Origin of the sequence: Streptomyces sp. NPDC047853 (assembly GCF_043204535.1) — a bacterium.
In the GTDB taxonomy this organism is placed as follows: Bacteria; Actinomycetota; Actinomycetes; order Streptomycetales; family Streptomycetaceae; genus Streptomyces.
The window spans coordinates 506,128-596,353 of the sequence record NZ_JBIDCI010000001.1; the positions used below are offsets into that span (position 1 = coordinate 506,128).

The following is a 90,226-nucleotide window of genomic DNA, read 5'->3' on the forward strand; positions in this document are numbered from 1 at the left end:
TGACAGACATGCAGGTCAGAAGGGGCCCGACTCTTCGAGGTCGGGCCCTTTGTCTTTTCCCGTGCTGGGATGGTGCCGGGACGTGGAGGCCTGTCGGCGAGGGGATCCGCTCCGGTGAGTGGCTGAACCTTGGGACGCCGGCTGCCGGCTCTGGCAAGGGGGTCGGCACGGCCAGACGGTTCTCGTGACGAATCGCGAGCACGCCCGGTGGGGACGCCGAGGTCAGACGTCCTTGATCTGCACGCGGTCGCCGCACAGTCTCGACCAGTCGTCGCGGTTCGCGGTCAGCACGAGGACGGGTGCCGGGGAGCGGAGCGCCATCGCGGCGACGAGGGCGTCGATGGCGTACGTGTGGCCGTGCAGGCCGCCGGCATCGCTCAGCAGCTGCACCGCGGTGAGACCGTCCGCCTGGGTGACGTCCTGGACCTGAAGGCGGGAGAGCAGCCACCGCAGTCGGGCGGTGTCCGTCTTCCCGTGGACGGCTTCCACCACCGTCAGGGCCGATACGAGGACGGGTACGCCCACGCGCCGAGCAGCCTCGATCCGGGTGATCATCTGGCGATCGTTGCGCAGCAGCAGAGACAGCGCCTGGGAGTCGAGCACCAGGGACCTGGCCGCAGGCTCCTTCATGCGGCGCTGTCGTCCGATGCGTAGGGGGCCGGGGCGTCGCCGAACAGTTCGCTCTGTGCCGCCTGCACTTCGGCCTCGCTCAGCGGCTCGTGCTCGGCTTCGTAGGTGGCCACGATCTCGGCGAAGCCGTCCACGGCGAGCTGATACCGGACCGCCGCCGTCACGTACGCGGACACGCCGCGCTTGCCGGTACGGGTGCGCAGAGCACCGAGGAGTTCCGAGGGCATCGAGACGGAGATGTTCTCCGTGCCGCCGGGGCGGGGTGACTTCATGGGCGCAAGTCCAGTACAGAAACTATTACAGGGTCGGGAGTGCTGCGCGACCCGTATCCGGGGCGGCTGGGTGATGTGAAGTCGACATGGCGCTGAGGGGAGGAGGCGGACCACCGGTTTCGGTAACCGGCGATCCGCCGCCTTGCCGCTGCTCTTTCGCCCGGGACGCAGCCGGCTGGAGGGGGAGCGGTCGAAGCGGGCGTGTGTTGCGCGTCCCTGAGTACGTCGCGGCCGGCTTCGGCGACTTCTTCGTCAGCGGGGACGTGTCCTACTTGGTGGCCCCCCGCGCGAACCCGTTGTAGATGTAGCGCTGGAGGAACAGGAAGATCAGCAGGGTCGGGAGGATCACGAGGACGGCGCCGGCGGAGATGTTCTCCCAGTGCGCCCCGAAGGGGCCCTTGAAGCGGAACAGGGCCGTGGACATCGTGCCGAGTTCCTCGGAGGGCATGTAGAGGAACGGGATGTAGAAGTCGTTGTACGTGGTGATGCCCTTGATGATGACCACGGTCGCGACCGCCGGCTTGAGCAGCGGGAAAATGATCTTGCGGTAGATGGTGAAGGAGTTGGCGCCGTCGAGTCGGGCCGCCTCGTCGAGGGATTTCGGGATCCCGCGGATGAACTGCAGGAAGATGTAGATCGACACGATGTCGGTGCCCATGTACAGCAGGATCGGCGCCCAGCGGGTGTCGAAGAGGCCGAAGCTGTTGACGACCTGGAAGGTGGCGACCTGGGTGGTCACGCCGGGGACCAGGGTGGCGATCAGGAACAGCGCCATGACGAGACGCTTGAGGCGGAAGTCGAAGCGGTCGATGGCGTACGCCGTCATGGAGCCGATGACCACGGTGCCGGTGATGGAGAACAGCAGGATGAAGGCGGTGTTGCCGAAGGCCGTCAGCAGGTGGCCGTCGGTGAACGCCGTGGCGTAGTTGGAGAAGTTCAGCCAGTCGTCCGGCAGGGACAGGGCGCCCTGTCCGTCGGAGATCTCGTCGTAGGACTTCAGCGAGGTGAGGAACACCACGAGGAGGGGCACGAGGACGACGAGGGAGGCGATGATCAGCGAAAGATAGGTGAGCGCGGCGCCGACGCGGGGGCGCCTGCGGGCCTGGTTCCGCTCGGGGGCGGCGATGGTCATACGAGGTCCACCCTCTCGTCGGGCACGATACGGCGCTGGATCCAGGTGATCAGCAGGATGAGGGCCAGCAGCACCACCGCGCAGGCGGAGGCCAGGCCGGTCTTGTTGAACTGGAAGGCGAACTTCACCGTCTGGATGACGAACGTCGAGGTCTCGGTCGCGCCGCCGGTCATGATGTACGGGATCTCGAAGACGGACAGCGAGCCGGAGACCGCCAGGATGACGCTCAGGCTCAGCACCGGCCTGATGCCCGGCGCGATGATGTGCCGGAACTGCTGCCACCGACTCGCGCCGTCGAGTTGGGCCGCCTCGTAGAGCTCCCCCGGGATGGACTGGATCGCGCCGAGGAACAGGACGAAGTTGAGGCCGGTGAAGCGCCACACGGACACGCCGGCCAGCGAGGTGTTGGCGGACTCCGGGGTGCCGAGCCAGGCGTGGTCGCCGTCGGCGCCGAACCAGGACAGGACGGAGTCGAGGGTGCCGCCGTCCTGGAAGAAGTAGAGGAAGACGAAGCCGATCGCGACCCCGTTGATCAGGTACGGGAAGAACAGGATGCCCTTGAACAGGTTCCTGAAGCGCAGGTCGAAGCTGAGGACGGTGGCGAAGTACAGGGCCACGACGATCTGCACGACGGAGGCCGCGAGGTAGTAGAGGCTGACCGCGAAGACCTTGAAGAGTTCGGGCCGGGTGAACAGCTCGGTGTAGTTGTCGCCGCCGACGAAGTTCCGGTCGGGGCTGACGCCGTCCCAGTCGGTGAAGCTGTAGAAGATCATGTTGCCCACCGGCACGTAGGTGAACGTGACCAGCAGGGCCAGCGGGGCCAGGAGGAACAGCCACGGGGTGACGCGGCGCCATGGCCGGTCACGCCACGAGGATCCGCGCGGTGTGCGGTGGCGGGATCGTCGCCCGGCGGCCCCCTCCTTCTCGGCGGCCGGCGCGGGCGGGGATGCGGTGGAGGCGGTACGGGTCATTGCGGAGCCAGGGCCTTTCGTCGTCCGCTGAGGGGAACGGGGCGCGGAGTCCCTCCCGTGGGCGGGAGGGACCCGGCTGGGCGACGGTTCAGGAGCCGGCCGTCCGCCTCGCCTCGGACCAGCGCTCGTCCAGTTCGTCGAAGTAGCCGTCGAGCGTCCCGTCCACGGCGCCGCGCGCGATGTCGATCAGCTTCTGGCGGTAGTCGGGCTTGGCCAGGCCGATCTCGGAGGCGTTGTCGATGGCGTTGACCTCGGCCGTCCGCGCCTCCGACCGCTCCACGATCTTGACATCGTTGTCTACGTACTCCTGGAGGGTGTCCGGCATCCCCTCGGACTTCAGGGCGGAGACCGCGCCCTCCTTCGCCGCGTACCCCGACTTCTCGGTGAACCAGTCGATCCAGGCCCGTGCCGCGCTCTTGTGGTCGGAGTGGACGTTCACCGCCTGCTGGTAGTCGGAGACCAGGGTGGCGCAGAACCGGCCGCCCTCCTGGGCCGGGACGGGCATGAAGCCGATGTCGTCGGGGTTCTCACCGGCCTTCTCGGCCGCGTCCCGCATCTGGTTGATCGCCCAGGAACCGAGCATCATGCTGCCCACCTCGCCCTTGGCCAACAGGGTCTTCGAGCTCTCCCAGTTGGTGGTGGCCGGGTCCTTCTCCGACAGCTTCTCGTGGACGATGTCGTGCAGGAGGGTGTCCAGCGCGTGCAGGTCGGTGCCCTCCTCCCAGGGCTTGTCCATCTCGGCCAGCTTGTCCGAGGCCTGGCTGTCGCAGCTGACCGAGCCGACGCTGTTGGTCCAGGTGCCGCTGAGCGGCCAGCCGTCCTTGAAGTTGGTGTAGTACGGCGTGGCATCGGTCTTCCGCTCGACGGCCCTGAGGTCGTCCAGGAACTGCCGCGGCGTCGTCGGCCACTCGGAGATGCCGGCCCGCTTCCACAGCGCCTTGTTGTAGACGAAGCCGTTGGCGGTGCCGAAGGTGGCGATCCCGTACGTCCTGCCGTCGACGTCGGTCTTGTCGGTGAAGCGGTACGTGCTCCTCATCGTCGCGGTGTCGCCCAGCGGCGCGAAGAACTTCGGGTAGTCGCCCTTGGGGATCACCCCGGGGATCAGCAGGACGTCGCCGTAGTCCTCGGTGTTCATGCGGATCTTCACCTCGCCCTCGTAGTCGGTGAGGCCCTCGAACTCGACCTTCACCTCGGGGTAGGTCCTGTTGAACTCGGCCGCGTACCTCTTCATCGTCCCGTCCTGGATCAGGTCGGTGCGATTGGTCAGGACGGTGATGTCCCCCGAGACGCCGTCCGGGTTGACCGGCGCGGCGGCTGTCTCGTCGGCGTTCGGGCTCCCGCCCCCGCTGCACCCCGCGACGGTCAGCATCGCGGTGGTGAGCAGAGCGACGCCCAGCGTCTTCTTCCCCATGTGCCCAGCTCCTTCCAGGGACTACGGCTCGGGCTCCGGTGGTTGTCGGCGACTATGGCAGCCGCCCGTGAACCGGTAAAGCTCATGCCTTCACCGCGATACCCAATCGTTACCTGCACGGATGCGGGCGGTGCGAAGTGCGCGGCCTCATCAGTGCCCTTGTCGGGGAAGGGGACGCGAAGAGAGGGCTAGACCGGTTCACTTGACGGGGGTTAAGTTGAGCCGCGTCGCCCACGAAACCGGGCCCGTCCCGCCTAAGGAGCCGCACATGAAGGAAGTCGTCCAGCTCGCCGAGGGCTGGAGCCTGCGCCACAGCGACGGTCCGCTGCCCGCCCGGGTCCCCGGCTGTGTCCACACCGATCTGCTCGCCGCCGGTCTCATCCCCGACCCCTTCCTCGGCGTCGACGAGCCGGAGGTCGCCTGGGTCGGACGGCGTTCCTGGACCTACGTCCGCGACCTCCCCGCCACCGACACCGCCGCCGACGCGCACGAGCGGACCGACCTCGTCTTCGACGGGCTGGACACGGCCGCGACCATCACGCTGGACGGGCGGGAGCTGGGACGCACCCGCAACATGCACCGCCGCTACCGCTTCGACGTCACCGACCACCACGGGCCGCTGTCGGTGGACTTCGCCTCCGCCTACGACGAGGCCGCGTCGGTGCGCGCGCTGACGGGGGAGCGGCCCAACGTCTACCCCGAGCCGTTCCAGTACATCCGCAAGATGGCGTGCTCCTTCGGCTGGGACTGGGGACCGACGCTGGTCACCGCCGGCATCTGGCGTCCGGTCCGGCTGGAGCGCTGGTCGACGGCGCGGCTGGCCGCGGTGCGTCCGCTGGTGACCGTCGAGGACGGCACCGGCCGGGTCGAGGTGCGGGTCGAGGTCGAGCGCACCGCACAGGGCGCGGACCGTCGTCTCGCCGTGCGCGCCACCGTAGGAGGCGTCGAGGCCCACGCCGCCGTCGAGGGGACGCGGGCCGTGCTGACGCTCGACGTGCCCGACGTCTCCCTGTGGTGGCCGCGCGGCTACGGCGCACAACCGCTGCACGAGCTGGAGGTCGTACTGACCGAGGAGGGGTCGGGGGACGAGGGCGCGAGGGGGGCCGGGCACGGGACCGCGGAGGGGGCCGAAGGCCGGCGCCTGGACTCCTGGCGCCGGCGGATCGGCTTCCGCACCGTGGAACTCGACCGCTCCCCGGACGAGCACGGCACCGGGTTCACCCTGGTCGTCAACGGCGTCCGCGTCTTCGCCCGCGGCGTGAACTGGATCCCCGACGACGTCTTCCCCTCCCGGATCACGCCCGAGCGCTACCGCACCCGGCTGCGCCAGACGGCCGAGGCCGGGGTGGACCTGGTGCGGATCTGGGGCGGCGGCATCTACGAGGACGACGCCTTCTACGACGTCTGCGACGAACTGGGCCTCATGGTCTGGCAGGACTTCCTCTTCGCCTGCTCCGCCTATCCCGAGGAGCAGCCCCTGCGCGGCGAGGTGGAGGCGGAGGCCCGGGACAACGTTGTCCGGCTGATGCCGCACCCGAGCCTCGTGCTGTGGAACGGCAACAACGAGAACCTGTGGGGCTTCCGGGACTGGGACTGGGAGCCCGCGCTCGCCGGGGACTCCTGGGGCGGCGGCTACTACCTGGACCTGCTGCCCCGCGTCGTCGCCGAACTCGATCCGACCCGGCCCTACACCGCGGGCAGCCCCTGGTCCGGATCGTGGGAGCACCATCCCAACGACCCCGCCCACGGGACCCACCACTCCTGGGAGGTCTGGAACCGCCGGGACTACGCCGAGTACCGCGACTCCGTCCCCCGTTTCGTCTCGGAGTTCGGCTGGCAGGCGCCCCCCACCATGGCGACCCTGCGGCGCGCGCTGCCCGGCGAACGGCTCGCACCCGACTCGCCCGGCATGCTGCACCATCAGAAGGCCGAGGACGGCAACGGCAAACTGAACCGGGGCGTCGAACGCCACTTCGACCTGCCCGCGGACGACTTCGACCGCTGGCACTACCTCACCCAGGTCGTGCAGGCCCGCGCCGTCGCCGCCGGCATCGAACACTGGCGTGCGCACTGGCCGGTCTGCGCCGGCACCGTCGTGTGGCAGATCAACGACTGCTGGCCGGTCAGCTCCTGGGCCGCCATCGACGGCGACGGCCGCCCCAAGCCCCTGTACCACGAGCTGCGCCGGGTCTACGCGGACCGCCTCCTCACGCTCCAGCCGGGCACCGACGGCCCGGTCCTCGCCGTCGTCAACCAGGCAGCGGAGCCGTGGCAGGCCCAGGTGACCCTGCGCCGGATGCGGGCGGACGGCACCGAGATGGCGGACCTGGTCCTCGACCTGACCGTCGGTCCCCGCTCGGTGCACCGGCAGGACGTGCCGCGGGAACTGGCGCCGGACGAGCGCTCGGGCAAGGAACTCCTCGTCGCCGACTGCCGCGAGCTGCGCGCCCTGCATGTGCCGGTACCGGACAAGGACTTCGCGTATCCGGCCCCTCGCTACGACGTCGCCGTGGAGTCTCCGGTCGGTGGGGGGACGGGTAGTGTCGAGGTCGTGGTGACAGCACACACTCTCGTACGTGACCTTCTCCTGCAGGCCGACCGGCTCGGCCCGGACGCGGTCTGCGACACCGGACTGCGCACCCTGCTCCCCGGAGAACGGGCCCGGCTGCGGGTCGTGGGCGCGGCCGAGGCCGGCGCCAACGCCGTACGCGCCGCACTGTACTGCGTGGCACCGGCGTGAGCGCACCCTCCGCACGCGTCACCATCAAGGACGTGGCCGCCGCCGCGGGCGTGTCGAAGGGTGCCGTGTCCCTGGCGTTCAACCACAAGCCGGGCGTCTCCGAGGCCACCCGGGAGCGGATCTTCGCGGCGGCCCGGCAACTGGGCTGGGCGCCCAACTCCTCGGCCCGGAGCCTGTCGCGCCAGTCGGTCGACACCGTCGGGCTGGCGATCTGCCGGCCGGCCCGGCTGCTCGGCCTGGAGCCGTTCTACATGGAGTTCGTCTCCGGCATCGAGAGCGTGCTGACCGAGCGGGACTGCTCGCTGCTGCTGCGGCTGGTCGACTCGCTGGAGGAGGAGATCGGTCTGCAGGAGCGCTGGTGGCGGGAGCGGCAGATCGGGGGTTCGATCCTGGTCGACTTCCACCAGGAGGATCCGCGGGTCGAGCCGCTGCGGCGGCTCGGTCTGCCCGCCGTCGCCGTCGGCCACCCCTCCCTGACCGGGGGCTTCCCCTCCGTGTGGACCGACGACGCCGCCGCCGTCGCCGAGGCGGTGCGCTACCTGGCGGCGCTGGGGCACCGGCGCATCGCGCACGTGGGCGGCCCCCGAGGCCTCGGGCACAGCGCCATCCGGACGACCGCGTTCGAACAGACCATGGGTGAACTGGGCCTGCGGGGCGGCCTGCACGCGGAGACCGGGTTCTCGGGCGACGAGGGGGCACGCGCCACGCGTTCCCTGCTGCTGACCCCGGAACGGCCCACGGCGATCCTCTACGACAACGACATCATGGCCGTCGCCGGGCTGGGGGTGGCGGCCGAGATGGGCATCTCGGTGCCGGAGGACCTGTCCCTGCTGGCCTGGGACGACTCCCAGCTGTGCCGGCTGACCCATCCGACGCTGTCCGCGATGAGTCACGACGTGCACGGCTTCGGGGCCCAGGTCACGCGCGTGCTGTTCGAGGTCCTCGACGGCCGGCAGGTTGCGTCCCGGCCGGTGGCGACGCCGTCCCTGGTGCCGCGTGCCTCGACCGCCTCACCCCGTTCCTAGAGCGGGCACGCGCGTGTGTGGAGCGGGGCCTGCGCCACGCTTCACACGGAGCATTTACCGGTTAATGAAGCTGGACCACAGGGTCGCGCCCCGCCGCCGTCAACCGGTCCTGAATCACCTTCTTGGCTGGTGAAGGTCGACTCCCTGTCGTGATGGCGTGCTGGTCAGCCTGTTTAGCGGTTTAGTCCGAGAGGCTTCCGGGAGCCCTCCGGGAAGCGTCCTCATGTCCGATGGGCCGATCCCGAACCGACTATTGACATGAGCGGAACAGGCGGTGCCTCATGGTGGGGCGACGAGCCGTCCGCGGCTCCCTCCGGCCCAGGCCGCCGTCGTGCACCGGGACCGGTTCTCCGGTGCCCGCTCCACTCCACACCCCCAGCGCCCGTGAAGCGCTCGTCAGGCGCGCCCGCAGGACCGAGGCCGCCGTCGGACATCGTTGTCATCGGGCGCGCGGCGACTTCGAGGAGACACATGCGAAAGCCGAGAAGCACCCTCATCACGACGGCGGGGGAGGCGTTCGCCGCCGTCCTCGGCCTGGTGGTCTCGCTGGCCGGGCCCACCGCCGGCACGGCGGAGGCCGCGCCCACCGGTATCCGCGTCGGCAACGGCCGGGTGGTCGAGGCCGACGGGAGCGACTTCGTGATGCGCGGGGTCAACCACGCCCACGCGTGGTACCCCGACCGCACGGCTGCTTCCCTCGCCGACATCGCGGCCACGGGAGCCAACACCGTCCGCGTCGTGCTCAGCAGCGGTGACCGCTGGACCCGGACGAGTGCCACCGAGGTCTCCTCCCTCATCGGCCGGTGCAAGGCCGTCAAGGTCATCTGCGTGCTGGAGGTGCACGACACCACCGGCTACGGAGAGGACGGCGCCGCGACCTCCCTGGACAGGGCGGCGGACTACTGGATCGGCGTGCGCAGCGCGCTGGAGGGCCAGGAGGACTACGTCGTCGTCAACATCGGCAACGAGCCGTTCGGCAACACCGGCTACGGCGCCTGGACCGACGCGACCAAGGCGGCGATCGGCAGACTCCGCGGCGCGGGCATCGACCACGCCCTGATGGTCGACGCCCCCAACTGGGGCCAGGACTGGTCCGGCACGATGAGGAACAACGCCGCCTCCGTCCTCGCCTCCGACCCCGACCGCAACACCATCTTCTCGATCCACATGTACGGGGTCTACGACACCGCCGCCGAGGTACGGGACTACCTGCACGCCTTCGTCGACAACAAACTGCCCATCGTGGTCGGCGAGTTCGGCGACCAGCACAGCGACGGCAACCCCGACGAGAACGCGATCATGGCCACCGCCCGCGCCCTGGGCGTCGGATACATCGGCTGGTCGTGGAGCGGCAACGGCGGCGGCGTCGAGTACCTCGACATGGTCACCGGCTTCGACGCGACCCGCCCGACCGGCTGGGGCAACCGCATCCTGCGCGGCAGCGACGGCATCGCCGCCACGTCCAGGACCGCCACCGTCTACGGCGGCGGGGGCGGCTCGGGCGGCGGCACCGCACCCAACGGCTACCCGTACTGCCTGAGCGGCGGCTCGTCCGACCCGGACGGGGACGGCTGGGGCTGGGAGAGCGACCGCTCCTGCGTCGTCCGGGGCGGCGCCGCGGACCGCTGACGACCCTCTCGCCGCCCACGGGCGGTCCTCCTGCCCCGAGGGGGAGGCAGGAGGACCGCACGGGCCCGCCGGCCGCCGGCCCCGGTGTCACCGGCCCGTCGTACCGTCGGTCCCGGCCGCACCGGCCGGGCAGCGCCGACGGAGGCGCGGTCGATCTTCTCGTACTGTTCGGCCTGCAAGGGGTGCGTGCGCGGGTGCGCGGCGGCTGAGCGGCGGGGCCGGGGGGCCGGTTCCCGGGGGCCGGGAGGGAGTGCGGTACGGGATGGGGCGCGGTGAGCGGGAGACGGTCGCGCGCGGGGCGCGGCTGCGGGAGGCGGCGCGGTCGCTGGCGGAGGACCACGAGCGGGCCGTCGGGGCGGTCCGGGCGGCACTGAAACCCCTGCACGACACGGCGGTGGCCCAGGCCCTGGAGACCATCCCGGTGGCCCGGTTGCAGGACGTCACCGGCGGGCGGCTGCGGCTGGGGGCGGTCGAGAGAAGCGGCCTCGGCACGGTCCGGGCCGTACGGGACGCCGGCCCCTACCGGCTGCGGCAGATCCCCGGCGTGGGGCAGCGGACCGTGGACCAGATCGTCGCCGCCGCGCGGCAGCTGGCCGAGGCCGCCGAGGAGAGCGCCGCCGTGCACCTGGACGTGGACCGGCCGGAGCCGGGCACGACCGCCCTGGTCGTGGCGCTGCACGTGCTGGTCGAGGCGGGCCCCGAGGCGCGGCGCGCGGTCGACGCGGCGGCGGCGCTGGTCCGGCGGCTCGACCCGCTGCTGGCCGACGCCCGGCCGGCCGCCGGGCGGATCGGGTTGCTGCTGGCCGGACGGGAGCGGAAGAACCGCGCGCTGGAGGCGGTCGCGGCGATCCGGTCGCTCACCGACGAGGCGGAGCGGGAAGGCACCCCCGAACTGCTCGCCCAGGCCTCGGTGGACCTGCTGCGCGGACCGCCGGGCGACCTCGCGGCCTGGACCGACTTCGAGCTGCGCTCCGCCGAGTACTACGGCCTGCTCGGCGAGATCGCCGGACGCGCCCCCGACACGGCCGCGGCCGAGGGCTTCCTGCCCGACGACATCGCCGAGCGGGTACGGGGCCTGCGGCTCGACGACTCCCACCGCCGGGTGTCCCTGCGCGGGTACCAGGCGTTCGGCGCGCGGTTCGCCCTGGCGCGGCGCCGGGTGATCCTCGGCGACGAGATGGGCCTGGGCAAGACCATCCAGGCCATCGCGGCGCTGGCCCACCTGGCCGCGGGGGGCCGGACCCACTTCCTGGTCGTGTGCCCGGCGAGCGTCCTGGTCAACTGGACGCGGGAGATCGAGGCGCGCAGCACGCTGCGGGCCCTGCCCCTGCACGGACCGGACCGGCAGGACGCGTTCGCCGACTGGCGGGAGCGGGGCGGGGTCGCCGTGACCACCTTCGACGCCCTGCGCGGGTTCCCGGCCCCGGGCGCGGACGCACTCGGGATGCTGGTCGTCGACGAGGCGCACTCCGTGAAGAACCCGCAGGCCCTGCGGTCGCAGGCGGTCGACCGGTGGGCCGGGCGGTGCGACCACGTCCTGTTCATGACGGGCACGCCGATGGAGAACCGGGTGGCCGAGTTCCGCAACCTCGTCAGGATGCTCGACGCCGAGGTGGCGGACCGTCTGGAGGACGGTACGGGGCTGGCCGGTTCGGTGGCCTTCCGCAAAGCGGTCGCGCCCGTCTACCTGCGCCGCAACCAGGCGGACGTGCTGACCGAACTGCCCAGTCTCCAGCACACGGACGAGTGGGAGGAGCTGAGCGCGGCCGACCAGGACGCCTACCGCGAGGCCGTACGGGACGGCAACTTCATGGCGATGCGCAGGGCGGCGTACGCGCACCCGGAGAAGTCCGCCAAGCTCGGCCGGCTCCGGGAGATCGTGCGGGAGGCCGGGGAGAACGGGCTCAAGGTCATCGTCTTCTCGAACTTCCGCGACGTCCTGGACGCGGTCCGGGAGGCCCTCGCCACGGAGCCCACCGAGCCCACGGAGCCCGCCGAGCCCACCGCCCCCCTCGACGACGCCGACGCCCCCGGACCCGCCGATGCCACTGCCCGCCCCGCCTCCTCGTTCCCCTCCACCGCCTCCGCCGCCTCTGCCGCCCCACCCGGCCCGCACGGTCCCGTGTTCGGTCCGCTCACCGGCTCCGTGCCGCCCGTGCGACGGCAACGGCTCGCCGACGAGTTCACCGCCGCGCCCGGCCCGGCGGTGCTGCTGGCCCAGATCCAGGCGGCGGGCGTCGGGCTCAACCTCCAGGCCGCGTCCGTGGTGATCATCTGCGAGCCCCAGATCAAGCCCACCATCGAGCACCAGGCGGTCGCCCGCGCCCACCGCATGGGCCAGGTCAGGCCGGTCCGTGTGCACCGCCTCCTGGCCACCGGCGGGGTCGACGAGCGGATGGTGCGGATGCTGGAGCGGAAGGCCCGCCTCTTCGACGCCTACGCCCGGCGCAGCGAGGTGGCCGAGGCGACGCCGGACGCCGTGGACGTGTCGGACACGGACCTGGCGCGGCGGATCGTCGAGGAGGAGCAGGCCCGGCTGGGCGTGGGCGACGGGCAGCCGGCACCGGCGTCCTGAGCGGTCGTCACCCCCGCTCGGCGACCCTCCGGCACGCGTCCACGTACCCCCGCACCAAGGGCCGTTCCTCGTCCTGGCGGCGCCGGGCGAGGGCGTAGCGGCTGGGGGACAGCCCGCGGACGGGCCGGGTGGTCACGCCGCCCAGGGTGATCAGCGGGGCGTTGCCCGTCGCCACCAGGCAGACGCCGAGGCCGGCGACGAGCGCCTCGTAGGTCTCCTCGGTGCCGGCGATCTCCGCGCCGACGCGCGGCGGGCGGGCGGCGTCCCCGCCCAGGGCGCGCCGCTCGTCCAGCGCCAGCCAGAAGTCGCGCAGGACGCCCGCCTCGGGCGGCAGGGCGAGGAACGGTTCGCCGGTCAGGTCGGCGAAGTCGACCTCGGGGCGGGCGGTGAGCGGATGGGTGTCCGGGAGGGCCACCAGCCGGGGCTCCTCGGCGATCACGGTCCACGCGTAGCGGTCGGCGTCGGGCAGCGGCAGCCACACGTAGGCGACGTCGGCCGTGCCGTCGGCCAGGCCCGCGGTCGGGTCCTCCCAGCTCATCTGCCGCAGCCGTACGTGCGCGTCCGGGTGGGCCGCCGTGAAGCGGGAGCGGATCGCCGGCAGCAGTCCGCCGCGGCCGGGGCTGGTGCTCATGCCGACCACCAGGGTGCCGCGGCGCGCGGCCCGGGCCGCCTCCACCGCGGCCGAGCCCTCCGCCCAGCCGGCCAGCACCCGCCGGGCGTGCGGCAGCAGTGCGGTGCCCGCCTCGGTGAGCGTCACCCCCCGCGGCTCGCGGCGGAACAGCTCCGCCCCCAACTGCCGCTCCAGCGCCCGGACCTGCTTGCTGAGCGCGGGCTGGGACACGTAGAGGCGCTCGGCCGCCCGGGTGAAGTGCAGTTCCTCGGCCACGGCCACGAAGTAGCGCAACTCCCGCACATGTACGTCCGTCGTCATGCCCGTTGGCTATCACCGCGGGTCTTGGACGGGCAACCGGCCTCAAGCGCAGGGTTGTTGTCGGAAGCAGGGCACGAGTGACGAGGGAGTCGGCATGAACAAGGTGTGGCTGATCACCGGTGCGAGCAGCGGGTTCGGGCGGGCGATCGCCGAGGCGGCGCTGGCGGACGGGGACGTGGTGGTCGGTGCGGCGCGGCGGCCCGAGCGCCTCGACGACCTCGTGGCCGCCCACCCGGACCAGCTGGAGGCCCTGCGCCTGGACGTCGCCGACACGGCCGCCGCCGGGGACGCCGTACGGGACGTGGTCGCGCGGCACGGGCGGATCGACGTCCTGGTCAACAACGCGGGCCGCACGCACGTCGGTGCCTTCGAGGAGACGAGCGAGGACGAGCTGCGCGCCCTCTTCGAGGTGCACGTGTTCGGGCCGGCCGCGCTGACCCGGGCGGTGCTGCCGTCCATGCGGGAGCGGCGTTCGGGTGCGATCGTGCAGATGAGCAGCATGGGCGGGCAGATGTCCGTGGCGGGCTTCTCCGCGTACAGCGGCACGAAGTTCGCGCTGGAGGGGATGTCGGAGGGGCTCGCGGACGAGGTGCGGGAGTTCGGCATCAAGGTCCTGATCGTCGAGCCGGGCGCCTTCCGCACCGGTCTCTTCGCGGCCGGCAGCGCCGGGATCAGCGCCGACAGCGGCCTGTACGCCAAGGTCGGCGAGACCCGCGGGTTCGTCTCCGGCGGCGACGGGGGCCAGCCCGGCGACCCCGCCAAGGCGGCGGCGCTGGTCCTCGACGCCCTGGCGGCCGAGCGCACCCCGCTGCACCTGCCGCTCGGCGACGACGGCGTGAGCGCGGTCCTCGGCCACCTGGACCAGGTCCGCGAGGACGTCGAGGCGTGGGAGAAGCGCGCCCGGGCCACCGCCTTCGACAGCTGACCGACCGGTCAGGAGGGGGAGTCCGTAAGCGGTCCGCTCATACGGCATGGGGCCCCGCACATCCGTGCGGGGCTCTTGTGCAATTCCTCTGGAAGCCTCAATCTTTCGGCTGACGCACCAATGTCGCCCCGCAATTGGCATGACCATGACCAAACGGTCGCCGGGGGCGGCCTGCTCGGCGTGCACGAACCCCACCACGCACCACCGACTGAGGAGGACCCCTCACATGGCAGTGCTGCGTCCCACCCCCCACCGCACCACCCGGCGAAGACTGGCCGCCGCCGGCGCCGTGGTCTCCGCGGCCCTCGCCGCGAGCCTCGTCACCGCGCTCCCCGCGGGGGCCGCTCCGGCCGAGGGCCGCGTCCAGTACCAGGACGCGGCGAACGCGGTCGCCGGCAGCTACATCGTGACCCTGAAGGCGGACGAGGCCAGGTCCGGTTCCGCCGAGGGCCGCGCCCTGGCGAAGAAGTACGGCGCCGACATCGAGCGCACCTACACCAAGGCCCTCAACGGCTACGCGGTCCAGGCCTCCGAGTCGGAGGCGGAGCGGCTCGCCGCCGACCCGGCCGTCGCCTCCGTCGTCCAGGACCGCACCTTCCGCATCTCGGGCACCCAGCCCAACCCGCCCTCCTGGGGTCTGGACCGCATCGACCAGCGCAACCTCCCGCTGAACGGCTCGTACACCTACCCGGACAGCGCCGGACAGGGCGTGACGGCCTACGTCATCGACACCGGTGTGCGCATCACCCACTCCGACTTCGGTGGCCGTGCCTCCAACGGCTACGACGCCATCGACAACGACAACACCGCCCAGGACGGCCACGGCCACGGCACCCACGTCGCCGGCACCGTGGCGGGCACCGCGTACGGCGTCGCCAAGAAGGCCAAGGTCGTCGGCGTCCGGGTGCTCGACAACTCCGGCTCCGGCACCACCGCCCAGGTCGTCGCCGGCATCGACTGGGTGGCCCGCAACGCCGTCAAGCCGGCCGTCGCCAACATGTCCCTCGGCGGCGGCGCGGACAGCGCCCTCGACACGGCCGTGCGCAACGCCATCGCCTCCGGCGTCACCTTCGTCGTCGCGGCCGGCAACGAGTCCACCAACGCCTCCACCAAGTCCCCGGCCCGGGTGACGGAGGCGATCACGGTCGGCGCCACCACGTCGAGCGACGCCCGCGCGAGCTACTCCAACTACGGCTCGGTGCTGGACGTCTTCGCCCCCGGCTCGTCCATCACCTCGGCCTGGAACAGCGGCGACTCCGCCACCAACACCATCTCCGGTACGTCCATGGCGAGCCCGCACGTCGCCGGGGCCGCCGCCCTCCACCTGGCGGACAACCCGGCCTCCACCCCCGCCCAGGTCGCCTCCGCACTGACGTCCGCCGCCACCACCGGCGTCGTCACCAACCCCGGCAGCGGTTCGCCCAACCGGCTGCTGTACGTCGGCGACGGCGGCACCACGCCCCCGCCCGGCGACCGCTTCGAGAACACCGGTGACTACACCGTCCGGGACAACGCCACCGTCGAGTCCCCGGTGACCGTCTCCGGCGTCGCGGGCAACGCGCCGTCGGCCCTGGCCGTCGAGGTGAAGATCGTCCACACGTACATCGGCGACCTCCAGGTCCAGCTGGTCGCCCCGGACGGCACCGCGTACACCCTGAAGGCGTACGGCACCGGCGGCAGCGCCGACAACATCGACACCACGTACACCGTGAACGCCTCCTCCGAGACCGCGAACGGCACGTGGAAGCTGCGCGTCAGCGACAACGCCTCGTTCGACACCGGGCGGATCGACGCCTGGGCCCTGCAGTTCTGACCCTCGCTCAGCGGTGACCCTCGTCCCCGCGGCACGGCTCCGGGTCGGTGACCCGGCCCGCCGCGGGGACGAGGCGCGAGTGCCGCCGCACGGCTGCGCGCGCACGGCTCCCGGGCCGTGAGCCGCGTGACGCCCCCGTTCCCCGCGCGCTTACGATGCGTTCCGTGATCGGCCGGATCGTCCGAAGGCCCGGCCCCGCCCCAGCGGCGCCTTCGCGTCACCGCCCGAAACAGGAGCACGGCACCCGTGTCCATACCGCCGCCGCCCGGCCCCCAAGGGCCGTGGTCCCAGGGGCAGTACCCCCAGGGCCAGTACTCCCAGGGCCAGTACTCCCAGGGCCCGTACCCGCAGCAGCCCCCACCCCCGGGCGGTGCCTGGGGACAGCCCTACCTGGCGTACCCCCGGCAGCCGCCCGTCAGCGGTCCCGCCGTCGCCGCGTTCGTGCTCGGCGTCCTGTGCTGCGTGCCCGCGCTCGGACTCGTCCTGGGCCTGATCGCGCTGGCCCGGATCCGGAAGCGGGGTGAGCGGGGCAAGGGGCTCGCGGTGGCCGGTTCCGTACTGTCCTCCGTGGGCCTGGCCCTGTGGGCGGTGACGCTCTCCACGGGTGCCGTCGGCGACTTCTGGGACGGCCTGAGGGAGGCCGCGCGGGGCGAGGGGACCGCCTACGCGCTCGAGAAGGGCCAGTGCTTCACCACGCCCAGCGGCTCCCTGCGGGGCGTGACGTACGACGTGGAGCGGGTGCGCTGCCAGGAGGAACACGACGGCGAGGTGTTCGCCTCCTTCGACCTGCCGGGAGGCGCCTTCCCCGGCGACGAGGAGATCACCCGCTCCGCCGACGAGCGGTGCTACGCCCTCCAGGACACCTACGCCATGGACCGGTGGGCCCTGCCGGCCGACGTGGACGTGTACTACCTGACCCCCACCTCCGAGAGCTGGCGCACGGGCGACCGGGAGATCACCTGCCTGTTCGGCAACGCCGACGAGCAGGGCACGCTGACCGGCTCGCTGCGCAACGACGGCACCGGCCTGGACCCGGACCAGCACACCTACCTAGTGGGCGAGGGGTTCCTGAACCGTGCCATGGACGGCATCCCCGCGGCGGAGGCCGTCGAGGACGATCTGGCGGGGTACCGGTTCTGGGCCGGCCGGGTGTCCGAGGCGCTCGCCCAGGAGACCTCGACCCTGCGCGGACACGGCTGGTCCGCCGACGCCGAGGAGCCGGTTTCCGACCTGGTCCGCGATCTGGAGGCGGCGCGGGAGGAATGGCGCCTGGCGTCCGAGGCCGCCGACGCCGACACGTACTACGAGCACCTCGACAAGGCCTACGGGCTCATCGAGTCCGACGCGACGGTCACCGCCCGCAAGGCCCTGGCCCTCGACACCACCCCGCCCGTCTACGAGGAGGACGGCGGCGGTGGGGGAGAGACCCCCGGCAAGGAGGTGTGACAGCCGCCATAGCGGGGAGAAAGTGCCTGCGTAAAGCCCTCCGCACCCACAAGTCATCACATCGAGTGATTCTTTGGCCTTTGCTTGCCTGGGACAACCCACGGTTGCCACGCTGTTGCTGTCTGTACAACCTGATGGGAGCGGCCAGTGACATTCGGTGAGCAGCCGGCGTATCTGCGTGTCGCGGGTGATCTCCGCAAGAAGATCGCCGACGGCCTGCTGCCGCCCCATACCCGCCTCCCCTCCCAGGCCCGTATCCGGGAGGAGTACGGCGTCTCGGACACCGTCGCCCTGGAGGCGCGCAAGGTGCTGATGGCCGAAGGCCTGGTCGAGGGGCGTTCCGGTTCCGGGACGTACGTGCGCGAGGTGCCCGTACCGCGCCGCATCGCCCGTTCGGGATTCCGCCCGGCCGGCGGCGCCACCCCCTTCCGGCAGGAGCAGGCCGACGGCGAGACGCGCGGTACGTGGGAGTCGCGCAGTGAGCAGGCCGAGGCGAGCGGCGTCGTCGCCGAGCGGCTCGGGATCAAGCTCGGCGACCGGGTGATGTGCACGCGGTACGTCTTCCGCGAGGCGGGCGAGGCCATGATGCTCTCCACCTCCTGGGAGCCGCTGGACCTCACCGGCCGGACGCCGGTGATGCTGCCCGAGGAGGGGCCGCTGGGCGGCATGGGCGTCGTCGAGCGGATGGCCGCCATCGACGTCGTCGTGGACAACGTGACCGAGGAGGTCGGCGCCCGCCCCGGCCTCGCGGAGGAACTGCTCGCCCTGGGGGGCGTCCCGGGGCACGTGGTCCTCGTCGTGCAGCGCACGTTCTACGCCTCGGGCCGTGCCGTGGAGACCGCCGACGTGGTCGTCCCGGCCGACCGGTACCGGGTGGCGTACCACCTGCCCGTCAAATAGCGGCGCCGCTGGGGGAGTTCACGCGCGCCAGGGGAGTGTGAGATGGCGCACGCCTCCCGTGCGCCTCCCGCGCCCCTTCTCCGGGCCCACGCCGGTCCCCGGGCCCCCGCGCCGCCGGTGCGGGGCGTCATGATTCGGTCGTTCCCGCAGGTCGCCCCCGCCCCCTTCGGCATGCTCCCGACCGGAGCCGACCGGTGCGGGAGGGCGCGTTCCGTATCGTGCGCCCCCTGCGTTCTGGCTGGTTGCGTACCTCTTTGTGCAAAGCCGTATTCGCTGCGTGAAGGTTAGGCGTAGGGTCGGGCATATGCGGAACGGGGATTCCTTGACGGGCGGGGCGCGGGGCGTGCCGCGGACGGGAAGTGGAGGGACGCGATGAACGACAGCACGGTCACTCTTCCCTGGCTGGTCTTCCGGCAGGACGACAACGGCAACCGCTACCGCGTGGGCCGGTACGCGACCCGGGCCGAGGCCCAGAAGATCGCGGACACCCTCGACGACCGCGGGCACAAGCAGCTCTACTGGGTCGAGAAACTCGGCGTGAACGGCACGGGCGCGGCCGACTGACCGCGTCGGCGCCACCGGACGCCCGCGGGAACGACCGCGGGCACCGGCGTCTCACGGAACGCGCCGGCGCCACCGGGGCGCCCCTCGCGTCGGCCGTAGGCTCCGGCGTATGACGGAACGCACGGAACGCACGGAACAGGTGGAACGCACGGAGCGCATCGTGGTGGGCGCCGCCCTGGTCGACGGCGGACGCCTGCTGGCCGCACGCCGCAGCGCCCCGGCCGAGCTGGCCGGGCGGTGGGAGCTGCCGGGCGGAAAGGTGGAAGCGGGCGAGACGCCGGAGGCGGCCCTCGTGCGCGAGCTGCGGGAGGAACTGGGCGTGACGGTCGAACCCGGTGAGCGGGTCCCCGGCCAGTGGCCCCTCCGTCCCCCTCTCGTCCTCCAGGTCTGGACCGCGCGCCTCCTTCCCGGCTCCGCCGCCCCGCAGCCCCTGGAGGACCACGACGAGCTCCGCTGGCTCACCCCCGCCGAGATCTGGGACGTGTCCTGGCTCGACCAGGACGTACCGGCGGTCGAGCGGGCGCTCGGGCATCTCGGACTGGCGGCCGCCGACACGCGGGGTGCGTGAACGGGTCGACGCGAGCTTCCCGTGCGCCGTCGGTGCCACAGTGCGCCCTCCTGGGCGGTACCGGGGCCCGAATACCGGGTATGTGCCCATTAACCCCGCGAAAACGGACAAGGGTGCGGCGGGGGTGCCGGCCGGGGAAGTGATCGGCGTGATCGACAGCGAAGGCGGATGTGCCGAGTGGGTCTTCCCCGCGGCGCCGGACGCCGTGCGGACCGCCCGTTCGCTCGTCCGCCGCACGCTGCACGGCTGGGATCTCGACAGCGCCGGCGACATCGCGGCACTGCTGGTCAGCGAGCTGGTCACCAACGCGCTCCGGCACGCCACCGGACCCATCGGCGTCCGTCTGGAGCACCGGCCCGCCGGACCGGTCGGCGTCCTGCTGGTGGAGGTCTCCGACCCGCTCCCGGACCCGCCCCGCGAGCGCGTCGCCGGACCCGGGGACGAGGACGGCCGGGGCCTTCAGCTGGTGGCCTCCTCCGCCCGGCGCTGGGGTACCCGGCCCGGTGAGGTGGGCAAGACGGTGTGGTTCGAACTCGCGGTACCCCGATGAGCGGGTGACAGGGCGTTTCCCGTACGGTCGACGGCCGTTGTCGAAATGCGTGATTCGATGGCGTGTCCGCTGGTTAGAAGACTGGAAGTGTTGTCACGGTCCGGACCGAAAAGCATCGGGACCGTGCTGTGATCGTGAACACCGTGTCGTGCGGCGCCGTAGTGCTGGATACTGCGGGCAGCCGCCCCCGGTGACCGGTGCCGGACGCGGTGAGCTGGAGGGGACGGTTCGCGTGAGCGAGATACCAGCGAGGGCCACGGAGTCCGAGGGCCCGTCGGACGGTGCGCCGTTCGGTGACGCGGTGTGGCAGAGCAGCCCGCCCGGCTCCATCTACGACTACATCAAGGTCGCCTCCTTCTCCATCGGCCCCGACGGACTCGTCGACCAGTGGAGCCTGCGTGCGGAGCAATTGCTCGGCATCCCGGCCGAGCACGCCGTGGGCACCGACCCCATCGAGGCCTTCGTCGACCCCGACCTGCGGGAGCGGGGCCAGCGCAAGATGGCCGAGATCCTCGACGGACGGGAGTGGACCGGCGTGGTCCCCTTCCGGGCGCCGCGGACCGGCCCCGAGGGTGAGCGGCGGGAACCACGACGGGGACAGCGCGGCCTCGCCGAGGTGTACGTCATGCCGACGCGCACCGAGGACGGCGAGAAGGCGGCCGTCTGCATCGTCGTCGACGTCCGCGTCCTGCGCAGCATCGAGACCGACCTCGCCGCCTCGCAGGCCATTTTCGGCCAGTCTCCGTTCGGCTTCCTGCTGATCGACCCCGACCTCCGGGTGCGCCGCGCCAACCAGCGGTTCGCCTCCGTCTTCGGCGGCACGCCCGACGACCACCGGGGCAAGGGCGTCCACGACTACCTGCCGCGCGCCGAGGCCGAGCGGGTCTCGGCGACCCTGCGCCGGGTGCTGGAGACCGGCGACTCCATCACCGACATGCACGTCACCGGCTTCTCGCCGGGGTCCGACGAACGCCGCCACTGGTCCGTCAACCTGTACCGGGTGCACAGCGGTTCCGGCCGGCCCATCGGCGTCGCCTGGCTGGGAACCGACATCACCGCCCGGCGCGAGGCCGCCCGCGAGGCCGCCGCGGCCCGGCGCAACCTCGCCCTCCTCAACGAGGCGGGCGCCCGCATCGGCAACTCCCTCGACCTGGAGACCACCGCCCGCGAGCTGCTCGACGTCGTCGTCCCCGGCTTCTGCGACCTGGCCACCGTCGACCTCTACCAGGGTCTGCTGGCCGGTGACGAGACCCCGCCCGGCCTCGCCGACGGCGGCGGGGAACTGCGCCGCGTGGCCTTCTCCAGCGCCGTCTCCGACGCCCCGTTCCAGGGCGCCGGCGAGCGGGTCAAGCTCGGCGCCGTCCACCACTACCCGTTCACCTCGCCCTGCGCGGACGCGCTGCGCACGGCCCGCCCGCGCGTCGTCCCCGCCGAGGACGGCAGCCTCGTGCAGTCCACGCTGGCCGTACCGATGGTCGCCCACGACACCGTGGTGGGGCTGACGCAGTTCGCCCGGACCAAGGGCAGCGAGCCGTTCGGGGACCGCGACCGCGACCTGGCCGTGGAGCTGGCCGCGCGCGCCGCCGTCTGCATCGACAACGCCCGCCTCTACCGCCGCGAGCACGAGCGCGCCCTGATACTGCAACGCTCCCTGCTCCCGCCGGGCGACCCGGAGGCGTCCGGCCTCGACATCGCCTGCCGCTACCTGCCCGGCAACGCCGCCACCGGCCGGCCCAGCGAGGTGGGCGGCGACTGGTTCGACGTCATCGAACTCCCCGGGCACCGCACCGCACTGGTCGTCGGCGACGTCATGGGCCGCGGGCTGCGCGCCGCCGTCGCGATGGGCGAACTGCGCACCGCCGTGCGCACCCTGGCCCAGCTCGACCTCGAACCGGCCGAGGTGCTCTCCCAGCTCGACGAGATCGCCCGCGGCCTCGGCGCCCCGGGCGGTGTCCAGCAGGCGACCCGGGCCGCCCGCCGCCCCCGCGAGGCCGACCTCTCCGAGGTGTACCTGGCGACCTGCGTCTACGCCGTCTACGACTCGGTGACCCGGCGCTGCACCTTCGCCAACGCGGGCCATCTGCCGCCCGTCCTCGTCGAGCCCGGCGAGCCCGCGCTGATGCTGGACGTGCCGCCGGGCCTGCCGCTCGGCGTCGGCGGGGAGCCCTTCGAGGAGGTGGAGGTGGAACTGCCGGAGGGAGCCCTGCTCGCGCTCTACACCGACGGCCTGGTCGAGAGCCGCGACCACCCCCTCGACGAGGGCCTCCAGGCCTTCGTGGGGGCCCTCACCGACCCCACGCTCCCACTGGAGGACGTCTGCGACCAGGTCCTCAACACCCTCGGCAGCCACCACGGCGAGGACGACATCGCCCTGCTCATGGCCCGCGTCCAGGGCCTGCCCAGCGAGTCCGTCGGCGACTGGACGCTGCCGCGCGAGCCGCGCAGCGTCGGCCGGGCCCGTGAGTACGCCCGTGCCCAGCTGCTCGCCTGGGACCTGGAGCCACTGGTCGACACCACGGAACTGCTCGTCAGCGAGCTGGTCACCAACGCCCTGCGGTACGGGGAGGGGGAGATCAGACTCCGTCTGCTCCTCGACCGCACCCTGGTCTGCGAGGTCTGGGACGCGGGCCTGGTCCAGCCCCGCAGGCGCCGGGCCCGCGACACCGACGAGGGCGGCCGGGGCCTCCAACTGGTCGGCCTGCTCAGCGCGGCCTGGGGCTCCCGCCGTACGCCGCGCGGCAAGACGGTGTGGTTCGAGCTGCCCCTGCCGGGCGGGGACACCCGGCTGACCGACCCGGCGGAGGCCTTGCTGAGCCTGTTCTGACCCGGCCGGGTGTCGTACGGGTCCGGGCCCGCCGGATGCGGCGCGCGTGCCCGCGGGCGGCCAGGAGCAGGGCCGCCCCGGCCGTGACCAGAGGCGGCACCAGGTCGGCCGAGATCACCACGGCCCGCCCCCCACCGCAACCGGAACACCGGTTCGAGTCGTCCACGCTGGCAACACCGGCCACGACCGGTCGCACCCGACGAATGACGTCACCTGCGGAGCGTAGGGGGACGCAGCGGCCGTCGCGACCCGGGGGCGGGCGACAGGGAGGGGAAGCCCGTGGACCACACGGAGTCGAGCACGCAACAGCGGACCACCGCGCCGGAGGCCGCGGGCGGAGGGGAGTCCACCGCGCCGGAGGCCGCAGGCGCCGAGGAGACCCGGGGGAGAAGGAAGAGACGGCTCCGCCGCGCCCGCCGCACCGTCCTCGCCGTACTCGTGATCCTGCTCCTGCCCCTCCTCACCGCCGAGGCGGCCCTGCGCGTCAACTACCTGGGCGACCCCGCCGACGGCACGTACACCAGGAACCGTGACGCGATGTGGCTCGGCCACGCCTGGGTCGACGGCCGCAAGGACGACGCGGACCTCGCCGCGCTCGCCCGCCGCCTGAGGACCACCGGCATCCGGGACCTGTACGTCCACACCGGACCGATGGAGCACGACGGCACCCTGCCCGAGGCGCGCTACCCGAAGGCCGCGTGGCTGATCGACGCCGTGCACCGGGAGCTGCCCGGCGTCCGCGTCCAGGCCTTCCTGGGCGACGTGCTCGCCACCGAGGGACCCGACGGCATGCGCCTGGCCGAGGCCGCCACCCGCGCCGCCGTCGTCGGCTCCGCCCGCCAGGTCCTGGACGCCGGGTACGACGGGGTCCACCTGGACCTCGAGCCGCTGCACTCGGGGGACTGGGACTACCTCTCCCTGCTGGACGACGTGCGCGCCGTCACCCGGGACCGGGGCGCGCGGCTCTCCGTCGCCGCCCACCAGATCGACCCGCTCCCGGCCCTGCACACCGTCTTCGGCGTCTTCACCGAGCATCCCAAGTGGTGGTCGCAGGAGTTCTTCGGCCAGGTTGCCCGCCGCGTCGACCAGATCGCCGTGATGACCTACGACACCGCCCAGCCGCTGGAGGGCACCTACGGCGGCTACGTCGCCCAGCAGACCTCGCTGGCCCTGGAGGTCACCCCGCCCACGACCCACCTGCTGATCGGCCTGCCCTTCTACCACGAGAGCAACTTCGACCACTGGGGTCATGCGGAGACGGTCGCCGCCGCCGTGCGGGGCGCCCGCCTCGGCCTCTCCCGGACCGACGCCGACCGCGAACTCTTCGGCGTCGCCCCGTACATCGACTTCGCCGCGACCGAGACGAACTGGAAGGAGTACCGCGAGGGCTGGGTCCGCTAGCTCCGGCCGCCGGCGCCGGTCCGCTAGCTCCGGCGCCTGATCTTCGACCCCAGCCAGACGAGCGGGTCGTACTTACGGTCCACGGCCCGCTCCTTCAACGGGATCAACGCGTTGTCCGTGATCCTGATCCCCTCGGGGCAGACCTCCGTGCAGCACTTGGTGATGTTGCAGTAACCGAGGCCGTGCTCGTCCTGGGCCGTGCGCCCGCGGTCCAGGCCGGTCTCGTCGGCGGCGTCCAGCGGGTGCATGTCCAGTTCGGCCACGCGCATGAGGAAGCGGGGCCCCGCGAAGGCCGGCTTGTTCTCCTCGTGGTCGCGGACGACATGGCAGGTGTCCTGGCACAGGAAGCACTCGATGCACTTGCGGAACTCCTGCGAGCGGTCCACGTCCTCCTGCATCATCCGGTACTCGCCCGGACCGAGGTCGGCGGGCGGGACGAAGGACGGGATCTCGCGGGCCTTGGTGTAGTTGAAGCCGACGTCCGTCACCAGGTCGCGGACGACGGGGAAGGCGCGCAGGGGCGTGACGGTGATCGTCTCCTCACGGGTGAAGACGGACATGCGGGTCATGCAGAGCAGCCGCGGCCGCCCGTTGATCTCCGCCGAGCAGGAACCGCACTTGCCCGCCTTGCAGTTCCAGCGGACCGCGAGGTCGGGGGCCTGGGTGGCCTGGAGGCGGTGGATGATGTCGAGGACCACCTCGCCGTCGTTCACCTCGACGCTGAAGTCCTCCAGGCCGCCGCCCTCGACGTCACCGCGCCACACCTTGAAGCGGGCCTCGTAGCCGCTCATCCGGACAGCTCCTCCTCGGCGAGGTACTTCACCAGTTCCTCCTTCTCGAAGAGGGCGAGCAGGTCGGGCCGGATCGGCTCGGTGGTCTGCCGTTCCAGGGTGATCTGGCCGCGCTCCGGGTCCGTCGCCGCCGGGCCGCCCGCCGGGTCGGCCGGCGTGCACAGCAGGTTGACCGGGCGCCAGCGGCGGTCCATCGACGGATGGTCCTCGCGGGTGTGCCCGCCGCGCGACTCAGTGCGTTCCAGCGCGGCCCGCGCCACGCACTCGCTGACCAGCAGCATGTTCCGCAGGTCCAGGGCGAGGTGCCAGCCCGGGTTGAACTGCCGGTGCCCCTCCACGCCGGCCCGGCGGGCCCGTACCCGCAGCTCGGCGAGTTTCTCCAGCGCCTGTTTCATCTCCGGCTCGCGGCGGATGATGCCGACCAGGTCGTTCATCGTCTGCTGGAGCTCCTGGTGGAGGGTGTACGGGTTCTCCGGCGGGCCGCCGCCCGGTCCGCCCGTCTCGGCGGAGAACGGCCGCAACGCCTCCGCGGCCGCCGCGTCGACCTGTACGTCGTCCACCCGGGGCCGCGACCCGCCCTCCCGTCCCCCCGCGTACTCGGCCGCGTGCCACCCCGCCCGGCGCCCGAACACCAGCAGGTCGGAGAGCGAGTTGCCGCCGAGCCGGTTGGAGCCGTGCATGCCCCCGGCCACCTCACCGGCCGCGAACAGCCCCGGCACCCCGCGCGCGGCGGCCGTGTCCGAGTCGACGGCGATGCCGCCCATCACGTAGTGGCAGGTGGGGCCGACCTCCATCGCCTCGGCGGTGATGTCGACATCGGCCAGCTCCTTGAACTGGTGGTACATGGAGGGCAGCCGGCGCTTGATCACCTCGGCCGGCATCCGGGTCGAGACGTCGAGGAAGACACCCCCGTGCGGAGAACCCCGGCCCTCCTTCACCTCGGCGTTGATGGCCCGGGCGACCTCGTCGCGGGGGAGCAGCTCGGGTGGGCGCCGATGGTGGTCCGGGTCGTCGTACCAGCGGTCGGCCTCCTCCTCCGTCACGGCGTACTTGTCCTTGAAGACGTCGGGGACGTAGTCGAACATGAACCGCTTGCCGTCCGAGTTCCGCAGCACCCCGCCGTCGCCGCGCACCGACTCCGTGACGAGGATGCCCTTGACGGACGGCGGCCAGACCATGCCCGTCGGGTGGAACTGCACGAACTCCATGTTCAGCAGCGGAGCCCCGGCCAGCAGCGCCAGCGCGTGCCCGTCCCCGGTGTACTCCCAGGAGTTCGACGTCACCTTGAAGGACTTGCCGATGCCGCCGGTGGCGATCACCACCGAGGGCGCCTCCAGCACGAAGAAGCGGCCGGTCTCGCGGGCGTAGCCGAAGACGCCGGAGACCTGGCCGCCGTCCTTGAGGACGCGGGTGACCGTGCACTCCTGGAAGACCTTGAGGCGGGACTCGTGGTCGCCGGTCTCCCGGTGGTCCTCCTGCTGGAGGGCGACGATCTTCTGCTGGAGGGTGCGGATCAGCTCCAGACCCGTACGGTCGCCGACGTGGGCGAGGCGCGGGTACTCGTGACCGCCGAAGTTGCGCTGCGAGATGCGGCCGTCCTCCGTGCGGTCGAAGAGGGCGCCCCAGGTCTCCAGCTCCCACACCCGCTGCGGGGCCTCCTGGGCGTGCAGTTCGGCCATCCGCCACTGGTTGAGGAACTTGCCGCCGCGCAGGGTGTCGCGGAAGTGCACCTGCCAGTTGTCCCCGGCGTTGGCGTTGCCCATCGCCGCGGCGATACCGCCCTCGGCCATCACCGTGTGCGCCTTGCCGAACAGGGACTTGCAGATCACGGCCGTACGGGCGCCCCGCTCGCGGGCCTCGATGGCGGCGCGCAGTCCCGCGCCGCCCGCGCCCACCACGACGACGTCCCACTCCTGCCGGTCGACCACGGACATCAGAACAACCTCGGATCGTCGAAGGCACCGGACGCGACGAGATACACGTAGAAGTCGGCGAGCGCCACGCTCACCAGCGACGCCCACGCCAGCAGCATGTGGCGGGCGTTGAGCCACCCGACCAGTCGCCAGGCGCGGTAGCGCACGGGGTGCCGGGAGAAGTGCTTGAGCTTGCCGCCGACGATGTGCCGGCAGGAGTGGCAGGAGAGGGTGTACGCCCAGATCAGCACGATGTTGACGAGGAACACCAGAGTGCCCACGCCCATGTGGCCCCACGCGTAGTGCTCGTCGCGGAAGGCCAGCACCGTGTCGTAGGTGAGGATGCCCGCGACCGCGAGCGCCGCGTAGAAGAAGTACCGGTGGACGTTCTGCAGGATCAGCGGGAAGCGGGTCTCACCGGTGTACTTCTTGTGCGGCTCGGCCACCGCGCAGGCCGGCGGGGAGGCCCAGAAGCCCCGGTAGTAGGCCTTGCGGTAGTAGTAGCAGGTCAGGCGGAAGCCGAGCGGGAAGACCAGGATGACGATCGCGGGCGAGATGCCCCACCAGCTGCCGAAGATCTCCCAGTTGGGCCCGGAGCGCATCGGCTCGCAGTTCTCCGCCAGGCAGGGGGAGTAGAAGGGCGAGACGTAGGGGGCCGCGTAGTAGTCCGTGCCCGCGAAGGCCCGCCAGGTCGAGTAGACGACGAAGGCCAGCAGGCCGGCGGCGGTGGCGGCCGGGGCCAGCCACCAGCGGTCGGTGCGCAGGTGCGGGGCGCGGATGGCGGCGCGCGTCGGGGTGTGGACGCCGCCGCCCCGGGGATGAGGGTCGGTGTCGGGCGGTTCCGTACCAGTGGCCACGGGGCGACTCCGGTCGGTCGGGGCGGTTTCAGGGGGCGCGGCGGTAGCGGGCGCCGAGTCCCTCGTCGTCCGAGTCCGTCCACAGGGAACCGTCGTACGGAGTGTCGGGGATCGGGACGAGGTCCGGACGCCTGGGCGCGTCCGGTGCGGCCGCCGCCGCGCGCAGCAGCGCGAGGCTCTCCCGCAGGTGGTCGGCGTCGGTGCGGACCCGGCGGACGTCGAGGTCGCCGGCGCCCAGCCGCTGTTCCAGCCGGGCCACCGTCCGGGACAGGTCGTCGAGGCTGCGCTGGATGGATGACAGGTCGTCGTGCACGGACATGACGTGACCTCGTTTCCGCCCGACATTCGGCACGGGCCGGCCCTGGGTGGTGACGTTCGTGCGCCTGAGAGTGTCGCGCGTCACACCTGTCGCTGGGAAGGGACGTGCAGCGATTGGCCGGGGCGTGTCGGTGCGTCGGGGGTGGCGTTGCGCCGCACGGGTGGGCTTACGCGCCGTCGCCGCCGTGTCTCCCAGCGTCGCCGAACCGTTTCCTCTTCAGTGGCCGCATCCCTGTCCGGATACAAATGATCAACTCCAAATACCGCATATCGCGCCAGTAACGCATATGCCGTCTGGGCGATCACCGCGCCCGCGGCCTTCCGGAGGTAGCAGAGATGTCTCACGTCGGCGTCGGTCCGCGCGCGGTCACGCGCTCGGTCGCCTTCCTCACCGCGAGCGTGCTCGCGGTCCCCGCGCTGGCCGGCTGCAGCTCCGAGGACCCGTCGGGCAAGCCGCTCGCCGAACAGGACGTCGCCTCCGCGGCCCGCACCCGGATCGCCGACGGCGGCACTCTGCGCTGGGCCGTGGACTCCGTGCCGGCCACCCTCAACACCTTCCAGTCGGACGCCGACGCCACCACGGCCCGCGTCGCGCAGGCCGTGCTGCCCTCGATGTACCGGATGGACGAGACCGGCCGCCCGGTGCGCAACCCCCAGTACCTGGAGTCGGCGAAGGTCGTCGGGACCGAGCCCAAGCAGGTCGTCGTCTACAAGCTCAACCAGCAGGCCGTGTGGAGCGACGGCCGGGAGATCGGCGCCGCCGACTTCGCCGCCCAGTGGCGCGCGCTGTCGGGCAAGGACAGCGCCTACTGGACCGCCCGCAACGCCGGCTACGACCGCATCGAGAAGATCGAGCGGGGCGCCGGCGACCTGGAGGTCAAGGTCACCTTCAGCAGGCCCTACGCCGACTGGAAGTCCCTGTTCACGCCCCTGTACCCGAAGGACGTCATGGGCACCCCCGACGCCTTCAACGACGGGGCGCGGCGCAAGCTGAAGACCACCGCCGGCCCCTTCGCCCTGAAGAAGGTCGACACCGGGGCCGACGAGGTCGTCCTCACCGGCAACCCGCGCTGGTGGGGGGAGCAGGCCAAGCTCGACGAGATCGTGCTGCGCGCCGTACCGCGCGAGAAGCGGGTCTCCGAGCTGGTCGCCGGGAAGCTCGACCTGGCCGAGATCGACCCGGACACCGCCGACCAGGTCGGCCTGGCCGCCCCCGCCGGGGACGCAGCGACCGGCACCCCCCTCATGGGCCCGGACGGCACACCGGCCGCGGGCTCGGACGCGTCGCCGCACGCGGGACCGCAGGGCAGGTCCGCCGCGGCCGCCCTGCGCTCGTGGGCGATCGCCAACGGCTCCGACGAGGAGGCCGCGGAGGAGGAGGTCCTCGCCCGTGAGAAGCGGCGCAAGGCGGAGGCGAAGCGTGAGCGGCGGCAGAAGGCCCTGAGCGGCTTCGAGGTCCGCAAGTCGCTGGAGCCCGCCTACACGCAGCTCGCCCTCAACGGCGCCGACGGACCCCTCGCCGACGAGCGCGTTCGCCGGGCCGTGGCCCGCGCCCTGGACCGGGGCGCGCTCGCCGAGGCGGTGCTGAAGCCGCTGGGCCTGCCCACCGAGCCCGTGGGCAGCCACCTCGCCCTGTCCGGCCAGGCCGTCTACGCCGACGGCAGCGGCGCCCTCGGCGAGCAGAACGCCAAGGAGGCCCGGGCGCTCCTCGCGGACGCCGGCTGGGAGCCCGGCGGGCCGGTGAAGGAGAGCGAGGCCGGCGAGAAGGCGGCCGGCGCCGAGAAGCCCGGGACCGGCGGTGACGGCGGTGACGGCGAGGACGGTGAGAAGTCCGAGGGCGGCGACGACGGGACGTACATCGTCGGCGAGGACGGCAAGAACGACGGCGGCAAGAACGACGGCGGCAAGAGCGACGGCGGCGAGAGCGACGGGGGCGCCACCGACCAGGAGAGCGGCGAGAAGCACAGCAGCGGCAGGAACACCGCCCAGGGAGGCGCTCCCGGCGCCTACGCGCCCAAGGGAACCGCCGCCCCGGCCGGGTCCGCGGTGGCACCGCTCGCCAAGGACGGCGAGGCGCTCACCCTGCGCTTCGTGCTCCCCTCGGGCCCCGGCTCCGAAGCCCTGCGCACCGTGGCCGACCGCATCTCGGACATGCTGAAGAAGATCGGCATCGGCGTCGACATCACCAAGGTCCCGGACGAGAACTACTTCAAGGACCACGTCGCCTCCGGCGAGTACGACCTGGCCCTCTACTCCTGGCCGGCCTCCGCCTACCCCGCCACCGACGCCCGCCCCGTCTACGCCAAGCCCGTCCCGGCCGCCGACGGCTCCCTGAACGTCGCGCAGAACTACACCCGGGTCGGCACCGACCAGGTCGACCAGCTCTTCGACCAGGCCATGGCCACGCTGGACGAGAAGGAGGCCCGCGCGCTGCTCCGCAAGGCCGACTCCCGGATCTGGGCGGCGGCCGGCTCCATCCCCCTCTACCAGCGTCCCCAGCTGGTGGCGGCCCGCAAGAACCTCGCCAACGCGGGGGCCTTCGGCTTCGAGACCCCCGTCCACGAGGACATGGGCTTCCTGAAGAAGGGGTCCGCCGGCGCCGAGGCCCCGGCGAGCCCCACGTCGTGACCTGGCGCCCCGGGCCGGTGCGCCCCCGCCCCGGCAAGCCGCAGCCCTCGGGGCCCCGTACCATGGGGTGAGGCCGTGGCATGTACCGCCCGGCAGGCCCGCGTGACACGGACGTACGCAAGGGCCGTCCTCACATCTCCGGGAGTACGCCTCAATATGGCCACGCGCCACGACATCCGCAACGTCGCCATCGTCGCCCACGTCGACCACGGCAAGACCACCATCGTCGACGGAATGCTCAAGCAGGCCGGTGCCTTCGCCGCGCACCAGCTCGACTCCGTTGACGACCGCATGATGGACTCGAACGACCTGGAGCGTGAGAAGGGCATCACGATCCTGGCGAAGAACACGGCGGTGAAGTACCACCCGAAGGATGGCGGCGACGTCATCACCATCAACATCATCGACACCCCCGGCCACGCCGACTTCGGTGGCGAGGTCGAGCGCGGCCTGTCGATGGTCGACGGTGTCGTCCTGCTCGTGGACGCCTCCGAGGGCCCGCTGCCGCAGACCCGCTTCGTGCTGCGCAAGGCGCTCCAGCAGCGGCTGCCGATCATCCTGTGCATCAACAAGACGGACCGTCCGGACTCCCGGATCGACGAGGTCGTCAACGAGACCTACGACCTCTTCCTCGACCTGGACGCCGACGAGGAGCAGATCGAGTTCCCGATCGTCTACGCCTGCGGCCGCGACGGCATCGCCTCCCTCACCAAGCCCGAGGACGGCACGGTGCCGGCGGACTCCACCAGCCTGGAGCCGTTCTTCTCCACCATCCTGGAGCACATCCCGGCCCCCACCTACGACGAGGACGCCCCGCTCCAGGCGCACGTGACCAACCTGGACGCCGACAACTTCCTCGGCCGCATCGCCCTGCTCCGCGTCCACCAGGGCGAGCTGAAGAAGGGCCAGACCGTCGCCTGGATGAAGCGCGACGGAACCGTCAGCAACGTGCGCATCTCCGAGCTGATGATGACCGAGGCGCTCACCCGCAAGCCCGCCGAGAAGGCCGGCCCCGGTGACATCTGCGCGGTCGCGGGCATCACGGACATCATGATCGGCGAGACGCTGGCCGACCTGGAGAACCCGGTCCCGCTGCCCCTGATCACGGTGGACGAGCCCGCGATCTCCATGACCATCGGCACCAACACCTCGCCGCTGGTCGGCCGCGGCGCCACCGGCAAGGGCGCGGACAACAAGGCGGTCGTCAAGGACCGCAAGGTCACCGCCCGCCAGGTCAAGGACCGCCTCGACCGCGAGCTGATCGGCAACGTCTCGCTCCGCGTCCTGGACACCGAGCGCCCCGACGCCTGGGAGGTGCAGGGCCGTGGTGAGCTGGCGCTGGCCATCCTGGTCGAGCAGATGCGCCGCGAGGGCTTCGAGCTGACCATCGGCAAGCCGCAGGTCGTCACCCGCGAGATCGACGGCAAGGTCCACGAGCCGGTCGAGCGCATGACGATCGACGTGCCCGAGGAGCACATGGGCGCGGTCACGCAGCTCATGGGCGTGCGCAAGGGCCGGATGGACAACATGTCCAACCACGGCTCCGGCTGGGTCCGCATGGAGTTCGTCGTGCCGTCCCGCGGTCTGATCGGCTTCCGTACCGAGTTCCTCACCCAGACCCGCGGCACCGGCATCGCCCACTCCATCCACGAGGGCCACGAGCCCTGGTTCGGCACCCTCACGACCCGTAACAACGGCTCGCTGGTCGCCGACCGCTCCGGTGCCGTCACCGCGTTCGCGATGACGAACCTCCAGGAGCGCGGCGTGCTCTTCACGGAGCCCGGCACCGAGGTGTACGAGGGCATGATCGTCGGCGAGAACTCCCGCTCCGACGACATGGACGTCAACATCACCAAGGAGAAGAAGCTCACGAACATGCGGTCGTCCTCGGCCGACTCGTTCGAGGCGATCGTCCCGCCGCGCAAGCTCTCCCTGGAGCAGTCCCTGGAGTTCTGCCGCGACGACGAGTGCGTCGAGGTGACCCCGGAGGCCGTTCGCATCCGCAAGGTGAACCTGGACGCCCGCGAGCGCGCCCGCGCCGCGAGCCGCGCCAAGCACGGCTGATCCACCCGCCGCCGGCGTACGGCCGGCGCGCACGGGAAGCCCGGGCACCCCCATCACTGGGGGTGCCCGGGCTTTTTTCAACCGGTTTTCCGGGGCCGGGAGGCCCGCGGGGGCCCCTCTGAGCGCTCCCCGGTGTCCGAAACACGGAGATCGGCGCCCGATAGCCATGTAACACGTCCGTTTCGCGGCCTTCTCGTCCCGAACAGTTTGTCCAGATTTTGGAAGATCTACCTGTCAGCTGTGACTGAATTGAGATTTAAAGACGGTGGTCGGTCCTTCTGCTCATGGCAGATAGTTAGCCGCGTAGCGCTCGGGTCAATGGGTCACGTGCTGTGGGGACAGCACTCGACTCACGAGCACCAGGGGGTGTCTGAACTTCCGTCAGGGGTGTCGGAAGACAGACGTGTGCCCCCTCCTGTCGGTGAACACGTGGAGTCATGAGGAGGAGCCCCATGCGCGGTGTCACGAACACCAGGTGGGTCACTTGGTCCGTCGCCCCCCGCTGCGCCCCGTCGGACGGCGATCGGCTCTGAGGAGCGGGCCGGCCGTCGGCGTCCGGGCTTCCGGCTACGCGCGTCCGGCTGCGGGTTTCTCCCGTTCCCCGGGATCTCCCGACGCTTCTCCATGATCCGTTCCGCGATCGCGCACCACCCTGCGCCGGTCGCCGGTACGGCACACCCACACCTGTGAAATGGGCGAACTGTGACAAGTCCAATCGACATCGAGGGCGGCGGAACGCCGGCCGCCGTCGGCGACGGGCCGGAGCCCGCCAAGGCCGTCGAGGAGAAGAGCCACGAGGGTCGGTCCCCGGGGCAGCTGATGTGGCTGCGCTTCAAACGGGACAGGACCGGGGTCGTCTCCGCCTGTGTCGTGATCTTCTTCTTCCTGGCCGCGGCGCTGGCACCGCTCATCGCCAAGGTCTACGGGAAGAACCCCTACACGCTGTACGCACAGGAGCCCGACTACCCCTTCCTGCTGGACGACTTCGCCATGCCCACCGGTTCCTTCGGCGGCATGTCGGGCGACTTCTGGTTCGGCGTGGAGCCCAAGCTCGGCCGTGACGTGTTCACCATGCTGCTCTACGGCATGCGGACCTCCCTGTACATGGCCGTGGTCGTCACCCTGCTCTGCGTCCTCACCGGTGTCGTCATCGGCATGGTCAGCGGCTTCTTCGGGGGCCGGGTGGACTACTGGCTGGGGCGGGTCACCGACTTCTTCCTGGCCTTCCCGCAGCAGCTCTTCTTCATCGCCTTCATGCCCGTCGTGACCGCGATGTTCGTCTCCCCGCAGGACGAGACCCCCACGTACCTGAGAGCCGTGGCCATCACCCTGGTGATGTGGTTCCTCGGCTGGATGGGACTGGCCCGGCTGGTACGCAGTTCCGTACTGACACTGCGCGAGCGGGAGTTCGTGGAGGCGGCGAAGGTGTCCGGGGCGTCTCCCTGGCGCATCGTGCGCAAGGAGATCCTGCCGAACATCGTCACGCCGATCCTGGTGCAGGCCACCTACATCCTCCCGAGCACGATCCTCTCTATCGCCTTCCTGTCGTACATCGGAGTGGGCTTCGTCGAGCCGACCCCGGACTGGGGCCGCATGTTCGCCATCGGCGCCGACGTGTACGAGCAGGACCCGATGTTCATGTTCTTCCCGGGCGTGGCGCTGGTCGCCTTCGTCCTCTCCTTCAATCTTCTCGGCGACTCCGTCCGGGACGCATTCGACCCCAAGACCGGACGCTAACCGTCCATTGGTGGGTGGGGGAGCTGCCGCCCCCGTGCCGGGCTTCCGGACCGTCAGGCAGCACTCGTGGACAACTCTCGACAGGCAGGTGGATCGGCATCATGAAGCCCATCAGAAACCGCACCACGCGTACCACGCGAGCCATAGCCGTGGCCATGGTGGCCGGCGCCCTGGTGCTGACCGGCTGCTCCGGTGACAGTGACGGCGGCAGCAAAGGCAAGAGTGACGCCAAGGACCAGAAGGACGCCGCCCAGCAGCAGGACCCGGTGGCCTACGGTGACGCCGCGGCGTCGAACGGTCCGGCGGAGGAGGTCACCGGCGCGAAGCCCGGCGGGGTCATCAACGTCTACATGCAGTCGGACCTGACCCACATGGACCCGGGGCAGATCTACGTCAGCGACGCCGGCCAGTTCGCCAACCTGATCCACCGGGGCCTGACGAACTTCCAGGAGGACGCGGAGGGCAACCTCACCGTCGTCGGTGACATCGCCACCGACTCCGGCCAGTCCTCCGACGGCGGCAAGACCTGGACGTTCAAGCTCAAGGACGGCATCAAGGACGACCAGGGCAACCCCATCACCTCGAAGGACGTCCGCCACACCATCGAGCGCCTGTACTCCAAGGTCATCTTCGACGGTCCGACCTTCGTCCAGTCCTGGCTCTCCGGCAACGACTACCGCAAGGCACTGCCGGACGGGCCGTACAAGGGCAAGCACCTGCCGGACACGGTGCTGGAGACGCCGGACGACAAGACGGTCGTCTTCCACTTCTCCCAGCCGCGCCAGGACCTCCCGCAGGCCCTCGCCATGGCCGGATACGCCATCGTTCCCGAGAAGCGGGACACGAAGGAGAAGTACGACGACGCCCCGGCGGCCCTCGGCCCCTACAAGATCTCCGAGTACAAGCCCGGCAAGTCCATGAAGCTGGTCAAGAACGACCAGTGGGACCCGAAGACGGACTCGGTGCGCCACCAGTACGTCGACGGGTACAACTTCACCAGCACCATCGACCAGGCCAGCCAGACCAAGCGGCTGATGGCCGACCAGGGCGAGGCCAAGAACGCCATCCAGTTCACGGACTCGGTCGACCCGGCCCAGATGTCGGCCGTCATCGGCGACGCGTCGGCGAAGAAGCGGACCATCCAGGGCTACCAGCCCTACGTGTGGCAGCTGACCTTCAACCTCGACCGCATGAAGGACAAGAAGGTCCGCGACGCGATCACCTACGCGATCCCGAACCAGTCCATGGTCCAGGCGGACGGCGGTCGCTACGGCGGCGAGGTGGCCGGCGGCCTGCTCGCCCCGACCCTGCCGAACTTCGACCCGAAGTACGACCCGTTCGGCAAGCTCAAGAAGCCGAACGGCGACCCGGAGATGGCCAAGAAGCTGCTCAAGGAGGCGGGGGTCAAGGAGGGCACGAAGCTCACCTACGCCTACTCCAACACCCCGCGCGGCCAGGCCCAGATGCTCATCATCAAGGACGCCCTCGCCAAGATCGGCTTCAGCGTCCAGGCCAAGGAGATCGACCGGGCCAGCTTCTACGAGCAGGTCGGCAAGCTGAAGAACCCGTACGACCTCTACATGACCGGCTGGGGCCAGGACTGGCCGTCCGCCTCCACGGTCATCACCCCGGTCTACGACGGTGAACTGGTCTCCGACGGCGCCTCGAACTACTCGCACATCAACGACCCGCAGGTCAACGAGCTGATCAAGAAGGCCCTGACGCAGGAGCCGGAGGCGGCCGCCAAGACCTGGGAGCAGGCCCACCGCCGCATCGTGGAGGAGATCAACCCGGCCGCACCGGTCTACTACTCGAAGCAGATCCAGCTCTTCGGATCGAACATCGGCGGCGCCAAGTACAGCAACGAGTCGAGCTACATCGACATCAACGACCTGTTCCTGAAGCAGCCGTAGCCCTCCAGCCCGGCTGACCGCGGGGGTGCGCGCCAGGCGGAGCGCACCCCCGCGGACGGCAAGCCCGCCCTGCCGCCGCGTTCCGAAGAGAGCATCCACCTGCCATGCTTCAGTTCCTCGTTCGCAGGTTGATCGGCGCTGTTGTGATCATGTTCTTGATCGGCGCCTTCACCTTCTTCCTGTTCTATACGATCCCCCAGGACTTCGCCGAGCTGTCCTGCGGCAAGAACTGCTCACCCGAGAACATCGCGGTGATCCGCGAGAACCTCGGCCTCGACAAGCCGATCACCGCCCAGTTCTGGGAGTTCATGACGGGCATCGTGACCGGTCGTGACTTCGCCCAGGGGCATTGCTCCGCGCCCTGTCTGGGCATGTCCTTCGACACCAAGGAGTTCGTCTGGGACTCGATCATGGACCGGTTCCCGCTGACGCTCTCCCTGACGGTGGGTGGCCTGGTCATCTTCCTGGTCCTGGGCCTGGGATCGGGTCTGCTGGCCGCCTGGAAGCGCGGCACGGTCGCGGACAAGCTGGTCAGCGGTGCCTCGATCGTCCTGAGCTCGTTCCAGATCTACTTCCTCGGCCCGATCGTGCTCGGCATCCTCGTGTACCAGTCCGGCATCATGGACAACCCGAGCTACAAGCCGTTCACCGACAACCCCGCCGCCTGGGCGGTCGGCCTGCTCATCCCCTGGATGGTGATGGCCACCATCTTCACCGCCCAGTACACCCGTATGTCCCGCTCGACCATGATCGAGCAGCTCCAGGAGGAGCACGTCCGCACCGCCCGCGCCAAGGGCATGAGGCAGCGGTACGTCTTCTTCCGCTACGCGTGGCGTGGTTCCCTCATCCCGATCGTCACGATCCTCGGCATGGACCTCAGCTCACTGCTGTCCGGCGCGGTGGTCACGGAGTTCACGTTCGACCTCGCCGGCATCGGCCGCCTCGCGGTGGACTCCTCGCTGACCAAGGACCTGCCGGTGACGATGGGCGTGATGCTGTTCGGAGCCTTCTTCATCCTGCTCCTGAACATCCTCGTGGACCTCGCCTACGCCTACATCGACCCGCGTGTGCGGCTCAGCTAGGAGAATCACCGTGAGCACTCTGACCAAGACCGAAGGCGAGCCGGCCCCGACCGGGCCGGAGTCCTTCCTCTCGGTCCGCGACCTCCGGGTGCGGTTCTCCACCGAGGACGGCATCGTCAAGGCGGTCGACGGCCTGTCCTTCGACGTCGAGCGCGGCCGGACCCTCGGCATCGTGGGGGAGTCGGGTTCCGGCAAGTCCGTCACCAACCTGACCGTCCTGGGCCTGCACAACCGCAAGAACACCACCGTGGAGGGCGAGATCGTCCTCGACGGGAAGGAACTCGTCACGGCGACCGAGAAGGAGATGGAGAAGCTCCGCGGCAACAAGGTCGCCATGATCTTCCAGGACCCGCTGACCGCGCTGTCGCCGTACTACACGGTGGGCCGGCAGATCGCCGAGCCCTTCATGAAGCACACCGGCGCGTCCAAGAGGGAGGCGCGGGCACGGGCGATCGAGATGCTGACCAAGGTCGGCATCCCCCAGCCCCAGTCCCGGGTGGACGACTACCCGCACCAGTTCTCCGGCGGTATGCGGCAGCGCGCGATGATCGCCATGGCGCTGGTCTGCGACCCCGACCTGCTGATCGCCGACGAGCCGACGACGGCGCTGGACGTGACCGTCCAGGCGCAGATCCTGGACCTGCTCAAGGACCTCCAGCAGGAGTTCGGGTCGGCGATCGTCTTCATCACCCACGACCTCGGGGTCATCTCCGACATGGCCGACGACCTGCTGGTGATGTACGCGGGCCGGGCCGTGGAGCGCGGAAGCACCGCCGAGGTGCTGCGCCGACCGCGCCATCCGTACACCTGGGGCCTGCTCAGCTCGATGCCGAGGCTCGGCGGCAGCATCGACCAGGCGCTCACGCCGATCCCCGGCAGTCCGCCCAGCCTGCTGAACCCCCCGTCCGGGTGCCCCTTCCACCCGCGGTGCGCCTTCACGGGCGAGGTGCCGGGCGACCGGTGCAGCACCGAGCGTCCGCCGCTCGGCGAGGGACGCGCGGCGGCCTGCCACCTGACGGCGGAACAGAAACAGACCTTCTTCATCGACAAGATCCAGCCCCGGCTGCGCTAGGGAGACCGAGACATGAGCGACGAACTCACCCTCCCCGCACAGCAGGGCTCCGCCACCGCGTCCCCCGAGACGCTGCTGAAGGTCAAGGGTCTGACCAAGCACTTCCCGATCTACGGCGGGTTCCCGATCAAACGGAAGGTCGGTGCCGTCCAGGCCGTGGACGACGTCGACCTCACCGTCGGCGTCGGTGAGAGCGTCGGCCTGGTGGGGGAGTCCGGCTGCGGCAAGTCCACCACGGGCCGGCTCATCACCCGCCTCCTGGAGCCGACCGGCGGCAAGATCGAGTACGCGGGCCAGGACATCAGCCACGCCTCCCGAAGGCAGCTGGCGCCCGTCCGCTCCGAGATCCAGATGATCTTCCAGGACCCGTACTCCTCGCTCAATCCCCGCCAGACCGTCGGCACGATCATCAAGTCGCCGATGGAGGTCAACGGGATCAACCCGGCGGGCGGCCGGGACACGAAGGTACGCGAGCTGCTCGAACTGGTCGGCCTCAACCCGGAGCACTTCAACCGCTTCCCGCACGAGTTCTCCGGTGGCCAGCGCCAGCGCATCGGCGTGGCCCGCGCCCTGGCGCTCAACCCGAAGCTCATCGTCGCGGACGAGCCGGTCTCCGCGCTCGACGTCTCCATCCAGGCCCAGGTGGTGAACCTGCTTCAGAAGGTGCAGCAGGAGATGGGCATCGCCTTCCTGTTCATCGCCCACGACCTGGCCGTCGTCCGGCACTTCTCCAAGCGCGTCGCCGTCATGTACCTCGGCAAGGTGGTCGAGGTCGGCGACCGGGACTCCATCTACACCAGGCCGCGGCACCCCTACACCCACGCCCTGCTCTCGGCGGTGCCCGAGGTGTCGATGGTCGACGAGCCCGAGAGCCGTGAGCGCATCCGCCTCGCCGGGGACGTGCCCTCGCCGATCATGCCCCCCTCCGGCTGCCGCTTCCGCACCCGGTGCTGGAAGGCGCAGGACAAGTGCGCGAGCGAGGTGCCGCCGCTGGTCCGCATCGCCGGCAACCGCGACGGTCACCTGACGGCCTGCCACTTCCCGGAGGAGCCGACGATCGCGGCCCGCGAGGAGGACATCGTCCTGGACCCGGCGCTGGCCGCGCTGGAGGAGACGGACAAGGACCGGTCCGCCTGATCCGCCCGGCACCGTGAACGGACCGAGGGCCCGCGCCTGGGGAGGCGCGGGCCCTCGGTTTCCCTGGAGCGGACGTTCCGGGCTCGGGTCAATGGGCCGAGGAAGTCCGTTCCGCGGGCGGTGCCGACAGAAAGGGGTGTCGTCAGGCGGCCGCCCGGGGCTTCTTGGTGAGACGGGGCGAGGGTACGTCATCCGTCTCGGGGTAGTGGCACGCGGTCAGGTGTCCGGGCTTGTTCCCCTCCACCTGCACCAACGGCGGCACCTCCGACGCGCACTTCTCCGTCGCCTTCCAGCACCGGGTGCGGAAGCGGCAGCCCGAGGGCGGGTTGATCGGGGAGGGCACGTCGCCCACGAGCCGGATGCGCTCGCGGGGGGTGTCCTCGACGGTCGCCTCGGGCACGGCGGACAGCAGGGCGCGCGTGTAGGGGTGGCGCGGGTTGTCGTACAGGTCGTCCCGGTCGGCGATCTCCATGATCCTGCCGAGGTACATGACCGCGACGCGCTGCGAGAAGTGCCGGACGACGGCCAGGTCGTGGGCGATGAAGACGAACGCGATGCCCAGTTCCCGCTGCACCTTCTGGAGCAGGTTGACCACCTGGGCCTGGATGGACACGTCGAGCGCGGAGACCGGCTCGTCGGCCACGATCAGCTTGGGCTCCAGGGCCAGCGCGCGGGCGACCCCGATGCGCTGGCGCTGGCCGCCGGAGAACTCGTGCGGGAAGCGGTTGAAGTGCTCGGGGTTGAGGCCCACGATCTCCAGCAGCTCGCGCACGCGCTTCTCGCGGCCGCCGGCCGGGTCGATGTCGTTGATCTCCATCGGGCTGGAGATGATCTTGCCGACCGTCTGGCGGGGGTTGAGGGACGCGTACGGGTCCTGGAAGATCATCTGGATCTCGGACCGGATCGGTGCGAGCGCCCGTCGCCCCGCGTGGGTGATGTCCTGGCCCCGGTAGGTGACCTTGCCGCCGGTGGGCTCCAGCAGGCGGGTGATCAGCCGGCCCGTGGTCGACTTGCCGCAGCCGGACTCGCCGACCAGACCCAGGCTCTCACCCTCGCGGACCGTGAAGTCCAGGCCGTCCACCGCCCGGACCGCACCGACCGTGCGCGAGATCGGGAAGCCGCCCTTGATCGGGAAGTGCTTGGTCAGACCGCTGACGTCCAGGAGCGTTTCCGCGTTGCTCATGATGGTGAAGTCCTGTCTCTTGTACGTCAGTTGTGCCGGGAACCGGCGAAGTCGGCGAACAGCTCCTGGCGCTGTCCCGGGGGCAGGTGGCAGGCGGAACCCCGGCCCTTCTCCACCTGGAGCAGGGGCTGCTGCGAGGAGCACAGCCCGCCGGGGACCTTCTCGACGAAGGCGCAGCGCGGGTGGAACCGGCAGCCGGTCGGCGGGTTGAGCAGCGAGGGCGGCGAGCCGGGGATCGGCTCCAGCGGCACGTCCACCGGCCCGTCCAGGCTCGGCATGGAACTCATCAGGCCCAGCGTGTACGGGTGCTGCGGGTCGCGCAGCACCTCCTCCTTCGTCCCGCGCTCCACGCACCGGCCGCCGTACATCACCAGCACGTCGTCCGCGATGTCGGCGATGACGCCGAGGTCGTGGGTGATGAAGACGATGGCCGTGCCGAACTCCTGCTGGAGGTCCTTGAGCAGGTCCATGATCTGCGCCTGGACCGTCACGTCCAGGGCCGTGGTCGGCTCGTCCGCGATCAGCAGCTCGGGGTCGCAGACCAGCGCCATGGCGATCATCGCGCGCTGGCGCATACCGCCGGAGAACTGGTGCGGGTAGTCGTCCACCCGTACCTCCGGCTGCGGGATGCCCACCCGGCGCAGCATCTCGATCGCCCGCTGCCGGGCCTGCGCCTTGGAGGCGCCGGTGTGCTTGCGGTAGGTCTCGCCGATCTGCTTGCCGATGGTGTGGTACGGCGACAGCGAGGCCAGCGCGTCCTGGAAGATCATCGCCATCTTGTTGCCGCGCAGCCGCTCCAGCTCGCGCTCCGTGGCGGTGAGCAGGTCCTTGCCGTCGAGGACGATCTCGCCGTCGATCGCGGTGCGGTCCCGGTCGTGCAGGCCCAGGATCGTCAGGTTGGTGACCGACTTGCCCGAGCCCGACTCGCCGACGATGCCGAGCGTCCTGCCCTTGGCGAGGTCGAAGGAGAGCCCGTCGACGGCCTTGACGATGCCGTCCTCGGTGGAGAAGTGGACCTTCAGGTCCCTGACGGAGAGGAAGGGCTGCTGTTCGGTGCTCGTCACGGGGACGCTCCAGGAGGTGATGCAGAGGGGGTAGGGAGGGCGGAGGTCAGGCGAGCCGGATCCGCGGGTCGATGAGGGCGTAGACCGCGTCGACGATGATGTTGAAGAACACGATCGCGCCGGCTGCCAGGACGGTGACGCCGAGCTGCATCGGCAGGTCGCTCTGGTTCACGGCCTGCACCGCGAGCCGGCCGATGCCCGGGAGGGAGAACACCGACTCGGTGATGATGGCGCCGCCGATCAGCGTGCCGAGGTCGATGCCGAACAGGGTGACGATCGGGCCCATCGCGCCGCGCCAGGCGAAGCGGAAGAACACGTTGCGCTGGGACAGGCCCTTGGCGCGGGCCGTGCGGACGTAGTCCTCGCTGAGCTGCTCCACCATCTGGGAGCGCGTCATGCGGGTGTAGTTGGCGGTGAAGATGATCGACAGCACGAGCCAGGGCAGCAGCAGACCGGAGAGCCAGGCGGCCGGGTTCTCGGTGAGCGGCGTCCACGAGGGTTGGCTGAAGATGCCGAGCTGCGAGACCAGGAAGAACATGGCGACGTAGCCGACGAAGTAGATCTGGAGCGAGGAGCCGAGCAGCGATACCGAGCTGGCGAACTTGTCCAGGAACTTGCCCTGCTTGAGCGCGGCGAGCATGCCCGCGCCCACGCCGATGATCAGGAAGAAGAACGCCGCGCCGAAGGCGAGCGAGAGGGTCATCGGCAGGCGTTCCATGATCGTGCCGAAGACGGGCTCGTTGTTGGCGAACGAGTAGCCGAGGCAGGGCGCGTCGCAGTAGCCGTAGCCGCCGTAGTCGCGTCCGGCGAAGATGCCCACGAGCCAGTGCCAGAACTGCATGACGATCGACTCGTCGATGCCCAGGTTCTGCCGGATCTGCGCCAGGTTCTCCTCGGTGCAGTTCTTGCCGCAGGACATCATCGCTGGGTCACGCGGGATCGCGTAGAAGAGCCAGAAGGTGACGGCGCTGATGATCAGCAGGATGACCATCGCGCCGATGACTCGGCGGGCTAGGAAGCGGAGCATGGGGCGTGACTTTCCGGACGGGGCACCGTCGCCGGGGCGTGGAGGGGGGTGGGTCCCGGGGGCGGTCGCCGTGACGGTGACCGCCCCGAGGGATCGTGCGCGCTTACTTCGCGGCGTAGAGCTTGCAGAGCGCGATGCAGGTGTTGCCGCTGTCGTAGACGACGTTGCCGACCTTGGACCCGTGGATCCAGTTGCGGATCTTGTGGTAGTCCGGGACGACCGGCGCCAGCTCCATGATCTGGCGGTCGACGGCGCCCCAGGCCTTGTTGGCCTCGTCCGGGTCGGCGATCTTCGCGGCGGCGTAGATCGCCTTGTTCACGCCCGTGTCGTCGAGCTGGGCGTAGTTGCTGCGGCCGTTGCCGATGTTGTCGCCGTGCCAGCAGGGGTAGAAGACCGAGTAGCCGTTGGGCCAGTCCGGGCTCCAGCCGGCACCGAACAGGTCGTACTCGTTGTCGATCTTGCCGATCTGGGTGTAGAAGGTCGACTTGTCGACCTGCTTGTTGACGACCTCGAAGCCCGCCTTCTCCAGGGCTTCCTTGACCGCGACGGCGACCTTCACCTGGGTGTCCGACTGCTGGTAGGCGATGACCAGCTTCTGGCCGATCTTCCCGGCCTCCTTCAGCAGCGCCTTGGCCTTGACCGGGTCGCCACCGGGCTTCTTGGTCGTGCCGTAGAGGTCGAACTTCTCGTAGCCGGGGGTGACCGGGCTGAGGATGGTGGTGGCGATCTCGGTGCTGTAGGCGCCACCGGCGATCGTCTGGAGCTGCTGGTGCGGCCACGCCCAGTTGATCGCCTGGCGGACCTTGACGTCCGTGATGCGGGTGGTGTTGATCGGCCAGTAGTAGGTGACCGTGTCGACCTTGGTGAGGATGCGCTTCTTGTACTCGGCGTTGGTGAGCACCTGCGCGATGCGCTCGGGAGCGATCTCGTTGAAGACCGAGATGGCGTACTGGTCGTTGCCCTTGTCCGCGATGTAGCGGTCGGTGGAGGCGATCAGCTCGTAGCCGAACTGGAAGTGGAAGCTGTCCGGGTAGGCGTTGCGGATCGGGTCCGTCTTCGGGTCCCAGTGCTCGTTGCGCACGTACGTCATCGACTTGCCGACGCTACGGCTCTCGATCTTGTACGGACCGCAGGAGACCGGCTTCTTGTCGTACTTCTCCTTGGTGTCCAGCTTCTTCGGCACCAGGGAGTAGCCGCGCATGGCCAGCGTGAAGTTGAAGTCGCTGCGCGCTTCCTTCAGGCGGAACGTGACGGTCTTGCCGTCGATCTCGATGGAGTCCAGGTGCTTGCCCTCGTAGGGGCCCTTGTACTTGTCGCCGCCCTCGAGCCAGCCCTGGACGTAGACCGGGCCCTCGGTGATGAACGGGGCGAAGATGCGCTCGAAGGTGTGGCGGACGTCGTCGACGGTGACGGCCGAGCCGTCCTCCCACTTCAGGCCGTCCTTCAGGGTGAAGGACCAGGTCCTGCCGCCGTCCTTCATGGTGCCGGCGTCGGTGGCGGCGTCGCCGACCAGGGTGGTGACGCCGTTGTCGTCGATCTTGTAGCCGGTCAGGCCGCGCATGATCGGGACGGTGATGGCGCCCTCGGTCGAGACGTAGATCTGCGCCGGGTCCATGTGGTCCATGTCGAACTGGTCCAGCGAGTAGATCGTCCCGCCCGTGACCGCGTCCTTGACCTCGGGGGCCGGGCCGGTCGAGTCCGCCTTGGTACCGACCTTGATCTCGATGGTCTCGCTGCCGCTGACCTTGGGGCCGTCGTGCCCGGCGGAGGAGCCGCCGCCCCCGCTGCCGCATGCGGTCAGCACCGAGGACGAAGCCGCGACCACACCGGTGGCGATGAGGAAGTTTCTACGGGAGAAAGACATGAGGCACCTGCCAGAGAAGGACCAACGGGACGGGACGGCCGGCCGGACGGCGTCGAACGAGCCGGGTGGAACGGAGGGGTCAGCGCTTTGACTTCGGGTCGAGGGCGTCGCGCACCGAGTCACCGAGAAGGTTGAAGGCGAGGACGAAGATCACCATCGAGACGCCCGGGAAGAGCATGAAGGTGAGGTCCTCGGTGTAGAACTGGGCGCCGCGCTGGATCATGACGCCCCAGTCCGGGGTCGGGTCGATGATGCCGACGCCGAGGAAGGCCAGACCCGCCTCGGCCGTGACGAAGGCCGGGAGCATGAGCGTGGACTGGATGATGATCGGCGTCCACAGGTTGGGGAGCAGTTCCTTGAAGACGATCCGGAACGGGGAGGCGCCCGTGACCTTCGCCGCCTCCACGAACTCCCGCTCGCGCAGACCGAGCACCTGACCGCGCAGCAGCCGGGCGAGAGAGGCCCAGCCGAAGGCCGAGAGCACCAGGATGAGGGAGACGGCACGCAGTGAGGTCGGGATGTTCTCGTCGGAGGCGACGAACAGACCGTAGACGACCGGCATGAAGGCGATGAAGAAGAGCGTCGACGGGAACGAGAGCAGGATGTCGATGATCCGGCTTACGAAGTAGTCGGTCCTGCCGCCGAGGTAGCCCGCCGTGATCCCGACGACGACACCGACGACCGAGGTGAGCAGCGTGGCGGCCACCGCGATACCCAGCGACGTGCGAATGCCGTACAGCAGGAAGGTGAACACGTCCCGTCCGAGCTGGGGCTCGATGCCGAACCAGAACTCGCCGCTCATGCCGCCGTTGGGGCCGGCCGGGTAGGAGAAGGCGTTCAGCAGCTCCGGGCGCTCACTGGCGTAGGTGGTGTACGGGTCCTTGCCGTACAGCATGGCTATGAGCGGTGCGGCGAGCGCGATCACGAAGAAGAAGATCACGATGCACGCGGATATGACGCCCGTCTTGTCGCGCTTGAAGCGGGTCCAGGCCAGGCGTCCGGGGGAGCGGCTCTCGCTGCCCCGAGGGGAGGGCGTGGGCGACGTGACGACGCTGTCGTCGGTCACCGCGAGCGGGGCAGCCGCTGAGGGAGTTGGGGGGGTCATGGTGCTCCTGGCCCAAGGGAGGGTCTGATGACTCCGCAGGGCGTCCCCCTACGGGCTACGCCGGACTTTTTCAACGCAATTCGTTCAAGGTCAATAAAATCCGGAGCGGCTTGGCTCTGTATTTACCTTGTTTACTGTTGCTTGGGCGAACCATAGCTACGCGTGTAGCGCGCCGTGATCGATCCGTGCCCTACATCGGACCAACTGGACTAATCAGGCAAGGTGTTCGTTATGCGGACGCGAGCTCGTCGAAATATGTACACCGAGGGTTCTGAATCCAACGGTTCGGCATCGGATGGTGGAGATCTGTTGCGCTCCACGTTCAAGATCCTTTGTGCCGGGTAAGAGCGCTGCCCCCCGACGGGCCGCCGGTCGGCGACGGCGTGCTGTGGGGTTCCTCCAAAGGGAGGTATGCGTGTGCGATGTGCACCCTTTGCCCTGATGCTGGCCGGTAATGGACCAGAGGACGAGTCAGCGATCCAGCCGAACGAGTCGAACGAGTCGGACGAGTCAGGGCACGAGGAGGCACTCCATGCGCGGAGCCAGGCACGCCAGATGGGCCGCATGCGCTGCGGCGGCAGCCCTCGCGGCGACGGCCTGCGGAGGCGGCGGCGACAGCGGCGGGGACACCGGCGCGGTGCTCAGCTCCTCATGGGGCGACCCGCAGAACCCGCTGGAGCCCGCCAACACCAACGAGGTGCAGGGCGGCAAGGTCCTCGACATGATCTTCCGGGGGCTGAAGAGGTACGACCCGAAGACCGGCGAGGCGCAGGACATGCTCGCCGAGAAGATCGAGACCTCCGACTCGCAGAACTTCACCGTCACCGTCAAGGACGGCTGGACCTTCAGCAACGGCGAGAAGGTGACCGCCCAGTCCTTCGTGGACGCCTGGAACTACGGCGCGAGCCTGAAGAACAACCAGCGCAACGCCTACTTCTTCAGCTACATCGACGGCTACGACAAGGCCCACCCCGAGGACGGCGGCGAGCAGAGCGCCGACACCCTGTCCGGGCTGAAGGTGACCGGGCCCCGCACCTTCACCGTCAGGCTCAGCCAGAAGTTCTCGACGTTCCCCGACACCCTCGGCTACCCGGCCTTCGCACCCCTGCCCAGGGCGTTCTTCGACGACCACGACGCCTGGCTGAAGAAGCCGGTCGGCAACGGCCCCTACCAGGTCGACAACTACACCCGCGGCTCCCAGATGTCCCTCAGGAAGTGGGACCAGTACCCCGGTGACGACAAGGCGCAGAACGGCGGCGTCGACCTGAAGGTCTACACCGACAACAACACCGCCTACACCGACCTGATGGCGGGCAACCTCGACCTGGTCGACGACGTCCCGGCCGCCCAGCTCAAGAACGTGAAGAACGACCTCGGCGACCGGTACATCAACACCCCGGCCGGCATCATCCAGACCCTCGCCTTCCCGTTCTACGACGAGGCCTGGAACAAGCCGGGCTCCGAGAAGGTCCGCAAGGGCCTCTCCATGGCGATCGACCGCAAGCAGATCACCGACACGATCTTCCAGCAGACCCGCACCCCGGCCACCGACTGGACCTCACCCGTGCTCGGTGAGGACGGCGGCTTCAAGGAGGGTCTGTGCGGTGAGGCCTGCGAGTACAACCCCGAGGAGGCCAGGAAGCTGGTCAAGGACGGCGGCGGACTGCCCGGCGGACAGGTGAAGATCACCTACAACGCGGACACCGGCTCCCACGGCCAGTGGGTCGACGCGGTCTGCAACTCCATCAACAACGCCCTGGAGAACGACCGCGCCTGCGTCGGCAACCCCGTCGGCACCTTCGCCGACTTCCGCAACCAGATCACCGACCAGAAGATGAGCGGCCCCTTCCGCGCCGGCTGGCAGATGGACTACCCCCTCATCCAGAACTTCCTCCAGCCGCTGTACTACACCAACGCCTCCTCCAACGACGGCAAGTGGTCCAGCCAGAAGTTCGACGACCTCGTCGACCAGGCCAACGCCGAGCCAGACACCGCCAAGGCCGTCGGCATCTTCCAGCAGGCCGAGGAGGTCCTGCGGGACGAGATGGGCGCCATCCCGCTCTGGTACCAGAACGGCAGCGCCGGCTACTCCGACCGGCTGTCCGACGTGGAGCTCAACCCGTTCAGCGTCCCGGTCTACGACGAGATCAAGGTCGGCTGAGGTTCCCCATGGGACGCTACGTCGTCCGGCGGCTGCTCCAGATGATCCCGGTCTTCATCGGGGCCACGCTGCTGATCTTCCTGATGGTCAACGTGATGGGCGACCCCGTCGCGGGACTCTGCGGCGACCGGGAGTGCGACCCGGCGACCGCCGCCCAGCTGCGCAAGGAGTTCGGCCTCGACAAGCCCGTGTGGCAGCAGTACCTGACCTACATGGGCAACGTCTTCACCGGGGACTTCGGCACCGCCTTCAACGGCCAGCCGGTCACCGAGCTGATGGGCACCGCCTTCCCGGTCACCATCCGCCTGACGATCGTGGCGATCCTCTTCGAGATCGTCGTCGGCATCGTCCTCGGTGTCGTCACCGGCCTGCGTCGCGGCCGGCCGATCGACACCGGGGTCCTGCTGCTCACGCTGGTCGTCATCTCCGTCCCGACCTTCGTCACCGGTCTGCTGCTCCAGCTGCTGCTCGGCGTCAAATGGGGGTGGATCGACCCGGCCGTCTCCTCCGAGGCGGCCTTCGGCGAGCTGATCGTCCCCGGCCTGGTCCTCGCCTCGGTCTCCCTGGCGTACGTCACCCGCCTGACCCGGACCTCCATCGCGGAGAACCGGCGCTCCGACTACGTCCGTACCGCCGTCGCCAAGGGCCTGCCCCGCCACCGGGTCATCACCCGGCACCTGCTGCGCAACTCCCTCATCCCGGTCGTCACCTTCATCGGCACCGACATCGGCGCCCTGATGGGCGGCGCCATCGTCACCGAGCGGATCTTCAACATCCACGGCGTCGGCTACCAGCTCTACCAGGGCATCCTCCGGCAGAACACCCAGACCGTCGTCGGCTTCGTCACCGTCCTGGTCCTCGTCTTCCTCGTCGCCAACCTCCTCGTCGACCTCCTGTACGCCGTACTCGACCCGAGGATCCGCTATGCCTGACCCGCAGCAGCCCTACGAGCCCGAGCGCGCCGTCGCCGGCACCGGCATGGGCGGCACGATGGACCTGGGCGCGAGCGAGGCGATCACGCTGGAGCAGCCGCCCGGCCCCGACGGGTCGCGCCCCGAGGACAAGCCCCGCAGCCTCTGGTCCGACGCCTGGCACGACCTGCGCCGCAACCCCGTCTTCATCATCTCGGCGCTGGTGATCCTCTTCCTGGTCGTCATCTCGATCTGGCCCTCGCTGATCGCGTCCGGCAGCCCCCTCAAGTGCGACCTCGCCAAGGCTCAGGAGGGATCGCAGGCCGGCCACCCCTTCGGCTTCAACGGCCAGGGCTGCGACGTCTACACCCGCACCGTCTACGGCGCCCGCACCTCGGTGGCGGTCGGCGTCCTCGCCACGCTCGGGGTCGCCGTCCTCGGCAGCGTGTTCGGCGGGCTCGCCGGGTTCTTCGGCGGCGTGGGGGACTCGATCCTGTCCCGGATCACCGACGTGTTCTTCGCCATCCCGGTCGTCCTCGGCGGGCTGGTCCTGCTCTCCGTCATCACCAGCAACACCGTCTGGCCGGTCATCGGCTTCATCGTGCTGCTCGGCTGGCCGCAGATCTCCCGCATCGCCCGCGGCTCGGTCATCACCGCGAAGCAGAACGACTACGTCCAGGCCGCCCGCGCGTTGGGCGCCTCGAACTCCCGGCTCCTGCTGCGGCACATCGCGCCCAACGCCGTCGCCCCCGTCATCGTCGTCGCGACCATCGCGCTCGGCACCTACATCTCCCTGGAGGCGACGCTGTCCTTCCTCGGCGTCGGCCTCAAACCGCCCAGCGTCTCCTGGGGCATCGACATCTCCGCCGCCGCCCCCTACGTCCGCAACGCCCCGCACGCCCTGCTGTGGCCCTCGGGTGCGCTGGCGATCACCGTCCTGGCGTTCATCATGCTCGGCGACGCGGTGCGCGACGCCCTCGACCCGAAGCTGAGGTGAGCCGCCGCATGCTGCTCGAAGTGCGCGACCTGCACGTGGAGTTCCGCACCAGGGACGGCGTCGCCAAGGCCGTCAACGGCGTCAGCTACGGCGTGGACGCGGGCGAGACCCTGGCCGTCCTCGGCGAGTCCGGCTCCGGCAAGTCGGTCACCGCCCAGACGGTCATGGGCATCCTCGACGTGCCGCCGGGCCGCATCACCGGGGGCGAGATCCTCTTCGAGGGCCGGGACCTGCTGAAGCTCAAGGAGGACGAACGCCGCAAGGTCCGCGGCGCCGAGATGGCGATGATCTTCCAGGACGCGCTGTCGTCGCTGAACCCGGTCCTGACCGTCGGCGACCAGCTCGGCGAGATGTTCACCGTGCACCGGGGCATGTCCCGCAAGGACGCCCGCGCCAAGGCCGTCGAACTGATGGACCGCGTGCGCATCCCGGCCGCGAAGGAGCGGGTGCGGCAGTACCCGCACCAGTTCTCCGGCGGCATGCGCCAGCGGATCATGATCGCCATGGCGATGGCCCTGGAGCCGAAGCTGATCATCGCCGACGAGCCCACCACCGCCCTCGACGTCACCGTCCAGGCCCAGGTCATGGAACTCCTCGCGGAACTCCAGCGCGAGCTGCACATGGGCCTGATCCTCATCACCCACGACCTGGGCGTGGTCGCGGACGTCGCCGACCGGATCGCCGTGATGTACGCGGGCCGGATCGTGGAGACGGCGCCGGTCCACGACATCTACAAGGCACCGGCCCACCCGTACACCCGCGGCCTGCTGGACTCCATCCCGCGCCTGGACCAGAAGGGCCAGGAGCTGTACGCCATCAAGGGCCTGCCGCCCAACCTCACCCGCATCCCGCCCGGTTGCGCCTTCCACCCCCGCTGCCCGATGGCCCAGGACGTCTGCCGCGCCGACGTACCGCCGCTGTACGAGGTGACGGAGTCGGAGTCGGAGCGGGGCAGCGCCTGCCACTTCTGGAGGGAGTGCCTGCATGGCTGAGCCGATCCTGGAGGTCCGGGGCCTCGTCAAGCACTACCCGCTCACCACCGGCATCCTCTTCAAGAAGCAGGTCGGGGCCGTCAAGGCGGTCGACGGCGTCGACTTCCACCTCGACCGCGGCGAGACCCTCGGCATCGTCGGCGAGTCCGGCTGCGGCAAGTCGACGGTCGCCAAGATGCTGGTCAACCTGGAGCGGCCGACGGCCGGGGAGATCCGCTACAAGGGCGAGGACATCACCCGGCTGTCGGGCAAGGCGCTGAAAGCCGTGCGCCGCAACATCCAGATGGTCTTCCAGGACCCCTACACGTCCCTCAACCCCCGGATGACGGTGGGCGACATCATCGGGGAGGCGTACGACATCCATCCGGAGGTCGCCCCGAAGGGCGACCGGCGACAGCGGGTCCAGCACCTGCTCGACGTGGTCGGCCTGAACCCCGAGTACATCAACCGCTATCCCCACCAGTTCTCCGGCGGCCAGCGCCAGCGCATCGGCATCGCCCGCGGACTCGCCCTGCGCCCGGAGATCATCGTCGCGGACGAACCGGTCTCGGCCCTCGACGTGTCCGTGCAGGCGCAGGTGATCAACCTGATGGGCCGGCTCCAGGACGAGTTCGACCTGTCCTACATCTTCATCGCCCACGACCTGTCGATCGTCCGGCACATCTCGGACCGGGTCGGCGTGATGTACCTCGGCCGCATCGTGGAGACCGGCCGGGACGCCGAGATCTACGACCACCCCACCCACCCGTACACCCAGGCCCTGCTGTCCGCCGTGCCGGTGCCCGACCCTCAGGCCCGGGAGCACCGCGAGCGGATCATCCTGACCGGTGACGTCCCCTCGCCCACCGCCATCCCCTCCGGATGCCGCTTCCGCACCCGCTGCTGGAAGGCACGGGAGCGCTGCGCCCTGGAGGTCCCGGCGCTCGCGGTACCCGCCGAGTTCCGGCACGCCACCGGCCCCGCGGCCCACGACTCGGCGTGCCACTTCGCGGAGGAGAAGCAGGTGGTGCCGCCGGAGACGGACGGCGACGGCGACGGCGGACGGAAGGGCGGGCGCGGCAGCGGGCCGGGGTGACATGGCACTCCCCGGCCCGCTCACGGCACCCGCACGGCCGCACGCTGATCAGCGTCGCGCGTCCGTATATCGGTACCGCTTCGGTCGAGTTGCCCGCGTGTTAAAGCGGTCGGCCGGCGTGGAACACGCGGTGGCCGCGCCCCCGCCGCCCCCGGCCCCGGACGCAGCGGCGATGCGCCCCTGTGCGGCCGTACGCCGACTGCCGCGGAAGCACGATGTCCGCGGGGACCTTCGGGAGGGCCCGGCCGCGAGGGGCCGGCGAAGCGGACCGGGGTGCGCCGGGCCGTCCCGGTCCGCCTCCTTCCGCGGGCTCAGGTGGCGGGACCGAGCGACCGCTTGAGGAAGTCCACCTGGAGCAGCAGCAGGTTCTCGGCGACCGACTCCTGCGGGGTCATGTGCGTGACGCCGGACAGCGGCAGCACCTCGTGCGGGCGGCCGGCCGCCAGCAGGGCCGAGGACAGGCGCAGGGAGTGGGCGACGACCACGTTGTCGTCCACCAGCCCGTGGATGATCATCATCGGGCGGTGCGGCTCGGCCGCGTCCACCAGGCCCGCGTCGTCGATCACCGAGTTGCGTCGGTAGACCTCCGGCTGCTCGTCGGGGTGGCCGATGTACCGCTCCTGGTAGTGCGTGTCGTAGAGGCGCAGGTCGGTGACCGGGGCGCCGACGACCGCGGCGTGGAAGACGTCCGGCCGTCGCAGGGCCGCCAGCGCCGCCAGGTACCCGCCGAAGGACCAGCCGCGGACGGCGACGCGGTTCAGGTCGAGCGGGAAGTCGGCGGCGAGGGCGTGCAGCGCGTCCACCTGGTCCTGGAGCACGACGGCGGCCACGTCGTCCTTGATGGCCTTCTCCCAGGCGGGGGACCGTCCGGGCGTGCCCCGCCCGTCGGCGACGATCACCGCGAACCCCTGGTCGGCGAACCACTGCGAGGTGAGGTGGGCGTTGTGCGCGGCGACCACGCGCTGGCCGTGGGGGCCACCGTACGGGTCGAGGAGGACGGGGAGGGGGGTGTCACCGTGGTAGTCCCTTGGCATAAGCACGGCGCACGGGACACGGCGTGCGCCCCCCTGCGTGAGCGTCACGCGCGGGGACAAACCGGGGTCTTCGGCGTAGGAGGCCACCGTCGCGACCGGCTTTCCGTCCCGCAGCACCTGAGCCCGGGCGCCGGGCCGGTCGAGCGTCGCGGAGACGAGAACGGTCACGCCCCCGGCGCGCACCGCCGAGTGCACGCCGGCCTCCTGCGAAACGCGCTCCACGCCGAGTTCGTTGACCCGGTACACATGCACTTCACCGGTCTCCGGCTCGGCCGCCTCCGCACCGGCGGACGCCGAGACCAGCACGTCGTCGCCGGAGACGTCCAGTACGGCCCGCAGGTGCAACTGCGCTCCGGTGAGCGGTCGTTCCCCCACCGCCAGCACCCGCGCACCACCCTCGTCGGTGATCCGTACGAGCTGCCCGGAAGGGCTCCAGCAGGGCACCCCGGGGAAGAGTTCCAGCCAAACTGGATCTTCGTCGGCGTGCACCATCCGGGTCGTGCCGGACTCGGTGTCCACGGCCAGGAACAACTGGCTGCGCTGGTCGCGCGCCTGGACGAGGAGGAGCGGCGCACCCGCCGCTGACCAGTGCACTCGCGCCAGATACGGATACCGCGCCCGGTCCCAGAGGACCTCCGTGCGCCCCCCGTCCAGCCCGATCACGAACAGCCGCACGTCCGCGTTGGCGGTGCCCGCCGCCGGGTACGGCACGTGGTGTGGATCACGCTCGGGGTGGGCCGGGTCGGAGATCCACCAGCGGCTGACCGGCGTGTCGTCCACGCGCGCCACCAGCAGCCGATCCGACTCCGGACCCCACCAGAAGCCCCGGCTGCGCGCCATCTCCTCGGCGGCGATGAACTCGGCCAGCCCGTAGGTGACGCCCTCCGCGTCGGCCTCGGCCAGCGCCCTGTCCCCGTCCCCCTCGGCCCCCACCACGCGCAGGGCGCCCTGGGTGACGTAGGCGATGTGCCGTCCGTCGGGGGAGGGGCGCGGGTCGATCACCGGGCCCGGGGCGGGCAGTTCGCGTGCCGTCCCGGCCCGCAGCTCGGCCGCGAAGAGCCGCCCCGACAGGGCGAAGGCGGCCAGCTCGACGGCCGAGTCGGTGGCGTAGCCGACGATGCCGGCGCCGCCCTCGCGGCTGCGCTCACGCCGGGCCCGCTCCTCGGGCGACAGGTGCTCCTCGGCGCCGCCGAGCAGGGCGCGCGGGTCGGCCGCGACGCGCTCCCCGCCCTCCTCGACGTCGAGGACCCACAGTGCGTTGGCCCGGTCCGTACCGGAACCGGAGCGCAGGAAGGCGACCCGTGAACCGTCGGGTGCCACGGTGAACGAACGCGGCGCGCCGAGCGTGAACCGCTGGGTGCGGGCGTGCCGTTTGGGGAAGGAATCGGACTCCGTCGTCATGCCCTGACCATATTGGCCATGCGCCCCCTTGTGCGGCCGTGCGCCGAGAGATGCGCGCGCACGGATAGTTATGATCACTAGCGCATAGTGGGTACCAACCAGATGCCCGCTGCGTGGATTTATCTGCTCCGAGCTCTGACTGCGTCCGACCCCCCGTGTCCCTGGGCCCATTGGAGGTGAGCCGCCGTGGCACTCTCGATTTCGGCGGTTGTGCTGCTGGCGATCATCGTCTTCCTGCTGGTCAAGAAGTCAGGACTGAAGGCGGGGCACGCGGTCGTGTGCATGCTCCTCGGCTTCTACCTGGCCTCGTCGACCGTCGCGCCCACGATCAGTGAGCTGACGACGAACATCGCGGGGATGATCGGGAGCATCAACTTCTGACCCGGCCGCCCACCCGGCCGTACGCCGGCCCGCGCCCGGACGGTCTCCCGCGTGAGGAGGACGGGCGCGCGGCCTCATAGGGTGGTCCCATGACGGAACAGCCCGCCCGGCGTCTGCTGCTGGTGCACGCGCACCCGGACGACGAGTCGATCAACAACGGCGTCACCATGGCCAGGTACGCGGCCGAGGGCGCCCACGTGACCCTGGTGACCTGCACCCTCGGCGAGCGGGGCGAGGTCATCCCGCCCGAGCTGGCGCACCTGACGGGGCCCGCGCTCGGCGGGCACCGCCGCGACGAGCTGGCGGCCGCGATGCGCGCGCTCGGCGTGGACGACTTCCGGCTGCTGGGCGGGCCGGGGCGCTTCGCCGACTCGGGGATGCTGGGCCTGCCCGACAACGAGGACCCCGGCTGCCTGTGGCAGGCGGACGTCGACCGGGCCGCCGCGCTCCTCGTCGACGTGATCCGCGAGGTGCGCCCCCAGGTCCTCGTCACCTACGACCCCGACGGCGGCTACGGCCACCCCGACCACATCCAGGCCCATCGCATCGCCATGCGCGCCGTCGAGCTGGCGGACGAGGCCGGCTGCCCGGTCGCCAAGGTCTACTGGAACCGCGTGCCGCGCACCGTCGCCGAGGACGCCTTCGCCCGCCTCCGCGACGAGCTGCCCGGGCTGCCGTTCGACAAGGCGGCCGGGGTCGAGGACGTCCCGGGTGTCGTGCCGGACGAGGTGATCACCACCGAGATCCGCGGCGACGCCCCCGCCCGCGCCGCCAAGGCCGCCGCCATGCGCGCGCACGCCACGCAGATCACCGTGGCCGAGCCGTACTTCGTCCTCTCCAACGCACTGGCCCAGCCGCTCTTCACCACCGAGTACTACGAACTGGTGCGGGGCGAGCGGTCCGGTGACGCGGGCGCCCGCGAGGAGGACCTGTTCGCCGGGCTCGGGCTCGGGACCGGGACCGGGGCCGGGGCCGGGGCCGGTTCGGGCATCGGGGCCGGGATCGGAGAGGCCTCGTGAGCGGGCGGAACGAGCCGGCGGCCTCCGCCCTGGCCCAGCCGCTGCGGGCACCGTCCCTCGGCCGGGCCGCCCTGTACCTGGGCCTCTTCCTGCTCGGTGCCGTGGTCGGGGTGGCCGGGGCACTGCTGCAGCCCGCGTGGTTCCCGGGCGGGCTGCTGCTCGCGCTGGCCGCGGAGGCGGGCCTGTGTCTCGGCGCGGGCCGGGCCGTGGGGCGCCGGGGCGGGGCCGTCGCGCCCGCCGCGGGATGGGCCCTCGCCGTGGTCCTGCTCACCACCAGCCGTCCGGAGGGCGACTTCCTCTTCGCCGCGGGAAGCGGCTCCTATCTCTTCCTGCTCGGTGGCATCGCCGTCGCTGTGATGTGCGCCACCCTCGCGCCGGTGCGGCAACCGGACGGCGGCGCCGACCGACTTCGCAAGTGACGTACTGCTTCGCCATGACGTCGGCGTGGGAGTCCCGTGTGGGTTTCCCCGGCGGTCCCGGGATACACGCGGGAAGTGGCCAGTATGGTGGTGCGCGCCGCCGGGCCGCCCGCTCTGAAGGGGTGACGGGCGGCGGAGCCAACCGGGAGAACCTGCCTTGAGTCGTGAAACTGACAGTTCGTCCTCCGGGCCCCACGGGCGCGGCGGAGCCGCATACCCGTCGGGCACCCCGCCCTACGGGACACCCACGGCTCCCGACGCCGGTGCGGACGCGGGCCGTTCGGCCTCGCGGCCGGAGGAGCGCAAGACCGAGACGACGCTGACGACCCGCATCCGGATCAACATCCCCGGATCACGGCCCATCCCGCCGGTCGTCATGCGCAAGCCCGTCGCGGACGCCGAGGGCGACACCGCCGACGCGGAGACGGCCGAGCGGCCCGAGCCGGGCCCCGCCGTCCCCGCGAGCGCCGGCGAGACTCCCGCCGAACCCGCGCAGCACTCCGGCCCGGCCGACGACAAGCCGGCCAGCGACTGGTTCGCGCCGCGCAAGTCCGGCCCGGGCAAGGGCGCGCAGGGCGGCGGCGCGGCCAACGGCGCCGCTCAGCCCGGCGGTTCGACCCCGGCGCCGACCGCTCCCGGGGCCGGTGCTCCCGGCACCGGTGCCGCCGCACGCCCGGGCGGCGGGAGTGGCCGTCCCGGTGGCGTCGTCGGCTCCATGAACGTGCCGGGCGGCTCCCGGTCCGGATCCACCAACGGGGCCGGGATGTCCGGCGCCACCGGCGGTCCGGTGGCGCCCGGTCACGGCGGCGGCACCGGCTCCTTCGACGTGACCGAGGCCCTGGCGGCGGGCCCGCTGGGCAACGGCAACGGCAACGGCAACGGCAACGGCAACGGCAACGGCAACGGCACGGGCACCGGCCCAGGGGCAGACGGCGGCGGACCGCGTCGCGACGACCTGCCGTACTTCTCGGGGAACGGCCAGGGCCACCAGGCCGCCGCGCCCCGCGGCGAGCAGCACGGCCCGAACGGGCAGTCGCCGTACGGCGGTGGCCCCGCGGGCCCGACCGGCGGCCCGGTCACCGGCGACAGCGCCCTGACGACGCCGCCACCGGTCGCCGACCTCGGCCTCCCGGGCAGGCCCACGGGCCTCGGCGCCCCCCAAGGACAGACCGGGCCCGCGCCCGACGGCATGCGCGGCCCCGACAGCCTGCGTGGACCGGGCGGCCCCGCGGGCCCGGGTGGTCCCGGAGGCCCGGGTGGTCCCGCAGGCCCGGGCGGCCCGGGCATGCCCCAGGGCCCCGGTGCCGCCGCTGCCGCCGCCGGTCCCGACGCCGCCCGGCGCGGCCCGGGCGGCGAGCTGAGCGACGACACCGCGATCCTCACCCCGCAGAAGCCGGTTCCCCCCGGCTACGGCAACCCGGACAACGTCTCCGGCAACACCGTCACCAGCGGCATCCCCGTCGTGCCGGCCGACCGGAGCACGCCGTTCCAGACCGCCGCGCCCGCCGACGGACCGCTGCCGCACACCCCGCCGAAGCTCCCCGAGCCGGTCTCCGCGCCCCCCGCCGGGTCCAACAAGCCGGCCAAGAAGAAGGGGCGCGGCAAGCTTCCGCTCCTCGTCGGCGGCCTGGTCGTGATCGCCGGTGTCACCTACGGCGCCGGCCTGCTCATGAACCGCTCCGACGTCCCCAAGGGCACCAGCGTGCTCGGCGTCGACATCGGCGGCGGGACCCGCGACGACGCCGTCGAGAAGCTGGACGACGTCCTCTCCGCCCGCGCGAGCAAGCCGCTGAAGCTCACGGTGGGCGGCGAGACCGTCTCCCTGAAGCCTGACCAGGCGGGCCTGCAGATCGACACCCAGGCCACGGCCAGCTCCGCGGCCAAGAGCGACTACAACCCGGTCTCCGTGATCGGCTCGCTCTTCGGACAGCAGCGGGTCGTGGAGCCGGTCATGCCCGTCGACGAGGAGAAGCTGCACGCCGCCCTGGAGGACGCCGCCGGTGGAGCGGGGTCGGCGACCGAGGGCACGATCAAGTTCCAGTCCGGCAAGGCCGTGCCGGTGTACGGCAAGGCGGGACAGGGCATCGACGTCGACAAGTCGACCGAGGCCGTCGCGGCGGCGTACCGCGCCCAGGTGGAGACGGGCACCGCCACCTCGGTGAACGTGCCGACCACCGCCCAGCAGCCCACGGTCTCCAAGGCCGAGGTCGACCGGATGCTGAAGGAGTTCGCCGAGCCGGCGATGTCGGGCATCGTCACCGTCGAGGCGGGCGGGGTGGAGGTCAAGTTCAGCCCCCAGAACTCCCTGTGGAAGTTCCTCGCCGTCGAGCCGGTCGACGGCAAGCTGGTCGAGAAGTACGACAAGGCCGCGCTGAAGGAGCTGTACGGCGGCGCGTACGACGGCGTGCTGATCACCCGGGGCAACGGCGAGAAGACCCCCGTGACCCCGGAGGACGTCATCAGCGCCATGCGCCCGGCCCTGAAGAGCAAGACGGATCGCGTCGCGGTCATCGAGACCAACCCGACCTGACACGACCCGACGGCAGGGGGCGCCCGGTGACCGCCGGGCGCCCCCTGCCGACGTCGAGAAGGGCGGAGGCCACCGCCGGAGCGCCGGGGTGGCCTCAGTTGAGCAGCGCGCGGGCCGCCCGGGCCTCCCCGCGGATCTCCTCCGCGACCGCCTCGTCCACCGCCGCGACCACCTCGGCGTACGCCTCCAGCTCACCGGCCCCCGCCGTGAACTCCCCGCGCTGCACCAGCAACCGGGCCCGCTCGTACCGCAGCCGCGCCGCATGGGCCGGGAGCAGCAGCGCCAGCTCGATCGCCCACAGGCCGACGTCCGACCGCTCCGGCCGGGCCGCCGCCCAGGCCCGGATGTTGTTCAGGATGCGCGCCACCACGTCCAGCGGCGCCGCGGGCTCCAGCATCGAGGCCCGCAGGCCGGCCCCCGTGGCACCCGCCACCAGCGCCTCCGCGTCGTTCCCGCTCAGTACCCGCCCGCCGTCGAAGGGATCGACGAGCACCCGCTCCTGTCGCGACCCGGACGCCGGACCGGACTCGGGCCCGAACCCGACCACGAAGTGCCCCGGCAGCGCGACCCCGTACACCGGGGCCCCCGCCCGTCGGGCCACCTCCAGCCACACCACGGACAGCAGGATCGGCAGCCCGCGCCGGCGCCGCAGCACCTCGTGCAGCAACGACGAATCGAGGCGCTGGTAGTCCGCCGGGACCCCGTGGAACCCGTAGCGCCCGCCGAGCAGGTCCCGCACCGCCACCGCCCAGGCCTCCGGCGAACCCGGCCGGAACGGCAGCTGTCCGGCCAGCCGGTCCAGCTCCACCTGCGCGGCGTCCAGCCCCGCCTCGTCCAGCGTCCCGTCCGCCTGCGCGCCCACCAGCAGGCAGAGCGCCGCCAGGTCGGGCCGCTCGGACCGCGCCTCCTCGGCGAACCGCCGCCGCAGGTCGGCGGAGCGTTCCGGTGACGGGGGACGGGGGTGACGCATAGCCGGTTCGTGCCCTTCCACGGCGATCGGTTACCGGTCCGTCCCGGCATCCGCCGGTTCCCGGTAGTGGTGGTACGCGTGATGCGCGGCGAAGCCCATCCCCGCGTAGAGCGCCCGCGCCCGGGCGTTGTCCGTCTCGACCTGGAGCCAGGCCGCCGACGCGCCCTCGTCGAGCGCCCGCCCGGCCAGCGCGGCCATCACGGCGGTCGCGAGCCCCCGGCGGCGCAGCGCGGGGTCGACCTCGACGGCCGCGAAGGAGGCCCACCGCCCGTCCACGACGCACCGCCCGATCGCGGCCGGGGCACCCCCGTCCGCACCCGGAACCGTCGCGAACCACACCGACGGCCCCCCGCCCAGCACCCGCAGGGCCACCTCGCTCACGCCCTTGCGCTGGTACCGCGCGAGCCACGCCTCGTCCGCCTCCCGGGCCAGGACCACACCGGCGCCCTCCGCCCGGTCGGCGACCGGTGCCAGCGCGCCGGTCCACACCTCCGCCGACACCTCCCGCGCCCAGCCCCGCCGCTCCAGCTCGCCGCAGAGCATCTCCTGGGTGCCCGCGGCGCCGGTGGCGGTCTGCACGTACGCGGGCAGTGAGCGTGCGGCGTACCAACCGCGTACGGCGGTCAGCGCCGCGTCGAGCGGCAGACCCGGATCACCCAGCGGCAGCACCGAGTTGGCCCGCCGCGTGAACCCGGCGGCGGCCCGCAGCTCCCAGTCGCCGAGCCACTCGCTCTCCACCGGCCGCCACGCCCGTGAGGCGGCCCGCGCCAGCTCCGCGTAGGTGGCGGCGGGACCGCGTCGACGGGCGGGCGCGGACGGCACGACCTTGCCCGCGACCAGCGTGGATTCCGGGACACGCACACTCTCGCCGCTCTTGCGTGTGATCAGCAGCACACCCTTGTCCCATGATGTGAGAACACCGACCGTATCGGTGAACTTCTCACCCGCCGCACCAGCTTCGCTCAAGCGCCGCACGGAGACTCGTTTGCCCACGTCAGCAGCGGTGATACGGACATCGAGACGCCCAGCGGCAGAGATTTCCACGGGTCGGTCCACCCCTCCTGTTCGGATCATGCCCAAGAACGGAGATACTAGGGGCGGGCATCGACGACGCCGCGCTCCCGCGCGCCAGGCGGCGGAGCCTGAGGAGGCCCGCCAGCGCCCTATCGAGGAGGAACGACAGCGTGACCTACGTCATCGCGCAGCCTTGTGTCGACGTGAAGGACAAGGCGTGCATCGAGGAGTGCCCGGTCGACTGCATCTACGAGGGCCAGCGGTCCTTGTACATCCACCCGGACGAATGCGTCGACTGTGGTGCCTGTGAGCCGGTCTGCCCGGTCGAGGCGATCTTCTACGAGGACGACACTCCCGAGGAGTGGAAGGACTACTACAAGGCGAACGTCGAGTTCTTCGACGAGCTCGGCTCGCCCGGCGGCGCCAGCAAGCTGGGGCTGATCGAGCGCGACCACAGCTTCATCGCCGCGCTGCCGCCGCAGAACCAGTAGGAGCGGCCCCGCACCGCGCCGCCTCGGTCCCGTACGGCTGATCGCCCCTGATCGGTGCCGTGCGGGACCGAGGCGTTCTCGCCGCTCGAGCCGCACCGAGAAAGTGAGCCAGAAACCGTGTCCGCAGTCTCCGATCGCCTTCCCACCTTCCCCTGGGACAGGCTGGAGCCGTACAAGAAGACGGCCGCCGCGCACCCCGACGGCATCGTCGACCTCTCCGTCGGCACCCCGGTCGACCCGGTCCCCGAGCTGATCCAGAAGGCCCTGACCGACGCGGCGGACTCCCCGGGCTACCCGACGGTCTGGGGCACCCCGGCACTGCGCGACGCGATCACCGGCTGGCTCGGGCGCCGTCTCGGCGCCCGCGACGTCACCCATCGCCACGTGCTGCCCATCGTCGGTTCCAAGGAACTCGTCGCCTGGCTCCCCACCCAGCTGGGCCTCGGCCCCGGCGACAAGGTGGCCTTCCCACGCCTGGCCTACCCGACCTACGAGGTCGGCGCGCGGCTGGCCCGCGCGGCGTACGAGGCGTACGACGACCCGACCGAGCTGGACCCGTCGGGGCTGCGGCTCCTGTGGCTCAACTCCCCGTCGAACCCGACCGGCAGGGTCCTGTCCCAGGCCGAGCTGACCCGCGTCGTGGCCTGGGCGCGCGAGCACGGCGTCCTCGTCGTCTCCGACGAGTGCTACCTGGAGCTGGGGTGGGAGGCCGACCCGGTCTCCGTCCTGCACCCGGACGTCAACGGCGGCTCCTACGACGGCCTGGTGGCCGTCCACTCGCTGTCCAAGCGCTCGAACCTCGCGGGCTACCGCGCGGCCTTCCTGGCGGGCGACCCGGCGGTCCTCGGCCCGCTCCTGGAGATCCGCAAGCACGGCGGCATGATGACGTCCGCGCCGACGCAGGCGGCCGTGGTGGCGGCCCTCGGCGACGACGAGCACGTCCGCGTCCAGCGCGAGCGCTACGCGGCCCGCCGCACGGCGCTGCGCGAGGCGCTGGCCGGTCACGGCTTCCGCATCGAGCACAGCGAGGCCAGCCTCTACCTCTGGGCCACCCGCGAGGAGTCCTGCTGGGAGACGGTGGCCCACCTCGCCGAGTGCGGCATCCTGGTGGCCCCCGGCGACTTCTACGGCCCGGCGGGTGAGAACTTCGTCCGGGTCGCCTTCACGGCGACCGACGAACGCGTCGAGGCGGCGGTGCGACGCCTGACGGCCTGAGCGGACGGCCCGTGAGCCCACGGGCTCACGACCGAGGGCACACGCAAGGCGAGGGGGCCCGGGAAACTCCCGGGCCCCCTCGTCGCACAGGTCGGCGACCGTCAGCCGAGCGGCAGACCCTGCACCGGCAGCGAACCGGCGGCGGGCAGGCCGCCCTTGCCCAGCGCGTCCGTCGGCAGGCCGCCCTTGGTGGCGGTCCCCGCGGTGTCACCGACGATCTCGCCGGCGGAGCCGGCCGCGTCCCCGGCGGCCTTCTGCGCCACGGGCGTGGTCTTCTTGACGACCGAGCCACCGGTCTTGCCGGCGGCCGGCACGGTCTTCTTGACGGCCTTGCCGCCGGTGTCGCCCGCGGTCTGCGTGACGTTCTGGGCCGCGGCGTCGACGGTGTTGCCGACGTTCGCCCCGTCCAGGGCGGTCAGTCCCCCGAGGTTCGGGGTGGCCGGCAGTTCGGGAGCCGCGCTGGCGGAGCCGGCCGCACCGACCCCGGCAGCCGCTCCCGCAGCGACGAGCAGCGCGGCACGGGCGATCCGGCGGGTCAGGGGGAGGGACATGATGCTCCTTCGACGGAAAGTCAACGATGGGTGATCCGACCGTGCCCGGCGAGTGATCCACCGGGCTCGGACGCAGTGACTACCGCTCGAAGGCCGCGAAGGTTGCGGCGGCACAACGTAAAGAGTTGGTAATGCGTCGCATTATCGGGTGCACAGAAAAACGGGCAAAAGGTGGCCGGTCGAAAAGCCCGCCGCATCCTCACAGCCCTTGGTTTCCCTGGCCTCCGGCGGGTTCGGGGACGACGGCGCGGACATCCGCGCACCGCCCGGCCGGGCCTCGGCGCCGGTAACCCCTCGGAGTGACGGCTCGTACGGGCGAGCGCTACCGCGTGGAGGTGATCCGGACCGCGCCCGCGGCCCGCTCCGCGCCCTGGGCGCCGCCCGCGGTCGTCGGACGCCACTTGCTGTCGGTGTTCCCCGCGGTCCACTCCCGGCCCGCGTAGGAGACCCGTTGGATGTGCAGCGACGAGGCGTTGGCGACCGCCCAGTGCGCCAGCTGCCACCCGCGCCGCCCCGGATCCGCGTCCGTGCCGGTGCCGGTGGCCACGGGGAGTGTCACGGTCCGCCCGTCGGTGCCGCCCGCGGACGCCGTGGGCGCGGGCGTGGCGGCCGGGGCGTCCGCCTCCGCGCCGGCCGGCTGGAGGACGTCCCGCCCGAAGTCCCGTACGAGCGCCTCGCGGACCGCGTCCGGCCCCTTGTCCCGGCTGGTACCGGGACGGCCCTCGCAGGTCAGCGTCGCGGCGGACCGCCCGGTCAGCGCGGCGGCGAGCAGGGTGGCGTCCGGTTCGTGCTTGGCGTACGCCTCGGGGAAGCCGCTGCGCTGCACCCGCTGCGCGGCGACGGTCAGCGGCAGGCTCGTGTAGCCGGGGACCTCCACCAGGTGGTCGTAGAACTGGCCCGCCGAGTACGCCGGGTCCATGATCTCCCCGGGCGTGCCCCAGCCCTGCGAGGGGCGCTGCTGGAAGAGGCCGAGCGAGTCGCGGTCGCCGTGGTCGATGTTGCGCAGCGACGACTCCTGGAGCGCGGTCGCCAGCGCGATCGTCACGGCACGCTCCGGCAGGTCGCGCGCGGTGCCCACCGCGCTGATCGTCGCCGCGTTGACCGCCTGCTCCGGCGAGAACTCGTACGTCCGGCCGCCGTCCTCGCCCGAGACGACCCGGCAGCCCGGAGCGCCGCCGCCCCCGGTGACGTACTGCACCACGAGGTATCCGGCGACCGCGAGCAGGACCACGAGGGCCGCCCCGGAACGGAGGAGACGGCCATGGCGTTTGCGAGGCGGCGGCTGAAGCACGCGTACAAGGTACTGGAGGGTAGGGAGTGGTGTACCCCGGGTACGGGCAGTGCCCGGCGGGACAGGGGCGTTAGGGTCGGGGCCATGGCCGATACCCCGCTTGACCTCACGCTGGACGCCGCGGAGCTCACCGCGCGGCTCGTCGACTTCCCCTCCGAGAGCGGCACCGAGAAGCCGCTCGCGGACGCGGTCGAGAGCGCCCTGCGCGCCCTGCCGCACCTGTCGGTCGAGCGGTACGGCAACAACGTCGTGGCGCGCACGGACCTGGGCCGGGCGGAGCGCGTGATCCTGGCCGGCCACATCGACACCGTCCCGATCGCGGACAACGTACCGTCCCGGCTGGACGAGGACGGTGTCCTGTGGGGCTGCGGCACCTGCGACATGAAGGCCGGCGTCGCGGTCCAGCTGCGCATCGCGGCGACCGTCCCGGCCCCCAACCGCGACCTGACCTTCGTCTTCTACGACAACGAGGAGGTCGCCGCCGAGCTGAACGGCCTCAAGCACGTCGCCGAGGCCCACCCCGAGTGGCTGGAGGGCGACTTCGCGGTGCTCCTCGAACCGTCGGACGGCCAGGTGGAGGGCGGCTGCCAGGGCACGCTGCGGGTGCTGCTGAGGACGACGGGGGAGCGGGCGCACTCGGCCCGCTCCTGGATGGGCTCCAACGCGATCCACGCCGCCGCCCCGATCCTCGCGCGCCTTGCGGCGTACGAACCGCGCCACCCGGTGATCGACGGCCTGGAGTACCGCGAGGGCCTGAACGCGGTCGGCATCACGGGCGGGGTCGCGGGCAACGTCATCCCCGACGAGTGCGTCGTCACGGTCAACTTCCGCTACGCCCCGGACCGCAGCCCGGAGGAGGCCCTCGCCCACGTGCGCGAGGTCTTCGCGGACTGCGGGGTGGCGGAGTTCGTGGTCGACGACCACAGCGGCGCGGCTCTGCCGGGGCTCTCCCACCCGGCCGCGGCGGCCTTCATCGAGGCGGTGGGCGGCACCCCGCAGCCCAAGTACGGCTGGACGGACGTGTCGCGCTTCTCGGCGCTCGGCGTCCCGGCGGTCAACTACGGCCCGGGCAACCCGCACTTGGCGCACAAGCGGGACGAGCGGGTGGAGACGGCCAAGATCCTCGCGGGGGAGGAGCGCCTGCGGTCCTGGCTGACGTCGTGATCACCCCCGTGGTTTGGCGCGGCGCATGGCGGACATGCTGAGGTCCCTCGTACGTAACCCGCGTAGATCTACGCTGAGGCGGAAGAACCTGCAACTGGAGGGAGCGCCCATGCCGACCGGCAACCCCGAGGGCAAGAAGCAGCCGCCGGAGGAGCAGCGCCTGGGCCCTGTCCTGCGACGGCGGGGCCAGGTCCAGAAGAGCACCACGGACCAGCGCCTGCTGGACGAGCGTGCCCCGACGGACTGGGTCCACACCGACCCGTGGCGCGTCCTGCGCATCCAGTCCGAGTTCATCGAGGGGTTCGGCACCCTCGCCGAGCTCCCGCCCGCCATCAGCGTCTTCGGCTCCGCCCGCACGCCGGTCGACTCGCCGGAGTACGACGCCGGGGTGCGGCTGGGCCGCGGCCTGGTCGAGGCGGGCTTCGCCGTCATCACCGGCGGCGGGCCCGGCGCCATGGAGGCGGCCAACAAGGGCGCCCTGGAGGCGGAGGGCACGTCGGTCGGGCTCGGCATCGAGCTGCCCTTCGAGCAGGGCCTGAACCCGTACGTCGACATCGGCTTGAACTTCCGCTACTTCTTCGTCCGCAAGATGATGTTCGTGAAGTACGCGCAGGGGTTCGTGGTCCTGCCCGGCGGTCTCGGCACCCTCGACGAACTCTTCGAGGCCCTCACCCTGGTGCAGACCCAGAAGGTCACCCGCTTCCCCATCGTCCTCTTCGGCTCCGAGTACTGGGGCGGCCTCGTCGACTGGCTCCGGGGCACCCTGGTCGCCCAGGGCAAGGCCGCGGAGAAGGACCTCCTCCTCTTCCACGTCACGGACGACGTGGACGAGGCGGTGGCCCTGGTCTCCAAGGAGGCGGGCGTGTAGCGCACGCCGTCGGCGGGCGGGGGAGGCGGCGGGCGCCGGGGTGCCCGGGCCGGCCCCCGCCTAGGCCAGCCCCCGCCGGGCCACCGCGGGCGCCCGGTGCCCGGCGATCGTCGCCACCATGTCCAGCACCTGCCGTGTCTCCGCCACCTCGTGCACCCGGTACACCCGCGCCCCCAGCCACGCCGACACCGCCGTCGTCGCCAGCGTCCCGAGCACGCGCTCCTTCACGGGCCGGTCCAGCGTCTCCCCGACGAAGTCCTTGTTGGACAGGGACACCAGCACCGGCCACCCCGTGTCCACCATCTCCCCGAGCCGCCGCGTCGCCTCCAGGCTGTGCCGCGTGTTCTTCCCGAAGTCGTGCCCGGGATCGATGAGCACCGACTCCCGGGGCACCCCCAGCGCCACCGCCCGCTCGGCCAGCCCCAGCGTCACCTTCAGGATGTCCGCCATGACGTCGTCGTAGGTGACCCGGTGCGGCCGGGTCCGCGGCTCCGCGCCACCCGCGTGCGTGCACACCAGCCCGACCCCGTACCGCGCCGCGACCTCCGCGAGCTTCGGGTCGACGCCGCCCCACGCGTCGTTCAGCAGGTCGGCCCCCACCTCGCACACGGCCTCGCCGACCTCGTGCCGCCAGGTGTCCACGCTGATCACGACGTCCGGGAACCGCCGCCGCACCTCCGCCACGAACCCCACCGTCCGGCGGGCCTCCTCCTCGGCCGACACCTCGTCCCCGGGCCCGGCCTTCACCCCGCCGATGTCGATGATCGCGGCACCGTCGGCCACCGCCCGCTCCACGCGCGCGAGGGCGGGCTCGTCGTGGAAGGTCGCCCCCTGGTCGTAGAAGGAGTCCGGGGTCCGGTTCACGATCGCCATGATCACCGGCTCGTGCGCCGTGAATTCACGCCTGCCCAGCCTCAGCGTCCCCTGCGACATCTTCTCGTCCACACCGTTCTCTCGTCCCGGATCCGACCCCGGGGACCGGTCTTCGGCCGCCTGCGGCCCCGACTGTCAGACTCGCATGGCACGATCGGACCCGACACAACCGACTCCCACTCCAGTTCCGACTCCGATCCGACCAGCGACGCGCCCCGCCGACCAGCGCGGTGACCGCGTCCTGACCGACCATGGGGGCCCCAGCGATGGTCATGTTCCTGTTCCTCGTCGTCGCGCTGGCCGTCGTGGTCGCCGCGGTGACGCTCGCCGTGGTGAGCGGCGGCGACAGCGGGCCGCTGCCCGACGCCGCCCCCGAGCGGCTGCGGGACTCCCTGCCCCCCGACCGCCCGGTCGACCGGGCCGACGTGGAGCGGCTGCGCTTCCCGCTCGTCGCCCGCGGCTACCGCATGGCGGACGTCGACGACGCCCTCGGCCGCCTCGGCGCCGAGCTGGCCGAGCGCGACGCCCGCATCGCCGACCTGGAGTCCGCGCTGGCCGGCGCCCGGGCCGCCGTCACCCACCGGCACGTCTCCATGGAGAAGCCGGCCCAGGAGGAGCGGCAGTGAGCGCCGGGGAGGCCGTGGCGGGCCCGGACGGCGCGCCGCGCTGCCCCTGGGCCCTGTCCACCGCGGACTACGTGACCTACCACGACGAGGAGTGGGGCCGCCCGGTCCACGGCGACGACGCCCTGTTCGAACGCCTCAGCCTGGAGGCCTTCCAGTCCGGCCTCTCCTGGATCACCATCCTGCGCCGCCGGCCCGGCTTCCGCAGCGCCTTCGCCGGCTTCGCGATCGCCGAGGTGGCCGCCTTCACCGACGAGGACCGCGCACGCCTGCTCGCCGACGCGGGCATCATCCGCAACCGCGCCAAGATCGACGCGACCCTCGCCAACGCGCGCGAGCTGGCCCGGTGGGCCCCCGGCGAGCTGGACGAGCTGATCTGGTCGCACGCCCCCGACCCGGCCACGCGCCCGGTCCCGAAGACCCTCACCGACGTCCCCGCCGTCACACCGGAGTCGACGGCCCTTTCCAAGGCGTTGAAGAAGAGAGGCCTGCGTTTCGTCGGCCCGACGACGGCGTACGCGCTGATGCAGGCGTGCGGACTGGTCGACGACCACCTGGCGGCGTGCGTGGCGCGGCGGGCCTGAGCCGTCCGGCCCGCCCGCCGCACCGGGCTCAGCGCCCCAGGTACTTCGGCTTCTCCTTGTTCACGAAGGCGCGCACCGCGATCGCGTGGTCCTCGGAGGAGCCCGCCCGCGACTGCAGCTCGTCCTCCTTCTCCAGCGTCTCGGAGAGCGAGTGCGTCAGCCCGTACGCCATGGCCTCCTTGAGCGCCGCGTACGCCACCGTCGGGCCCTCGGCCAGCGCACGCGCCGTCCGCTCGGCCTCGGCGCGCAGGTCGGCGGCGGGGACGACCCGGTTGGCGATGCCCAGCTCGTACGCCTCCCGGGCGCCGATGCTGCGCGGGAAGAGCAGCAGGTCGGCGGCGCGCCCGGGACCGACGACCCGCGGCAGCGTCCAGGAGATGCCCGAGTCGGCGGTGAGCGCGACGCCCGCGAAGGACGTGTTGAAGGCCGCCGTGTCCGCCACGATCCGGTAGTCGGCCGCCAGCGCGAAACCGAAGCCCGCCCCGGCCGCCACGCCGTTCACGGCGGCGACCACCGGCTTCTGGGCCTCCGTGAGCGCCCGCACGATCGGGTTGTAGTGCTCACGTACCGTGCTCATGGTCGCGCCGGACCCCGTCTCCCGGTCGGCGGCCAGCAGCCCGATGTGCTCCTTGAGGTCCTGGCCGACGCAGAAGGCCCGGTCGCCGGCGGCGGTCAGCAGCACCGCCCGCACGGCGTCGTCCGCCGCCGCGGAGCGCACCGCGTCCCGGAGCGCGACCTTGGTCTCGATGTTCAGCGCGTTCATCGCCCCGGGGCGGTTCAGCGTGATCGTCGCGAGCCCGTCGCTCACCTCGTAGAGCACGGTGTCGGCCATGGGTTTCCCCTCCGCGTCGTGGTCGGTCGTCGTCGACCGTGTGGGTCCGGGAGACAGCATGACGGAGATCACCGGCGCCGGACGGCTCCTGAGATGTGAGCTGCGTCAAAGGAATCCGGTCCGTTTTCCCTCGGTGGATGTGCGCGGGGGCGCGCAGTATCGCAGTCACATCGCCGAATTGAGTGGTTTTGCTCGCGCGCGTTGCCCAAGCGATGCCGACCGATGTTGGTCATCGGGTCCTGGGATGCGGGATAATGGCTGGGAAGCAATGTGTTCGATGCCGGTGTCGCGTGTCCGGGCCGGACTGCGCGTGCCCTCACGGGCCGTCGGCGGTGACGGTGAGCTGGTATCAGGAAGGGGAACGAGCATGGCGGCCATGAAGCCGCGGACGGGCGATGGCCCGCTCGAGGTGACCAAGGAGGGGCGGGGCATCGTCATGCGCGTTCCGCTCGAAGGCGGCGGTCGACTCGTCGTCGAGCTGACCCCCGACGAGGCCGACGCACTCGGCGACGCCCTCAAGAAGGTCGTCGGCTGACGCGCGAGCGACCATACCCGTTCGATCGCCCCGGTACCGCACATGGTGCCGGGGCGATTGTCCTGCCGGTCCCCCCGGCTTCTCCCCAGGGGTGCCGGACCGGCTTCCCGGGGTGCTCGCGGGGCGGTGGTTCACCGTTTGGCGGCGCACAGCAGCCCGTCGCCCACCGGGAGCAGTGACGGCACCAGTTCCTGACTCTCCCGGACCGCGCGCAGCAGCTCCCGCAGCCGCAGCACCTCGGTGGGCTGCGGACCGGAGTCGATGGTCCGGCCCGCGCCGAAGACGCCCTCGAAGGCGACCAGGCCGCCGGGGCGCAGCAGGCGCAACGATTCGGCGAGGTAGTCCAGGTACTCCAGGCGGTCGCCGTCGCAGAAGACGAGGTCGTAACCGGAGTCCGCGAGCCGGGGGAGGACGTCCAGGGCGCGGCCCGGGATGAACCGGGCCCGGTTGCTCGCGAACCCCGCGGCCCGGAAGGCCTGGCGGGCGAACTGCTGGTGCTCCGGCTCCGGGTCGACGGTGGTCAGTACGCCGTCCGGCCGCATTCCGTGCAACAGATGGATTCCGGAGACCCCGCAGCCGGTGCCGATCTCCGCGACCGCCTTGGCGTCCACGGCGGCGGCGAGCAGTCCCAGCGCGGAGCCCGTTCCCGGGGTCACCGAGCGCAGGCCCGCCTCGCGGGCCCGGTCGCGTGCCCAGAGCAGCGCGTCGTCCTCGGCGACATAGGCGTCGGCGAACGCCCAGCTCGTCTGCCGGTTGCCGGTAATGACCCTCTCCTGTCCCCGTCGTTGCCTCGGCGTGACTGTATCCGTTGGCGTCGGGAACCCGCAGATGGGACCGGTCGTTTGAAGGGGAGGACGAGACGACGTCCGAAGACGGGCGAGCGGCCGGACGGCGACGGGGGCAGCGAAGTGGGCCATGGTGCCGAGCAAGTGCTGACGCAGCCGTACGAGCCGTGTCAGCCCAGATCAAATTCTCGTAAAACCGCTTATCCGGAGCTAACGGGCGAGGTGGCTATGGTAGGGGCTCCACTGGACACCACCAGAGCCGACAGGGGAGGTGCGGCCGTTCCCGCGGATCGGGGCGGAGTGCTGCGGCGCTTCCTCGGATCGGCAGGCAGGCCGAAATCCGTGAACGACACCGCTGCTGACCACAGCCACGCAGGCCGTCCCTCCACGGGACACACCCAGACCGCGACCTTCTCCAGCGACGCGGACGGGCAGGCGTGGACTCCGCCCACCTGGGAGGAGATCGTCAGCACCCACAGCGGCCGGGTCTACCGCCTCGCCTACCGCCTCACGGGCAACCAGCACGACGCCGAGGACCTCACCCAGGAGGTCTTCGTCCGCGTCTTCCGGTCGCTGTCGACCTACACGCCGGGCACCTTCGAGGGCTGGCTGCACCGCATCACCACCAATCTCTTCCTGGACATGGTGCGCCGCAAGCAGCGCATCCGCTTCGACGCGCTCGGCGACGACGCGGCCGAGCGCCTGCCCAGCAGGGAGCCCAACCCCCAGCAGGTCTTCCACGACGCCCACTTCGACGCGGACGTCCAGCAGGCTCTCGACACCCTCGCGCCCGAGTTCCGCGCGGCCGTCGTCCTGTGCGACATCGAGGGGCTGTCGTACGAGGAGATCGCCGCGACCCTCGGCGTCAAGCTCGGCACGGTCCGCTCCCGGATCCACCGGGGCCGGTCCCAGCTGCGCAAGGCGCTCGCGCACCGCGCTCCCCGGACCCGCGCCGAGCGCCGTTCGTTCGCGGCCCGTGTCCCGGCACTGGGAGGAGGGGGCACGAGCGCGTGAGTGTTTCACGGCCTGAATCCGAGGGGCACCTCGCAGAGCAGCATCTGGGAGACCGACTCTCCGCCCTGGTGGACGGAGAGCTCGGTCATGACACGCGTGAGCGTGTGCTGGCGCACGTGGCGACCTGCCCGAAGTGCAAGGCGGAGGTCGACGCGCAGCGCCGGCTGAAGAACGTCTTCGCGGAGGCGGCCCCGCCGGCCCCGTCCGAGAGCTTCCTGGCCCGCCTCCAGGGGCTGCCCGGCGGAGGCGACACGGACGGTGGCGGTGCGTCGCCGGGCGGGGACGGATTCGGCACGGGTTTCGGGGGCTTCGACGGGGTCTTCGGGACCCGTCGGGACGAGCGCTTCGAGTTCGGCTACGCCCCCGCACGGACGCACTCCTCCGTGTTGACGCCCTCCGCGCCGGGCCGCGGCTTCCGTATCCACGACGTGGGCCGGCAGGAGTCGGAGCGGTCGTCCTCGCGCGGGCTGCGGTTCGCCTGCGCGGCCGCCGGAGCGGTGTCGCTGGCCGCGATCGCGCTGGGCGGTGTCACCGTGGGCACGCCGGACACCACCACGGAGGCACGCGGCTCCGGCAACGGCAGCAATGTGACGCCCGCGCGCACCGCCGGCGCCGGAGTCCTCACGAGCCACGAGAGCCAGCGCCGCCGTGCGGGCGGTCCGCTGCTCGGGCAGGTCCAGGGACAGCGGACGCTCGGCGACACCCCTGTCGCCCCCACCGCGGTGTCGGCGCCGCTGCTGCCCGGGCTGCCGGCGCCCGCGGGAGCCGATCCGCGGCAGCACGCGCCGCGCACCCCGACCGCCGCGGAGACGGGTGGGGCGGAGACGGCCGGGGCCGCCGCCAGGTCGCCGCTGATACGTCCGCTCGAAGCCGTCCCGCCCCTCGCGCTGACCGCGTGGTCGATGGTGTCCGAGGTTCGGCCCCCCGCCCTGCTCGCGGCACCCGTCCCCGACCCGGTGCCGCCGCCCTACCCGGCGGCAGCACCCGGCGCTTCCCACCGTCCGGCTCACTGACCGGGCTCTGCGCGCCGGCCCGGGAACCTGATTGAATCCGGGGTGGCGCCAGAGCCCTTGGGGCCGACGATCTGCGGCCGGCTGCGGGGGAGAACATGAACGAGGGGAAGCCCACGAAGGCGAAGTGGTGGTCGCGTCCCCGCTCGGCGGACGTGCCCGACGGTGACTTCGAACTGGAACGCCCTCGCGCGGCCGACACCACCGTCACCGGTGACGACGAGCCCGGCGGAGGCGACTTCGAGCTGGAGCGCCCGGTCCCGCGTCCCGCGTCCGGCGCGGGGGACTACGAGCTGGAGCGCCCGGCGCCCGGATCGATCGAGGACACGGTGACGGACGCGGTGACGGACCCGGCGACGGGTCCTGACCCACGCGCGGGCTCGACCACCGTCGAGGGGCACGTGCACGCGGCCGACGCCCCGCGCGCGGAGGCGACCGCGGACGCCGGTCCGCACCCGGTCCCGCCGGCCCGGCCCGGCCCGGACGGCGACGCCGCCACGGACGCCCTGATCGCCGACGGGCCCGTCACGCCCGGGTCCGTCGCCGAGACGCCTGTCGCCCCGGGTCTCGTCTCCGACGTGCCCACTGCCGACGGACCCGTCACGCCCGGGCCCGTCGCCGACGCGCCCACCACCCCCGGGCTCGTCGCCGAAGCGCCCCTCACCGCCCCGACCGTCACCGAGCGGACCAAGCCACTGCACGACCCCGATCCGTACAGCACCCCGCCGTACGGCGAACCGGGCCCCTGGGCCCCGGCTCCGCCCGTGCAGCATCCGGCGGCGGCGCCGGGGCGGGCTGCCCTGGCCGAGGGACCGCCCGCGGCGGCGGTCCCCGACCAGACGGCGGCGGACGCCCCGCAGCCGGCTCCAGCGGCGCACGGCACGGCAGCAACGGCACCCGGCGCACCCGGCGCACCCGGCGCACCCGGCGCGGCTGTCGGGCCCGCCGGTGGTGCCGGTGGTGCCGCGCCGCCCGCGGGTGCCGTGCCCGACCCGGCGTTGGCGGACGCCCCGCCGCCGGCCCCGCCGGTGGCTGTCGCCGCGCCGTCCGCTTCGGCGACGGTGCCGGGGCAGGCGACGTACGACGCCCCGGCGGCCGACACCCCGGGCGCCGACCCCTGGCGGCGCTACGACCCCTGGGCCGCCTCGGCCGCCACCGCGCCCTGGCAGCAGAGCGGTGCGGCCGTGCCGACGCGGGACCGGCGACGCCGGCGGACCAGGAAGGCGCTCATCGGCGCGGCCCTCCTGATCGCCCTCGTCTCCGGCGGTATCGGCGGCGGCGTGGGCGCCTACCTGGAGCGGAACGGCGGTGTCGGGACCGTGGAGCTGCCCCAGGCCGGCAAGGAGACTGCCGAGCGGGCGCCGGACAGCGTCGCGGGGATCGCCGCCCGGGCCCTGCCCAGTGTGGTGACCCTGCACGTGAGCGGCGGCGACGCGGCGGGCACCGGCACCGGTTTCGTGCTCGACGACCGCGGTCACATCCTGACCAACAACCACGTCGTGCAGCCGGCCGGGTCGGGCGGCGGGATAACCGTCACCTTCAACAGCGGCGACACCGCCGAGGCCACGGTCGTCGGCCGCGACAGCGGATACGACCTCGCCGTGGTGAAGGTGAAGGGCGTCCGCGGCCTCACCCCCATGCCCCTCGGCAACTCCGACAACGTGACGGTCGGCGACCCCGTCGTCGCCATCGGCGCCCCCTTCGACCTGGCCGGCACGGTCACCTCCGGGATCATCAGCGCCAAGGAGCGGCCCATCACGGCGGGCGGCGAGGAGGGCGACGGCAGCGACGTGTCGTACGTCGACGCCCTGCAGACCGACGCGCCGATCAACCCCGGCAACTCCGGCGGCCCGCTCCTGGACGCCCGGGGCCGGGTGGTCGGCATCAACTCCGCCATCCGCTCCGCGGGCAGCGGCGGCGCGGAGTCGGACGGCGGCCAGGCCGGTTCCATAGGGCTGGGCTTCGCCATCCCCATCAACCAGGGCAAGCGCGTCGCCGAAGAGCTGATCAACACCGGCAGGGCCACCCACCCGGTCATCGGCATCACCCTCGACATGGCCTACACGGGCGACGGCGCCCGCGTCGGCACCCGCGGCAGCGGCGGCGGGCCCGCGGTCACCGCCGGCGGCCCCGGTGCCGAGGCCGGCATCGAGGCGGGGGACGTGATCACCGCGGTCGACGGCCAGCGCGTGCACTCCGGCGAGGAACTCATCGTCAAGACCCGCGCCCACCGCCCCGGCGACCGCCTCGAACTGACGCTGGAGCGCGACGGCGAGGAGACGAAGGTCTCACTGGTCCTGGGCTCCTCCGGCGGCGACTGAACCGGCGCACACGTCCGACAAGGGACCAGGAAGGCAAACAATTCGGAAAGCGCCCGCGTACAGGCGCTCGGGGCTCGCGGGACGGTACCGGTCGGACGGGATCGACGGGTACCGTGGGGGCGGCCCGGACATCCCAAGGAGCTTCAGGTGTTCAATGACATAGGCGCACTCGAGCTGGTGACACTCGTCGTCCTCGCCGTGCTCGTGTTCGGCCCGGACAAGCTCCCCAAGGTCATCCAGGACGTCACGCGGACCATCCGCAAGATCCGGGAGTTCTCGGACAGCGCCAAGCAGGACATCCGCCAGGAGCTGGGCCCCGAGTTCAAGGACTTCGAGTTCGAGGACCTGAACCCCAAGACGTTCCTCCGCAAGCAGCTGGACAACGACGACCTGGGGCTCAAGGAGATCCGCAACGGCTTCGACCTGAAGAAGGAGATGGCCGAGGTCACCGACGCGGTCCACGGCCGCGAGTCCGAGTCGTCGTCCTCTTCCGGTGCCTCGTCCTCGTCCGGCACCACCGGCGGCCGCGTCGACATGTCGAAGAAGCCCGAGCCTCCCGTCGACCGCCCGCCCTTCGACGCGGACGCCACCTGACGTCACGCGGCGCGCCGCCGCCCGCCCGGGGCCCGGCCCCGGCGCCCCGTGTGACACGTATCACGCACCGTACGTGGCGCGCAGGGGCCGAAGGCGACGCCCGCGCGACCCACGCGCCGGGCGCTTTCCCGGCTGTCGCCCGTGGTGTGGCTATGCTGCCCGAGTTGTTGTGCGGACCGGACGAGTGCGCCCGAAGGGGGGCGGGCCGTTCCGTTCCGACGAGAGCGAGGAGGCGTCCGGGCACATGGAGACGACGAGTCAGGCGGTCGCGCAGACGCCGGGCACGGAGGATGGACAAGAGGTCCCCTCCGCCCGGCGGACGATCGACGGCTATCTGCGTGCGCCCTTCCCGTGGTACGGCCTCGACGAGGCCTTCACGGGTCGGCGCTGGCTGATGCAGGTCGGCGCGGCGGCCGACGGAACGGTGGAGCACGGCTCGATCGGGCACGGCGACGAACCGTCGGTGCGCAACGAGCACGTGTCCGGTGACGACCAGGACGCCAAGGAGAAGTTCGCGGTCGTCGTGACCGTCGCGGCCAACCCCGACCGGCGCAGCGCCGACGGGACGGGCCTGCTGGAGGCCACCTCGGTCTCCTCCGCGGCCTGGCTCGCCGGCGTGGGGCTGCTCTCCTTCACCTGGCCCGGCCAGATGGACCACTCGCTGCGGGACGACTGGCTGGAGCAGCAGACGGAGACCGCGTGGGTCCTCGCCGACGACCTCGAAGGGGCCGACTGGACGTCGCTGTCCCTCCCCGTGGACGGCGTACCGACGCCCTTCCACTACCGGGAGTCCGAGTTCGGCTGGGTGCTGGCCGGTTCCACCGAGCAGGGCGTCCACCTGGGGGCGTACGGGCGGGGGATGAGCGCGTACGGGCTCGCCTTCTCCGTGGTCAAGGACGTCGCCGCGTACGCCTGACGGCACTACGGCATCGGGGGCGCCGTCCGGGCGGACGGCGCCCCCGATGCCGTGGGAGAACGGCGCGGAACGTCAGAACTTGTTCTTCGGGGTGATCCCCAGCGACAGCCCCGACAGCCCACGCTGCCGGCCGCCGAGCTTCCCCGCGATCGCGCGCAGGGCCGCGCCCGCCGGGGAGTCCGGGTCGGACAGGACGACGGGCCTGCCCTCGTCGCCGCCCTCGCGCAGCCGGACGTCGATCGGGATGGAGCCGAGGACCGGGACCGAGGCGCCGGTCGTGCGGGTCAGGCCGTCGGCGACCGCCTGACCGCCACCGGTACCGAAGACGTCGACCATCTCGCCGCAGTGCGGACAGGGCAGGCCGGACATGTTCTCGACCACGCCGACGATCTTCTGGTGGGTCTGGACGGCGATGGCGCCCGCCCGCTCGGCGACCTCGGCAGCAGCCTGCTGAGGGGTCGTCACGACCAGGATCTCCGCGTTGGGCACGAGCTGCGCCACCGAGATCGCGATGTCGCCGGTGCCGGGCGGCAGGTCGAGCAGCAGGACGTCCAGGTCGCCCCAGTACACGTCCGCCAGGAACTGCTGGAGCGCGCGGTGCAGCATCGGGCCGCGCCAGACCACCGGCGCGTTGCCCGGGGTGAACATGCCGATCGAGATGACCTTCACCCCGTTGGCCGAAGGCGGCATGATCATGTTCTCGACCTGGGTGGGCCGCCCGTCGGCGCCCAGCATCCGCGGCACGGAGTGGCCGTAGATGTCGGCGTCGACGACACCGACCTTCAGGCCGTCCGCCGCCATCGACGCGGCGAGGTTCACCGTCACCGAGGACTTGCCGACGCCGCCCTTGCCGGAGGCGACCGCGTAGACCCGGGTGAGGCTGCCGGGCTTGGCGAAGGGCACCTCGCGCTCCGTCTGGCCGCCGCGCAGGGCGGTGGCCAGCTCCTTGCGCTGCTCGTCGCTCATCACGTCCAGCTCGACGTCGACGCGCGTGACGCCCTCCACCCGCGAGACCGCCTCCGTCACGCGCTGCGTGATGGTGTCCCTCATGGGGCAGCCGGAGACCGTCAGGTACACGGCGACCGCGACCGCTCCGTCCGCGCCGATCTCCACCGACTTGACCATCCCGAGCTCGGTGATGGGCCGGTTGATCTCGGGGTCGTTCACCGTCGCCAGTGCTTCGCGCACCGCGTCTTCCGTAGCCATAGGACGATGGTACGGCGCCGCCCACGGGGCACGGAAAGCCCCGTCAACGGTCGTGTACGTCACGCCCCGCGGACCGGTCCGCCGGGAATACCCCGCGGTCGGGGTGGTGGCCGTTCTGCCGTTCCTCCAGGTCCTTGAGGACGTCCTGCAGCTCGGAGCGGATCCAGTCCCTCGTCGCGACCTCGCCCAGACCGATGCGGAGGGCGGCGATCTCCCGTGTCAGGTACTCCGTGTCGGCGATCGAGCGCTCGTTCTGCTTGCGGTCCTGCTCGAGATTGACCCGGTCCCGATCGTCCTGCCGGTTCTGCGCGAGCAGGATCAGAGGGGCCGCATAGGAAGCCTGTAGCGAGAGCATCAGCGTCAGGAAGATGAACGGGTACTCGTCGAAGCGCAGCCCGCTCGGCGCGGACACGTTCCACACCACCCAGCAGATGATGACGACCGTCATCCAGACGATGAACCGCCCGGTGCCCAGGAAGCGCGCCACGCGTTCCGACAGCCGGCCGAAGGATTCCGGGTCCCACTCGGGCAGCAGCCTGCGGCGCGGCGGACGCGGCTGGTCCAGCCGGGTCCGGCCGCGGGAGGCCGCCGTGGCCCCCGACGTCGCCCGCTCACGGGGCCCGCTCTCACGCTCAGGCACCATCGGCGCCCACCTCCCCCGTCGCGTCCTCCAGGTGGTACTCGGTCTCCCGCCAGTCGTCGGGCAGCATGTGGTCCAGTACGTCGTCCACGGTCACCGCGCCCAGCAGCGACCCGGAGTCGTCCACGACCGGCGCCGCGACCATGTCGTACGCGGCGAAGAACCCGGCGACCACGGGCAGCGCGGCGTCCGGCTCCAGGGGTTGCAGATCGGCGTCGAGGATCGAACCGACCAGGGTGTACGGGGGATCGCGCAGCAGACGCTGGAAGTGGACCGTGCCCAGGTACTTGCCGGTCGGGGTCTCCTCGGGCGGCCGGCAGACGTAGACCTGGGCGGCGTGCGCCGGGGACAGGTCGGGGTTGCGGATGCGGGCCAGGGCGTCCGCGACGGTCGCGTCGGGCCGCAGCACGATCGGCTCGGTCGTCATCAGACCGCCGGCCGTGTGCTCCTCGTACGCCATCAGGCGCCGCATGTCGGCCGCGTCGTCGGGCTCCATCAGGCTCAGCAGCCGCTCCTTGTCGGCCTCGGGCAGCTCACCGAGCAGGTCGGCCGCGTCGTCGGGGTCCATCGCCTCCAGGACGTCCGCGGCGCGCTCCTCCTTGAGCTTGCCGAGGATCTCGATCTGGTCGTCCTCCGGCAGCTCCTCCAGCACGTCGGCCAGGCGGTCGTCGTCGAGGGCGGCGGCGACCTCGGCGCGGCGCTTGGCCGACAGGTGGTGCAGCACGTTGGCGAGGTCGGCGGGGCGGAGCTGCTCGAAGGTGGCGAGGAGGTTCTCGGCGCCCTGGCCCTGCTCCTCCACGGAGAAGCCGGTGACGCCGGACCACTCGACGGTCAGCGTCTCGCCCTTGTTGCGCCGGAAGGCGCCGCCCTTCCTCCCCTTGCGGACGAAGACCTTGTCGATCTCCCAGTCCCGGCGGGCGGGCAGTTGCTGCACCGACAGGTCGAGGACGGTGACCTCCTCGGCGGTGTCCGTGAGGGTGACCCGCCGGTCGAGCAGCTCGCCGAAGACGAGGCGCTCGGTGGGCCGCTGCTCGAAGCGCCGCACGTTGAGGACCCCGGTGGTGATGACCTGGCCGGACTCGATGCCGGTGACCCGGGTCATGGGCAGGAAGATGCGGCGGCGGGTGGTGAGTTCGACGACCAGCCCGAGCAGCCGCGGGGGTTTGCGGCCGACGCGGAGCATGACGACCAGATCGCGCACGCGTCCCACCTGGTCACCGGCCGGGTCGAAGACGGCGATGCCGGAGAGGTGGGAGACGAAGATCCGGGGGGCGCCCGCTGCCATGGCCGCGGCTCCTTTTCGTAAGCGTGCGTCAGATTGCGTGAGAGCTGATTCGTAGGGTGTCTCTTCCCGAATTGCCCGCTCGGACGGGCTTCAGGCTAGCCCGTCCCGAACGGCTCCGCCCTGGTGGGCGGTCCGGACGGACTGGCTCCGTCCGCCGTCCGCGGCCCCGGTACGCTGCGGTACGCCGCCCGGCCCCCGGTCGGCTCCGTGCCGGCCCCTGTCAGAAAGGCAGCCCCACCTGTGTCTGTGACTCCCCGGCGCCGATTCCGCAGGGTCGCTCTGATGGGCGCGGTGTGCGCCCTGGTGGTGACGGGCGGAGGGCTGACGGGATGCAGTGGCGAGGACCCCGACGCGGGCACCAACGGCGTGGGCAAGCTCTCCGCCGACAAGATCCACGCCAAGACCCGCACGGTCGCCGGGACCGCCCGGGCGGTGCACCTGCACGGCTCCGTGGAGGCCGGCGGGAGCACGTACCGCCTCGACATGCGGCTGAAGCCCGAGGGCGGGACCGGGTCGGTCGCCGCCGAGGGGACGACGTTCGGGCTGCTGCGCGTCGGCGAGCAGCTCTTCCTGAAGGCCGACGCCGGCTTCTGGAGCCATGACGGCGGCGATGCCAAGGCCGCCGAGAAGCTGGCCGGCAAGTACGTGAAGGTGCCGGAGAGCGACCCGGTGTTCAAGAAGTTCAGCGGCTTCACGGACAAGGACGTCCTCCTCGGTGGTCTGCTCACCCTGCACGGCACGGTGGAGACGGACGGGCGCCACGAGCAGGCGGGCGTGCGTACCGTCCGGATCACCGGCGACGAGGGCGCCGGCGGCACCCTGGACGTCTCGCTGGAGGGCACGCCGTACCCCCTGCGCCTGGTGCGGGCGGGGAGCGCGGGCACGATCAGCTTCTCGGAGTGGAACCAGGACTTCGCGCTCCAGGAGCCGGGCAAGGACGACACCCTGGACTACGGCGGCCAGCTGCCGACGTCGTAGCAAGCGCCGACCCGCGTCCCGGGGGCGCTAGCGCCTCTTGCGGCGCTTGAGCAGCAGCCGCGGCAGCCCCGCCGGCGCCGGCTCCCGCGTCGTGGCCGGACTGGGCAGCGGCGCCTCGGCCAGGGAACCGTCCGGCAGCGGAGCCGTCGTCCCCGTCGGCTCCAGGCGCAGCACCCGGCACTCGCGGGCCCAGCGACCGGTCATCGCCTCGCCGTCCGGGGCGTTCAGGCGCTTGCCCTTGAGGTCGGCGACGGCCGCCTGCCACGCCTCCGTCCCGGACTCCAGCTCCACGACCCGGGCCGCCCAGGAGACCAGCCGGCCGCCCTTGTCCTTGCTGCGCACCGTCACCTCGGCCGCGGCGCCGGCGGCCAGTCCCGGCAGCGGCTGCTCACCGGGACCGTCGCCGACGACGAGGGCGGCGCCCTCGTGCCAGACGTGCCACAGCGCGCGGGCGGGCGCCCCGGCCCCCTTGACCCAGATGAGGCCGGACTTCTTCGTGGCCTCCTCGACGAGGGCCTGGTCGAGCAGCTCGCTTGTCATGCGGTCAGCCTATCCAGGAGCACTCCGGCGGGCTCAGAGCCAGCCGTTGCGCTTGAGCGTGCGGTGGATGCCCAGACAGAGGCCGACCGTGATGGACAGGACCAGCGGATAGCCGAACTTCCAGTGGGTCTCCGGCATGTAGTCGAAGTTCATGCCGTACACCCCGCACACCATCGTCGGCACGGCGATGATCGCCGCCCACGAGGTGATCTTGCGCATGTCCTCGTTCTGCGCGACGGACGCCTGGGCGAGGTTGGCCTGGAGGATGGAGTTGAGCAGCTCGTCGAAGCCGACGACCTGTTCCTGCACCCGCGCCACGTGGTCGGCGACGTCCCGGAAGTACTTCTGGATCTCCGGGTCGATCAGCCGCATCGGCCGCTCGCTGAGCAGCTGCATGGGACGCAGCAGCGGCGCCACCGCCCGCTTGAACTCCAGTACCTCGCGCTTGAGTTGGTAGATCCGCCCGGCGTCGGTGCCGCGCGGCGTGCCCTTGCGGCCCGGCGAGAAGACCTCCGTCTCGACCTCGTCGATGTCGTCCTGCACCGCGTCGGCGACCGCGATGTACCCGTCGACGACGTGGTCGGCGATGGCGTGCAGCACCGCCGAGGGGCCCTTGAGCAGCAACTCGGGGTCGTCCTGGAGGCGGTGGCGCAGGGCCCGCAGCGAGCCCTGGCCGCCGTGCCGGACGGTGATGAAGAAGTCCCGTCCGGTGAAGCACATGACCTCGCCGGACTCGACGACCTCGCTGTTGGCGGTGAGTTCGTCGTGGTCGACGTAGTGGATGGTCTTGAAGACCGTGAACAGGGAGTCGTCGTAGCGCTCCAGCTTGGGCCGCTGGTGGGCCTGGACGGCGTCCTCCACGGCCAGCGGGTGGAGGCCGAACTCCCGGGCGATGCCCGCGAATTCGTCCTCGGTGGGCTCGTGCAGACCGATCCACACGAACCCGCCGTCGCGGCGCACCTGACGCATCGCCTGGTGCGGGCCGAGCGGCGTGTCCGTCTCGACGCGCGCGCCGTCGCGGTAGACGGCGCAGTCGACGACGGCGGTGGCGGTCGCCGGGTCGCGGGTGGTGTCGTAGACGCCGCCGCTGTCCTTGCGCAGGGAGACTCGGGACGGGCGGACCGCGGCGCGCAGGTCACGGATCATCGACATGGCGGGCTCCTTCGCTACGGGCAGCGAACGGCGCCGGGACGGGTGGAACCACCCGGAATGAGGACGTCCTGACCGTACGTGCTCGGCACGTCCACAAAGCGGGGTGCACCGCACCGTCGCGGTGGCCGACTTCGCTGCTGATTCAGCTGCTGACCGGATCGATCGACCGGGTCAGGCACAACGAGACGAAGTGCTCTTCCGAAGGACGGCGCGCGGATGAGGGAAAGCGGCGGTGGCGAGGAGCCGGAGCAGCTGCATCAGCGGCCGGAAGAGCGGGTGGTACTGCACGGTCGACTTCGGTCCATGCCAGCCCCACCTCCTCCGGCCGGTCCCTCGTGAGGGACGATCGATTCCCTCTGTTTGGGAGGGTTCCCCGTAGGGGAGTCTTCAGGCGTCGGGGGCGTGACCGCGACGCTTCTGCGTGCTGCCCCGAACGCTGGCCAGAGTACCAGTCACGTGACGTGTCAAGGCGCCGCTTTGCCGCTTCCCTACGAGTTCTATGCTCGCCGCATGGCTGATGTTCTTCCTCTGGTCGAAGCCCGGTTGCTGAGCGCCCTGGGCGAGCCGGACGCGCGCGCGGCGGTCACCTTCCTCGGCACCGACCGCATCGAGGTGCTCCGCTTCCCGGGCGGCGGCCAGGAGGGCGACATCGTCCGCTACGCCACGCTCGGCATGTCGGCCCAGCCCATGGCGGACCCCACGGCGGTGCTCGCCGACCCGGTCAAGGGCCCGCGCGCCGAGCTGGTCCTCTCCGTCCGGGACGGCCTCGCCGACACCGGCAAGGTGCTCCGCCCGCTCGCCGTGCTCGCCGCGTCGCCGCAGGTCGAGGGGGTGGTCGTGGCGCCCGGCGCCTCGCTGGACGTCGGTGAGCCGCTGTGGCCGGGGGCCCCGTTCACCTCGGTCCTGGTGGCCGAGCCGGGCGGCCTGGTCGAGGACCTGGAGCTGGACGCACCGCTGGACGCCGTACGGTTCCTGCCGCTGCTGCCGATGACGCCGAACGAGGCCGCCTGGAAGCGGGTGCACGGCGCGCAGGCGCTCCAGGAGCGCTGGCTGACGCACGGGACGGACCTGCGCGATCCGTCCCGCAGGTCCGTCCCGTTGGAGTGAGGGAACTCACCCCTCTTCGACCGGTCTCGTCACTCGGCGAAGACCGCGACGCCGTCCTCGGTCGCGTGCCCGGGCTCCAGCTCCTGAGCCTCGCGGGTGAGCGCGCGGCGCCGTACGACGACCACGACCGCGCCCAGGACGGCGGTGACCGCCGCGACCACGAAGGGGATGTGGATGTCGGTCCACTCCTCGATCTTCGGCGCGAAGTAGGGGGCCGCGGCCGCGGCGAACCAGCGCACGAAGTTGTAGCCCGCGCTCGCCACCGGACGCGGCGCGTCCGACACGCCGAGGGCCAGCTCGGTGTAGACCGTGTTGTTCACGCCGATGAAGGCGCCCGACAGGATCGTGCAGACGATGGCCGTGGTGTGGTCGCCGTAGCCGAGCACCAGGACGTCGGCGGCGAGCAGCACCAGTGAGCCGCCGAGCACCTTCAGCGAGCCGAAGCGCTTCTGCATGCGCGGTGCCACGAGGACCGAGAAGACGGCGAGCAGGACGCCCCACGCGAAGAACACGGCGCCGGACTTGTACGGGGACATGTTCAGCACGAACGGCGTGAAGGCCAGCACGGTGAAGAACGTGTAGTTGTAGAAGAACGCCGAGATCGCGGCCGAGGCGAGGCCGCCGTGGCCCAGCGCCCTGAGCGGGTCCAGCAGGGAGGTCTTGCGGGCCGGCTTCGGCTGTTCCCTGAGGAACACCGTGATGCACAGGAAGCCGATCGCCATCAGGAACGCCGTGCCGAAGAACGGGTAGCGCCAGCTGGCGTCGCCGAGCAGGGCGCCGAGCAGCGGCCCGCAGGCCATGCCGAGGCCGAGGGCGGACTCGTAGAGCAGGATCGCCGCGGCGCTGCCGCCCGCCGCCGCGCCGACGATGACGGCGAGGGCCGTGGAGACGAACAGCGCGTTGCCGAGGCCCCAGCCCGCCCGGTAGCCGACGAGCTGGCCGACCGTGTCGGAGGTGCCCGCCAGACCCGCGAAGACGACGACGAAGGCCAGGCCGAGCAGCAGGGTCCTGCGTCCGCCGATGCGGCTGGAGACGAAGCCGGTGACCAGCATCGCCAGGGCGGTGATGAGGAAGTACGAGGTGAACAGGAGGGAGACCTGGCCGGCGTCGGCGTCCAGGCCCTTGGCGATGGACGGCAGGATCGGGTCGACGAGTCCGATGCCCATGAAGGCCACGACGGACGCCCCGGCGGTCGCCCACACCGCCTTGGGCTGCCGCAGGATGCCGCCGGCACCCGCGTCGAAGGGGTCCATGCTTGCTCCGTGACGACGTAAATGGTTGGTGTTTACACACAGTATGTTAGCTCGGCTAATAAATGCAACATACATATAGCGGCTCCTGGGTCGGCCCGGTCCGACGGGCCCTTCCGCCCGGATGGGTGATCGTCCTTGACGCGGGCGGGTGCGGGTAGGACCGTGGGGCTCTATGAGGGGCGAACCCAGTTGCCCGAAGTGTGGTGGCCGGGTCAGGGCTCCCGGCCTCTTCGCCGATTCCTGGCAGTGCGATCTGCACGGGACCGTGCACCCGCTGCAGCCCGTGCTTCCGCCCAGCGTCGAGGCGCTCGGCGTCGTGGTGCACCGCACGCAGGTGCCGGTGTGGATGCCGTGGCCGCTGCCGGTCGGCTGGCTGTTCACTGGCGTGGCCTGCGCGGGCGACGACCGCAGCGGCGGCCGGGCGACAGCCGTGGCCTGTTCCGGCCCCGGTCCCCTCGGGGGCATGGGCGAGCTGATCCTGATCGCCGAGGAACTCGGTGTCGGTCTCGGGGCGCGCTACGCGGGCATCGACGCCCCCGATCCGGGGCCGTACATGAACGTCGAGAAGCCGCCCCAGGCCAAGGTGCTGGCCGCGGGCCGCCCGACCCCCCTCTGGCACGTCTCCGGCGCCCCCGCCGACCGGGCCGTCTTCGCCGGCGAGGCCCTCGGGCTGTGGCTGTGGGCCGTCGTGTGGCCGGAGCGGTCGGGGCTGCTGATGTACGAGGAGCTGGTGCTGACCGATCTGCGGGACGCGGGCGCCGAGGTCGACCTGGTGCCGTGCGGAGCGCTGTCACCGCGTCTGCTGCGGCCGTAGGGGACCGGTTGCCGGTCGCCGGATCTCTGGTGCCGGGAGGTGCCGGACGGCAGTTGCGGCGGGCGCTGGGTGCGGCGGGACGTGTGCGGGCGCGTGGGCAGACGCCGGTCGGAGGTGCGGAGGGGCGTCGGGCGGGTGTGTAGGGGGCGCAGGGCCGCTTCGGGTGTGACGGTGGGGGCCGGAGTTCCGGTTATCCTTGAGCGTCCCCTTCCGTCCGTCACCGCTTGGAGTCAGCGTCGTGCGCATCGATCTGCACACCCACTCCACCGCGTCCGACGGTACGGACACCCCCGCCCAGCTGGTGCGCAAGGCCGCCACGGCCGGGCTGGACGTCATCGCGCTGACCGACCACGACACCACCCGCGGTCACGCCGAAGCCGTCGCCGCGCTCCCCGAGGGGCTCACCCTCGTCACCGGCGCGGAACTCTCCTGCCGCGTCGACGGCGTCAGCATGCACATGCTGGCCTACCTCTTCGACCCCGAGGAGCCCGCCCTGCTCGCCGAGCGCGAGCTCGTCCGGGACGACCGGGTGCCGCGGGCCCAGGGCATGGTCGCCAAGCTGAACGAGCTGGGCGTGCCCGTCACCTGGGAGCAGGTCGCGCGCATCGCCGGTGACGGCTCGGTCGGTCGGCCGCACGTGGCCTCCGCCCTCGTCGAACTCGGCGTCGTACCCACCGTGAGCGACGCCTTCACCCCGGACTGGCTGGCCGACGGGGGCCGGGTCTTCGTGCCGAAGCACGAGACCGACCCCTTCGAGGCGCTCCGGCTGGTCAAGGGCGCGGGCGGCGTCGCCGTGTTCGCCCACCCGGCCGCCGCCAAGCGGGGCCGTACGGTGCCGGAGGCCACGATCGCCGAGCTGGCAGCCGCCGGACTCGACGGCATCGAGGTCGATCACATGGACCACGACGCGGACACCCGGGCCCGGCTGCGGGGCATGGCGAAGGAGCTGGGGCTCCTGACGACCGGCTCCAGCGACTACCACGGCAGCCGGAAGGCCTGCGTGCTCGGCGAGTACACGACGGACCCCGAGGTGTACGGGGAGATCACGCGACGGGCGTTCGGGGCCTTCCCCGTGCCGGGGGCCGGCGGGGTCTGAGACCCGCATCCCGCACGTCCGCCCTTCACTCCTCCGCAAGGCCAGTAGCTCACCCATGTTCGATGTCGCCGTCTTCGGCTCCCTCTTCCTGACCCTTTTCGTGATCATGGACCCCCCCGGGATCACGCCGATCTTCCTCGCGCTGACCTCCGGCCGTCCCGCCAAGGTGCAGAAGCGGATGGCCTTCCAGGCCGTCTGCGTCGCCGGTGGCGTGATCACCGTGTTCGGTCTGCTCGGGCACCAGATCCTGGACTACCTGCACGTCTCCGTGCCCGCGCTGATGATCGCCGGCGGTCTGCTGCTCCTGCTGATCGCGCTCGACCTGCTCACCGGCAAGACGGACGAGCCCAAGCAGACCAAGGACGTCAACGTCGCGCTCGTCCCGCTGGGCATGCCGCTGCTCGCCGGGCCCGGGGCGATCGTGTCGGTCATCCTGGCGGTGGAGAAGGCCGACAGTGCGGCCACGCAGGTGTCGGTGTGGGCGGCGATCCTCGCCATCCACGTGGTGCTGTGGCTGGTGATGCGCTACTCGCTGCTGATCATCCGCGTCATCAAGGACGGCGGCGTGGTCCTGGTGACCCGCCTCGCCGGCATGATGCTCTCCGCGATCGCCGTGCAGCAGATCATCAACGGCGTGACGCAGGTGATCCAGACCGCGTGAGCGGACATGCGCGGGGCCCCGCACGGCGATCCGTGCGGGGCCCCGGTGTGTCGGGTGCGGGTCCGCGCTACGAGGCCGTGGTGTCGGCGGGGCGGATCCACAGGCGCTGCCCTATGGCGGCGGCCTGCTGAACGATGCGGTTCACGGAGGCGGCGTCCACGACGGTCGTGTCCACGGGGGTTCCGTCGACGTCGTCGAGTCGCATGATTTCAAAGCGCATGGCCTCTCCCTTGATCTGGTCATCCTCCTGAGGAGAACTACTGGTGTGGCTCCCGGGTCGTCGGTGCCCGGGGCTTCCGTACCTAGTCAACGGGCTGCGTGTTACGAACATTCCTTACGCTAAGGAAATTTTTCGAACGTCTAACTACTGAGCGGTATGCGATGTGGACCCCGGGCGGGCGACCCGCACGATACCCGGTACAAGACTGACGGGGACCGGTTGTGTTCGCAGCGTGACCGCCGGGACAATGGAGGCGATGAACGACGACCTCGCGTCCATGAACGCCCGCATCGATCGCACCAACGAGCTGCTGCACCGCATGCTCGCCGAGGTGGCCAAGACGCCCTCGACCCACGCGATCTTCGTCGACGCCGGCTATCTCTACGCGGCGGCGGGGCGCCTGGCGGCCGGCACCGAGGACCGCCGGGCCTTCGATCTGGACGCAGAGGGGCTGATCGAGGCCCTCATCGACACGGCCCGCACGATCTTCGCCGACAGCCGCCTGCTGCGGGTCTACTGGTACGACGGCGCCCGGCGCCGCATCCACACCGCCGAGCAGCAGTCCATCGCCGAGCTCCCGGACGTGAAGGTCCGCCTCGGCAACCTCAACGCCAACAACCAGCAGAAGGGCGTCGACTCCCTCATCCGCTCCGACCTGGAGTCCCTCGCCCGGCACCGCGCCATCAGCGACGCGGCCCTGCTCGGCGGCGACGAGGACCTGGTCTCCGCCGTCGAGGCCGCCCAGGGCTACGGCGCCCGCGTCCACCTGTGGGGCATCGAGGCCCCCGAGGGGCGCAACCAGGCCGATCCGCTGCTGTGGGAGGTCGACAGCCAGCGCACCTTCGACCTCGACTTCTTCAAGCCGTACGTCTCCCGCCGCACGGCCCAGGTCTACGAGGTGACGGGCGGCTCCCGCCCGACCCGCGAGGACGTCCGGTTCGTCGGCGCGCAGGTCGCCGCGAAGTGGCTGGCCGCGCGGGGCCGCGAGTCACTGATGGAACTCCTCCCCGGTCACCCCTACCTCCCCGGGTCGGTGGACCAGGACCTCCTGGTGGAGGCCGAGGGGCTGTTGCAGTACTCGCTCCGTGGCCAGTCCGACCTGCGACGGACGCTGCGGGACGGCTTCTGGGAGCACCTGCAGGCGCAGTACTAGGCCGTCGTTCCGAGGCCGCGCCGGACATCGTCGAAGAAGTCGGCCAGCGCGCGGGCGGTGGGCAGCGGCTGGTCGGTGTTGGGGGAGTGCTCGGCGCCGGTGATCACGGTCCGGCGCGCGTCCAGTCGTGCAGCCATCTCGTCCAGGAGGGGCACCGGCCAGGTGTCGTCGTAGGCGCCCGACACCACGTGGCAGGCGGGCGCCACCGCGGCCAGTTCGGCGACGCGGTCCGGTTCGTCGCACAACTGGCGTCCGGTGGCGAGGAGTTGGGCGGGCCTGGTGCCCAGCCAGCGGCTGCGCAGCCGTTCCGGGTCCCCGGGGCCGACGGCGGGACCGCCGACCTCCTCGGGTGGGCCCATCGCCTGGATCACCTTCCAGACCTCGGCCATCGTCATCGTGTCGAGCGCGTCCCGCAGCAGCTTCACCCGCTGCTGCTGGGAGACGGAGATCCGGGCCGGGCCCGAGGACATCAGGGTGAGGGACACGAAGGGGGCGCGGTCGAGCAGGACGGCGGCGCGTGCGATCTGGCCGCCGAGGGAGTGCCCGACCAGATGCACCCGCACCCCGAGGGCGGCCACCTGCGCCAGCACGTCCCGTGCCAGCTCGGTCTGCGCGTAGGCGGCCTCGTCGTGCTCCGGCCCGTCGGACTCGTACTGCCCCCGGCCGTCCACGGCGACCGTGCGGTAACCGCGCGCGCCGAGCGGCTCGTGCAGCAGCGTGAAGTCCTCCTTGCTCCCCGTGAACCCGGGCAGCATCAGCACCACCCCCCTCGGTTCGGCCCCGTCGGCCACGGGTGAGTCGACGACGGCGAACTCACCGCGCGCGGTACGCAGTCGGTACGTGCGGGCGTCCGGGGGCGGGGCGAAGGCGGCGTTCCTGCTCACGGGCCGAGGTTATCCGGGGGAGGTCGACGCGGGGCGGGGTGGCGGGTGGGTGTCGGGACGCGACCAGGCCACGGCCGGGGGAGCGACGCCGTCGGCCCGGCCCCGCCTGGGTGGCGGGACCGGGCCGACGGTCGGGTGGAACGGTGCCGGTCAGCTCTCGCCGGACTCCGCGGGCCGGCTGCCGGCCGCCGCCTTGCGGGTACGGCGGGCCTTCGGCTTCGCCTCGGCGTCGGGAGCCGCGGCGGGCGCCTCGACGGTCGCGGCGGCCTTGCGGGTCCGACGCCGCGGTGCGGCCTCCGGCTCCTGCGAGGCCTGGGCCGGGATCCCGGCCGCGGCTTCGGCGGGTTCGGCCGTCTTGCGGGTGCGGCGGCGCGGCTTCGCCTCGGCCGCCTCGACCGTGCCCTCGGCGGTGTCGACGGCGGTCTCCGCCTTGGTGGCGGCCGTCTTGCGGGTGCGGCGGGGCTTGGCCTCGGTGGTTTCCGGTGCCTGCGTCGCCGTCTCGACGGTCTCGGCGGGTTCGGCCGTCTTGCGGGTGCGGCGGCGCGGCTTCGCCTCGGCCGCCTCGACCGTGCCCTCGGCGGTGTCGACGGCGGTCTCCGCCTTC

General features: G+C 71.6%; 78 protein-coding genes and 1 pseudogene. 47 read left to right on the plus strand and 32 right to left on the minus strand.

Translation table 11 applies throughout. From position 1 onward, the window contains the following. Positions 1 to 222: 222 nt before the first annotated feature. From ACGF5T_RS02415 to ACGF5T_RS02435, 5 genes are all read right to left on the minus strand, one after another. A complete protein-coding gene (locus ACGF5T_RS02415; RefSeq protein WP_366766066.1) occupies positions 223 to 630 on the minus strand; it encodes a PIN domain-containing protein in 408 nt (135 codons plus the stop codon). Then, a complete protein-coding gene (locus ACGF5T_RS02420; RefSeq protein WP_366766067.1) occupies positions 627 to 902 on the minus strand; it encodes a hypothetical protein in 276 nt (91 codons plus the stop codon). Before ACGF5T_RS02420 ends, ACGF5T_RS02415 begins: the two co-directional genes overlap by 4 nt. A 268-nt stretch (positions 903 to 1,170) precedes the next feature. Further along, positions 1,171 to 2,034 (minus strand): carbohydrate ABC transporter permease, encoded by an 864-nt coding sequence (locus ACGF5T_RS02425; protein WP_356604187.1) that lies wholly within the window; start codon positions 2,032 to 2,034, stop codon positions 1,171 to 1,173. Beyond that, complete coding sequence (locus ACGF5T_RS02430) at positions 2,031 to 3,005, minus strand: sugar ABC transporter permease (protein WP_366766068.1); 975 nt, start codon at positions 3,003 to 3,005, stop codon at positions 2,031 to 2,033. Before ACGF5T_RS02430 ends, ACGF5T_RS02425 begins: the two co-directional genes overlap by 4 nt. Positions 3,006 to 3,093: 88 nt before the next feature. Continuing rightward, positions 3,094 to 4,416: an extracellular solute-binding protein gene (locus tag ACGF5T_RS02435; RefSeq protein WP_361017773.1), complete on the minus strand. Its 1,323-nt coding sequence runs from the start codon at positions 4,414 to 4,416 to the stop codon at positions 3,094 to 3,096. A 268-nt stretch (positions 4,417 to 4,684) separates the two neighbouring features. Here ACGF5T_RS02435 and ACGF5T_RS02440 point away from each other — a divergent pair, with 268 nt between their 5' ends. The 4 genes from ACGF5T_RS02440 to ACGF5T_RS02455 all read left to right on the plus strand — a co-directional run bounded on the left by ACGF5T_RS02440 (position 4,685) and on the right by ACGF5T_RS02455 (position 12,385). Further along, on the plus strand, positions 4,685 to 7,156 hold the full coding sequence (locus tag ACGF5T_RS02440) for a glycoside hydrolase family 2 protein (RefSeq protein WP_366766069.1): 2,472 nt from the start codon (positions 4,685 to 4,687) through the stop codon (positions 7,154 to 7,156). Then, positions 7,153 to 8,181, plus strand: coding sequence for a LacI family DNA-binding transcriptional regulator (locus tag ACGF5T_RS02445; protein WP_361017777.1), 1,029 nt, complete (start codon positions 7,153 to 7,155; stop codon positions 8,179 to 8,181). Before ACGF5T_RS02440 ends, ACGF5T_RS02445 begins: the two co-directional genes overlap by 4 nt. A 471-nt stretch (positions 8,182 to 8,652) precedes the next feature. Next, a complete protein-coding gene (locus tag ACGF5T_RS02450; protein ID WP_366766070.1) occupies positions 8,653 to 9,810 on the plus strand; it encodes a cellulase family glycosylhydrolase in 1,158 nt (385 codons plus the stop codon). Between the two features lie 262 nt (positions 9,811 to 10,072). Then, positions 10,073 to 12,385, plus strand: coding sequence for a DEAD/DEAH box helicase (locus ACGF5T_RS02455; RefSeq protein WP_366766071.1), 2,313 nt, complete (start codon positions 10,073 to 10,075; stop codon positions 12,383 to 12,385). 7 nt (positions 12,386 to 12,392) lie between these two features. On the opposite strand, the gene ACGF5T_RS02460 is transcribed toward ACGF5T_RS02455, so the two are convergent. Beyond that, positions 12,393 to 13,316 carry a LysR family transcriptional regulator gene (locus ACGF5T_RS02460; RefSeq protein WP_356604201.1) on the minus strand — a complete coding sequence of 308 codons (924 nt, stop codon included), beginning with the start codon at positions 13,314 to 13,316 and terminating at the stop codon, positions 12,393 to 12,395. A gap of 94 nt (positions 13,317 to 13,410) precedes the next feature. Here ACGF5T_RS02460 and ACGF5T_RS02465 point away from each other — a divergent pair, with 94 nt between their 5' ends. From ACGF5T_RS02465 to ACGF5T_RS02505, 9 genes are all read left to right on the plus strand, one after another. Next, positions 13,411 to 14,241, plus strand: coding sequence for an oxidoreductase (locus tag ACGF5T_RS02465; RefSeq protein WP_356604203.1), 831 nt, complete (start codon positions 13,411 to 13,413; stop codon positions 14,239 to 14,241). 226 nt (positions 14,242 to 14,467) lie between these two features. Then, a complete protein-coding gene (locus ACGF5T_RS02470) occupies positions 14,468 to 16,054 on the plus strand; it encodes a S8 family peptidase (protein ID WP_361017785.1) in 1,587 nt (528 codons plus the stop codon). 246 nt (positions 16,055 to 16,300) lie between these two features. Then, positions 16,301 to 17,500 carry a DUF4190 domain-containing protein gene (locus tag ACGF5T_RS02475; RefSeq protein ID WP_366766072.1) on the plus strand — a complete coding sequence of 400 codons (1,200 nt, stop codon included), beginning with the start codon at positions 16,301 to 16,303 and terminating at the stop codon, positions 17,498 to 17,500. 147 nt (positions 17,501 to 17,647) lie between these two features. Continuing rightward, on the plus strand, positions 17,648 to 18,400 hold the full coding sequence (locus ACGF5T_RS02480) for a GntR family transcriptional regulator (RefSeq protein ID WP_366766073.1): 753 nt from the start codon (positions 17,648 to 17,650) through the stop codon (positions 18,398 to 18,400). 372 nt (positions 18,401 to 18,772) lie between these two features. Next, positions 18,773 to 18,964 carry an SPOR domain-containing protein gene (locus ACGF5T_RS02485; protein WP_356604210.1) on the plus strand — a complete coding sequence of 64 codons (192 nt, stop codon included), beginning with the start codon at positions 18,773 to 18,775 and terminating at the stop codon, positions 18,962 to 18,964. A gap of 109 nt (positions 18,965 to 19,073) precedes the next feature. Further along, a complete protein-coding gene (locus tag ACGF5T_RS02490) occupies positions 19,074 to 19,532 on the plus strand; it encodes a (deoxy)nucleoside triphosphate pyrophosphohydrolase (RefSeq protein WP_366766074.1) in 459 nt (152 codons plus the stop codon). A gap of 139 nt (positions 19,533 to 19,671) precedes the next feature. After that, the gene (locus ACGF5T_RS02495) at positions 19,672 to 20,082 is read left to right on the plus strand and encodes an ATP-binding protein (RefSeq protein ID WP_356604726.1); all 411 of its coding nucleotides are present in this window, start codon (positions 19,672 to 19,674) and stop codon (positions 20,080 to 20,082) included. Between the two features lie 232 nt (positions 20,083 to 20,314). Continuing rightward, a complete protein-coding gene (locus ACGF5T_RS02500) occupies positions 20,315 to 22,906 on the plus strand; it encodes a SpoIIE family protein phosphatase (protein ID WP_366766075.1) in 2,592 nt (863 codons plus the stop codon). Between the two features lie 279 nt (positions 22,907 to 23,185). Beyond that, positions 23,186 to 24,307 carry a hypothetical protein gene (locus ACGF5T_RS02505; protein ID WP_366766076.1) on the plus strand — a complete coding sequence of 374 codons (1,122 nt, stop codon included), beginning with the start codon at positions 23,186 to 23,188 and terminating at the stop codon, positions 24,305 to 24,307. 23 nt (positions 24,308 to 24,330) lie between these two features. Here the strand turns inward: ACGF5T_RS02505 and ACGF5T_RS02510 are convergent, their stop codons facing one another. The 4 genes from ACGF5T_RS02510 to ACGF5T_RS02525 are packed head-to-tail and all read right to left on the minus strand — an operon-like array spanning position 24,331 to position 28,187. Further along, positions 24,331 to 25,098: a succinate dehydrogenase/fumarate reductase iron-sulfur subunit gene (locus tag ACGF5T_RS02510; protein ID WP_356604218.1), complete on the minus strand. Its 768-nt coding sequence runs from the start codon at positions 25,096 to 25,098 to the stop codon at positions 24,331 to 24,333. Next, complete coding sequence (locus tag ACGF5T_RS02515) at positions 25,095 to 27,032, minus strand: fumarate reductase/succinate dehydrogenase flavoprotein subunit (RefSeq protein WP_356604220.1); 1,938 nt, start codon at positions 27,030 to 27,032, stop codon at positions 25,095 to 25,097. Before ACGF5T_RS02515 ends, ACGF5T_RS02510 begins: the two co-directional genes overlap by 4 nt. After that, positions 27,032 to 27,868 carry a hypothetical protein gene (locus tag ACGF5T_RS02520; protein ID WP_356604222.1) on the minus strand — a complete coding sequence of 279 codons (837 nt, stop codon included), beginning with the start codon at positions 27,866 to 27,868 and terminating at the stop codon, positions 27,032 to 27,034. Before ACGF5T_RS02520 ends, ACGF5T_RS02515 begins: the two co-directional genes overlap by 1 nt. A 28-nt stretch (positions 27,869 to 27,896) precedes the next feature. After that, a complete protein-coding gene (locus ACGF5T_RS02525) occupies positions 27,897 to 28,187 on the minus strand; it encodes a hypothetical protein (protein ID WP_356604224.1) in 291 nt (96 codons plus the stop codon). A 335-nt stretch (positions 28,188 to 28,522) separates the two neighbouring features. On the opposite strand from ACGF5T_RS02525, the gene ACGF5T_RS02530 reads away from it, so the two are divergent. From ACGF5T_RS02530 to ACGF5T_RS02560, 7 genes are all read left to right on the plus strand, one after another. Continuing rightward, positions 28,523 to 30,814, plus strand: a complete 2,292-nt coding sequence (locus tag ACGF5T_RS02530) for an ABC transporter family substrate-binding protein (RefSeq protein ID WP_366766078.1) — start codon at positions 28,523 to 28,525, stop codon at positions 30,812 to 30,814. Between the two features lie 156 nt (positions 30,815 to 30,970). Continuing rightward, entirely contained in the window at positions 30,971 to 32,878 is a 1,908-nt protein-coding gene (gene typA, locus ACGF5T_RS02535) for a translational GTPase TypA (protein ID WP_356604228.1), read from the plus strand. Between the two features lie 702 nt (positions 32,879 to 33,580). Beyond that, positions 33,581 to 34,615, plus strand: a complete 1,035-nt coding sequence (locus ACGF5T_RS02540) for an ABC transporter permease (protein WP_356604230.1) — start codon at positions 33,581 to 33,583, stop codon at positions 34,613 to 34,615. A 101-nt stretch (positions 34,616 to 34,716) separates the two neighbouring features. Beyond that, positions 34,717 to 36,528 carry an ABC transporter substrate-binding protein gene (locus ACGF5T_RS02545; RefSeq protein ID WP_356604232.1) on the plus strand — a complete coding sequence of 604 codons (1,812 nt, stop codon included), beginning with the start codon at positions 34,717 to 34,719 and terminating at the stop codon, positions 36,526 to 36,528. A 104-nt stretch (positions 36,529 to 36,632) separates the two neighbouring features. Further along, complete coding sequence (locus ACGF5T_RS02550; protein WP_361017797.1) at positions 36,633 to 37,610, plus strand: ABC transporter permease; 978 nt, start codon at positions 36,633 to 36,635, stop codon at positions 37,608 to 37,610. Positions 37,611 to 37,620: 10 nt separating this feature from the next. Continuing rightward, positions 37,621 to 38,682 (plus strand): ABC transporter ATP-binding protein, encoded by a 1,062-nt coding sequence (locus ACGF5T_RS02555; RefSeq protein WP_356604236.1) that lies wholly within the window; start codon positions 37,621 to 37,623, stop codon positions 38,680 to 38,682. A 12-nt stretch (positions 38,683 to 38,694) separates the two neighbouring features. Then, positions 38,695 to 39,819 (plus strand): oligopeptide/dipeptide ABC transporter ATP-binding protein, encoded by a 1,125-nt coding sequence (locus ACGF5T_RS02560; RefSeq protein WP_366766080.1) that lies wholly within the window; start codon positions 38,695 to 38,697, stop codon positions 39,817 to 39,819. Positions 39,820 to 39,961: 142 nt separating this feature from the next. Here ACGF5T_RS02560 and ACGF5T_RS02565 read toward each other — a convergent pair whose 3' ends face one another. The 5 genes from ACGF5T_RS02565 to ACGF5T_RS02585 form a co-directional block, all read right to left on the minus strand. After that, a complete protein-coding gene (locus ACGF5T_RS02565; RefSeq protein WP_366766081.1) occupies positions 39,962 to 41,002 on the minus strand; it encodes a dipeptide ABC transporter ATP-binding protein in 1,041 nt (346 codons plus the stop codon). Positions 41,003 to 41,028: 26 nt separating this feature from the next. Next, positions 41,029 to 42,066, minus strand: a complete 1,038-nt coding sequence (locus ACGF5T_RS02570) for an ABC transporter ATP-binding protein (RefSeq protein ID WP_366766082.1) — start codon at positions 42,064 to 42,066, stop codon at positions 41,029 to 41,031. Between the two features lie 46 nt (positions 42,067 to 42,112). Continuing rightward, positions 42,113 to 43,093 (minus strand): ABC transporter permease, encoded by a 981-nt coding sequence (locus ACGF5T_RS02575; RefSeq protein WP_361017803.1) that lies wholly within the window; start codon positions 43,091 to 43,093, stop codon positions 42,113 to 42,115. 103 nt (positions 43,094 to 43,196) lie between these two features. Then, complete coding sequence (locus ACGF5T_RS02580; protein ID WP_356604246.1) at positions 43,197 to 44,957, minus strand: ABC transporter substrate-binding protein; 1,761 nt, start codon at positions 44,955 to 44,957, stop codon at positions 43,197 to 43,199. Between the two features lie 79 nt (positions 44,958 to 45,036). After that, the gene (locus ACGF5T_RS02585) at positions 45,037 to 46,062 is read right to left on the minus strand and encodes an ABC transporter permease (RefSeq protein WP_366766083.1); all 1,026 of its coding nucleotides are present in this window, start codon (positions 46,060 to 46,062) and stop codon (positions 45,037 to 45,039) included. A 532-nt stretch (positions 46,063 to 46,594) separates the two neighbouring features. Here ACGF5T_RS02585 and ACGF5T_RS02590 point away from each other — a divergent pair. Genes ACGF5T_RS02590 through ACGF5T_RS02610 form a run of 5 tightly spaced genes read left to right on the plus strand, consistent with a single transcriptional unit; the run spans position 46,595 to position 52,198 of the window. After that, positions 46,595 to 48,223 carry an ABC transporter substrate-binding protein gene (locus ACGF5T_RS02590; protein WP_356604250.1) on the plus strand — a complete coding sequence of 543 codons (1,629 nt, stop codon included), beginning with the start codon at positions 46,595 to 46,597 and terminating at the stop codon, positions 48,221 to 48,223. 8 nt (positions 48,224 to 48,231) lie between these two features. After that, complete coding sequence (locus tag ACGF5T_RS02595; protein ID WP_356604252.1) at positions 48,232 to 49,155, plus strand: ABC transporter permease; 924 nt, start codon at positions 48,232 to 48,234, stop codon at positions 49,153 to 49,155. After that, the gene (locus tag ACGF5T_RS02600; RefSeq protein WP_356604254.1) at positions 49,148 to 50,131 is read left to right on the plus strand and encodes an ABC transporter permease; all 984 of its coding nucleotides are present in this window, start codon (positions 49,148 to 49,150) and stop codon (positions 50,129 to 50,131) included. The genes ACGF5T_RS02595 and ACGF5T_RS02600 overlap by 8 nt, the downstream gene beginning before the upstream one ends. A gap of 8 nt (positions 50,132 to 50,139) precedes the next feature. After that, a complete protein-coding gene (locus tag ACGF5T_RS02605; RefSeq protein ID WP_361017807.1) occupies positions 50,140 to 51,123 on the plus strand; it encodes an ABC transporter ATP-binding protein in 984 nt (327 codons plus the stop codon). Beyond that, positions 51,116 to 52,198 carry a dipeptide ABC transporter ATP-binding protein gene (locus ACGF5T_RS02610; protein WP_356604258.1) on the plus strand — a complete coding sequence of 361 codons (1,083 nt, stop codon included), beginning with the start codon at positions 51,116 to 51,118 and terminating at the stop codon, positions 52,196 to 52,198. Before ACGF5T_RS02605 ends, ACGF5T_RS02610 begins: the two co-directional genes overlap by 8 nt. Before the next feature lie 311 nt (positions 52,199 to 52,509). On the opposite strand, the gene ACGF5T_RS02615 is transcribed toward ACGF5T_RS02610, so the two are convergent. After that, positions 52,510 to 54,633 carry a prolyl oligopeptidase family serine peptidase gene (locus tag ACGF5T_RS02615; protein WP_366766084.1) on the minus strand — a complete coding sequence of 708 codons (2,124 nt, stop codon included), beginning with the start codon at positions 54,631 to 54,633 and terminating at the stop codon, positions 52,510 to 52,512. A 186-nt stretch (positions 54,634 to 54,819) separates the two neighbouring features. Here ACGF5T_RS02615 and ACGF5T_RS02620 point away from each other — a divergent pair, with 186 nt between their 5' ends. From ACGF5T_RS02620 to ACGF5T_RS02635, 4 genes are all read left to right on the plus strand, one after another. After that, entirely contained in the window at positions 54,820 to 55,014 is a 195-nt protein-coding gene (locus ACGF5T_RS02620) for a hypothetical protein (RefSeq protein ID WP_029393692.1), read from the plus strand. Between the two features lie 89 nt (positions 55,015 to 55,103). Then, complete coding sequence (mshB, locus tag ACGF5T_RS02625; RefSeq protein ID WP_366766086.1) at positions 55,104 to 56,033, plus strand: N-acetyl-1-D-myo-inositol-2-amino-2-deoxy-alpha-D-glucopyranoside deacetylase; 930 nt, start codon at positions 55,104 to 55,106, stop codon at positions 56,031 to 56,033. Next, positions 56,030 to 56,452, plus strand: a complete 423-nt coding sequence (locus tag ACGF5T_RS02630) for a DUF6113 family protein (RefSeq protein WP_356604264.1) — start codon at positions 56,030 to 56,032, stop codon at positions 56,450 to 56,452. The genes mshB and ACGF5T_RS02630 overlap by 4 nt, the downstream gene beginning before the upstream one ends. Positions 56,453 to 56,609: 157 nt before the next feature. Further along, positions 56,610 to 58,982: a hypothetical protein gene (locus ACGF5T_RS02635; RefSeq protein ID WP_366766087.1), complete on the plus strand. Its 2,373-nt coding sequence runs from the start codon at positions 56,610 to 56,612 to the stop codon at positions 58,980 to 58,982. Positions 58,983 to 59,076: 94 nt separating this feature from the next. Here ACGF5T_RS02635 and ACGF5T_RS02640 read toward each other — a convergent pair whose 3' ends face one another. Then, on the minus strand, positions 59,077 to 59,952 hold the full coding sequence (locus tag ACGF5T_RS02640; protein ID WP_356604268.1) for a transglutaminase-like domain-containing protein: 876 nt from the start codon (positions 59,950 to 59,952) through the stop codon (positions 59,077 to 59,079). A gap of 30 nt (positions 59,953 to 59,982) precedes the next feature. Beyond that, complete coding sequence (locus ACGF5T_RS02645; protein ID WP_356604270.1) at positions 59,983 to 60,996, minus strand: GNAT family N-acetyltransferase; 1,014 nt, start codon at positions 60,994 to 60,996, stop codon at positions 59,983 to 59,985. A 140-nt stretch (positions 60,997 to 61,136) separates the two neighbouring features. On the opposite strand from ACGF5T_RS02645, the gene fdxA reads away from it, so the two are divergent. Together fdxA and ACGF5T_RS02655 are read left to right on the plus strand one after the other, a co-directional pair. After that, entirely contained in the window at positions 61,137 to 61,457 is a 321-nt protein-coding gene (gene fdxA, locus ACGF5T_RS02650) for a ferredoxin (protein ID WP_006603298.1), read from the plus strand. Between the two features lie 117 nt (positions 61,458 to 61,574). Continuing rightward, positions 61,575 to 62,672: a bifunctional succinyldiaminopimelate transaminase/glutamate-prephenate aminotransferase gene (locus tag ACGF5T_RS02655; RefSeq protein ID WP_366766088.1), complete on the plus strand. Its 1,098-nt coding sequence runs from the start codon at positions 61,575 to 61,577 to the stop codon at positions 62,670 to 62,672. A 101-nt stretch (positions 62,673 to 62,773) separates the two neighbouring features. On the opposite strand, the gene ACGF5T_RS02660 is transcribed toward ACGF5T_RS02655, so the two are convergent. Beyond that, positions 62,774 to 63,223 carry an ATP-binding protein gene (locus ACGF5T_RS02660; protein WP_356604274.1) on the minus strand — a complete coding sequence of 150 codons (450 nt, stop codon included), beginning with the start codon at positions 63,221 to 63,223 and terminating at the stop codon, positions 62,774 to 62,776. A 322-nt stretch (positions 63,224 to 63,545) separates the two neighbouring features. Beyond that, the gene (locus ACGF5T_RS02665; RefSeq protein ID WP_356604276.1) at positions 63,546 to 64,514 is read right to left on the minus strand and encodes a heavy metal transporter; all 969 of its coding nucleotides are present in this window, start codon (positions 64,512 to 64,514) and stop codon (positions 63,546 to 63,548) included. Positions 64,515 to 64,598: 84 nt separating this feature from the next. Here ACGF5T_RS02665 and dapE point away from each other — a divergent pair, with 84 nt between their 5' ends. Further along, the gene (dapE, locus tag ACGF5T_RS02670) at positions 64,599 to 65,678 is read left to right on the plus strand and encodes a succinyl-diaminopimelate desuccinylase (RefSeq protein ID WP_356604278.1); all 1,080 of its coding nucleotides are present in this window, start codon (positions 64,599 to 64,601) and stop codon (positions 65,676 to 65,678) included. Positions 65,679 to 65,787: 109 nt separating this feature from the next. Then, a complete protein-coding gene (locus ACGF5T_RS02675) occupies positions 65,788 to 66,546 on the plus strand; it encodes a TIGR00730 family Rossman fold protein (RefSeq protein ID WP_356604280.1) in 759 nt (252 codons plus the stop codon). 60 nt (positions 66,547 to 66,606) lie between these two features. Here ACGF5T_RS02675 and folP read toward each other — a convergent pair whose 3' ends face one another. After that, complete coding sequence (gene folP, locus ACGF5T_RS02680; protein WP_356604728.1) at positions 66,607 to 67,479, minus strand: dihydropteroate synthase; 873 nt, start codon at positions 67,477 to 67,479, stop codon at positions 66,607 to 66,609. Between the two features lie 212 nt (positions 67,480 to 67,691). On the opposite strand from folP, the gene ACGF5T_RS02685 reads away from it, so the two are divergent. After that, entirely contained in the window at positions 67,692 to 68,045 is a 354-nt protein-coding gene (locus ACGF5T_RS02685; RefSeq protein ID WP_356604730.1) for a DivIVA domain-containing protein, read from the plus strand. After that, on the plus strand, positions 68,042 to 68,626 hold the full coding sequence (locus ACGF5T_RS02690) for a DNA-3-methyladenine glycosylase I (protein ID WP_366766089.1): 585 nt from the start codon (positions 68,042 to 68,044) through the stop codon (positions 68,624 to 68,626). The genes ACGF5T_RS02685 and ACGF5T_RS02690 overlap by 4 nt, the downstream gene beginning before the upstream one ends. 28 nt (positions 68,627 to 68,654) lie before the next feature. On the opposite strand, the gene ACGF5T_RS02695 is transcribed toward ACGF5T_RS02690, so the two are convergent. Continuing rightward, a complete protein-coding gene (locus ACGF5T_RS02695) occupies positions 68,655 to 69,458 on the minus strand; it encodes an enoyl-CoA hydratase-related protein (protein WP_361017821.1) in 804 nt (267 codons plus the stop codon). Positions 69,459 to 69,825: 367 nt separating this feature from the next. Between ACGF5T_RS02695 and ACGF5T_RS02700 the strand changes: the two genes are divergently transcribed. Next, positions 69,826 to 69,993 carry a DUF3117 domain-containing protein gene (locus tag ACGF5T_RS02700; RefSeq protein WP_003966491.1) on the plus strand — a complete coding sequence of 56 codons (168 nt, stop codon included), beginning with the start codon at positions 69,826 to 69,828 and terminating at the stop codon, positions 69,991 to 69,993. 131 nt (positions 69,994 to 70,124) lie between these two features. On the opposite strand, the gene ACGF5T_RS02705 is transcribed toward ACGF5T_RS02700, so the two are convergent. Next, on the minus strand, positions 70,125 to 70,910 hold the full coding sequence (locus tag ACGF5T_RS02705) for an O-methyltransferase (RefSeq protein ID WP_356604286.1): 786 nt from the start codon (positions 70,908 to 70,910) through the stop codon (positions 70,125 to 70,127). Between the two features lie 210 nt (positions 70,911 to 71,120). Between ACGF5T_RS02705 and sigE the strand changes: the two genes are divergently transcribed. The 5 genes from sigE to ACGF5T_RS02730 all read left to right on the plus strand — a co-directional run bounded on the left by sigE (position 71,121) and on the right by ACGF5T_RS02730 (position 76,633). Beyond that, positions 71,121 to 71,792, plus strand: coding sequence for an RNA polymerase sigma factor SigE (gene sigE / locus ACGF5T_RS02710; protein WP_356604288.1), 672 nt, complete (start codon positions 71,121 to 71,123; stop codon positions 71,790 to 71,792). Further along, positions 71,789 to 72,805 (plus strand): zf-HC2 domain-containing protein, encoded by a 1,017-nt coding sequence (locus tag ACGF5T_RS02715; RefSeq protein ID WP_366766090.1) that lies wholly within the window; start codon positions 71,789 to 71,791, stop codon positions 72,803 to 72,805. The genes sigE and ACGF5T_RS02715 overlap by 4 nt, the downstream gene beginning before the upstream one ends. Before the next feature lie 95 nt (positions 72,806 to 72,900). Further along, a complete protein-coding gene (locus ACGF5T_RS02720) occupies positions 72,901 to 75,123 on the plus strand; it encodes a trypsin-like peptidase domain-containing protein (RefSeq protein ID WP_366766091.1) in 2,223 nt (740 codons plus the stop codon). Positions 75,124 to 75,270: 147 nt separating this feature from the next. Beyond that, the gene (locus ACGF5T_RS02725) at positions 75,271 to 75,717 is read left to right on the plus strand and encodes a sec-independent translocase (RefSeq protein ID WP_356604294.1); all 447 of its coding nucleotides are present in this window, start codon (positions 75,271 to 75,273) and stop codon (positions 75,715 to 75,717) included. A 244-nt stretch (positions 75,718 to 75,961) separates the two neighbouring features. Next, complete coding sequence (locus tag ACGF5T_RS02730; RefSeq protein WP_356604296.1) at positions 75,962 to 76,633, plus strand: hypothetical protein; 672 nt, start codon at positions 75,962 to 75,964, stop codon at positions 76,631 to 76,633. A gap of 72 nt (positions 76,634 to 76,705) precedes the next feature. On the opposite strand, the gene ACGF5T_RS02735 is transcribed toward ACGF5T_RS02730, so the two are convergent. Genes ACGF5T_RS02735 through ACGF5T_RS02745 form a run of 3 tightly spaced genes read right to left on the minus strand, consistent with a single transcriptional unit; the run spans position 76,706 to position 79,764 of the window. Then, positions 76,706 to 77,839, minus strand: coding sequence for an Mrp/NBP35 family ATP-binding protein (locus ACGF5T_RS02735; protein ID WP_361017828.1), 1,134 nt, complete (start codon positions 77,837 to 77,839; stop codon positions 76,706 to 76,708). Positions 77,840 to 77,882: 43 nt separating this feature from the next. Further along, the gene (locus ACGF5T_RS02740) at positions 77,883 to 78,482 is read right to left on the minus strand and encodes a DUF1003 domain-containing protein (protein WP_356604300.1); all 600 of its coding nucleotides are present in this window, start codon (positions 78,480 to 78,482) and stop codon (positions 77,883 to 77,885) included. Then, on the minus strand, positions 78,472 to 79,764 hold the full coding sequence (locus ACGF5T_RS02745; RefSeq protein ID WP_366766092.1) for a magnesium transporter MgtE N-terminal domain-containing protein: 1,293 nt from the start codon (positions 79,762 to 79,764) through the stop codon (positions 78,472 to 78,474). The genes ACGF5T_RS02740 and ACGF5T_RS02745 overlap by 11 nt, the downstream gene beginning before the upstream one ends. A 282-nt stretch (positions 79,765 to 80,046) precedes the next feature. On the opposite strand from ACGF5T_RS02745, the gene ACGF5T_RS02750 reads away from it, so the two are divergent. Beyond that, positions 80,047 to 80,742, plus strand: a complete 696-nt coding sequence (locus ACGF5T_RS02750; RefSeq protein ID WP_356604304.1) for a hypothetical protein — start codon at positions 80,047 to 80,049, stop codon at positions 80,740 to 80,742. A 27-nt stretch (positions 80,743 to 80,769) separates the two neighbouring features. Here ACGF5T_RS02750 and ACGF5T_RS02755 read toward each other — a convergent pair whose 3' ends face one another. Together ACGF5T_RS02755 and ACGF5T_RS02760 are read right to left on the minus strand one after the other, a co-directional pair. Then, positions 80,770 to 81,282, minus strand: a complete 513-nt coding sequence (locus ACGF5T_RS02755) for a hypothetical protein (protein WP_356604306.1) — start codon at positions 81,280 to 81,282, stop codon at positions 80,770 to 80,772. A gap of 33 nt (positions 81,283 to 81,315) precedes the next feature. After that, positions 81,316 to 82,434, minus strand: a complete 1,119-nt coding sequence (locus ACGF5T_RS02760) for a magnesium and cobalt transport protein CorA (protein WP_356604308.1) — start codon at positions 82,432 to 82,434, stop codon at positions 81,316 to 81,318. Between the two features lie 510 nt (positions 82,435 to 82,944). On the opposite strand from ACGF5T_RS02760, the gene ACGF5T_RS02765 reads away from it, so the two are divergent. Continuing rightward, positions 82,945 to 83,541 carry a suppressor of fused domain protein gene (locus ACGF5T_RS02765; RefSeq protein WP_356604310.1) on the plus strand — a complete coding sequence of 199 codons (597 nt, stop codon included), beginning with the start codon at positions 82,945 to 82,947 and terminating at the stop codon, positions 83,539 to 83,541. Between the two features lie 29 nt (positions 83,542 to 83,570). Here the strand turns inward: ACGF5T_RS02765 and ACGF5T_RS02770 are convergent, their stop codons facing one another. Next, complete coding sequence (locus tag ACGF5T_RS02770) at positions 83,571 to 84,794, minus strand: MFS transporter (RefSeq protein ID WP_366766093.1); 1,224 nt, start codon at positions 84,792 to 84,794, stop codon at positions 83,571 to 83,573. Between the two features lie 172 nt (positions 84,795 to 84,966). On the opposite strand from ACGF5T_RS02770, the gene ACGF5T_RS02775 reads away from it, so the two are divergent. The 3 genes from ACGF5T_RS02775 (at position 84,967) to ACGF5T_RS02785 (ending at position 87,365) form a co-directional block, all read left to right on the plus strand. Further along, complete coding sequence (locus ACGF5T_RS02775; RefSeq protein WP_356604314.1) at positions 84,967 to 85,608, plus strand: DUF6758 family protein; 642 nt, start codon at positions 84,967 to 84,969, stop codon at positions 85,606 to 85,608. A gap of 238 nt (positions 85,609 to 85,846) precedes the next feature. After that, positions 85,847 to 86,704, plus strand: a complete 858-nt coding sequence (locus tag ACGF5T_RS02780) for a PHP domain-containing protein (protein ID WP_366766094.1) — start codon at positions 85,847 to 85,849, stop codon at positions 86,702 to 86,704. A gap of 55 nt (positions 86,705 to 86,759) precedes the next feature. After that, positions 86,760 to 87,365, plus strand: coding sequence for a MarC family protein (locus tag ACGF5T_RS02785; protein WP_356604318.1), 606 nt, complete (start codon positions 86,760 to 86,762; stop codon positions 87,363 to 87,365). 67 nt (positions 87,366 to 87,432) lie between these two features. Here ACGF5T_RS02785 and ACGF5T_RS02790 read toward each other — a convergent pair whose 3' ends face one another. Further along, the gene (locus ACGF5T_RS02790; RefSeq protein WP_155060754.1) at positions 87,433 to 87,585 is read right to left on the minus strand and encodes a hypothetical protein; all 153 of its coding nucleotides are present in this window, start codon (positions 87,583 to 87,585) and stop codon (positions 87,433 to 87,435) included. A gap of 256 nt (positions 87,586 to 87,841) precedes the next feature. On the opposite strand from ACGF5T_RS02790, the gene ACGF5T_RS02795 reads away from it, so the two are divergent. After that, entirely contained in the window at positions 87,842 to 88,738 is an 897-nt protein-coding gene (locus ACGF5T_RS02795) for an NYN domain-containing protein (protein ID WP_356604320.1), read from the plus strand. Here the strand turns inward: ACGF5T_RS02795 and ACGF5T_RS02800 are convergent. Together ACGF5T_RS02800 and ACGF5T_RS02805 are read right to left on the minus strand one after the other, a co-directional pair. Continuing rightward, positions 88,735 to 89,622: an alpha/beta hydrolase gene (locus ACGF5T_RS02800; RefSeq protein ID WP_366766095.1), complete on the minus strand. Its 888-nt coding sequence runs from the start codon at positions 89,620 to 89,622 to the stop codon at positions 88,735 to 88,737. The genes ACGF5T_RS02795 and ACGF5T_RS02800 overlap by 4 nt on opposite strands. A 150-nt stretch (positions 89,623 to 89,772) precedes the next feature. Beyond that, a pseudogene (locus ACGF5T_RS02805) lies at positions 89,773 to 90,226 on the minus strand (ATP-dependent helicase); the annotation flags it as partial.

What these genes read in the sequence shown, in the direction of transcription:
- ACGF5T_RS02415 (WP_366766066.1), bottom strand. Translation starts at nt 630, where the DNA reads ATGAAGGAGCCTGCGGCCAGGTCCCTGGTGCTCGACTCCCAGGCGCTG.
- ACGF5T_RS02420 (WP_366766067.1), bottom strand. Translation starts at nt 902, where the DNA reads ATGAAGTCACCCCGCCCCGGCGGCACGGAGAACATCTCCGTCTCGATG.
- ACGF5T_RS02425 (WP_356604187.1), bottom strand. Translation starts at nt 2,034, where the DNA reads ATGACCATCGCCGCCCCCGAGCGGAACCAGGCCCGCAGGCGCCCCCGC.
- ACGF5T_RS02430 (WP_366766068.1), bottom strand. Translation starts at nt 3,005, where the DNA reads ATGACCCGTACCGCCTCCACCGCATCCCCGCCCGCGCCGGCCGCCGAG.
- ACGF5T_RS02435 (WP_361017773.1), bottom strand. Translation starts at nt 4,416, where the DNA reads ATGGGGAAGAAGACGCTGGGCGTCGCTCTGCTCACCACCGCGATGCTG.
- ACGF5T_RS02440 (WP_366766069.1), top strand. Translation starts at nt 4,685, where the DNA reads ATGAAGGAAGTCGTCCAGCTCGCCGAGGGCTGGAGCCTGCGCCACAGC.
- ACGF5T_RS02450 (WP_366766070.1), top strand. Translation starts at nt 8,653, where the DNA reads ATGCGAAAGCCGAGAAGCACCCTCATCACGACGGCGGGGGAGGCGTTC.
- ACGF5T_RS02455 (WP_366766071.1), top strand. Translation starts at nt 10,073, where the DNA reads ATGGGGCGCGGTGAGCGGGAGACGGTCGCGCGCGGGGCGCGGCTGCGG.
- ACGF5T_RS02460 (WP_356604201.1), bottom strand. Translation starts at nt 13,316, where the DNA reads ATGACGACGGACGTACATGTGCGGGAGTTGCGCTACTTCGTGGCCGTG.
- ACGF5T_RS02465 (WP_356604203.1), top strand. Translation starts at nt 13,411, where the DNA reads ATGAACAAGGTGTGGCTGATCACCGGTGCGAGCAGCGGGTTCGGGCGG.
- ACGF5T_RS02470 (WP_361017785.1), top strand. Translation starts at nt 14,468, where the DNA reads ATGGCAGTGCTGCGTCCCACCCCCCACCGCACCACCCGGCGAAGACTG.
- ACGF5T_RS02485 (WP_356604210.1), top strand. Translation starts at nt 18,773, where the DNA reads ATGAACGACAGCACGGTCACTCTTCCCTGGCTGGTCTTCCGGCAGGAC.
- ACGF5T_RS02490 (WP_366766074.1), top strand. Translation starts at nt 19,074, where the DNA reads ATGACGGAACGCACGGAACGCACGGAACAGGTGGAACGCACGGAGCGC.
- ACGF5T_RS02510 (WP_356604218.1), bottom strand. Translation starts at nt 25,098, where the DNA reads ATGAGCGGCTACGAGGCCCGCTTCAAGGTGTGGCGCGGTGACGTCGAG.
- ACGF5T_RS02515 (WP_356604220.1), bottom strand. Translation starts at nt 27,032, where the DNA reads ATGTCCGTGGTCGACCGGCAGGAGTGGGACGTCGTCGTGGTGGGCGCG.
- ACGF5T_RS02525 (WP_356604224.1), bottom strand. Translation starts at nt 28,187, where the DNA reads ATGTCCGTGCACGACGACCTGTCATCCATCCAGCGCAGCCTCGACGAC.
- ACGF5T_RS02530 (WP_366766078.1), top strand. Translation starts at nt 28,523, where the DNA reads ATGTCTCACGTCGGCGTCGGTCCGCGCGCGGTCACGCGCTCGGTCGCC.
- typA (WP_356604228.1), top strand. Translation starts at nt 30,971, where the DNA reads ATGGCCACGCGCCACGACATCCGCAACGTCGCCATCGTCGCCCACGTC.
- ACGF5T_RS02545 (WP_356604232.1), top strand. Translation starts at nt 34,717, where the DNA reads ATGAAGCCCATCAGAAACCGCACCACGCGTACCACGCGAGCCATAGCC.
- ACGF5T_RS02550 (WP_361017797.1), top strand. Translation starts at nt 36,633, where the DNA reads ATGCTTCAGTTCCTCGTTCGCAGGTTGATCGGCGCTGTTGTGATCATG.
- ACGF5T_RS02560 (WP_366766080.1), top strand. Translation starts at nt 38,695, where the DNA reads ATGAGCGACGAACTCACCCTCCCCGCACAGCAGGGCTCCGCCACCGCG.
- ACGF5T_RS02565 (WP_366766081.1), bottom strand. Translation starts at nt 41,002, where the DNA reads ATGAGCAACGCGGAAACGCTCCTGGACGTCAGCGGTCTGACCAAGCAC.
- ACGF5T_RS02575 (WP_361017803.1), bottom strand. Translation starts at nt 43,093, where the DNA reads ATGCTCCGCTTCCTAGCCCGCCGAGTCATCGGCGCGATGGTCATCCTG.
- ACGF5T_RS02580 (WP_356604246.1), bottom strand. Translation starts at nt 44,957, where the DNA reads ATGTCTTTCTCCCGTAGAAACTTCCTCATCGCCACCGGTGTGGTCGCG.
- ACGF5T_RS02585 (WP_366766083.1), bottom strand. Translation starts at nt 46,062, where the DNA reads ATGACCCCCCCAACTCCCTCAGCGGCTGCCCCGCTCGCGGTGACCGAC.
- ACGF5T_RS02590 (WP_356604250.1), top strand. Translation starts at nt 46,595, where the DNA reads ATGCGCGGAGCCAGGCACGCCAGATGGGCCGCATGCGCTGCGGCGGCA.
- ACGF5T_RS02595 (WP_356604252.1), top strand. Translation starts at nt 48,232, where the DNA reads ATGGGACGCTACGTCGTCCGGCGGCTGCTCCAGATGATCCCGGTCTTC.
- ACGF5T_RS02600 (WP_356604254.1), top strand. Translation starts at nt 49,148, where the DNA reads ATGCCTGACCCGCAGCAGCCCTACGAGCCCGAGCGCGCCGTCGCCGGC.
- ACGF5T_RS02605 (WP_361017807.1), top strand. Translation starts at nt 50,140, where the DNA reads ATGCTGCTCGAAGTGCGCGACCTGCACGTGGAGTTCCGCACCAGGGAC.
- ACGF5T_RS02610 (WP_356604258.1), top strand. Translation starts at nt 51,116, where the DNA reads ATGGCTGAGCCGATCCTGGAGGTCCGGGGCCTCGTCAAGCACTACCCG.
- ACGF5T_RS02615 (WP_366766084.1), bottom strand. Translation starts at nt 54,633, where the DNA reads ATGACGACGGAGTCCGATTCCTTCCCCAAACGGCACGCCCGCACCCAG.
- mshB (WP_366766086.1), top strand. Translation starts at nt 55,104, where the DNA reads ATGACGGAACAGCCCGCCCGGCGTCTGCTGCTGGTGCACGCGCACCCG.
- ACGF5T_RS02640 (WP_356604268.1), bottom strand. Translation starts at nt 59,952, where the DNA reads ATGCGTCACCCCCGTCCCCCGTCACCGGAACGCTCCGCCGACCTGCGG.
- ACGF5T_RS02660 (WP_356604274.1), bottom strand. Translation starts at nt 63,223, where the DNA reads ATGTCCCTCCCCCTGACCCGCCGGATCGCCCGTGCCGCGCTGCTCGTC.
- dapE (WP_356604278.1), top strand. Translation starts at nt 64,599, where the DNA reads ATGGCCGATACCCCGCTTGACCTCACGCTGGACGCCGCGGAGCTCACC.
- ACGF5T_RS02675 (WP_356604280.1), top strand. Translation starts at nt 65,788, where the DNA reads ATGCCGACCGGCAACCCCGAGGGCAAGAAGCAGCCGCCGGAGGAGCAG.
- folP (WP_356604728.1), bottom strand. Translation starts at nt 67,479, where the DNA reads ATGTCGCAGGGGACGCTGAGGCTGGGCAGGCGTGAATTCACGGCGCAC.
- ACGF5T_RS02685 (WP_356604730.1), top strand. Translation starts at nt 67,692, where the DNA reads ATGTTCCTGTTCCTCGTCGTCGCGCTGGCCGTCGTGGTCGCCGCGGTG.
- ACGF5T_RS02695 (WP_361017821.1), bottom strand. Translation starts at nt 69,458, where the DNA reads ATGGCCGACACCGTGCTCTACGAGGTGAGCGACGGGCTCGCGACGATC.
- ACGF5T_RS02700 (WP_003966491.1), top strand. Translation starts at nt 69,826, where the DNA reads ATGGCGGCCATGAAGCCGCGGACGGGCGATGGCCCGCTCGAGGTGACC.
- ACGF5T_RS02705 (WP_356604286.1), bottom strand. Translation starts at nt 70,910, where the DNA reads ATGGCCCACTTCGCTGCCCCCGTCGCCGTCCGGCCGCTCGCCCGTCTT.
- ACGF5T_RS02720 (WP_366766091.1), top strand. Translation starts at nt 72,901, where the DNA reads ATGAACGAGGGGAAGCCCACGAAGGCGAAGTGGTGGTCGCGTCCCCGC.
- ACGF5T_RS02730 (WP_356604296.1), top strand. Translation starts at nt 75,962, where the DNA reads ATGGAGACGACGAGTCAGGCGGTCGCGCAGACGCCGGGCACGGAGGAT.
- ACGF5T_RS02735 (WP_361017828.1), bottom strand. Translation starts at nt 77,839, where the DNA reads ATGGCTACGGAAGACGCGGTGCGCGAAGCACTGGCGACGGTGAACGAC.
- ACGF5T_RS02740 (WP_356604300.1), bottom strand. Translation starts at nt 78,482, where the DNA reads ATGGTGCCTGAGCGTGAGAGCGGGCCCCGTGAGCGGGCGACGTCGGGG.
- ACGF5T_RS02745 (WP_366766092.1), bottom strand. Translation starts at nt 79,764, where the DNA reads ATGGCAGCGGGCGCCCCCCGGATCTTCGTCTCCCACCTCTCCGGCATC.
- ACGF5T_RS02750 (WP_356604304.1), top strand. Translation starts at nt 80,047, where the DNA reads ATGGGCGCGGTGTGCGCCCTGGTGGTGACGGGCGGAGGGCTGACGGGA.
- ACGF5T_RS02755 (WP_356604306.1), bottom strand. Translation starts at nt 81,282, where the DNA reads ATGACAAGCGAGCTGCTCGACCAGGCCCTCGTCGAGGAGGCCACGAAG.
- ACGF5T_RS02760 (WP_356604308.1), bottom strand. Translation starts at nt 82,434, where the DNA reads ATGTCGATGATCCGTGACCTGCGCGCCGCGGTCCGCCCGTCCCGAGTC.
- ACGF5T_RS02765 (WP_356604310.1), top strand. Translation starts at nt 82,945, where the DNA reads ATGGCTGATGTTCTTCCTCTGGTCGAAGCCCGGTTGCTGAGCGCCCTG.
- ACGF5T_RS02770 (WP_366766093.1), bottom strand. Translation starts at nt 84,794, where the DNA reads ATGGACCCCTTCGACGCGGGTGCCGGCGGCATCCTGCGGCAGCCCAAG.
- ACGF5T_RS02775 (WP_356604314.1), top strand. Translation starts at nt 84,967, where the DNA reads ATGAGGGGCGAACCCAGTTGCCCGAAGTGTGGTGGCCGGGTCAGGGCT.
- ACGF5T_RS02785 (WP_356604318.1), top strand. Translation starts at nt 86,760, where the DNA reads ATGTTCGATGTCGCCGTCTTCGGCTCCCTCTTCCTGACCCTTTTCGTG.
- ACGF5T_RS02790 (WP_155060754.1), bottom strand. Translation starts at nt 87,585, where the DNA reads ATGCGCTTTGAAATCATGCGACTCGACGACGTCGACGGAACCCCCGTG.
- ACGF5T_RS02795 (WP_356604320.1), top strand. Translation starts at nt 87,842, where the DNA reads ATGAACGACGACCTCGCGTCCATGAACGCCCGCATCGATCGCACCAAC.